Consider the following 115343-nt stretch of genomic DNA (forward strand, 5'->3'; position numbering starts at 1 on the left):
CATGTGCTGCAGTTCTGCCACGGCTATGACGGGCCGTTCCTGGACTGTGCGCGCCAGTACGCGAGCCTGTTTGCCGGTACCGGGTACAAGGTCACCACGGTCTTCCTGACCGGGGCAACCGACCCTGAAGTGGCAGCAGGCTGTGCGTCTGATGAAGTGATCTTTATGGAATTCAGCTCCAGGGCCATTCGTGGCCTGAAGCTGGGTGCCATCGCCAGGCTGCGCAAGATCGCAGCCTCGCGCAATTTCAGTTTTTGCATCGCCCACCGCTTCAAGCCGATTTATATCGCCTTGTTGGCCACCGGCTTGCCGGTGATCGGCGTGCATCATGCGTTTGGCGATTATCAGCGTCGCAGCCGCAAGCTGTTTGCCCACCTGTTTCGCAAGCGCCTGAGCCTGCTCGGTGTTTCCGACGCGGTGCGTGACGACATGCGCAAGTGCCTGCCCAAGTGGCCAGCCGGGCGTATCAACACGCTCTATAACCGTATCGATATCGATGCGGTCCAGGCCGGGCAATTGTCTGGCACCCCGGCGCGCGAAGCGTTGGGGCTGTCGGTCGATGGCTTTATTGTCGGCAACGTCGGTCGCCTGCATCCGGACAAGGACCAGGCCACGCTGATTCGCGGTTTTGCCCTGGCGTTGCCCAATCTGCCGACTGACAGCCAACTGGTCATTATGGGCAAGGGGCGTCTGGAGGAGGATCTCAAAGAGCTGAGCAATGAGCTGGGGATCGGCGATCAGGTGCTGTTTTTGGGCCAGGTGCCTGATGCACGCCGCTATTTCAGGGCCTTTGACGTGTTTGCGTTGAGCTCTGATCACGAACCGTTTGGCATGGTGCTGCTTGAGGCTATGGCTGCCGGTGTGCCGTTGCTGGCAACGGCCTGTGGCGGTGCCAAAGAAGTGGTCGAGGGCGTGGGGATTTTGTTCCCGCTGGGCGATGCCGAGCATCTGGCCCAGGGCCTGCAGCACCTGGCTCAACTCGATGATGAGCAGCGCATGGCCTGCGCCGAACTGATGCTTGAGCGTTTGCACGAACGTTTTAGTGATCGGGCGGTGCGCAATACCTTCTGGCACTTGGCGCAAGTCACCGACCTGATTGCGGAGTCCTGATGCTCAATCGATTTCAAGGCTGGCGTGAGCGCGGCTGGAGCGTTGTGGATTCCGGCACTTATGCCGATGCCTGGCAGCGTTTTGGCGGCAGCGTCGCTACCCACCCGATGGTCGTTGAACGTCTGGCGCAGTTGGCCGGTATTCCTGTGCGTTATCTTGCCTGGGAGCAGGACGGCAAGCTGAAGGCGGCGATCCCGACCTGGGGACGCGACCTGGCCTTGTCCAAGGATGTGCTCAAGCGTCATGGCAAAAAAGGCTTGTTCGATCTGGGCAATGCCGAGCTGATCCTGCCCGCAGCTGCGGATGCAGCGGCGCCTTTGCGTCATCGAGCACGCTACCTGTCGCAGCTCAATGAGGGCCGTTTCAGCAATCTGCTGCCGCAAGCCGAGCAGTTGGCGATGGCTCGCACGCCGGAAGAACTGTCGAAAAAATTCCGCTACAACCAGCGCCGCGAACTGCGCCTGCTGGAAGAGGCGGGCGGCGTAGTGCGCCCGGTATCGGAGTTTTCCAGTGCTGAATTGGCGAGCATATACTGCGATCTGTTTTTGCGCCGCTGGGGCTTTGTTGCCACAGGGGCCGAGCGGATGGCCGAGGTCATCGAGCTGTTGCGCGAGCTGTTGATCGGCTCGGTGATTTTCCTCAACGATGCGCCGATAGCGATTCAATTGGTGTACCGCGCTGAATCGCCCGAGTGGATCAGTGTCGAGTACGTCAATGGCGGTGTTGACCCTCAGACCCGTGAATTCAGCCCTGGCAGCGTGTTGAGTTTTCTCAATACCCAATCTGCCTGGGAACAGGCCCGCAATGTCAACAAGCCGTTGCGCTTCTCGTTCGGCCGCGCCGACCGTGAATACAAAGAGCGTTGGTGCAACCCGGTGCCCGTGTTCAAAGTCTGAAACACAAATCTTGTAGGTGCGGACTTGCTCGCGATGGTATCACTGCGTTTTTTAACATCCCGCAGTGCCTGCATCGCGAACAGGTTCGCTCCCACGGGAGATCAATCACAAGAGCCTAGCCATGAGCCAACCCGCCTCGCGCAAACAGCAACTTCTCAAGCGTCATCGGCGCAACAAGCGTATTGGCCTGCTGATCGGCCTGCTGGTGCTGATTGCCAGTGGCGTGTTGCTGGCCTGGTGGTTGCCACCGGTGTTGGCGGCGCTGGGCTGGGTGGCCCATGAAGCATGGTTTGCCGATCATCTGTTCTATTCGCCCAAGGACGATTACCAGTACAGCTTCCCGGCCGGCAGCGAGCAGCCGGCGGTGCGCCTTGAGGGCGACAAGCTGGTAGCGGAGCAGCCGCTGCAACTGGCGGGAGATGAAACCCTGATCCTGGAGGTCAAGGTTAAAAGTGGCTGGCTGGGACGCTTTGTTGACCCGTATGTGCAACTGTCGGGTGGCGAGTCGGCGGACCGGCAAACTTTCGAGCGTGGCGTGAATGGCCAGCGCTACCTGAACGTGAGTGGTTGTGCGCAGGCGCTGGTCGCGGGGCAGTTGCGTGTGCGCGGGCGCTACTGCCGCGTTTTGGGCCAACCTGAACTGCGGATTTTCCGTCAACCCGATTATCGCCAGCAGCGGATCATGGTTGTCGCACCCCACGCCGATGATGCTGAGCTGGCCGCGTTTGGCCTGTACAGCCAGGCCAAAGAAGCCTGGATCGTGACCCTGACCGCTGGCGAAATCGAAGCCGGGCATTATCAGCAAATGGGCCTGCCACGGGCAGAGGCCGCCCGCCTCAAGGGCCGTTTGCGCGCCTGGGACAGCATGGTCGTACCGCGCTGGGCCGGGGTGCCTGAAGCCCATTGCGCGCAATTGGGTTATTTTTGCCTGCAATTGCCCGCCATGCAGGGCGCTCCCGATCAGCCGATGGCCTCGCGCGAGGCCGATTTGAGCGACATTCGCGTATTCCGCCAATTCAACCCGTTCCCGTTGCCCGCCGATCAGGACGGCGCGCCGACCTGGCATAACCTGCTGGCCGACTTGCGTGCATTGATTCTGCGCGCGCGCCCTGAAGTGATCGTGCTTCCGCACCCGTCAATCGACCCGCACCCGGACCATATCTGTGCCCATGACGCTGTCATCGAGGCCCTTGAAGGCCTGGAGTGGCAGCCGACCACGGTGCTCGGCTACGCCAACCACCTGCATGACAACGATCGCTGGCCGATGGGTAACAGCGGTGACGGCATTGCCTTGCCGCCGGTGTTCGATGCCACGCTCAGCCTGCGCCCTTGCAGCCTGCCGTTGAGCCTTGCACAGCAACGCGACAAGGCCATGGCGCTGGGGATGATGCATGACCTGCAGCCACGGGCTGCGCTCAAGCGCAGGATTAGACGATCGATACAGCAACTCCTGGCAGGCAGAAAGCCATCGCCTTATGGCGAGAATGAGTTTTTCCGCAAGGCCGTCAGGCGTCATGAGCTGTTTTGGCAACTAAAATAATAAGCACATATAAAAAGCGGTCATAGCATTGACCCTAATCTCGACCTTTACATTGAGTTCCCTGTGATAAAACCATCACCGCGTATTTTATTTGTGATCCCGTACTTCGGCCGCTGGCCGTTCTGGATGCCGTTTTTCCTAGAAAGCTGTCGGCACAATCCCGATATTAACTGGCTATTTTTCAGCGACTGTGGGGTACCTGAAAATCTGCCGGCCAATGTGACCGTTGAATCGATCAGCTTTACCGACTATTGCCGTAAGGTTTCTGAGCGCCTGAAGATCAATTTCGCACCCAAAGAGGCTTATAAACTGTGCGATATCAAGCCGGCGTTGGGCTATATCCACGAAGATCGTCTGCAGGGCTATGATTTCTGGGCCTTCGGCGATATTGATCTGGTGTACGGAGACCTGCGCAGTTATTTCACCGCCGAGCGGCTGGCCCGCTATGACCTGTTTTCAACCCACGAACGCCGGGTCGCGGGGCATTTGTGCCTGATGCGCAATACGTCATGCAAGCGCGAGCTGTTCATGCGGATAAAGGACTGGCAGCAGCGCTTTACTGACAATCAGCATCATGCGCTGGATGAAGGTGCCTTCAGCCGGATCTTCCTGTGGCGCAAGAACCTGCCCAAACCGCTGTTCGAGCTGGTGGGCAAGTTCAACCCGCTGCGTCGCACCAGTGAGTTTACCGAGGCCTTCAGTACCCCCGGCGGCTGCATTAAGTGGCATGACGGCACGGAAAATTTCCCGGGCAAGTGGTTCTGGAAAAACGGCATATTGAAAAACGATCGTGACGGCGATCACACCTTTCCTTACTTTCACTTCGTGTGTTGGAAGCGTAACGAGTGGGCCAAGCTGCCTGCTCCCGATCCAGTTGCAATCCAGCGTCTGGCGGCAGAGCCTGCCTGGGTTATTGATGCCACCGGATTTCACCGGGGAGAGTTATGAAGCGTTCCAAGGTTTTGCAATTGCAGCCCGACTACAACGTCAAGTCCCATGACTTTGCCGACCTCGCCGAGCAGATCGTACGCGCATTGCCCCGTGAGCATTACGAGATCACGGCGGCCTTTTTGCGTGGGCGCCCGGGGCCGGGCGAGCCAGTGAGCAAGGCCGACCACTCGGTGTATTTCGAGTTCAGCGACAAGTCGCTCAAGGGCATGCGGTTGCGCGCCATGTGGGCGTTGTACAAGTTCTGCCGCAAAGAGCAGTTTGATGTGGTGATCTGCAACCGCTTCAAGCCGGTGAACATGATGCTGCAGCTCAACCGCTGGCTGAAAATCCCGCTGTGCGTGGGTATTTCCCACGGGTTTGGCGAGTACGACCGTTTTTACCGGCGCAGCCAGGCCAAGCGCCTGATCGACAAGCACTGGCGCTTTGTCGGCGTGTCGCCTGCGGTCAAACAGTACCTGCTGGACTGCCAGTGCGGTTTCACCGACGCCAATACTTACGCGATCACCAACGCCATCGATATCGAGCAGGCCGAAGCCCTGCAGCTGCCACGCCAGCAGGCGCGTGAAAAGCTCGGCCTCGATCAGGATGCGCGGATGATCGGCGCGCTGGGACGTCTGGTGCCTATCAAGGGCCACCGCTTTTTGCTGCAAGCCTTCGCGGCATTGAAAGACAAATACCCGAACGCGCAATTGGCCATTATTGGTGCCGGCCGCGAGGAGTCGCGTTTGCGCGAGCAGATCGGGCAACTGGGGCTCGATGGTCGTGCGCATTTGTTGGGCTTCCAGGAGAACGCCCTGCAGTACGTGCGTGCTTTTGATATCTGGACCATGCCTTCACTGGCCGAAGGCCTGGGGCTGGCGCTGCTCGAAGGCATGAGTGGGCACTTGCCGGTGATCGCCAGCAATGTGCCGGCCATGCTGCCGCTGATTGAAGGGGCGGGTGGCCTGGCGGTGAAGCCCAGCGACGTGGCAACGCTCACCGCAGCGCTGGACGAGTACCTGGCCCTGTCGGACGACGCTTTGCGAGCCAAGGGCGAGCAGGCGTTCCGCTACTTGCAGCAAAACCACGACATTGAGGTATTCCGCCAGGAGTATCTGGACCTGATCGACTCGGGCCTGCGCCAGGCCCGTAAGGAACACCCATGACTGACTTGCAACCCCTGGTGACGGTGATCATCGCCTCCTACAACCACGGGCCCTACATAGAACAAAGCATCCAGAGCGTTCTGGATCAGACTTATCCCAATATCGAATTGCTGGTGATCGATGACGGCTCGCCTGATGACAGCGTGGAGCGTATCCAGCGTTTGCAGGCGGTACATGGTTTCGACTTTCGAGTGCAACAGAACCAGGGCCTGACCAATACCCTCAATGGTGCGATTGCCCGGGCCAAGGGCAGCCTGATCGTGCCCTTCGGTTCCGATGACATCATGATGCCGGACCGTATCGCGGTGCAGGTTGCCTACATGGATGGCAAGCCGGAAGTAGGTATTTGCGCGGGCAATATCGAGTTGATCGATGCCAATGGCAACCTGTTCCCGGAAAAACGCCAGCGCCGTGATGTACCGTTCCGGCGCCTGGACTTCGATGACATGTTCCTGGAGCGCAAACCGTATCCGCCTGCGCCGACCCTGATGATCCGCCGTGAAGCACTGGACAAGGTAGGGGGGTTTGACCCGAGCATTCGCCTGGAAGACTTGTATATCGAGCTGAAGATTACCCATGCAGGGTACTTTATCGACGGCCTGAACGTGGTGATGGCGCGCTATCGCAAGCACGCGACCAACTCGTACAAGAACCACCGGTTCATGATCGACAGCATTCTGCGCATTTATGCCCAGTTCAGCGATCACCCGCTGTACGACGAGGTGCGCTACAAGTTCCTCAATTCCATGTTCCTGAAAACGGCCAACCGCAATCGTGCCCTGGCTCGCGAGCTGTTGGCGCAGATTCCGTTCAAGCGCTGGACGGGCAAAACCTGGCGTGGGCTGGGGCGGCTGTATTTCTCACCCCTGGAAAAAGACTGACGGCGTGCGAGGGGTTATTCCGGCTCGACCTGTGAGGTTGTCCGGGTACGCCGGCGCAGTCGGCGCACAACCCTTTTGCCTGCGGCCATGCCCGGCTTCTCGATGTAGAGGAAGCTCAGGCTGCTGAGCACAATCAGTAGGCAGCTGCTCAGGGCCGCCAGCAGCAGGAACACCAGCGGCTCTCTGGTATCCAGTGGCAGCCCCAGTGGCAGGCGTTGCAACATCAGCCAGATCAGGAAGCCGTGTAACAGGTAGGTGCTGTAGCTGATTTCACCCATCCAGCGAATGCTGCGCTTGGCCAATGCGCCAAACAGCGTATGCCCGGAGGCGATGATCGAGAACGCCAGGGTAAGCAACAGCAGCGGGAAGAACGCAAAGCTCTTGCGGAACAGGGTCAGCACGGCCATCAGCACAACCAATGCAATGACCCCTGCAACGGGCGTCCGGCTCCAGGCCAGCAGCCTGGGCGTGCGTACCCAGTACGCCGCGGCCACGCCACCGAGAAAGCTCATCAGAATGTGCTTTTTCAGCGAGTGCTCCCAACCTACCACCTGATACAGCGCATAGATGGCGATCAGGCACAGTGCAGTCTGTCGCCAGTCGCTGCGGTACAGAAACACCATCCCGAACAGCGGCAACGCCATATAGAAGAACACTTCGTAGCTCAGGGTCCAGGTGACGTTGGCAATCAGCCCGCCGGTTTGCGGGAATTGATTGATGTCCGGGCGATCAAAAAACAGCCAGGCCAGTATCTGGCCGGCAATCTCCAGCGGGGTGTCCTTGAGTGTCCAGTCCTGGATGTAGAACACGCTGACAATCACCAGCAGCATCAGCGGCAAATATAGCGGGTACAGGCGGAAAACCCGGGACACGGCGAAGGCCAGCCAGTCGTATTCACGGCCTTTCTCGAGCAAACGCCCCCAGAACAGAAAGGCCGTGATCATGAAAAACAAGGCCACGCTGGCCAGGCCGATCTGGGCGTAGAACCGGGTCGAGGGCATTTCAAATGCCCCGGTATGCAGGAACACCCAGGTAATGGCGGTGTGGTGAATGAACACACCAAAGGCCAAATAGCCGCGCAAGCCATCAACACTGCTATAGCGGCCTTGAGCTGAGTGCTCCAGATTGCGCTGGATGGTCGGCGACCACCGCAGCAGCAATGCTGACGTCATGATCGCCAGGCCATAGGCCAGCACCGCCCACAAGGGGTTACTGCTGTCCAGGCTCAAGGCGCGTTGGTTTGAGCAAGTGCCATAACCTGGTTGCGCAGGCTTGTAACGGCAGGGGCGGGAGCCAGGGTGGCATAACCTTGCAGCAGTTCGGGCAGTTGCTCTTCGAACAGCCAGCGACGGTCTTCGGGGTAGCGTTGCATATGCCGCAAGTTGCGCTGGCGCAGGGCTATGCGCAGTGCCGAAGGATAAAGATGCATGTCGGCGATATCGATCAGGGCGAACTCGCCATCGTCCATCAACAACACATTGCCCAAGTGCAGTGAGCGGAAGTAAACGCCCTTGTCATGCAGGATCGCCAGGAACTTGCCGAAGCGCTCGACCAGGGCCTGGCGCATGGCCGGCGAACCCATCGACTGCATGACCTGGCGCAGGGTCTGGCCGGGCAGTGGTTGGTACAGCACGGCAGTGCTGCCATTGCGCAACTGAAACAGGTCGAGGATTTTCGGCGCGGGAATGCCCATCGCCTGCAAGCGCTCACTGTTGACGGCAAAACGTTCCGAATAAGGGTTGAAGCTGCCCGAGGTATAGCAGCGGCGTGCGCGGAACAACTTGAGGAAGTTGCCGTTTTGCAGGCGCAGCACCTTGGGGCCCAAGCCATCTTCTTCAATCACCTGGGCATGGCTGGCAAGGGTATTGAAGGCGGCATCGGACAGGCGGTGAACCGGCCTGTCGCGCAGGGTCTTGAGGCGCAGGCCGATATTCAGTGCGGCGATCAGGGCCAGCGGGATCCACAGCAGATACCAGTGTTCCTTGGGGCGCGAGATGATCCCTCCACCCTCGGTCAGGCCGGCACCGATACCGTATACCAGCCAGGCGGAGGCCAGGATGAACAACGGCTGCACGCGGTGACGCCAGCTGCTGTACAGGCCCCAGGCCTGCATGAACAACCAGGGCAGCAGGCCGAGCAAACCGACGTAGAACAGTACCCCGAGGAAAAAATTATGGGGCTCGCTCAGGGGGTCGTCGGGATATTGTGGCAACGTCAGAGACAAGTGCGCGTCATAGCCATGACCGACCCACGGGCTTTGCGCGATCAGATCCAGCGCCATCTGCCACAGTTCAAAGCGGAACGAGCTGCCGCGGCTGACGAGCATGTCCCAGAACAGCGTGGCCACCACAATGCCCCCTGCAGCGAGCATGCTGATCAGGGCCAGTGAGCGACGGTTCCAGCAGATAAAGCTGAGCCAGACCATGGTCATGACGATGGCCAGCAGCGGGGTTCGGGAGCCGGTGGCGATCACCGCCGCAAACATGATGACAAAGGCGGGAATGGCCACAAACAGGGCTGGCGGGCGCTTGCAGGTCATGCCCAGGGTTAGCCAGTAGATGCAAAAGAACCCGAATGCGTGGGAGCTGAGCAGCGGATTGTCGAAAGCACCGGCTCCGATCATCCGCAGTTGCGGATCATGGTTGGGGTAGAACATGTACAGGTTGTACAGGGTCGCGACCAGGGCAATGACTGCGGCACCAAAAATGACCGGCTGCAGGCTGTCACTGCGGTATTTGACCAGCAATGTACCGCCCGCGAACAGCATGAACAGGTGCAGCGGGGGTTTGAACAGGCCGAGAATGCTCTCCTCGGTGTTGCTCCAGATCAGGCTGACCATGGCCCAAGCAGCAAACAGCAGGAAGCCTGCGATCAACGGTTCACGCAAGATGTCCCGGAGTTCTTTGGGCCGCAAGACAAGGGCAATCAGGGTCGGAATGCTGAACAGCCCGTAATACAGTTTGTGATGCAGGCTTCGTCCAGGTAGAAAATAAAGGTCGGATAAAAGTAATAAAAGGCCGACAGGCAGCAGCCATAGGCAAATGAAATCAAACACCCGTTGTTTTGAATAATTTAAGTAGCTCAATTGCATGCTGAAAGGTTCGTTCCAGATTTTGGACGGCCATACTAGCGCACTGGCCCTGTAGTGTCGTTTTTACTGCCCCACGAGGCCGGGCTACAAGCGGCAGTCAGTACACCAGAGAAGCTGTGATAAAGTCAGCTTCCTTTTTTACTAACCGCCGCGTGATATGACCGAATCCAGCCCCAGCACAAGCGAATCGAGCTTGAAGATATATCTGCGCCTGCTCAGCTATGTCCGGCCTTATGTCGGCCTGTTCCTGCTGAGTATCGTCGGGTTTCTTATTTTCGCTTCGACCCAGCCAATGCTTGGTTACATCCTCAAGTATTTCGTCGATGGCCTGTCCAATCCGGACGCAGTGCTGTTTCCTTCCGTTCCCTATTTGCGTGATCTGCGCCTGTTGCAGGTCGTGCCGATCCTGATTGTGTTGATCGCCGCATGGCAGGGCCTGGGATCCTTCCTGGGCAACTACTTCCTGGCCAAGGTCTCCCTGGGCCTGGTACACGACTTGCGGGTTCAGCTGTTCAACAACCTGCTGGTCTTGCCCAACCGCTATTTCGACAAGCACAACTCGGGCCATCTGATCTCCCGTATTACCTTCAACGTGACCATGGTCACCGGTGCTGCCACCGATGCGATCAAGGTGGTGATCCGTGAAGGTATGACAGTCGTGTTCCTGTTTGGCTCGTTGCTGTGGATGAACTGGCGCCTGACGCTGGTTATGGTCGCGATCTTGCCACTGATTGCGGTCATGGTGAGCACAGCCAGCAAAAAATTCCGCAAGCAAAGCAAGAAGATTCAGGTGGCGATGGGTGACGTAACCCACGTTGCCTCGGAAACCATCCAGGGCTACCGCGTTGTGCGCAGCTTTGGCGGTGAGGCGTATGAGCGCAAGCGCTTCCTGCAGGCGAGCCAGAGCAACACCGACAAGCAACTGCGCATGACCCGCACCGGGGCTATCTATACCCCGATGCTGCAACTGGTCATCTATGTAGCTATGGGCATCCTGATGTTCCTGGTGCTTTACCTTCGTGGTGACTCGTCGCCTGGCGACATGATCGCCTACATCACCCTGGCCGGCCTGTTACCCAAGCCGATTCGTCAGCTGTCTGAAGTCAGCTCGACGATCCAGAAGGGTGTAGCGGGTGCCGAAAGCATCTTTGAACAGCTGGATGAGAAACCGGAAGTCGATACCGGCACTGTTGAGCGCGACCACGTCACTGGCCGTCTGGAAGTGCGCAATCTGAGCTTCACCTACCCGGACACCGACCGTCAGGTGCTCAGGGACGTGAGCTTTTCGGCCGAACCGGGGCAAATGGTGGCATTGGTGGGGCGTTCCGGCAGTGGCAAGTCGACATTGGCGAACCTGATTCCGCGTTTCTATCACCACACAGCGGGCGAAATTCTGCTCGATGGTGTTGAAATCGAAGATTACCGTCTGCTCAACCTGCGCCGTCATATTGCCCAGGTAACCCAGCATGTGACCCTGTTCAGCGATACCGTGGCCAACAATATTGCCTACGGTGACCTGGCGGGTGCCCCGCGTGCCGACATCGAAAAAGCCGCGCGTGATGCTTACGCGATGGACTTTATCGAGCAATTGCCACAAGGCCTGGACACCCAGGTCGGTGAGAACGGCGTGCTGCTTTCCGGCGGTCAGCGTCAGCGTCTGGCAATTGCCCGGGCGTTACTCAAAAACGCACCGCTGCTGATCCTGGATGAGGCCACCTCGGCGCTGGATACCGAGTCCGAGCGCCATATCCAGGCGGCACTCGACCACGTCATGAAAGGTCGCACCACGCTGGTGATCGCTCACCGGCTGACCACCATCGAGAAAGCCGATCTGATTCTGGTGATGGATCAGGGCCAGATTGTCGAGCGCGGTACCCATGCCGAGCTGATGGCGCAAAACGGTTACTACGCACGCTTGCACTCGATGGGGCTTGATGCGCCTGAGGTCTCCGGCGATATCGCCTGAGGCCTATACTGATACCTGTGGAGGCAGGCCTGCCTCCACGGGGAATCTTCATCTTGAGTCTTGTAGCTCATGTCTGATTCTCATTCGCTGCGATTAATACCGTGAACTGACCTGCGTTCACCCTGTGTTAATATCGCGCCCCTGTTCATTTTGTATGTGGGTTGTCCATGAAGTTGTCCATGCCGCGATTCGATCAAGCCCCTGTCTTGGTGGTAGGCGATGTCATGCTCGACCGTTATTGGCATGGCGGGACCTCACGGATTTCCCCTGAGGCGCCGGTGCCGGTGGTCAAGGTCGAGCAAATCGAAGACCGCCCGGGCGGCGCTGCCAACGTTGCGCTCAACATCGCTGCACTGGGCGCGCCTGCCTCGCTGGTGGGGGTGACCGGCGACGACGAAGCCGCCGACAGCCTGGCCAACCGGCTCAAGGGTGCGGGTGTTCGTGCACTGTTCCAGCGTATTGCGCACCAGCCGACCATCGTCAAGCTGCGGGTCATGAGCCGTCACCAGCAATTGCTGCGTATCGATTTCGAAGAACCGTTTGCCACCGACGCCCTGGCGTTGGGCGCTGAAGTTGAAAACCTGCTTGAAGGCATCAAGGTGCTGGTGCTGTCCGACTACGGCAAGGGTGCCCTGAAAAACCATCAGGTGCTGATCCAGGCCGCACGTGCCAGGGGCATTCCGGTGCTGGCCGATCCCAAGGGCAAGGATTTCTCGATCTACCGTGGCGCCAGCCTGATTACGCCAAATCTCAGTGAGTTTGAAACCATCGTCGGTGGTTGCACCGACGAGGCCGACCTGGTGGCCAAGGGCGCCAAGCTGATGGCAGATCTGGACCTGGGTGCCTTGCTGGTGACCCGTGGCGAACATGGCATGACCCTGTTGCGTCCGGGCTTTGCCGCCATGCACCTGCCGGCCCGTGCCCGAGAAGTGTTTGACGTAACAGGGGCTGGCGATACCGTCATCTCAACCCTGGCCGCAGCCATTGCTGCCGGTGAGGAACTGCCCCACGCCGTGGCCCTGGCCAATCTGGCGGCGGGTATTGTGGTCGGCAAGCTGGGTACGGCAGCCATAAGTGCGCCGGAACTGCGTCGGGCGATCCAGCGCTCAGAAGGGTCGGAGCGTGGTGTGCTGAGCCTCGATCAGCTGTTGCTGGCCATCGAAGATGCGCGGGCGCACAACGAAAAAATCGTCTTCACCAATGGTTGTTTCGATATTTTGCATGCCGGGCATGTGACCTATCTGGAGCAAGCGCGGGCCCAGGGCGATCGTTTGATCGTTGCAGTCAACGATGATGCTTCGGTGAGTCGCCTCAAGGGTCCGGGTCGCCCGATCAATAGTGTGGACCGTCGCATGGCGGTACTGGCCGGTCTGGGCGCCGTGGACTGGGTGATCAGCTTTCCTGAAGCCACGCCGGAAAATCTGCTGGCTCAGGTCAAGCCTGACGTGCTGGTCAAAGGCGGTGATTACGGCATCGATCAGGTGGTTGGCGCCGATATCGTGGCCGCCTATGGCGGTACGGTTAAAGTGTTGGGGCTGGTTGAAAACAGCTCGACCACAGCCATTGTCGAGAAAATTCGCGGTCAGTGATCGACCGCACACCCCCTGTGGGAGCGGGCTTGCTCGCGATCGGGTCGACTCGGTGTAACTGAAAAACCGAGTTGTCTGAATCGCGAGCAAGCCCGCTCCCACATTTGAATCTAAGACTTTTTCACCACCTTCCTGAAAATCTGCCGCGCCTTGCCGGTCAGGCGCTTGAGCCGTGACTCGGGTTTGGGCGGGGTTAAACCCTGTTGCCGAACCCAATCCTTCCAGCGAATCCGCTCGTCATGGACCACCCAGCCGTCCTGCGGTGCAAAGCTCTCGGCCAGCCGCACGCCACGGGTACTGGCAGGTTGCAGGCGGTCTTTGCTCAGGGTGTATAACTCGGCGCAGGGCCGGCCTTCCGTGAGCGGGATCAGGTACAGATCCGGGCGCTTGCGGTCCAGCCGCGCTACCAATTGATCCCCTTCAAGCCGCTCTTCGACATGGAAAAGGCTCAGGGACTTGGCCTCTTTGGGCACTTCCAGACGCAGGTCGTAAATCAGTTGCAGCGATGCTGTCGGCAAGTGCACGTAGGTCCGTGGCCGCTCCAGCAAGGGCTGGCTGCCACAGCTTACAGGCCGTGTCGCACCGGACAGGGGGGTCAGGCGAAAGGGCATGGCCTCGCGGTAATGCAGCGCGGCGGCGTAGGGCGCAGGCAGCCATGTTTCATTGAACCGCCCGCTCAGCCAGCCTTCGGGGGTTTCCAGCAGGCACTCTTCGGCAATCTCCTGGATGGCTGTGTGCAGGGGCAGGCTTACCTCGTGGGCTGGCACGTAACCAGAGATCAGCTTGAGCACCACATCGCCCCGATCCTGACGACGCTGACGTACCAGCACCCAGTAGTCGCGACCTTGCCAACTCATGGTCAGTCGCACGGATACGCCAAGGTTGGCCAGCTCCAGCGAAAAACGCTCATTATCGGCAACCTTGACCGGGCGGCGCTTTAGCAGGGTCTGCGCGAAGTTCAACGGCATGCCGATGCTTTGATAGCTCAAGCCCTCTGGCGTGGCTTCGACAAATAACGGCAGGGTTTTGAAGTCGCTGGGGTTCTTGCGGATCAGCATGCGCGGCATGTCGGCTCCTCCTTGCGTCGGGGTCGGCCGCGTCGGCGGCTTCAGGTTTTACGCAGAACCTGCGCAACGGTCGCCACGTTATGGGCCAAGTGCAGCGGATTGATGGTGCCGACAATAGCACTGGCAACCCCGTGATGGCCAAACACCAGTTCGAAGCTGGCGCGCACCGGATCGACCCCAGGGCTCAAGCACACATGCCCGCTGGCCAGCGCCTTTTTAACCAGAATGGCCTTGCCGTGGGCCGCGGCGTAATCGATCACCGGCCGCTCGGCCTGTTCATTGAGGTTGTAGGTGACCATCGCGCAATCACCGGTTTCCAAGGCCTTGAGCCCTCCTTCAACGGTTTTGCCCGACAAGCCGAAACCGCGAATCTTGCCCTCGCGTTTGAGTTCGGCCAGGGTCTCGTAGACCTCGCACTCATTGAGAACCGCAAGGTCATTGCCGTCAGAGTGCACCAGCACCAGATCGATAAAGTCCGTTTCAAGACGTTGCAGGCTGCGTTCCACCGAGCGCCGGGTATGTGCGGCGCTGAAATCATGACTCGACTGGCCGTCGACAAACTCTTCGCCGACCTTGCTGACGATCACCCAGTCCTGGCGCTGACCACGCAATAGCGGGCCAAGGCGTTCTTCACTGCGGCCATAGGCGGGGGCGGTGTCGATCAGGTTGATGCCCAGATCGCGGCTGAGCTTGAGCAGCATCTGCGCTTCGTTATCATCCGGAATCTTGAAGCCGCTGGGGTACTTGACCCCCTGGTCGCGGCCCAGCTTGACGGTGCCCAGCCCCAGTGGCGAAACCAGCAGGCCGGTACTGCCCAGCGGGCGATGGAAGTCGTGCAGGGTTGGCTGGCTCATGGCAACAGTTGCTCCCACGCGGTTTTTCCCAGGGGTGGACGTGGCAGCGGAGGGAGGGCCGGTGCATTGCCCGGTTTGATTCCGTCGTGCTCCAGCGCTTGCAGCACCCGGTCAGAGAAGTCCGGTGCCAGTGCCAGCTTGGTCGGCCAGCCGACCAGCAGACGGCCCTGGTCCGAGAGAAAAGCGTTGTCCGGGCGTACCAGCCCCGACTGCGCAGGCTCGGCACGGTTGACCCGCAACGTGGCCCACTGCGCCTGGCTCAGGTCAACCCAGGGCAGCAGGTTGCCCAGCTCTTTTTTCGCCACGGCGATTTGCTCGGCAGGTTCGCGAGCCACGCCATCGGCTTCGGCGATATCACCGCCCAGATACCACACCCACTCGCCATTGGCCGCGGGGTGAGTGGTTACCGTAATGCGTGGCTTGGGCCCACCGCCCAGGCAGTGGGCGTACAGCGGCTTGAGGCTGGGCCCCTTGACCAGCACCATATGCAGCGGGCGCAGTTGTTGGGCCGGAACGCTGATGCCGACACTGGCCAGCAGCTCGGCATTGCCGCCACCTGCACTGAACACAATACGCTGGGCGTGAATCTCGAGACCGTCGACCCGCAGGCCAATCAGTTCGTCGTTGTCAAACAGCGGTTCAATCACCTGCCCGGCCAGCAGGCCATCCCCCGCCAACTCCGCCAGACGCTCGATCAGGCTCGGGACGTCGACTACCAGCTCCGCCAGGCGATACACCTTGCCTTTGAAACGTGGATCTTGCAGGGCCGGGGGCAACTGGTCGCCCTTGACCTGATCGACCCGGCCACGCACGGCCTTGCTGGCAAAAAAGCTGGTGAGGTTGCCCGCGAGGGTGCCCGGCGACCACAGGTAATGGGCTTCGGAAAGAAGGCGCACACCACTCAGGTCGAGTTCGCCGTCGCCGGCCAGGGCTTCGCGCCAGCGGCGCGGCATATCGGCGATGGCTTCGGACGCCCCGGTCAGGGCACCGTGCAGCGCATATTTGGCGCCGCCATGAATGATGCCTTGAGATTTCACACTCTGCCCGCCCCCCAGGCTTTCACGCTCGACCACAATCGTGGAGAAGCCCTGGCGACGCAGGCGGGCATTGAGCCAAAGGCCGGCAACCCCAGCGCCGACAATCAGCACGTCGGTGGAAATAACAGATGGCATGGGCGACCTCGGCGTTTAAAGACAAAGACCGCAAGTATACAGCCTGATCCACAACCTGGCCTGAGCCTGTAAACCTGCGTAGCAGCTGCCGAAGGAACGAGGTGTGGTGTTTTCGTTGCTGGATTCAATGCCCCGCTGTTTTCGAGAACAGTTGAATCACCACCACCCCCAGCACAATCAGGCCCATGCCGAGCATGGCCGGGATGTCGAGTTTTTGCCCGTAGATAAACAGCGCTGCGACACTCACCATCACAATGCCCATACCCGCCCACACCGCGTAAGCCACGCCCACGGGAATGGTTCGCACCACCAGGGTCAGCATCCAGAATGCCGTGGCGTAACCGGCAATCACCAGGATCAGCGGCAGCGGTGTACTGAAACCCTTGATCGCTTTCATGGAGACGGTGGCGATGACTTCGGCGCAAATGGCAATGGCCAGGTAATAGTAGGCGTTCATGGTGGAGTCCTGAGTGTGGAGCGGGGCAATTTAGCAGCAAGGCATTCTAGTAGTTGTGAAAGTGTGTAGTGCGTTCTGGTTGCGACAGGGTAGGGAGTATTCGGTGCCATCATCGTGAATACTTTTTCAAGTAAACTCCGCACCCATGAATAGAACTCTCTACACCTTGCTGTTTCATCTGGGGCTGCCACTGGTGGCGATTCGATTGTGGCTGCGGGCGCGCAAGGCGCCCGCTTATGCCCGGCGTATTGGTGAGCGTTTCGCCTTGAATCTGCCGACCCTGCAGCCGGGGGGGATCTGGGTGCATGCGGTCTCGGTGGGCGAGAGCATCGCTGCCGCGCCGATGATTCGTGAGCTGCTAAAACGTTACCCACAGCTGCCAATCACAGTGACGTGTATGACACCCACCGGGTCCGAGCGGATCCAGGCGCTGTTCGCGAATGAGCCGCGTATTCAGCATTGCTACCTGCCTTACGACTTGCCGTGGGCGGCCGCGCGCTTTTTGAATCGCGTGCAACCCAAACTCGCGGTCATCATGGAAACCGAGTTGTGGCCCAATCATATCCATCAGTGTGCCAAGCGCGGCATACCGGTGGCGCTCGCCAATGCCCGCTTGTCGGCACGCTCGGCCAAGGGCTATGGCCGCTTCGCCCGCCTGACCCGGCCCATGTTGGAAGAAATGAGCCTGATTGCCGTGCAGACCGAAACCGAAGCCGAGCGCTTTCGTCAATTGGGTGCACGACCTGAGTGCGTTGAGGTCACCGGCTCGATCAAGTTTGACCTGACCATCGACCCCCAGCTGCTGGTCGATGCCCGGGAGCTGCGTGAGCAGTGGCAGGCTCTGGCTCGCCCGGTATGGATTGCAGCCAGCACCCACGAGGGGGAGGACGAGATTGTGCTCGCGGCCCATCGGCAATTGCTTGGCCATTACCCCAATGCGTTGCTGATGCTGGTGCCTCGGCACCCGGAGCGCTTCAATCAGGTATTCGAGCTGTGCCAGCGCGAAGGGTTTGCCACGGTGCGCCGTTCCAGTGGCGAGCCGGTCACCGCAAGTACCCAGGTCATGCTGGGTGATACCATGGGTGAATTGCTGTTTTTGTACGCGCTGGCAGACACCGCTTTTGTGGGGGGCAGTCTGGTTCCCAATGGCGGGCACAACCTGCTGGAACCGGCGGCGCTGGCCAAACCGGTGTTGAGCGGGCCACATCTGTTCAACTTTCTGGAAATCAGCGCGATGCTGCGCGACGCCGGAGCACTGGAAGAAGTGGACGACGCCCAAGGGCTGGCGCTGGCGGTACAGCGCTTGTTCGAGTTGCCGCAAGACGCCCGGCGCATGGGCCAGGCGGGCCTTAAAGTCATGCAGCGCAATCAGGGCGCCTTGCAGCGGTTGCTCGATGGCCTGGGACGGTTGATGTCGCGCTAGTCGGCCAGTGGCAGAAACCAGCGTTCGGCCAGGTCTTTACCAATCTGGCCGCGATGCACGTTTACGATGGCAGGGGCAGTTTTAGCCTTGTCCAGCTGGACGATGTAGCTGAATTTTCGCTGCTCTTTTGTCTTCAAGTGAGCGGCCGTGTAGTTCGCTTTCGGGGTATGGGCCTCGTCATAGTGAAAATGGGCATACCACAGCGGGCTGCCCTGGCGGTCGTTGACGGCGTACTCCTGCATATAGTCCTGCCGCTCACCGGTTAACGGGATGCGCTTGCCTAGCCCCGCTATCTGGACCTGTTTCTCATCAATCAGGTACTGCAGGTTGCCATGGGTCGGCGGCAGTTCGAAGCTCAACTTGATGCGCATCTCCCTGCCTTCCCTGATCATTTTTTGGGCAGCACTGCGCATGCTGTCGATCAGGGTCTGATCGTCCTGGGACCTTGAATCCTCGGCTTGGGTCTGCAGGGCCAAGTGCAGTTCAGTGGCCAGCTTGTCGAGCTTATTGGCTTCGCGAATGAGTTCTTCCTCGACTTCCTGCGGGTAGCGGGTACTCATGCTGTGCACTGTGGCCTTGTGCAGATGCCATTCGGACAAGGCGTAAAGTTTGCGCGCATCACCCTTGATGATATTCAGTGCCCGTGTGCGCGGTGATTCAGTGCGCACGGTTTTAATCTCGATCCATTCGTCCTCGTGCTGCAAATAAGTCGACAGTAATTGCTCGTCATAGTCTGAGCGGATTTCAATGACATCACTCAGCCATTCGTTGTCTGCGGGCCTGAGTTCGCCGATCAATTTGCCTTTGCCACGGACATGAATCACTTTTTTGGAGCGACTACCAGCGGCAGGTGGTGTGCGCTTTCCAGGTCTTTGTGCGGGGGGCTGCGGGGGCGGCTTGATCTCGGCCGCCAGTTGGCGGGTGACATCCTGATAGAGCTCTGTCAGCAACAGACGAAGCTTTTTGAAGTACTCGGGATCCAGTTCATCGGCATACATCAAGCCAATGCCTTCCAGGGCATCCAGCGCCTGGCCGTAGTTCTCCGCGAGGCTGTCCAGTACCTCCAGGCGTTTGTCAGCGTCGATTTCCAGAGTATTGAGCTGGTTATGGGTGTGGGTGTGCTCATTGAGCGGGTCAATGGCGCTATCAAGGCTTTCTTCTGTGAGACTGCTTGCGGAGGGGGTGGAGCTGGCCTGTTTCAGGCAGTCGAGCTGAAAACCCTTGAGAGTCAGGCTGGTATGTCCGGCCGCAGGTATTGAGCGGGCCAGTTCGGTAGCGGCAGCGATGCCCGCTTCGCCGAAGTTGTACAACTGCTCCAGATAGCCGTCTCTTTGCTCGATACGTTCTATCGTGATCTCGTTGATTGCCACCTGCTCGCGGTTTGACTGGGCATACCCCTGGGGGTCTGCCTGTACCGCGGCCTCGATATCAGCGTCCTCTGCATTGAACTGCGGCCACTTGTTGATCAGGGCTCTTTGTTCGTTTGCCGAGACAACCAGGGAGATGATCCGGTTGTCGAAGGACTTCTCCAGCATGGAAATCACGATCGTTTCGTGAAAGGGGATATCAAGCTTGCTGCGTTCCTCGGCAGTGGCCAGCAATGCCTGGTAACCGCTCAACTCCGCGTGCAGTGCGGTTTTGAGCCTCTCGCGTAAAGCGGCGAGCTGCTCGGCAGTGAAGCGTGGGTCTGCCATTGCACTTCTCAGGGCGCTGTGGGTGATATCAACGGCCTTCTGCCGCGGAGCTTCAAGGGGGTAAAAGTCAGTCAGCTGTGTTTGCAGTTCACTTTTACGCCGGGCTTTTTGCGCTTGCAGGGACGCTATGCGTCTGGAGAGGCCCCCAGCCTGTAAACGCAGGCGGGTGTCTACAAACCAATTACCTTTACCATCCGTTCTCAGGTTCGGGCCAATGCGATTGATATCGGTGCTTGAAGAGATGGCGACATTATCTTCGCTGTCGATGTGCACGGGGTACAGCCCTTCACCGAGCAAGGCGTGCCACTTCTGATCAATTAAATAAAGCCCCTTGAACAGGCCGTCGGGTATCGGAGGCGGTAAAGTTTCGGGTCGCGCCACCTTGAAACTGGCCAACAGCTCGCGTCTGCTGGCAGTCAGGCGATCGCTGGCGCTGGCGATGCCCAAGTCCAGCTCGGTGCTGCGGGCACCAGGCAACTCGCCGGGCAGGGCCACGATGCCCGTGACAATTTTGGGCGGCTCCGGCTCCGGCCAGATTTCGGCGATACGGGCCGGCGCCTGCGCTCGCAAGGCCTTGCTCATTAACCCTTCTGGAAGTGGTGTGAGTTTCTGCAGAGCCGTCTGGGACTGGTGGAACAGCAACATGCCCAGGTTAAGCAATACATCGGCGGCTGCCAGCTCGCGAGTCGCGGCGTCACTGCTGGCAAGAGCGGGGATGTCCTGGCTGGCCAGTTTCGCGACACTCAGCAAACCGCCGGTCAGCATGATGGGGGGTGGCAAGCCCGGCAGCAGCAACAGGCTGTTGAAAATCAGGCTACCACCTTCCAGTAGCACCCCCCAGCGGCTTTCCGTATTGGACACCGAATCTGTGTTCGCCTGCTCCACCAGCGCCCTGGCATTACAGCCAAAGAGGTACTGCATCAACTGGCCGTTCTGTAGAAATTGCAGTAACTCGTCGCTGCCGTTGGTGGCCAGCCTGGCAGGACCCGGCCGTTCAATCGGAGCGAACTCACTGCCAAAACCGAAGCGCAGGTAATGTGGCTCCTTGAAGCCGCCGTTGTCGTAGATCGGACGGGCAATGTCACTCAACCAGGTCAGTACGCTGGTTTGCAGAGGCGAGGGCTCGACAATGGCGTCCAGCAGTGCGTCGCGGGTGCTGAACTCCAGCAGTGATGGCGAGTAAAAAGGCCGGTACAGCACATGTGGCCCATACTCGACGTTGGCCGGCTCGATGATAAACATGTTGCCCACAATGTCGGGCAGGGCTTCGGGGTGGCGTAGCAGGGCCAAATGACGAATGACCACTGCCAGTCCTTCGACCTGTTGCTCAGCGGCGCAGGTGTGTACCACTGCGGCCACATGGCGGGCGCCCAGCGGGGTCAGGCCATTTTGTTTTTTCAGGCTCAGTTCCAGCGCTTCCATCGGCAGTTGCACGCTGGTTTGAGTGGCGAAAAACCTTTCGCGCACCAGGGCGTCGGGTGTGTTGCTCAACAGTGCGTTTTCAAGATACTTGGGGTACACCCTGCCGATATCGACCTTTTCGATCAGCCCGCCGCGTCGGGTGATGTAGTCGGGCGTCAACCATCCTGGCAGTGGCTCCCCCAGGCGATGGCGCAGGCTGAGTGCACCTTCGGGCCGACCGATCAGATTTTTCAGGGACAGCTCGGTCAGGCTCATGGTGGTGCTCTCCACGATGCCGATGGTCCCGGGCAGGCCGGTGGCGGACAGAAAAGTCAGCTCGATATCATTGGGTGCAAACTGATCCATGCGCTCTTGCATGGGGATATCTTGCTCGAATTGTCGCTGGTCGGCGCGCATTTGCCAGTGCAACGCGTCGGCGGCATAGGTGTGGATGTCGCTGATGCCATACAGGTAGGTCTTGCCTTCGCTGGCCTGTTTGGCGGCATACAGGGCAAGGCTGTAATGGCGATAGCGTGCGATGCTGGCCGCTGACGCGTTATTCAGCCATTCGGGCAAGTGGTTTTTGACCGTTGTAAGGCTCTGCAAGGTGGCTTTGGGCGCGTCGGCAAAGTATGCCGAGGTATCCGTGATGGACCTGTAAACCCTTTGCAGTGCCTGCCAGCCTATACTGGACGGCACTTTTAGCGTGGCTGTGCGTTCAAGTTGCCGGTTCAGAATGGCGGCGGCGCTGGCATCGAAAAAATTGCCCTCCAGCTCAAATTGCTTCATGCGAATTTCTTTTACGGTGTACGAGCTGATGATTTTCCTGGCCCAGGCCTGACCCAGTGTGTCCATGCTTTTAAAGGTGAGGGTGTCGCCGTCAGCTTTGCACATCAGCACCTGGTTTCGGGTGATCAGAGCAATCCTTGTATTGAGCCCGGAGTAAACCACCTCAGGATTCAGCAGGGTGGCTTCGAGCCAATAGGCGCGCACAGCGTTCTCGCCATACAGGCGGATACGCTCTTCGAGGTCGGGCGTGGTGATGACCTGGTTGATGGCAGCAAGGGCGGCCGGGTTCAGACCGGTTTGCCGAATTGCACCAATTGTCAGGGTGTCCCGCATCACATCGCTGAGCCACCGCCAGCGGCTGGTGCCGGTATCGGTTTTTTTTGTCCACCACTGGTGCAGTGCATTCTGCAGGCCGACGGGCAGGCGCCAGGGGAGTTCCTTGACCAGGCTTTCGATAACCTGCATATCCAACTCACCGTCATCGGGCTTGAGCCAGTCGGGGGCGTTATCGGTCAGGTAGTAGGGTTGTGTGTTGACGGGGCTTAAATCCAGCGTGACACCGCTACCCAGGTAATCCAGCACCCGGGGCATGAACGGCTCCAGCGACCAGCCTCCACCGGGCCTGGGCACGGCCAGGCGGGTGCGTTCGAGGCTGATTCGCAGTGAGGGATAGCGCTGTGCAATGGCCGCTGCGAGCATTTGCCGGGCGACCGTTGTGAGTGGGGGCGGGTTGGCGAACTGTGCCCGTACGGCATTTTCGGGCAGGGCGAGGGAGGGCGAGGGGACTGTAGGCATGAGCGTTCCTGTGTTGCGTTCCAGAAGGTCATACGACCGATGCCGTATTAACTTCTGGAGCGTTCAAGGAACGGTGTTAGCTGGATATGTCAGCCAATCAAATTGCGCGAAAGTCAGTTGCCCGGCGAGCGCAGATTGGCTTCGGCGGCCTTGGCCAGGTCCGGTGGCAGAAAGTCCTTGTCCGGGTTGTAGTCGGCTTTCAAATAATGTGACAGCGCTTCCAGATCCCCCGGGTTCAACGTTCCTGCAGCCTGCTTGAGGCGCAGGTTGTCGAGGATGTAGTCGTAGCGGCTGTTGTTGTAATCACGTACCGAGTTGTACAGCTGGCGCTGGGCGTCGAGCACGTCGACGATATTGCGTGTACCCACCTGGTAGCCGATTTCCGTGGCTTCCAGTGCGCTCTGGTTGGAGATGATCGACTGTTTGCGTGCCTGCACCTGTTCAACGTCGGTGTTGACCGCGCGGTGCAGGTTGCGTGTGTTTTCCACCACCTGACGGCGCAAGGCTTCACGCTGTTGTTCGGTCTGGTCCAGGCGAGAGTACGACTCGCGCACCTGGGAGCTGGTCAGCCCGCCGCTATAGATCGGGATATTCAACTGCACGCCGATGCTGCGCTGGGACACGTCGCCGCCGTAACGCTGGTTCAGGGCGTTGGGGTTGCTCAAACCGAAAGCGTCGTTGTCGCCGGTTTTGTACTGTGCCACGGCATCGAGGGTTGGCGCATGGCCAGCCTTGCGCTGCTTGAGAGTTTCTTCGGCGGCGTTTACTGCGTAATTGCTGGCCAGCAGGTTGAGGTTCTGCTGCGCGGCGGTGTCTACCCATGACTTGGCGTCATTGGGCATCGGCGGCAGGATCGGCAAGGTGTGACGCATGCCTTCAATCGCATTGTACTGGCGGTTGGTCAGGGTGATCAGCGATTCAAAAGCGTCTTCGACCTGACGCTGGGCCAGCATCCGGTTGGCCCGCGCCGTATCGTAGCTGGCCTGGGATTGCAGCACGTCAGTCTTGTCCGACAGACCCACGTCAAAGCGCTCGCGGGACTGGTCCAGCTGGCGCTTGAACGCGGCCTCTTCGGCCTTGGTCGCCGCCAGTGTGTCCTGGGCGCGCAGTACCGAGAAGTAGGCATTGGCGCTTTGCAGAATCAGGTTTTGCTCGGTGGCCGAGAGTTGCAGTGCAGCCTGTTCGTTGATCGATTCGGCGGCTTTCAACTGGAACCAGCGGTCAATCCGGAAAATCGGCTGTGCCAGCGTGGCCTGGTAGACCATCGCGCTGCGGGTGGTGGTCAACGATGGCTGGTCGATGGCCGTGCGCACGTTGCTCGACTCGGCCCCCCCTGACAGGTTGGGCAGCAAGCCGGCACGGGCCTGGGGCACCACTTCCTTTTGCGCCTCGTAACCGGCGCGGGCCGCCGCCAGGTCGGCGTTGTTGTCGACCGCTTCGTGGTAAACGCTGACCAGGCCGTTTTGGCTGGACAATGGGGCGGTGGTTTCCAGCGCCATTGCGCTGGACGCCCAAGACACGGCGATAGCCAGTGATAGTTTGCGCAGCATGAGCGATCCCTAGTTCAAGAATGCGAAAAATGAAAGCCCGAGTCCGACTCGCGGTTTCAAGAAGTAGCGAGTGTAGTAGTGGTGGCACCTTGCAACAATGCCGTTCTTGCGCCTTTTATCACGCCATTGATTGAGGGGTTGGCGTTCTGCCTCACTCTTCTCTAGACTGGGCGCGTTCTTGTCGGGGTGCCTTGCTATGAGGCTGAGATCGAATAATTTCGGATCCCGTTGAACCTGATCAGGTTAACGCCTGCGTAGGGAACAAGATTTCTCGTCTCCCGGCGAGTCCTCTTGAGTGCTGTCCGGGATTGATTGGTCAAAAAATGATCAATCATTCGAGGCCGTCACTCAGCACCCAGTCCTTGGGTGCATCCGTACATTTTTCAGGTTCTCCCTCCGACAATCCGCCTGGATGCAGTCTGGAGAGCCGTGATGAGTACAAAACCAAAAAACGCGATCAATCTCAGTGATTCGGCCAAGGTCGATGAGCAGTCGGTCAAGCCGTTTACCCGCTCGCAAAAAGTCTACGTACAGGGTTCGCGCCCGGACATTCTGGTGCCGATGCGTGAAGTCAGCCTGGATGTCACACCTACCGATTTTGGCGGTGAAGTGAACGCCCCGGTATTGATCTACGACACTTCGGGCCCGTATACCGACCCGTCGGTGCAAATTGATGTGCGCAAAGGTCTGGACGATGTGCGCTCGGCGTGGATTGACGACCGTGACGACACCGAGCGCCTGCCGGGCCTGAGCTCCAACTTTGGGCAGATGCGCCTTGAAGATGCAGAGTTGACCAAACTGCGCTTCGCCCACGTGAAGAACCCGCGTCGGGCCAAGGCCGGTGCCAACGTCAGCCAGATGCACTATGCGCGTCAGGGCATCATCACCGCCGAGATGGAATACGTCGCCATCCGCGAAAACATGAAGCTGCAGGAAGCCCGCGCCGCCGGTTTGCTTGACCAGCAGCATCCGGGCCACAGCTTTGGCGCGAGCATCCCGAAAGAAATCACCGCCGAATTCGTGCGTGATGAAATCGCCCGCGGCCGCGCCATCATCCCGGCCAACATCAACCACGTTGAGCTGGAACCGATGATCATCGGTCGCAACTTCCTGGTGAAGATCAACGGCAATATCGGCAACAGTGCGCTGGGCTCTTCTATTGAAGAAGAAGTGGCCAAGCTGACCTGGGGCATTCGCTGGGGATCGGACACGGTCATGGACCTGTCCACCGGCAAGCACATTCACGAAACCCGCGAGTGGATCATCCGCAACTCGCCGGTGCCGATTGGTACGGTGCCGATTTACCAGGCGCTGGAAAAGGTCAACGGCGTGGCCGAAGACCTGACCTGGGAGCTGTTCCGCGACACCCTGATCGAGCAGGCCGAGCAGGGCGTGGACTACTTCACCATCCACGCAGGTGTGCTGCTGCGTTATGTGCCGCTGACCGCCAAGCGCGTGACCGGGATTGTGTCCCGTGGTGGTTCGATCATGGCCAAGTGGTGCCTGGCGCACCACAAAGAAAACTTCCTTTACACCCACTTCGACGAAATCTGCGAAATCATGAAAGCCTACGACGTCAGCTTCTCGCTGGGCGATGGCTTGCGTCCGGGATCGATTGCCGACGCCAATGACGCGGCGCAGTTCGGCGAGCTGGAAACCCTTGGCGAGCTGACCAAGATCGCCTGGAAGCACGACGTGCAGTGCATGATCGAAGGCCCTGGCCACGTGCCGATGCAGTTGATCAAGGAGAACATGGACAAGCAGCTGGAGTGCTGTGACGAGGCGCCGTTCTACACCCTCGGCCCGCTGACCACCGACATTGCGCCGGGTTACGACCACATCACCTCGGGCATTGGTGCGGCGATGATCGGCTGGTTCGGTTGCGCCATGCTTTGCTACGTGACGCCCAAGGAACACTTGGGCCTGCCGAACAAGGATGACGTGAAGACCGGGATCATCACCTACAAGATCGCGGCCCATGCTGCCGACCTTGCCAAGGGTCATCCAGGCGCTCAGATCCGCGACAACGCCCTGAGCAAGGCGCGTTTTGAGTTCCGTTGGGAAGATCAGTTCAACCTGGGCCTGGATCCGGACACGGCGCGCTCCTATCACGACGAAACGCTGCCCAAGGATTCGGCCAAGGTCGCGCATTTCTGCTCCATGTGCGGGCCGAAGTTCTGCTCGATGAAAATCACCCAGGAAGTTCGTATCTACGCCGCCAACCAGCGCATAGATGCCATCGACGTGGATGTGGCCAAAGGCCTGGCCGAACAGGCCGAGCGCTTCAAGCAGGAAGGCAGTCAGCTGTACAAAAAAGTGTGATGTAAGCAGTCCCCTTGTGGGTGCGGGCTTGCTCGCGATTGCAGCACCTCGGTGATTCAGCTGCACCGAGTTGATTGCATCGCGAGCAAGCTCGCTCCCACAGGTTTTTTAGGCGGTTTTCTCTTTGTGGGATTCATTCCTTGAACACACCCGGTACTTACTCTCCCGACCTTGCTGTCCCTCTGGATCGGCGTGCATTCGGCGGTCGCGATTTGTTCTCCCTGTGGTTCTCCCTCGGCATTGGCCTGATGGTGTTGCAGACCGGCGCGTTGCTTGCGCCGGGGCTGGGACTGTCGGGTTCATTGCTGGCGATTTTTCTCGGCACGCTGGTAGGCGTGTCGCTATTGGCTTCGGTCGGTGTGATTGGCAGCGATACCGGCCTGTCGTCGATGGCTGCGCTCAAGCTCAGCCTGGGCAGCCGCGGTGCCATGCTCCCGGCCATGCTCAACGTGCTGCAACTGATCGGCTGGGGCTCGTTTGAAATCATCGTGATGCGCGACGCAGCCAGCCTGCTTGGCGCCCGGGCTTTTGGCGAAGGCAGCCTGTTGAGCAACCCCCTGTTGCTGACGCTGTTGTTCGGCGCCTTGGCCACCTTGCTTGCGGTGAGCGGGCCATTGACCTTTGTGCGCAAGATTCTGCGCAAATGGGGTATCTGGTTACTGCTGGCGGCCTGTCTATGGCTGACCTGGAACCTGTTTGCCAAAGCCGATCTGCCAGCGCTGTGGGCGCAAAAAGGCGATGGTTCGCTGCCGTTCGCAGTGGGTTTTGACATTGCCATTGCCATGCCGCTGTCGTGGTTGCCGCTGATTGCGGATTACTCACGCTTCGGCAAGCGTGCACAAAACGTGTTCGGCGGCACGGCCTTGGGCTTCTTTATCGGTAACTTCTGGCTGATGAGCCTGGGCGTGGCTTACACCCTGGCATTCGCCCCGAGTGGTGAAGTGAATGCGCTGCTGTTGGCGCTGGCAGGGGCCGGGCTGGGGATTCCGCTGCTGCTGATTTTGCTCGATGAGTCGGAAAACGCATTTGCCGATATTCACTCGGCGGCGGTGTCAGGCGGGATTCTGTTGCGTTTGAAAGTCGAACATCTGGCCCTGGCCATCGGCGTGGTCTGCACCTTGATCGCCTGCTTTGCGCCGCTGGCGCAGTACCAGAACTTTCTGTTGCTGATTGGTTCGGTGTTCGCGCCATTGTTCGGCGTGGTGCTGGTGGATCACTTTATCCTGCGCCAGCGCAGTGCCCGGGTTGCGCCTGAGTTGTGGCGCTGGCCGACGCTGCTGGCCTGGCTGGGCGGGGTGCTGACTTATCACCTGCTGGCGAACGTGCTGCCGGATGTAGGCGCAACATTGCCCGCGTTGTTGCTGGCCGGCGGGTTGCAGTGGCTGTTGGGGCGCGGGTCAAAAACGGCCTAGCACACTGTGGGAGCGGGCTAGCTCGCGATGCTGGCGACGCGGTTTTCCAGTGAAACCGTATCGATCCCATCGCGAGCTAGCCCGCTGCCACAGGGGCGGTTGGCGTTACCCGCGACCCGGAAACCACTCTGGCTTTAAGATCCCGTTCAAACGCGAGTACGGAATCTTCAACTCAACATGGCCCTCAGAATACGGCGCAATGCTGTACACGTCGTACTTGAGCACTACGTTGTCTTTGAGCAGCGCTACATGCGGAGTTTTCTCGAACGGCCAGTTTTTCACGAACTCCGGGTCGCTGCCGTAATGGCTGCTGATCAGCCAGTTGTTGTGAGCCACTTTGGCTGCACCCCAGAAAGCCTGTTCCTGACCCGGCAGCAGCATGTCCTGCAGGGTCACGTCCTTTTGCTGTGAGCGCGAGTAGTTGATAAAGCCGCGGCCCGGCATGCCATGGGCGCCCCCGGTATCCAGGTAGCTGGAAAGCTCGACAATCACCAGACCGTCATGCTGCTCGCGTACCTTGGCCTGCAAATAAGTGCTGTTACGGCTGTCGGCCGTACGCAGGAAGTGTTCGCGATAGGCGTTGAGCGAGGGCGCCAGTTTGTCCTCAGGCGAATTGACGGTCATTCGCAACAGGCGATTTTCGATCAGCGCATCGAGCTTGGGGGCGTCGGGAAAATGCAGTGTATCGATGTTCACCAGCGGGCAATCCTGGCCGGTGCAGCCTGCCTTGACTTGCTCGGAAGCGTCATTGGCAAACGCCAACGGCTTTTGCACCGCAGGCTGGAACACGCTTTGGCAAGCGCCCAGGGTCAGGGCGATGCAAGTCATGGAAGCAAACTTTAAAAGCGACATGGTCGTCCTTCATCGTCGGAAGAGTGGGGGAGTGATGGTGGTTCGACTGCCAGCATGGGCATCGGTTCGCCACTAAGCTTATGTAGAGCCAATTAGAGTTGTTTTGCAGGCGATCCGTCTATCCCCGTGTTAGAAAAGAGGCTGCATCCGCAGTCTCTGGCGCGTTAGGATGCGCGATGCCGAGGGTCCGCCCACGGTGAAATTCGCCAGCAAGGGGTTTGTAATGACTGACATCACCAAGGCCAGGCCAAGCACCGTCGAGATCGTAAAGCGCGAGAACGGTTATCAGGGTTTTTACAAGCTTGATCGGGTGCATCTGCGACACGAACTCTTTGCCGGAGGCATGAGTCGCGAGATCAGTCGTGAGGTGTTTGTACGACATGATGCAGTCTGTGTGCTGCCCTACGACCCGCAGCGTGATGAAGTGGTACTGATCGAGCAGTTCCGCGTCGGCGCCCTGGGCAAGACTGACACGCCCTGGCTGATCGAGCTGGTTGCCGGGCTGATCGACAAGGCTGAAGTGCCCGAGGAAGTGGCTCACCGTGAAGGTGAGGAAGAGGCCGGGCTGACGTTCTCGTCGTTGTGGCCGATCACTCGCTACTTCCCGTCGCCGGGGGGCAGCACCGAGTTTGTTCATCTCTATCTCGGGCGTTGCAGCACTGAGGGCGTCGGGGGCTTGCATGGTCTGGAGGAAGAGGCAGAAGATATTCGTGTAACGGTATGGGCGTACGAAGATGCGCTGCAAGCAGTACGTGATGGGCGTATTTCCAATGCAGCGAGCATTATTGCCCTGCAATGGCTGGCGCTTAATCGCGCTGAAGTGAGGGGGTTATGGTCGTAAATGGGGTTCGCGATCGTTATCGGGTCGATCTGATCGGGCTGCAGGCCGCTTGCGAGGCCAACTATGCGCGCCTGATGCGTTTGTTGCCCGAAATGCGCGAGCAACCCGGCCCGCGCCAGATTGCCGTGACCCAGGGCGATCAGATGCTGGGCGTGCTGACGCTGGAGGTGATCCTCGATTGCCCGTACACCAGCACCCTGCGTGTCAGCCAGGAGCACAGCTTGCCGTGGTTGCCGGTGCCTCAATTGCAGGTGCAGGTGTATCACGATGCGCGCATGGCCGAAGTGGTCGCGGCCGAGCATGCGCGGCGTTTTCGCAGCATTTATCCCTACCCCAATATCGCCATGCACCAGCCCGACGAAAAGGCCCAGCTCAATGTGTTTTTGGGTGAGTGGCTAAGTCATTGCCTGGCCTGTGGCCATGAGTACGCAGAAGTGCGCTGAAATCCTGGCAAGCGCACCAAAAAACTGGCCTCTGGATCAAGGCGCTTACTCCCATAATGGCCATACTCAATGGCATAATCGCGCCATTCACTGACCCTCCCCGGGAGAGCCACCTTGCCGAATGTATCCACGCTGACCACCGAAGACCCGGTGCTGCTGGTGCAGCTCTCTGACAGCCACCTGTTTGCAGAAGCGGATGGCTCGCTGCTGGGGCTCAAGACCGCGCAAAGCCTGCAACAAGTGATTGATCTGGTGCAGGCCGAGCAGCCGCATATTGACGGCCTGCTGGCCACTGGTGATCTGACCCAGGACGGCAGTGTCGAGGCTTATCAACGCTTTCGCACACTGACCGCGCCGTTGGCACCCTTTGGCCGCTGGATCCCCGGCAACCACGATCAAGTTGCGCAGATGCGTGAAGCGGCCGTGCAAAGCCGTCTTCTGGAGCCGGTGGTCGATATTGGCAATTGGCGCATTACGCTGCTCAACTCGGCAGTTCCCCACTCCACCCCCGGTTACCTGGAGGACGATCAGTTGCAATTGCTGGCCCAATCCTTGAGCGAAGCCCCCGATCGCCATCACCTGGTGTGCCTGCATCACCACCCGGTGTCGGTGGGCTGCCCGTGGCTGGAGCCGATCGGTCTGCGCAATGCCAAAGAATTCTGGTCGGTCATGGACCGTTATCCCCAGGCCCGGGCGGTACTGTGGGGGCATGTTCATCAGGCGTTCGACCAGCAGCGCAACGACGTTCGATTGCTGGCCACGCCCTCTACCTGCATCCAGTTCGCGGTGGGCAGCCCAGACTTCAAGGTCAGCGGCGAGGCACCGGGCTATCGCTGGCTGCGCTTGCAACCGGACGGCACTCTGCAAACCGGCGTGTCGCGCCTGGCAGATTTCACCTTTGAGCCGGATTACAGCGCCAACAATTACTGAATTATCTTGAAGCGAGTCATTGCCCCTGAGTCAGGCTAAACTGCGCGCCTTTATTGTTGCTGTGTTCAGCTTAACGGGTCTTCGGGGGTCATCGCATGTCAGGTTCCATCTTGTATATCCACGGGTTCAACAGTGCCCCCGAGTCCAAGAAAGCCATGCAGTTGACGTCGGCTATGCACAGCATGGGCCTTGGCGGGCAGCTGCGGGTGCCTGCCCTGCACCATCATCCGCGCCAGGCCATTGCCCAATTGCAGGGCGTAATCAGTGAGCTTGGCAGCCCATTGCTGGTCGGCAGCTCGCTCGGCGGCTACTATGCGACATGGCTGGCCCGCCAATACGGCCTCAAGGCCTTGCTGATCAATCCGGCCGTCAGCCCGCACCGGATGTTCGACGGCTATCTGGGCACGCAAACCAATCACTACAGCGGCGAAACCTGGGAACTGACCCTCGATCACGTGCAGGCGCTGGCAGAACTTGAAGTGCCAGCCCCTCAGGACGCGCAGCGTTGTCAGGTGTGGTTGCAGACAGGCGATGAAACCCTGGACTACCGCTACGCTGAACAGTACTACGCGGCATGTACGTTGCGTATTGAGGCGGGCGGTGATCACAGTTATCAGGGCTTTGCCCAGCAGCTGCCCGACTTGCTGAACTTTGCAGGGATCGGCGCCGAACAGTTTGAAACCATCGACTTCGCGGCCCTTTAAGGCGCCCGTCGAATGGCCCTTTTTTTCACTTACGACTAACGACGAGACCCTATGGCCACTCCCAGCGCTAGCTCTTATAACGCCGACGCCATCGAAGTCCTCTCGGGCCTCGACCCGGTGCGCAAACGCCCCGGCATGTATACCGACACCAGCCGGCCCAACCACCTGGCCCAGGAAGTCATCGACAACAGCGTCGACGAGGCCCTGGCCGGTCACGCCAAGTCGGTCAACGTCATCCTGCACGCCGATCATTCGCTGGAAGTTAGCGATGACGGGCGCGGCATGCCGGTGGACATCCACCCTGAAGAGGGTGTGCCGGGCGTCGAGCTGATCCTCACCAAGCTCCACGCGGGCGGCAAGTTCTCCAACAAGAACTACCAGTTCTCCGGTGGCCTGCACGGTGTGGGCATCTCGGTGGTCAACGCGCTGTCGACGCTGGTGCGGGTCAAGGTCAAGCGTGACGGCAACGAGTACCAGATGACCTTTGCCGATGGCTATAAAGCCACCGATCTGGAAATTATCGGCACCGTGGGCAAACGCAACACCGGCACCAGCGTGTACTTCGCGCCGGACCCGAAATACTTCGATTCACCCAAGTTTTCCGTCAGCCGCCTCAAGCACGTGCTCAAGGCCAAGGCCGTGCTGTGCCCGGGGCTGCTGGTTACGTTCGAAGACAAAAACACCAACGAAAAGGTCGAGTGGCATTACGAAGACGGCCTGCGCTCGTATCTGGTCGATGCAGTCAGCGAATTTGAACGCCTGCCCGACGAGCCGTTCTGCGGCAGCCTGGCCGGTAACAAGGAAGCCATCGACTGGGCCTTGCTGTGGCTGCCCGAGGGCGGCGACAGCGTGCAGGAAAGCTACGTCAACCTGATCCCTACGGCCCAGGGCGGTACCCACGTCAACGGCCTGCGCCAGGGCTTGCTCGATGCCATGCGCGAGTTCTGCGAGTTCCGCAGCCTGCTGCCGCGGGGTGTCAAGCTGGCGCCTGAAGATGTGTGGGAGCGCATTGCGTTCGTGCTGTCGATGAAAATGCAGGAACCCCAGTTCTCGGGTCAGACCAAAGAGCGTCTGTCATCCCGTGAGGCGGCGGCATTTGTCTCGGGCGTGATCAAGGACTCCTTCAGCCTGTGGCTCAACGCCAACCCCGAGTTGGGCATGCAACTGGCCGAACTGGCGATCAACAACGCCGGGCGCAGGCTCAAGGCCAGTAAAAAGGTCGAACGCAAGCGCATTACCCAGGGGCCGGCCTTGCCGGGCAAGCTGGCGGACTGCGCCGGGCAAGACCCGATGCGCTCCGAGCTGTTCCTGGTGGAAGGTGATTCTGCAGGCGGCTCGGCCAAGCAGGCGCGGGACAAGGAGTTCCAGGCGATCCTGCCGTTGCGCGGCAAGATCCTCAACACCTGGGAAGTCGACGGCAGCGAAGTGCTGGCGAGCCAGGAAGTGCACAATATCGCTGTGGCCATCGGTGTCGATCCGGGCGCGGCCGATATGAGCCAGTTGCGTTACGGCAAGATCTGCATCCTTGCCGACGCCGACTCCGACGGCCTGCACATTGCTACCTTGCTCTGTGCATTGTTTGTGCAGCACTTCCGCCCGCTGGTGGATGCCGGTCACGTCTATGTGGCGATGCCGCCGCTGTACCGCATCGACCTGGGCAAGGAGATCTTCTACGCCCTGGACGAAGCCGAGCGCGACGGCATTCTTGACCGTCTTGTCGCCGAGAAAAAACGCGGCAAGCCGCAAGTCACACGATTCAAGGGGCTGGGTGAGATGAACCCGCCACAGCTGCGCGAAACCACGATGGATCCGAACACCCGTCGCCTGGTGCAACTCACTCTTGAAGACTTCGCCGCCACGTCAGAAATGATGGACATGCTGCTGGCCAAGAAACGCGCCGGTGACCGCAAGTCCTGGCTCGAATCCAAAGGCAACCTGGCGCAGGTGCTGGCCTGATGCGCAGTGCCTTGCTGGGCTTGTTCTGTTTGGGTGCTGCGCCGGTCATGGCCGATACCTGGCCAGAACTGGCGTTGCAGTCAGAGCATCCGGTTGAAGGCATGCGCGGTGGCAATCTGTCCGGGCTGGCATTATGTTCGGGTGAGCTGTGGGCGGTGTCTGATCGTGATGATGATCAGATTTATCGCCTCGATACCCGCGAGTCTCTGTGGCAGGCCGAAGCCATGCCTGTCGATGTGCCGCCAGCGCCGGAAAGCGGCTTGCCGTGGGGCGTGCGCATGATGGGCAAGGCCATCAGCCCGTTGCGCGGCGGCGAGCTGGACTTTGAAGGGATCAGTTGCGATGAGGCGGGCAACCGGTTCGTGGTCAGTGAGTCCCATGCAGCGGTACTGCAAATCCCTCAGGCCGGGGCGCCTTCATGGCTTAAAATCGACCCGGCGCTGGTGCGTCAGGCCCGTGCCAGCGGCATGTTGCTGCATTTCAATGCGCTGTTTGAGGGGATTGCCGTCAACCCGCAGGGTAATCAGATATGGCTGGCGGCCGAGCGTGAGCGCCGTGGCTTGCTGACGATTCGCAAAAAACAGAGTGTATGGGACTGCGAAAACGGCTGCGTGCTGATGAGCGAAGGCGGTCTTGAACAGCCGCCGACGCAACTCAACGCCAAGGCCCAGGCAAAGGACTTTGCCGACCTGGCGCTGTTCGAGGACAAGCTGTTTACCCTTGAGCGCATGGCCTATCGCATTTGCCGGCGTACCCTGGATACGGGCGAGATCGAACGCTGTTGGTCGTTTGCCAATGATGCCCTGACCGATGCCCGGCGTTACAACACCGGCTATGGCAACACCGAGGCCCTGAGCCTGGATGCCAAGGGTGCCTGGGTCGGGGTCGACAACGGCAGCCATAGACGCGCCGATAGCGAAAAACGTCCCATCGTCTGGCGCTTTGCTGCACCGCAAGGTGGCTGGAGTGCCAAGCAATGAGCCAGCAAGCACCGGGCAAAGGCGTGGGGCGTATCTTCATGATCGTGGCCTGGTGCGCGGGCCTGTACCTGGCCACGCAGTTTTTCGGGCGCTGGGAACAGCGTCAGCAAAACCCCAATACCGAAGTGACCTCGCAACAAGGCGAGGGTTATATCGAAGTCAAACTGCTCGGCAACGTGCAGGGCCATTTCGTCGCCAGTGGCCGGATCAACAACGTGCCGGTGGAATTTTTACTCGATACCGGTGCCACCGATGTGGCAGTACCGCTGGATCTGGCCAGGCAACTGGCACTGCCCAAGGGCCTCCCGGTGACCCTGAGCACCGCCAATGGCCGCACCCAGGGCTACCAGACCCGCATCGATCGCCTGCAGCTGGGCGCCATTGTGCTGCGCGATGTGCGAGCTGTAGCGGCCCCCGGGCTGGACGGCGAGCAGGTGCTGCTGGGCATGAGTGCGCTGAACAAACTTGAATTTACCCAGCGCGGCGGCACCATGCTGCTGCGCCAGACAACGAACTGAATGAGGTCCGCATGAGCGACTCCCTTGATCTCAGCCTGGACGGCGTAGAACGCCGGTCACTGGCCGACTTCACCGAACAGGCCTACCTCAACTACTCCATGTACGTCATCATGGATCGGGCCTTGCCGCATATCGGCGACGGCCTCAAGCCCGTACAGCGGCGTATTGTTTACGCCATGAGCGAGTTGGGCCTGGACGCTGACTCCAAGCACAAAAAATCGGCGCGTACCGTCGGTGACGTGCTCGGTAAATTCCACCCTCACGGCGACTCGGCCTGCTACGAAGCGATGGTGCTGATGGCACAGCCGTTCAGCTATCGCTACACCTTGGTCGACGGCCAGGGCAACTGGGGTGCGCCGGACGATCCCAAGTCGTTCGCCGCCATGCGTTACACCGAAGCTCGCCTGTCGCGTTACTCCGAGGTCCTGCTCAGCGAATTGGGCCAGGGCACGGCGGACTGGGTACCGAACTTTGACGGTACCCTCGACGAACCTGCGGTTTTACCGGCACGTTTGCCCAATATCCTGCTCAATGGCACCACCGGCATCGCCGTCGGCATGGCCACCGATGTGCCGCCGCACAACCTGCGTGAAGTGGCGGCGGCGTGCGTGCGTTTGCTCGACGAGCCGAAAGCCACGGTTGAGCAATTGTGCGAACACATTCAAGGCCCGGACTACCCGACCGAAGCTGAAATCATCACCCCGCGCGCCGACCTGCTGAAGATCTATCAGACCGGCCGTGGTTCGGTGCGCATGCGTGCGGTGTATCACATCGAAGACGGCGACATCGTGGTCACTGCACTGCCGCATCAGGTGTCGGGTGCCAAGGTGTTGGAGCAGATCGCCGCGCTGATGCAGGCCAAGCCGACCAAGCTGGCGATGGTAACCGACCTGCGCGATGAGTCCGACCATGAAAACCCGTGCCGTATCGTCATCATTCCGCGCAACAACAAGGTCGATCTCGACGAGCTGATGCAGCACTTGTTCGCTGTCACCGAGCTTGAGTCCACGTTCCGGGTCAACATCAATATCATCGGCCTGGACGGCAAGCCGCAGCTGAAAAACCTGCGTGCCCTGCTGGTGGAATGGCTGGAATTCCGCGTCAACACCGTGCGCCGTCGCTTGCAGTTCCGCCTCGATAAAGTCGAGCGCCGCCTGCACCTGTTGGACGGTTTGCTCACCGCTTACCTGAACCTCGATGAAGTGATCCATATCATTCGCACCGAGGAACACCCCAAGGCCGAGCTGATTGCACGCTTTGCCCTGAGTGAAACCCAGGCTGATTACATCCTTGATACGCGCCTGCGCCAACTGGCCCGTCTGGAAGAGATGAAGCTGCGCGACGAGCAGGATGCGCTGCGTAAAGAGCAAGCCAAGCTGCAAACCTTGCTGGGCAGCGAAGCCAAGCTGAAAAAGCTGGTGCGCACTGAACTGCTGGAAGACGCCAAAACCTACGGCGATGATCGTCGTTCGCCAATCGTGGCCCGCGCAGAAGCCAAAGCCCTATCGGAAAACGAGCTGGTGCCGACTGAAGCGGTCACGGTGGTGCTCTCGGAGAAAGGCTGGGTACGTTGCGGTAAAGGCCACGACCTGGACGCTACCGGCCTGTCCTATAAAGCGGGGGATGGTTACAAAACCGCCGCTGCAGGGCGTTCCAACCAGTTTGCGGTGTTTATCGACTCCACGGGGCGCAGCTACTCAGTGGCTGCGCACACCTTGCCGTCGGCCCGTGGTCAGGGCGAACCGCTGACCGGTCGTCTGACCCCGCCTCCGGGCGCCACATTCGAGTGTGTGTTGTTACCGGAAGACGATGCGCTGTATGTGATTGCTTCCGACGCCGGTTACGGGTTTGTGGTCAAGGGAGAAGACCTGCAGGCCAAGAACAAGGCAGGTAAGGCATTGCTCAGTCTGCCCAAAGGCGCGCAGGTGATGCAGCCGCGGCCGGTGTCCGATCGCGAGCACAACTGGCTGGCGGCGGTAACCACTGAAGGGCGCCTGTTGATCTTCAAAGTCAGCGATCTGCCGCAGCTGGGCAAGGGCAAGGGCAACAAGATCATCGGCATCCCCGGCGATCGCGTGGCCAGCCGCGAAGAGTACGTGACTGACATCGCGGTACTTCCAGACAATGCCGCATTGGTATTGCAGGCGGGCAAGCGTACCTTGACGCTCAAGGCGGATGACCTGGAACACTACAAAGGTGAGCGTGGCCGTCGTGGCAACAAACTGCCTCGTGGGTTCCAGCGTGTGGATGCCTTGTTGGTAGAAACCCCCAATTAAGCCTGTTTAGTGCGCCCGGCCTGCGTTTTTAAGCGCAGATCGGCGCGACAGCGCTGGAGTCATGCCCAATATTCGCGGATGATATGCCGCGTTAGCGGCACGGCTTATGGCAATGTGCTTTGCGAGCCTTTCGAGAATTACACTGCGGCTCGCCCTGAGGCGGCCACCTGGATGGAATGATGAACGTTCTACGCCTTCCTTTAATTGCGTTGCTGACCGGTGTGTTGGGTCTGGCGGGGTGCAGCACGCACCAGCCAGCGGCCTTGTACCAACTGGACAGCGGCACCCCCGGCCAGCCCGCGCAAAGCGCCGGCATGGCTGTGGTACTTGGCCCGATCAGCGTGGCCGACTACCTGCAACGCGAAACCTTGCTGCAACGCCAGCCTGATGGCAGTTTGAGCGCTGCGACTGACGGACGATGGGCGGGTAGCCTGTCGGCAGATATCGACCAGCTGCTGGTGCGCCAACTGGCATGGCGCCTGGACAGCCAGCGTGTGGTCCAGGCCCCTGCACCTGCGGGCTTCAGCCCGGATGTGCAAGTGTTGTTGTCGATCACTCGGCTGGACTCGGGCAAGGATCTGCCTGCAGTGCTGGACGCACAATGGCGCTTGATTGACCGTCGCGGGCAAGTGCGTGACAACCGCATCGTGCACCTGGAGCAGCCGCACGGGGGCAGTACGGCGGACCAGGTCAAGGCTCAGGGCAAGTTGTTGCAACAGTTGAGCGAGCAATTGGCGGTGGCACTCAAGCCTCTGGCCAACCAGCCGCCTCTGGTGGAAGCGCCCAAGGCGCCGTCCAAGGCAGCCCCCAAGCAGGGTGCGGATAAACCTCGTATCCCGATGGCCTCACCGATACGCACGGATATGGAAATCTTCCGCTTCTGAGGCTGTGGCCAGAAACAAAAAAATCCCGCACATGTGCGGGATTTTTTATGGCAGGTCAAAAGCCCCTCACCACGCCTCTCCCGGAGGGAGAGGGCCAGGGTGATGGTGCTCTTGGCTTTGGCTACCCGCGACTCTCGTGCATCCGCGCCAGCTGGCGCTCCAGCATCGAAGGGTAAGGCTCCATCAGGCGCTCTACGCAGCAGGCGCCTTCCGGGCTGGCAATCGGGCGGATTCGGGCACGCTGGCGGATCAGCGGGTCATCGCTGATCTTGCGCTCTACCAGCAACAGGTTGCGGCTGTGTTGCGACAAGGCCAGTGCATCCTGCGCCGTTTCGGTCAGCAGCAGGTCAATCTGACTCATGCCGCTCAGGCCTTCACCCAGCACCAGGCCCAACTGCAATTGCAGGGTAATGCCGCTGTCTGCCACTTCGATCTGCAGGGCGTGACCCAATGCACGCAGCAGCTCGCCGCAGCAAATGGCGTTGGTCAGGTAGTCGTCGCCGCTGTCTTCACTGTGGAACAGCATCAGTGTGCTGCCATCGTTCAGCGTATGCAGTTCGCTTTGGTACAGCGAGGCTGCCTGGTTCAGACAATCACGATAGCGTTCCAGCAGTTCCATCAATCGGGCGCGGGGCAGGCGGCGCAATTGCTCTTGTGCCCCCAGTTGCACCGCGAGTACGGCACTCGGTTGCGGCGCCGCAGATGCGACCGGTTTTGGTTTGGCCAGGGCAACCGGCGCGGCACTCGCCGTGCTGGTGTCGCGCAGGTCGGCAAACGGGTCTTCGTCGTCGTTCTCGTCTTCTTCGGTGCTCACCAACTGTCGAGGTGCAGCCTTGGGCGCAGGTGCCGCTGCAGTCTCATCGAACGTCGGGTCACTCAGGTTGCGCACTTCAAAGCTCGGCTCGTTGTCTTCGGCCTCTTCGTAGTCGCTGTCGTCGTAGTCGTCTTCTTCTGGTTCCGGCTCAGGCTCTGGTGCCGGAGGGGCCAGGCGGGTGTGGAGCTGACGAGCCAGGTCGCCGATCTCATCCTGGCGCTGGATGGCCGGGGTGTAAGGGTCGGGTTCGCGCAGCCATACCCGCAGTTGCAGCAGGGGCGTGGTGATATGACGGCCCAGACGCAAGCTTAAGGCCAGGGCAAGGGCCAGCAGGATGGCACTCAAAATGCCCATGCTTTGCAGGCTGATGGTCATCGGCTGCTCGAACTGGTGCATGTCCAGGCTGATGCGCAGATGCCCAGCGGTCACATCCTGAAAGGTGATCTTGGTTTGATACACACCCTCGGTTTCGCCCAGCAGGCCATTTTTGGGACGTTGCCCGGCTTCGGCGAGGATACGGTTATCCACGCTATAAATGGCCGCGTGGGCCACCAGCGGGTTTTTGGTCAGGTTGTTGAGCAGCACGTTGAGGCTGAGGATGTCGTTTGACACCAGCAGCTCGGTCGCCGAGGTGGCGGTTTGCGTGGTCAGGCTCTGCCCCAGGGCGTCGGCCTGTTCGTGCATGGCCTGCTTGAATTGCAGGCCCATGACCACGGCATAGATGACCAGTGCCAGGGCGACCAGGATCACGTTATGGCTGGCGATACGCAGAGCAAGCGGAACGCGGCGATCGCGCAGGGCCCGGAAGATCAGCAGGAAGAAGTTATCGGTTTTGACAGGCGATGGCCGGTTCACTGAGCGCGGCTCTTAGTCCGTTAAGTTGGTGCGCAGTATAGCGAGCGGCCTGAGGGCGGCAAAGCCTTGGCGGTGCCCGATGGTCACTGAAAGTGGGTAGAATGCGTTTTTTTTAGCGAATGGGGGTGTGCCTTGCGCGAAATCGTCCTGATAAACATCACAGGTGAGGACCGTCCGGGTCTCACTGCGGCCATTACCGGTGTACTGGCCAGCAATGGTGTGAATATTCTCGACATCGGTCAGGCCGCCATCCATGGCGTTTTGTCATTGGGTTTTCTGGTCGAAATTCCACAAGCCGAGCTGGTTTCGGCAGTGCTCAAGGACCTGCAGCCCTTAATCGCGAAGGAAGGTTTGCAGCTGCGTTTCGACCCGATCAGCGAAGAGCATTACCAGCGCTGGGTCCACGAACAAAGCCAGACCCGGCATGTGGTCACGCTGATGAGCCGCCAGGTGACCGCCCATGAGCTGCAGCGCGTGACATCGGTGATCAGCCAGCACGGTTTGAACATTGAGCAGACGGATCGCCTGTCCGGTCGCGTGCCGCTGGATGCGTCGACCGAGTCGAGCAAAAGCTGCATCGAGCTGCGTGTGTGTGGCGAGCCTGTGGATGTTGACGCGCTGCGTGCCGATTTCTTCAACCTGGCCCAGGAGCTGGGCGTGGATATCGCCCTGCAGGAAGACACCCTGTTCCGTCGCAATCGCCGCCTGGCGGTGTTCGACATGGACTCGACGCTGATCGAAGCTGAAGTGATCGACGAGCTGGCCAAGGCGGCAGGCGTGGGGGATCAAGTGGCGGCCATCACCGAGCGCGCGATGGCTGGCGAACTGGATTTCAAGGCCAGTTTCAAGGAGCGCATGGCGCTGCTCAAGGGCCTGGACGTGGGCGTGCTGGATGCCATCGGTGCTTCGTTGCGCCTGACCGAGGGCGCTGAAGTGCTGTTCGCCGAGCTCAAGCGTCTGGGTTACAAAACTGCGATTCTGTCAGGCGGTTTCACCTACTTTGCCAAACAAGTGCAGGCCAGGCTGGGCATCGACTATGTCTTTGCCAACGAACTGGAAGTGGTGGACGGCAAGGTGACCGGTGTTGCGGTCGAACCGATTGTTGATGCCCAGCGCAAGGCAGATTTGCTGCGCGAACTGGCACAAAAGGAAGGCTTGAGCCTGGAGCAGACCATTGCGGTCGGTGATGGCGCCAATGATTTGCCGATGCTGGCGATTGCCGGGCTGGGTGTGGCATTCCGTGCCAAGCCGCTGGTCAAGAAATCGGCCAAGCACGCAATTTCGACTTTGGGCCTGGATGGCGTGCTGTACCTGCTCGGTCAGCGTGACCGTAACAGCCAGGGCTGAGCCCCCCTGTAAATGACCTGTGGGAGCGAGCTTGCCCGCGATTGCATCACCTCGGTGAATCAGATGCACCGAGTTGCCAGCATCGCGAGCAAGCCCGCTCCCACAGGGTTATGGGTTATTCGGCGTGCGCCGGTGCACCCATTTTCTGACCCATCATCACCGGCGTTCCTGCCGTCAGGCCTTCGGCCCATTTCACCTGATCCGCGCCAAACAGCACGATCGCCGTCGAACCCAGTTTGAAACGACCCAGCTCGGCACCTTTTTCCAGGTGGATCGGCGCACGGGCAGCTTCGTCGTAACGGAAGGTTTTCAGCTCGCGTTTCGGCGGGGTAACCAGACCGGCAAACACGGTTTCAATGGATGCCACGATCATGGCACCGACCAATACCACGGCCATCGGGCCGCGCTCGGTGTCAAAAATGCACACCGCACGCTCGTTGCGGGCAAAAAGCTCCGGCACGTTTTCGGCGGTGGTCTGGTTGACCGAGAACAGGCGCCCCGGCACGTAGATCATTTCACGCAGGGTGCCCGCCAGTGGCATGTGCACGCGGTGGTAGTCCTTGGGCGACAGGTAGATGGTGGCAAATTCGCCGCCCATAAACTGGGCTGCTACTGCAGCATCGCCACCCACCAGCTCCAGCACGCTGTAGCTGTGGCCCTTGGCCTGGAACACGCGGCCGTGTTCGATCGGGCCCAGCTGGCTGACCGCGCCATCGGCAGGGCTTAGCACCGCACCCGGAGTTTGATCCAGCGGGCGGGCGCCGTCTTTCAGGGCGCGGGTAAAGAAGGCGTTGAAGTGCTCGTAGGCGGTCACGTCTTCAACCAGGGCCTGGGACATGTCTACCTGATAACGCTTGGCGAACCAGCTGGTGAACGCATTCTTGAACCAGCGTACGCGGCATTCGGCAATACAGCCGGCCAGGCGTGACAGCAGGTGATGCGGCAACAGGTACTGACTGAGGAGGAACAAACGCTTTTTCATTCAAGGTCCTTAATTTTTTACAGGTAGCTCGACGGGGGTGTCGGGGTGGTTGCCCCATTCGCCCCAGGAGCCGGCGTAGCCTTTGACGCGCGGGTAACCGAGCGCCTTGGCGACGAGATAGGTAAAGCCGGAACGGTGGTGGGTCTGGCAGTGGGTAATCACTTCTTTGTCTGGCGTGATGCCCAGATCCTTGAGGATCTGCGCCATGTCCGGGCGGATACGCAGGTTACGGGTTTTATCCATGCCGGTGGTCCACTCAAGATGCTTGGCCCCGGGGATATGCCCGCCCTTGGCCGCCAGCACTTTTTCGCCGCTGTATTCGGCGGCACTGCGTGCATCCCAGATCGCCAGGTCGGCGGCGCCCAGGCGGCTTTGCAGGTACTCGCGGGTGGCAGTAGGTTCATCGTGCAAGGTCAGCGCCACCGGGCCATTGACGGCGGCAGGCACGTCCTGACTGAGGGCATAGCCTTCGCCAATCCAGGCGTGAATGCCCCCGTCCAGATAGTGGTATGCCTTGTGCCCGATTACATCAAGCAGCCAGATAAACCGCCCGGCCCAGCCGCCGCCTTCGTCGTCATAGACCACATAGACCGCGTCGGGATTGTGCCCCAGCTCGCCGAACAGGGTTTCGAGTGACGCTTGCGACGGCAGCAGGCCGGGTGCCGGTGGCAAGCCCAGTTGCGTGCGTTTCGGGTCGACAAAACGGGCGCCCGGAATATGCCCGGCCTCGTAGCGTGCAACACTGGTCAGGTCAACCAGGATCAGTTCGGGTGCGTCGAGCCGGGCGAGCAGGTCGCCGGGCTCGATCACTAATGGCAAGCCAGAGAAGCCAGGCATAGGAAGCCTCCAGAGCAAAAAGGGGGGATTGTAGCGCTAGCGCCCGCGACTACTAAAGGTATTCAAGGCTTTCTCGATGCATTGGGCCGTTTTGCCAAAGGCTTGCACGCTGGTTTCGGAAAATGGCCCGCCGCCCTGGTCTGCCAGTATGAGCATGACCACGCGACCGTTATTGCTCAGCGAGCGTAGCAGCAGATGCTCGCCGGGGAACAGGCTGCGCAGGCTGTAGGGCAAGACTGCGGAAATCACCGCGTTGTTTTCGGGCGTCAGGCGCACTTGTGCAGGTTGCATCATCAGGCGTTGCAGCGCGGTGCTGTCACTGATGTTGACGGTCAGGTCGAAGGCGGTTCTGCCCAGGCCGGCAATCTGGTTGACGCTCAGGCTGGTCGAGGTCTTGTCGGGGGTGAGTATCATCACCCGGCGCATGCCGCACGCCTGCAAGGCTTCGCGGGCACAGGTGCTCAGATGCATCGGGTTGCTGAATGCGCTGGGTTGCTCCAGCAGCTGCCCGCAATGTTTGCGCCAGGCGACGAGTGCCTCGGCCGAGGGAGGCGGGGCTGCCTGCGAGTTGTCCCCGCTGCGGCGTGAGTCCCACGGCCAGAGCAATGCCTGGGCCGGATGCCAAAGGTCGGGGCTGGAGTGATAGCGCGCGCTGCTCGCGGCCTGCTGGTGTGCCTGCTGCTGAACTTCGTCCAGGGGCATTTGCAGGTAAAGGCTGGTGACGTACTGCCAGCGCAGGTTGTGCGGTGTGTCCCAGCCCTGCTGGGCTGACAGCGCCAGGCAGTTGGCCAGCAATACACTGTTGGCAGGCTGGTTGAGCCAGCGCCGCAGGGCCGGGTCGGCGTCCAGCAGTTGTTGCTGACGCAGGGGGTGATGGGTGTCGCGGGCGATATGCAGCACCCTGACCAGGGTGCGGCGCTCTTCGGTGATCACCGTATAACCTTGCATCACCCACCCCGGCAGACGCCACAGCTCGGCCAGGCTGCGGCAGATATCAAACAGTGGCACACCAAAAAGCTGGCGTTCGACTTTATTGGCGCACTCATTGTGCCCGATCACCCGCCGTTCCCAGGTTTCGAGCAGCAGTGGGTGGGTCAGTGCCAGGGCCCATAGCGGTGACAGAAACAGCAGGCTGCTCCAGTAGATTTCCTGCCAGAGCCGCGCCAGGCGATTGCCGAACAGGCCAATGGCCTGTTGTGCGGCGTGCTGGCTGATCAGCTGGATTTGTCGGTAGGCCAGCGGGATATCCTCGATCGCCAGCGCCGGCACATGTTCAAGCAGCATCTGGGTGCGTTTGAGGCCCAGGCGGTTGATCGCCACTTCAAGGCTCTCGGCCGGCTCGCTCAGGCTGCTTTGGGCTTGCTGGTTGGCCTCGCGGATCAGTCTGAGGGCCAGCGCCGGGCTGTCCTGCATAACCTCGGCAATTTCGCGTAACGAGCGGCGACTGTCGTTGAGGGTCTTGAAGACCCGCGCATGGCTGGTTTGCGGGATCGGCAGATCGACGGCGTCCAGGTGTGCAACCCAGGCATCCAGGGTGGTGGGTGTTGATATCGGTGCGCGGGTTTCGTTGGCCATAATGAGGACGCGATGATCATCCAATCTGGGGGTCGAATGGCTTTTCGGCTCTACCGGCTATAGTCTGGCGCAGATTCGCCGATAAGGAGAAGAAGAGTTTTAGCTACGCTGGAATATGACCTTGAACCGACCCAAGAAGTACTTTTATATCTATGGCTAAAATTATCGGCATCATCGTCGTGTTCGCGAGCGTGCTCGGCGGATACGTACTTTCCCACGGCAAAATCGGGGCGCTGATCCAGCCGTTCGAGGTTTTGATCATCGGCGGTGCGGCCTTCGGTGCGTTCCTGCAAGCCAACCCCGGTTACATGACCATGCATGTGATCAAAAAATCACTGGGCATGTTTGGTTCGCGTTTCTCCCACGCTTTTTATCTCGAAGTGTTGGGCCTGGTTTACGAGATTCTCAACAAAAGTCGTCGCGAAGGCATGATGGCCATCGAGAGCGACATTGAAGACGCGGCCGCCAGCCCTATCTTCGCCAAATACCCCACTGTCCTTAAAGATGAGCGCATGACCGCGTTTATCTGCGATTACCTGCGCATCATGTCCTCGGGCAACATGGCCCCCCACGAGCTTGAGGGGTTGTTTGACATGGAGCTGTATAACCTCAAGGAAGAGCTGGAGCATCCTTCCCACGCCGTTACCGGTATCGCCGACGGCATGCCGGGTTTCGGTATCGTCGCCGCGGTACTGGGTATTGTGGTGACCATGGCCTCGCTGGGCGAAGGTGATCAGGCGGCCATCGGCATGCACGTTGGCGCCGCGCTGGTAGGTACCTTCTTCGGTATTTTGGCGGCCTATGGTTTCTTCGGTCCGTTGGCGACGTCTTTGGCTCACGATGCCAAGGAAGAACTCAACGTGTATGAATCGATCAAGGCCTCGCTGGTGGCTTCGGCCTCAGGCATGCCGCCGTCGCTGGCGGTCGAGTTTGGTCGCAAGGTCCTGTACCCCAAGCACCGGCCCAGTTTTTCCGAGCTGGAACAAGTGGTTCGTGGTCGCTGATTTATGGAAAACAACCAGCCCATAATCATCAAGCGCGTCAAGCGCTACGCCGCAGGCCATCACGGTGGCGCCTGGAAAATCGCCTTTGCCGACTTCGCCACGGCGATGATGGCGTTCTTTCTGGTGATGTGGCTGATGACGGCGGCCACGCCCGAGCAAAAGATCGCCATTGGTGGTTATTTCAAAGATCCGATCGGATTCAGCGAAAGCGGCACGCCCTACGTCATCGACCTGGGCGGCACTCCGGCCTTGGCGCCGGACAACACCCTCAACCCTGAAGAAAAACTGCAGCCCCAGCCCGACAAGATCAAGGTAGATGCCGAGCAGGTTGAAAGCATGGCCGAGCAGGTCGAGAAAGAGCGCCTCGAACTGCTGTTGCAGGAGTTGCAGAACAAGGTCGAAGAAAACCCGCAGCTGCGCAAGTTCAAGGATCAGTTGCTGTTTGAAATCACCCCGGACGGCCTGCGTATCCAGATCATGGATGCCGCAAACCGGCCGATGTTTGATGTGGGCAGTGCACGGCTCAAACCGTACTTCGAAGATATTTTGCTGGCCATGGCCGACACCATCAAGGCAGTACCCAACAAGGTCAGTATCAGCGGCCACACCGATGCCATGCCTTATGCGGGGGGCGGTGATTACGGCAATTGGGAGTTGTCGGCCAACCGTGCCAATGCAGCGCGGCGTGCGCTGGTGGCGGGCAGCTACCCGGAAGGGCAGATTGCGCGGGTGGTGGGTTATGCCTCGTCAGTGCTGTTCGACACGGCTAACCCCAATAATCCGGTCAACCGTCGTATCGACATTGTGGTGCTGAACAAAAAGGCCCAGCAGGCGATTGAAGGCGAGCAGGGTGCGGAGTCAGTCAAGCCCCAGGAACTGCCCAAGGCGCCAGTTGACCCGATCAAGCTGCCCGCCGACAAACAGCCACTGCCGATGCATGAAGAACGGCAGAAGCTGAATCTGTTTGACGACCCGCCGCCCTCACCCTAACCCTCTCCCAGAGGGAGAGGGGACTGAGCGCACGCGGCTTCAAGAACACTGATAATTTGCCCCCTCTCCCTCCGGGAGAGGGCTGGGGTGAGGGGGCTTCTGGCCTGAATCAGTAACTCGACTCAGGCAAGCTGGCAATGATCGAGCGATAGCTGTTCATGCGCTGTTGCTGCACGCGGCCATCTTCCAGGGCCATCAGCAATGCACAGCCCGGCTCGCGGTCATGCTTGCAGTCGCGGAAGCGGCAACGGCCGATCAGGTCGTTGAACTCGATGAACCCCGCCTCGACATCGGCACGGCTGACGTGGCCCAGGCCGAACTCACGAATACCCGGGGAGTCGATCAGATCGCCGCCGCCCGGGAAGTGGAACAAGCGTGCCGTGGTCGTGGTGTGCGTACCCTGGCCGGAAATCTCCGAGAGCGGCCCGACCCGAAGGTTGACCTCAGGCAGCAGGCTGTTGACCAGGGACGACTTGCCAACGCCCGACTGACCCACAAACACACTGATATGGCCGTCCAGTTGCGCTTGCAACTGCTGCATGCCATCGCCGTGATGGGCCGACACTTCCAGCACCGGATAACCCAGTTGACGATAAACCCCCAGCAACGCATTCAGCGCCGGTGCGTTCTGCTCGTCGATCAGGTCAGCCTTGTTGAGCAGCAACAGCGGGCGAATCCCGGCGTGCTCGGCGGCGACGAGATAGCGGTCGATCAGGTTGGCGTGCGGCTCGGGCATGGGCGCGAACACAATCACGATCATGTCGACGTTGGCAGCAACCGGCTTGAGCTGGCCACGGCTGTCAGGGCGGCACAGCTCGGTCTTGCGCGGCAACTGGGCGACGATAACGCCGATGCCCTGATTGCCGGCGCGCCACACAACCGTGTCACCGGTTACCAGAGCGGGCAGGTTGGCGCGCAGGTGGCAACGGAACATCTGGCCTTTGAGCTCACCTTCCTGGGCTTCGACTTCGACCTGCACACCAAAGTGCGCGATCACCAGGCCAAGTTGCTCGGGGCCTAAATCGCCGCCTTCAAGCGCTTCGACGGCACTGGATTCGCGTTTGGCGGCGCGGGCAGCGCGCTCGCCCTGGATCTTTTCGATGCGCCAATTCTGACGACGGTTGAGCTGGCGTTTGGCCATGGGTGTTCCGTGTTGATAAAACGATAAGAAGGGTAAAACGCCGGGGAGTTTAGCACGAGGGCCGCGTGCCTAAGCTAAACTGCGCACCTAAGCACTGGAGGCCATTATGCAAAACGCGCAGAACCTGATCTGGATCGACCTGGAAATGACCGGTCTGGACCCTGACAACGACGTCATTATTGAAATGGCCACCATCGTTACCGACAGCAACCTCAATACCCTGGCTGAAGGCCCGGTCATCGCCATCCACCATAGTGATGCCGTGCTGGCGCGCATGGACGAGTGGAATACCCGTACTCATGGCGGCAGCGGCCTGACCCAGCGGGTCAAGGACAGCACCACCACTATGGCCGAAGCCGAAGCGCAGACCATCGCGTTCCTTGAACAGTGGGTACCCAAAGGCAAATCGCCGATCTGCGGCAACAGCATCTGCCAGGACCGCCGCTTCCTGTACACCCACATGAAAGCCCTGGAGAGCTACTTTCACTACCGCAACCTGGACGTTTCGACGCTCAAGGAACTGGTTGCACGCTGGGCGCCGGAAGTACGCGACAGCCTGGTGAAAAAGGGTACGCATCTGGCGCTGGACGACATTCGCGAGTCGATTGCCGAGCTGCAACACTACCGCAAGCATTTCATCAAATTCTAAGCTGCCGTTGATCCCCCTGTGGCAGCGGGCTTGCTCGCGATGCAAGCGACTCGGTACATCTACCGAACCGCAGCGAAGCCGTCGCGAGCAAGCCCGCTCCCACAAAGAACAGTATTTGTTGCCCGCTTTTGGTGCCAATGCCAACTGAGAGTAGACTGCGCGCCTTCTTGCAAGGATCGCTGCCATGTTGCTGATGCTTTATTTAGTTGCCATTACTGCCGAAGCCATGACCGGCGCGCTGTCTGCCGGGCGTCGAGGCATGGACTGGTTCGGCGTGGTGCTGATTGCCTGCGTCACCGCGCTAGGCGGCGGTTCGGTGCGTGACGTCCTGTTGGGGCACTACCCGCTGACCTGGGTCAAACACCCGGAATACCTGGTACTGACCACGTTCGCTGCATTGGTGACGATCTTTATCGCGCCCTTGATGCGTCATCTGCGCTCGCTGTTTCTGGTGCTTGATGCCCTGGGGCTGGTAGCGTTTACCCTGATCGGCTGCATGACCGCGCTGGAGATGGGTCAGGGCATGCTGGTGGCTTCGGTGAGCGGAGTGATTACCGGGGTCTTTGGCGGCATCCTTCGTGACATCTTCTGCAATGACATCCCGCTGATCTTCCGTCGTGAGCTGTATGCCAGCGTTTCGTTTGCTGCGGCGTGGTGTTTCTTGTTGTGTACTTATCTGGAAATGCCCAACGAACAGGCGATTTTCGTCACCTTGTTCGGCGGGCTGCTGCTGCGTTTGCTGGCGATCCGCTTTAACTGGGAAATGCCCAAGTTCGTTTATAACGACGAGCATTAAGCAACTGTGGCAGCGGGCTTGGCTCAGGCCCGCTTGGCGTGTTGTGTCAGCGCCCACTCCACATGCTCGCGCACCAGCTCCGACGGGTAGTCACGCCGCGCATTCAGGGCTTCCAGCACCGGGATCGTCGACGGCGCATTACCCAGGCCCACAGCCAGGTTGCGCAGCCAGCGCTCGTACCCGGCCCGGCGTAGCGGCGAACCTTCGGTGCTGCTCAGGAATGTGTCTTCATCCCACATAAACAGCTCGGCCAAGCCGGCATTGTCCAGGTTATGCCGTGGCTTGAAGTCCCCTTCTGCGGTGGTGCGGGCAAAACGGTTCCAGGGGCAGACGATCTGGCAGTCATCGCAGCCGAATACCCGGTTGCCGATCATCGAGCGCAATTCTTCAGGGATCGCGGTTTTCAGCTCGATGGTCAGGTACGAAATGCATTTGCGCGCATCCAGCACATAAGGCCCGACAAAGGCATTGGTGGGGCAGATGTCCAGGCAGGCGGTGCAGCGCCCGCAGTGTTCGGTTTCGTGGGGGGCGTCGACCGGTAGCGGCAAATCGACAAACAGCTCGCTCAGGAAAAAGTAGCTGCCCGCCTTGCGATTGAGCACCAGGGTGTTCTTGCCGATCCAGCCCAGACCCGCCTGTTGGGCGATGGCCTTTTCCAGTACCGGGGCGCTGTCGACAAAGGCGCGGAAGCCAAACGGGCCAATGTCCTTCTGGATGCGGTCGGCCAGTTGTTGCACGCGCTTGCGGATCAGCTTGTGATAGTCGCGGCCCAGGGCATAACGTGAAACGTAGGCTTTTTCCGGTTGGGCCAGCAGTTGCGCCATATGGGTGTCACCGGGCAGGTAGTCCATGCGCAGGGAAATCACGCGCACTGTGCCGGGCACCAGCTCTTGCGGGTGTGAACGCTTGCTGCCGTGGGCGGCCATGTAGTCCATGTCGCCGTGGTAGCCGGCTTCCAGCCAGCGTTGCAGATGGTGTTCGTGTTCTCCCAGGTCGAGGCCGGCAATGGCGACTTGTTGAAAGCCCAACTCGCGGCCCCATTCCTTGATGGACCGGGCGAGAGCGGGGAGGTCGGCAGTAATAGCAGGCATGGGACAAGAGAAACCGGAGCTGAGATGCGTATAATTCTGCCAGACATCGGAGCCAAACACGCATGCCGCAGACCAAACACCTGTTAGCCGACCCCCAAGCCCTTAGCGCAGATAATCTGGCGCCACTACCTCGACGAGCCCTGAGCGCCCATAAAGGCCAGTTCGGGCATGTGCTGCTGGTGGGTGGCGATCGTGGATTTGGCGGCTCGATTACCCTCAGCGCCCAGGCTGCACTACGCTGTGGCGCTGGCCTGGTATCCCTGGCCACGCGCCCCGAGCACGTGCCTGCTGCGCTGGTGCGGGTGCCCGAGGTGATGGTGCTCGGCGTATCGTCGGCCAACCAGTTGATGGGCGTACTGGCGCAGGCTTCGGTGGTCGTGGTGGGACCGGGTTTGGGGCAGGCGCCCTGGGGGCGCAGTCTGTTGTCGGCCGCGGCACAGGCAAAAATGCCGCAGGTGTGGGATGCCGATGCGCTTAATTTGTTGTCCAACGCAGTCATCACGCTGGCACCAGGGTCGGTGATGACCCCGCACCCGGGTGAAGCCGCACGCTTGCTGGGTATCAGCACCGGGCAGGTACAGGCCGATCGACCGGCTGCGGCCAGGGCGTTGGTTAAAAAATACTCAGCAGTGTGCGTCCTTAAAGGTGCAGGCAGTCTGATTGCAGGGCTCAATGGCGAGTTGGCCATTTGCAGTCACGGCCATCCGGCAATGGCTACGGCCGGTCTTGGGGATGTGCTGGCAGGCGTGATCGGCGCGCTGCTGGCTCAGGGGTTGGGCGCTTATGACGCCGCATGCCTGGCGGTGTGGCTGCATGCCCGCGCCGGTGAGCAACAAGGACAATTGGGCCGTGGGCTGGCGGCCAGTGATTTGATTCCAGCCATTCGTCAGTTGTTGGAGGAACACGCACCGTGCACGAAATAACACTGCAACTGGCCGACGAAGAGGCCATGACCGCATTTGGCGCGCGCCTGGCCACTGTCACTCAAGGTCACGGCCTGATTTTTCTCGACGGCGACCTGGGTATGGGTAAAACCACCCTGTCACGTGGCCTGATTCGCGGCCTTGGTCACACGGGTTCGGTCAAAAGCCCGACCTTCACATTGGTCGAGCCCTACGAGATTGGCGATATTCGGGCCTTCCACTTTGACCTGTATCGGCTGGTCGATCCGGAAGAGCTGGAATATATGGGGATTCGCGATTATTTCGACGAAGACGCCCTATGCTTGATCGAGTGGCCCGATAAAGGTGCAGGCTTTTTGCCAAAGCCTGACCTGACCATTACCATTAGGCCGCATAACACCGGGCGTTTGCTGACGCTGACGCCCCAAGGTTCTCGTGGCGAGTCTTGGTGTGCCGCATTGGCGCCGGAATACAAATAATGATGGGGTTTGGTATGCGCTTTCGCGCGTTAGCAAGTGTGGTGGGTGTGTTGCTCAGTGTCATGGCATTCAATGCTGTGGCCGCAACCCAGGTCAAGAGCGTGCGTCTATGGCGGGCGCCGGACAACACTCGACTGGTTTTTGATCTTACCGGGCCGGTGCAGCACAGTGTGTTTACGCTGACCGCACCTGATCGTCTGGTCATCGACATCAATGGCGCGACCCTGGGCGGGCCGCTGAATGTGCAAACAGCCAATACGCCAATCACCAGCATGCGCTCGGCGCAGCGTACCCCCACCGATCTGCGCGTGGTTATCGACCTGAAAAAGGCCGTGACCCCGAAAAGTTTCGTTCTGGCGCCCAATGCCCAGTACGGCAACCGCCTGGTGGTCGACCTGTATGACCAGGGCGCCGATCTGGCGCCAAGCCTGCCGGCCACCAACGTGGCAACGGTGCCGGTGGTGCCGGTGACGCCCGCGCAACCCGACGTTAAATTGCCGCCGATCCCGAGCGGTAAACGCAGCGTGGTGGTGGTGATCGATGCCGGCCACGGCGGTGAAGACCCGGGGGCCTCGGGCTCGGCTGGCCAGCGTGAAAAAGACGTGGTGTTGGCGATTGCCAAAGAACTGCAGCGCCAGATCAACGGCATGAAAGGCTTCAGGGCCGAGCTGACGCGTACCGGCGACTACTTTATCCCGCTGCGTGGCCGCACCGAAATCGCCCGCAAGAAGGGCGCCGACCTGTTTGTATCGATCCACGCCGATGCTGCACCGTCCAAGGCTGCCTTTGGTGCTTCGGTGTTTGCCCTGTCTGAACGCGGCGCGACTTCCGAGACGGCGCGCTGGCTGGCCGACAGCGAAAACCGCTCCGACCTGATCGGTGGCGCAGGCAACGTCAGCCTCGATGACAAGGACCGCATGCTGGCGGGTGTGTTGCTTGACCTGTCGATGACCGCGTCGCTGACCTCCAGCCTCAACGTCGGGCAAAAAGTGCTGAGCAACATAGGTCGGGTCACCCCGCTGCACAAGCAGCGCGTGGAGCAGGCCGGGTTTATGGTGCTGAAGTCGCCGGACATTCCGTCGATTCTCGTCGAGACCGGGTTTATCTCGAACTCCAACGAAGCGTCCAAGCTGGCTTCGAGCAGTCACCAGCAAGCGCTGGCCCGTTCGATCAGCAGCGGCGTACGCCAGTTCTTCCAGCAAAATCCGCCGCCGGGCACTTATATCGCCTGGCTGCGTGACACCGGCAAAATCGCCCAGGGTGCCCGCGAACACACGGTTCGCCCCGGCGAAACCCTGGCGATGATCGCTGTACGCTATCAAGTGGGCGTGGCGACATTGCGCTCGAGCAACAGCCTGAAAACCGATGAGCTGAAGGTTGGCCAGAACCTGAATATTCCGGCAACTGCCCTGGCGGCACAGTAATGAGTGATGAAGCATTGAGCAGCAGCGCGCGGATTGAATTGCTCAGCCCGCGCCTGGCCAACCAGATCGCTGCGGGCGAAGTAGTTGAACGCCCGGCTTCGGTGATCAAGGAGCTGCTGGAAAACAGCCTCGATTCGGGTGCCAAGCGCATTGATGTGGACGTGGAGCAGGCCGGGATCAAGCTGCTGCGGGTACGTGACGATGGCAGCGGAATTTCCAGCGACGACTTGCCGTTGGCGCTGGCCCGTCACGCCACCAGCAAGATTCGTGATCTGGAAGACCTTGAGCGGGTGATGAGCCTGGGCTTTCGCGGTGAGGCGCTGGCTTCCATCAGTTCCGTGGCGCGCCTGACCCTGACCTCGCGCACCCGTGGTGCCGATCAGGCCTGGCAGGTCGAGACCGAAGGCCGCGACATGGCGCCCCGGGTTCAGCCGGCTGCACATCCGGTGGGCACCTCGGTTGAAGTGCGCGACCTGTTTTTCAACACCCCGGCACGGCGCAAATTTCTCAAAACCGAAAAGACCGAATTCGATCACCTGCAGGAAGTGATCAAGCGCCTGGCGCTGGCACGTTTTGATGTGGCGTTCAATTTGCGCCACAACGGCAAGTCCATCCTCAACCTGCACGAAGCCCGCGACGATACTGCCCGCGCCCGGCGTGTGGCGGCCGTGTGCGGCTCCGCGTTCCTGGAACAGGCAATGCCCATCGAGGTTGAACGCAATGGTTTGCACCTGTGGGGCTGGGTCGGTTTGCCGACTTTTTCCCGCAGTCAGGCGGACTTGCAGTACTTCTATGTCAATGGCCGCGCGGTACGCGACAAACTGGTGGCCCATGCGGTGCGCCAGGCGTATCGCGATGTGCTGTTCAATGGTCGCCACCCGACCTTTGTGCTGTTCTTTGAGGTCGACCCCTCGGTGGTCGACGTCAACGTACACCCGACCAAGCACGAAGTACGCTTCCGTGACGGGCGCATGGTGCATGATTTCCTCTATGGCACTTTGCACCGTGCTCTGGGTGACGTTCGCCCCGAAGACCAACTGGCCGCACCAGCGCCGGTGCCCGGGGCCGAGCGCCCGACGGGGCTGGATGCTGGCGAATTCGGCCCGCAGGGTGAAATGCGTCTGGCGGCCAATGTGCTGGAGCAGCCGCAGTCGGCCCCGTCACCGCATGTGGCAGGTTCGGGCGCTGGTGCGGGCTATCAGTACCAATACCGTCCGCAGTCCTCCGCGCCCCCGGTGCCCGTCGAAGAAGCGCGCAATGCCTATCGCGAGTTTTTCGCACCATTGCCTGAGGCCAATGCCGCGCCTCTGCCGGACGGGCAAGGTGATATTCCGCCGCTCGGCTTTGCTCTGGCCCAGCTCAAGGGCATTTATATTCTCGCGGAAAACGCCCAGGGGTTGGTGCTGGTGGATATGCACGCGGCCCATGAGCGGATCATGTATGAGCGTCTGAAAATCGCCATGGCCAGTGAAGGCCTGAGTGGTCAGCCGCTGCTGGTGCCGGAATCGATTGCGGTCAGCCAGCGGGAAGCCGATTGCGCCGAAGAACACGCCGAGTGGTTCCAGCGCCTGGGCTTCGAGTTGCAGCGCCTTGGCCCGGAAACCCTGGCCATCCGCCAGATTCCGGCCCTGCTCAAGCAGGCCGAGGCCCAGCGACTGGTTCACGACGTACTGGCCGACCTGATGGAATACGGCACCAGTGACCGGATCCAGGCGCACCTCAACGAGCTGCTCGGCACCATGGCCTGCCACGGTGCGATCCGCGCCAATCGCCGTTTGGCGATCCCGGAAATGAACGGTCTGTTGCGTGACATGGAAAACACCGAGCGCAGCGGTCAGTGCAATCATGGTCGTCCCACCTGGACCCAAATGGGCCTGGACGACTTGGACAAACTCTTTTTGCGCGGTCGCTGATGACAGGTTCCAACGCTTTACCCCCGGCTATTTTCCTGATGGGGCCGACGGCCGCCGGCAAGACCGACCTGGCCATCGAGCTGAGCAAGGTGCTGCCGTGCGAGCTGATCAGTGTTGACTCGGCGCTGGTCTATCGCGGCATGGACATCGGCACTGCCAAGCCGTCGAAAGAAATTCTGGCGGCTCACCCGCATCAGTTGATCGACATTCTCGACCCGGCCGAGAGCTATTCGGCGGCCGATTTTCGTCGCGATGCGCTCAAGGCCATGGCCGAGATCACGGCGCGAGGCAATATCCCGCTGCTGGTGGGCGGCACCATGCTCTATTACAAGGCACTGATTGACGGCCTGGCCGACATGCCTCCGGCGGACCCCAAGGTGCGCGCGCAGCTTGAAGAAGAGGCGCAGCGCCTTGGCTGGCAGGCCCTGCACGACCAGTTGGCAGCCATAGATCCGGAGTCTGCCGCGCGAATTCACCCCAATGATCCGCAGCGTCTGACCCGGGCGCTTGAGGTTTATCGGGTCAGCGGCATGAGCGTGACGGCCCATCGGCAAAAACAATCTGAACAAACGACTAAAGCAGCGGCTTCTGGGCACAGCCAATTGCCCTATACTGTCGCGAATCTGGCCATCGCTCCGGCGAACCGTCAGGTGCTGCATGAGCGAATTGCACTAAGATTCGGGCAGATGCTGGAACAGGGGTTCATTGACGAGGTCATAAACCTGCGCAACAGAAGTGACCTGCATGCCGGGTTGCCGTCTATACGTGCAGTGGGTTACCGCCAAGTCTGGGACTACCTCGACGGCAAGCTGACAGCGGCCGAGATGCAGGAGCGCGGCATCATAGCCACGCGCCAGTTGGCCAAGCGCCAGTTCACCTGGTTGCGCAGCTGGAATGATTTGCATTGGCTTGACAGTCTGGACTGCGACAATCTGCCACGAGCCTTGAAATACCTGGAATCGGTCTCCATATTGAGCTGAGTCTTGGCAAATGCCGTCTATCCTATGGATGTGGCGACAGCGGTCATCTAATTTTTGTTTCTATTTTTTATCCTTACAGGAGTGCGGCATATGTCAAAAGGGCATTCGCTACAAGACCCTTACTTGAATACTTTGCGTAAAGAGAAGGTTGGCGTTTCCATCTATCTGGTCAACGGGATCAAGCTGCAGGGGACCATCGAGTCTTTCGACCAGTTCGTGATCCTGCTGAAAAACACCGTCAGCCAAATGGTTTACAAGCACGCAATTTCGACAGTCGTACCAGTACGTCCAATTCGTCTGCCTAGCGCAACCGAATCGGATCTGGCAGACGCTGAACCAGGTAATGCCTAAATAGGAGCATCCTTTGTTCTTTGAGCGCCACGGTGGTGGTGAGCGAGCGATCCTCGTTCACTTGGAAGGACAGGACCCTGAGGCGCGCGAAGATCCGCAGGAGTTCCAGGAGTTAGCTGTGTCGGCTGGCGCCGATACCGTCGCGTTTTTTAACGTGCCGCGTCATCGGCCATCGGCCAAATACCTGATTGGCAGTGGCAAGGTCGAGGAGTTGCGCGATCTGGTCAAGGCCGAGAAGGTCGACATCGTGATTTTCAATCACGTACTCACGCCCAGTCAGGAACGTAACCTCGAACGTGTTTTCGAGTGTCGCGTGCTTGACCGTACCGGGCTGATTCTCGATATCTTCGCTCAACGCGCCCGTACCCATGAGGGTAAGCTGCAAGTCGAACTGGCTCAGCTTGACCACATGAGCACGCGTCTTGTACGCGGCTGGACTCACCTTGAGCGTCAAGGTGGCGGCATTGGCATGCGCGGGCCGGGTGAAACCCAGCTCGAAACCGACCGCCGACTGTTGCGTGTGCGCATCAGCCAGATCAAAGCCCGTCTGAAAAAAGTCCGCAGTCAACGCGAGCAGTCCCGTAGAGGGCGTCAACGCGCCGATATTCCTACAGTGTCGCTGGTGGGCTATACCAACGCCGGTAAATCCACGCTGTTCAACAAGGTCACCGGCTCTGACGTCTTTGCCGCCGACCAGTTGTTCGCCACGCTAGACCCGACCCTGCGCCGCCTTGATCTGGGCGACCTGGGGCCGATCGTGCTGGCCGACACCGTGGGCTTTATTCGTCATCTTCCGCACAAGCTAGTTGAAGCATTCCGGTCTACGCTCGAAGAGTCGAGCAATTCCGATCTGCTGCTGCATGTGATCGATGCGCACGAGCCTGAGCGCATGGCGCAGATCGAGCAGGTGATGGTGGTACTGGGCGAAATCGGTGCGCAGGACTTGCCGATTCTCGAGGTCTACAACAAAATCGATTTGCTTGAAGGTGTCGAGCCGCAGATCCAGCGTGATGCCGATGGCAAGCCGCAGCGGGTCTGGTTGTCGGCCCGTGATGGTCAAGGGCTGGAGTTGCTTGAGCAGGCCATCGCCGAGTTGCTGGGCAATGATTTGTTCGTGGGCACCTTGCGCTTGCCGCAACGTTTTGCTCGACTGCGTGCACAGTTCTTCGAACTGGGGGTTGTGCAAAAAGAACAGCATGACGATGAGGGCTCCAGTCTGTTGGACGTACGCCTGCCGCGATCCGAGCTCAATCGCTTGGTCAGCCGCGAAGGGATGCAGCCGCTGGAATTCATCGAAGAACACACTTTGCAATAAAAGCCTCGCAAAGCGGTCGTGCCGCTGTGATAGGCATTCTGTAGCATTGGTCGGCGCGCCGTGGGCGCGTCTTTGCTTTATCAGATGGAGAGCGCTATGGCTTGGAATGAGCCGGGTGGCAACTCGAACAATCAAGATCCTTGGGGTGGCAAACGCCCTAAAAATGGCGACCGCAAGGGGCCACCAGATCTCGACGAGGCCTTCCGAAAGCTGCAGGAAAGCCTGAATGGGTTGTTCGGTGGTGGGAAAAAACGTACTGGCGGCAGCGGCAGTGAGGGTGGTTCGAATGGCAAGGGCGCCGGCTACGGTCTGCTCGGCATCGGCCTCGTCGTGCTGGCGGCTGCCTGGCTTTACAGCGCCGTGTATGTAGTCGATGAGCAGGAGCAAGCCGTGGTGCTGCGCCTGGGCAAGTACTACGACACCGTTGGGCCGGGCCTGAATATCTACTTCCCGCCGTTCGACAAAAAGTACATGGAGAACGTGACGCGTGAGCGTGCGTACACCAAGCAGGGTCAAATGCTGACTGAAGACGAAAACATCGTCGAAGTGCCGCTGACCGTGCAGTACAAGATCAGCAACCTGCGCGACTTCGTGCTGAATGTTGATCAACCGGAAGTCAGCTTGCAGCAGGCTACCGACAGCGCCTTGCGTCACGTCGTGGGTTCCACGTCGATGGATCAGGTGCTGACCGAAGGCCGTGAGCAAATGGCCGTGGAAATCAAGGAACGCCTGCAGCGTTTCCTCGATACCTACAAGACCGGTATCACCGTGACCCAGGTCAACGTACAGAACGCAGCCGCACCGCGTGAAGTACAGGAAGCCTTCGATGACGTGATCCGTGCCCGAGAAGACGAGCAGCGTGCCCGCAACCAGGCCGAAAGCTATGCCAACGGCGTTGTACCGGAAGCACGTGGTCAGGCCCAGCGCATCATCGAAGATGCCAACGGCTACCGTGATGAAGTGGTTTCCCGCGCCAAGGGTGAGGCTGACCGCTTTACCAAACTGGTTGCCGAGTACCGCAAAAATCCTGAAGTGACCCGCGACCGTCTGTATCTGGACACCATGCAGGAAGTCTTCAGCAACACCAGCAAGGTACTCGTGACCGGTAACAAGAACGGCCAGAGCAACCTGCTTTACTTGCCGTTGGACAAAATGATCGAAGGCCGTAATGGCAGCACCCCGGCAACGGGTTCGGCAGCCGCAGCGAGCAATACTGATTCCGGCTCGCACGTCAGCACGGATCTGCCGCCACAACCGCGCACCAGGGAGAGCCGCTGATGAGCAATAAATCGCTGGTTGCCCTTATTGTTGCTGTTGTCGTGGGGATCGTTGCCTGGAACAGCTTCTACATCGTCTCGCAAACCGAGCGTGCTGTACTGCTGCGCTTTGGCCGTGTGGTCCAGGCTGACGTTCAGCCGGGCCTGCATGTGAAGATTCCTTACGTCAACCAGGTGCGCAAGTTCGACGCCCGCCTGATGACGCTGGACGCGCCGACTCAGCGTTTCCTGACGCTGGAAAAGAAAGCGGTCATGGTTGATGCCTTCGCCAAGTGGCGTGTGAAAGATGCCGAGCGCTTCTACACCGCAACTTCGGGCATGAAACAGATTGCTGACGAACGACTGTCGCGTCGTCTGGAATCCGGTCTGCGTGACCAGTTCGGCAAGCGCACCCTGCACGAAGTAGTGTCGGGTGAGCGTGATGCGTTGATGGCTGACATCACTGCATCGTTGAACAAAATGGCTGAAAAAGAGCTGGGCATTGAAGTGGTCGACGTTCGCGTCAAGGCCATCGACCTGCCAAAAGAAGTAAACCGCAGCGTTTTCGAACGTATGAGCACCGAACGTGAGCGTGAAGCACGCGAGCATCGGGCCAAGGGTAACGAACTGGCAGAAGGCATTCGTGCTGACGCCGACCGTCAACGTCGTGTTCTGCTGGCTGAAGCTTATCGTCAGTCCGAAGAAGCACGCGGTGATGGCGATGCCCAGGCAGCTTCGATCTACTCCAAGGCTTATGGCCAGGATCAGGAGTTCTACAAGTTCTATCGCAGCCTGCGCGCTTACCGCGAAAGCTTCGCGAGCAAGAACGATGTGCTGGTTCTGGACCCAAGCAGCGATTTCTTCCGCTACCTGGAAAAATCCAAGCCTTCACAGCAGTAAAAGCGCTTCAAGCCTGTGGGAGCAGGCTTGCTCGCGATGCAAGCAACTCGGTCTGTCTGCTAAATCGAGTTGATGCCATCGCGAGCAAGCCCGCTCCCACACTGTTTTCAGAAGGGTTGGCATGTTCATCACAGGCCCTGATTCACTCCGCTTGGCGGTCAAATGGCCTCGCAGGGTGATCCTTTTAGAAAACGGGTGTATGATGCGGCAGCCGGGAAATTCCCGGCTTTTTTGCGTCTGCATGTTTGATTGTCCGAATGGCTGTTACAGCATCGGCAGAATTTTCGAGGAATGTGCGAGCCTGTCGTTCAGGCTTTTTTGCTGTGCGCGTTCAAGACGCAGCCACGTTCTGCTTTACTCAAGGCTCGCCTGCTGGCTGGCCGCCCGGATCACAGGGGAATGGCGTAATGGCAACGGTAGACCGCTGGCTTTTGCCAGATGGCATCGAAGAAGTACTTCCACCTGAAGCTGCCCGCATTGAAGTGGCGCGCCGTCAGGTGTTGGATCTGTTCCAGAGCTGGGGCTATGAGTTCGTCGTGACCCCGCATATCGAATACCTGGAGTCCCTGCTGACAGGGGCTGGCCAGGACCTCGACTTGCGTACCTTCAAGGTGATTGACCCGCAAACGGGTCGCCAGATGGGTTTTCGTGCCGACATCACGCCGCAAGTGGCGCGTATCGATGCGCATACCCTGCGTCGTGAAGGCCCGAGCCGTCTGTGCTACGCCGGCAGCGTGCTGCATGCTCAACCGCGTGCACTGTCATCCTCGCGCAGCCCGATCCAGCTGGGCGCCGAGTTGTATGGCGATGCAAGCCCGAGCAGCGATGTTGAAGTGATCAGCCTGATGCTGGCCATGCTGCAACTGGCCGATGTGCCGGATGTGCACATGGACCTGGGGCATGTTGGTATTTACCGTGGTCTGGCCCGTGCGGCCAACCTGTCGGTTGAAGTGGAACAACAATTGTTCGACGCCCTGCAACGCAAGGCGATCGACGAAGTAACGGCCTTGACCCAAGGCTTGCCGGCCGATTTGGCGGGCATGCTGCAGGCCTTGGTTGGTTTGTGTGGCGGTCACGAAGTTCTGGCTGCTGCGCGCGAGCGTCTGGCCAAGGCTCCGGCTCAAGTGCTGGCAGCTCTGGACGACCTGGTGGCGATTGCCGAAGGGTTGTCTGTGCGTTTCCCGCAGTTGCCGTTGTACTTTGACCTGGGCGAGTTGCGTGGGTATCACTACCACACAGGTGTAGTGTTTGCGGTATTTGTACCGGGCGTTGGGGACTCCATCGCCCAAGGCGGTCGTTATGACGACATTGGTGCTGTTTTCGGGCGTGCCCGGCCGGCAACCGGCTTTTCGACCGATTTGAAAACCCTGGTGACCCTGGGGCGTGCGGAAGTCAAGTTGCCGTCTGGTGGTATCTGGATGCCAGACAGCACCGATGCGGCACTCTGGCAGCAGGTTTGCCAGCTTCGCAGTGAAGGCCAGCGTGTGGTTCAGGCGTTGCCTGGGCAACAGCAGGCTGGTGCCCTGGAGGCAGACTGCGACCGCCAATTGATTCAGCAGAATGGCCTGTGGCAAGTAGTGCCGCTGGTTTCTTGAGTTTTCCTGCCGGCGGCTGCCGGCACCAAGTTTGCGCGAATGAGGACAAGTGTTATGGGTAAGAATGTCGTAGTCCTGGGCACCCAATGGGGTGATGAGGGCAAAGGCAAGATCGTTGATCTGCTGACCGAACATGCTGCCGCTGTAGTGCGTTACCAAGGTGGCCACAACGCTGGCCACACGCTGGTAATCGACGGCGAAAAAACCGTATTGCACCTGATTCCGTCGGGCGTGTTGCGCGAAGGCGTGCAATGCCTGATCGGCAACGGTGTCGTGGTTGCTCCCGACGCCCTGCTGCGTGAAATCATCAAGCTGGAAGAGAAAGGCGTACCGGTGCGCGAGCGCCTGCGTATCAGCCCGTCCTGCCCGCTGATCCTGTCGTTCCACGTGGCGCTGGACCAGGCCCGTGAAAAAGCCCGTGGCGAGCTGAAGATCGGTACGACCGGTCGCGGTATCGGCCCGGCTTACGAAGACAAAGTTGCCCGTCGTGGCCTGCGTGTTGGCGACCTGCTGAACATGCCGCGCTTTGAAGCCAAACTGCGTGAACTGGTGGATTACCACAACTTCATGCTGGTTGGTTACTACAAAGAGCCGGCTATCGACTTCGACAAGACCCTGGCCGAGTGCAAGGAATACGCCGAGCTGCTCAAGCCGTTGATGCTGGACGTGACAGCCGAGCTGCACGACCTGCGTCGCGCTGGCAAGGACATCATGTTCGAAGGCGCCCAAGGTTCGTTGCTGGACATCGACCACGGTACCTACCCGTACGTGACCAGCTCCAACACCACCGCTGGCGGCGTTGCGACCGGTTCGGGCGTTGGCCCGATGTTCCTGGACTACATCCTGGGCATCACCAAGGCTTACACCACTCGCGTAGGTTCGGGCCCGTTCCCGACTGAGCTGTTCGACGACGTTGGCGCTCACCTGGCCAAGCAAGGTCACGAGTTCGGTGCTACCACCGGCCGTGCCCGTCGTTGCGGCTGGTTCGACGCCGTTATCCTGCGTCGCGCTATCGATGTGAACAGCATCTCGGGCATCTGCCTGACCAAGCTGGACGTACTCGACGGTCTGGAAACCATCAACATTTGCGTTGGCTACAAAGACGCAAACGGTGTTGATGTTGCACCGACCGACGCTGACAGCTACGTAGGCCTGCAGCCTGTGTACGAAGAAGTGCCGGGCTGGACTGAATCGACCGTGGGTGCCAAAACCCTGGAAGAGCTGCCAGCCAACGCTCGCGCTTACATCACGCGCGTAGAAGAGCTGATCGGCGCTCCGATCGACATCATTTCGACTGGCCCGGACCGCAACGAGACCATCGTTCTGCGTCACCCGTTCGCTTAAGTCGCTGTTGATGTAAAACAAAAGGCCCTTCGGGGCCTTTTGTCGTTTCTGCCTGTTGTGCGGCACGACCCTTGCTGTGAAAACCGTCAATAAGCGTGCTATCAAAATAATGGCACCTAAGTGGAGGGTTTTCCGTGTCTGCCGTTCTCTCACTGTTACAAAGCCGTCTGCTGCGGCCTGTATTCGTTACCCTAGGTATCGCTCTTTTGGTGCAGGTTTTGGTGGCTGTTGCACTGACACGGAGCACGGTGACGGCGTTGGAGTCTGATCTGGATGCGCGTCTGGGGGCAGACAGCCTAAAGCTCACCGCGGAACTGGAGCAGGCCGGGCGTGAAGTTAAAAGCAGCCTTGACGCGTTGTCTGCCAGCACCCGGCAGCGTTTGACCGCGGGCCTGGAGCCACGCTTGAAAGACGAGCAAATGCAGCTCAGGCAATCGCTGGAGAAGAACCTGCAGGACTCGGCAAACGACATGGCGCAACTGCTGGCAGCTGTAGCGCCGCGTGCCATATGGGATAGCGACGTGCCCACGCTGTCCGATTTCGCCCGACGCGCTCAACGTAATCCTAATGTGTTATTCGTGGTGTACGACGATGCCACGGGGCAGCATCTGACCCGCTATCTCAATCGTGATAACCCGATCAACCAGGCGCTTTTGGCCAAGGGCAATGGCGAGCGGGCGCTGGATAAAGTGCTCGATGCGGCCCGCCATGATCCGTCGGTGTACTACCTCGAAGCCTCTATCAACCCCAATGGGGTCGAGATCGGCAAAGTGCTGATGGGGGTTTCCACCGCCTCGGTTGAGCAGGACCTGGCGGCCCTCGACCAGCGCTTTTCGACGTTGATAGCCAATAGCGGGCAACTGGTCGGCGAAAGCTTGCAAGGTGCTGCCAGCGACAGTTCGGCAGCACTGGGCGCGCGTCTGGAGTCGGCGCAGGCAGCGGCGGCGCAGATGCAGGCCAATACCGCGCAGACCGTGCGCGAGGCGGCGGACACCTTGCGCTGGCGTATTGGCATGGGGTTGGCGATTGTCGGATTTGGTGTGTTGCTGTTACTGGCGGTGGTGCTGGGGCGGCGGGTGGTCAACAAGTTGCTGCTGCTGATTGCCGCGCTGGATGACCTGGCCGCAGGCGAAGGTGATTTGACCAAGCGTGTAGGCCTGAACAGCAAGGATGAAATCGGCGATATGGCGGCGGCGGTTAACCGCTTTGTCGACAAGCTGCAGCCCATCGTGCGTGAGGCGGGTGATGTGGCGCAACGCACCGGGGTGGAGATCGGTGTGATGACCTTGCGCAATGCCGGGGCCGATGCTGCCGCGCAGTTACAGCGCGATGAAGTAGCTCAGAGCCTGCATGCACTGTCGACCATGGCAGATGCAGCCCAGTCGGAAAGCCAGGCGATGCAGGCGGCGCTCCGGCAGGTGGTCGATATTCGTCAGGCTACTGATGAAAACACTCGCACCTCGGCCAAGGTCGGGGGGCTGATCGAGGCGCTGGCCGGACAGGTGGGCGAGGGAGCCAAGGTGATCGAGCGTCTGGCGCAGCAAAGTGAGCAGATCGAAGTAGTGCTGACGGTGATTCACGGCATCGCCGAGCAAACCAATCTGCTGGCTCTGAACGCGGCCATTGAAGCCGCGAGGGCGGGGGAGACTGGGCGTGGTTTTGCTGTGGTAGCCGATGAAGTGCGGGCTCTGGCCAGCAAAACCCAAAGCTCTACCGGTGATATTCAGGCGCATATCGTGGCCTTGCAGCAGGGAGCCAGGGAAGCCGTGGCGGCCATTGGCCTGGCGGGGCGTCAGGCCGATGAGGGCCTGGCGGTGCTGCGCGGCAGCGTGCAGTTGCAAAAGACCATGCAGGTATCGGTCGAGCAGGTGCATAGCGCGATTGGTGATGCGACCAAAGCTGCCGAGCATCAGGCGCAAGGAGCGTATGCGGTGCGTGGGCGGGTGGAAGTGATCCATGCCCAGGCCGAGCGTGCGGCCGAGGCGGTGACCCAGACCACGGCCAGCGGCAAGGTGCTGGACGGGTTGGCGGCGCAGCTCAAGGCGAGTCTTGGGCAGTTCCGGGCGTAGAGAAGCGGGGCTGCCCCTGTGGGAGCGGGCTTGCTCGCGATGCGGGCAGCGCGGTGTATCTGCATGCCCCCGTCGATGCCATCGCGGGCAAGCCCGCTCCCACACGGGGTATGCTGGATCCGCTGTCAGCGGCTCAAATACATCCTGGTGGTGAGCAAGTACACCGGCAGCCCCGACACCAGAATCAACAACGCCGCATAAGGCGCCGCTGCCGCAAACTCGATATTCGAGGTATGTGACCACACTTGTGTTGCCAGGGTGTTCAGCCCGGTCGGACTCAGTAGCAAGGTGGCGGTCAATTCCTTCATCGCATCCAGAAACACCAGGGCAAAGGCCGCCCCCAGCGCGGGGAAGATAATCGGCAGGGTCACCCGGCAAAATGCCGTAAACGAAGTGGCGCCCAGGGTCCGCGCTGCTTCTTCCAGTTGCGGAGCCGCCTTGTTCAGCGCCGTGCGGATGGGTGCCTGTGCCAGTGGCAAAAACAGCAGCGCATAGGCAATCAGCAGCAATGCCGAAGTCTGGTACAGCGCCGGCACATAATGCAGGGCGAAGTAGACCAGCGCCAAGGCAATCACCAGCCCGGGCAGTGCATGTAACAGATATGGCAAACGCTCCGCCCAGATGGCCAGCGGGCCTTTGTAGCGCACCACCAGCAATCCGACCGGCACAGCCAGCACCAGGCACAGCGCCGCACCGCCCAGGGCCAGTGACAGCGACGAGAACAGAGCCTCGCCAATCTCGGCCAGCGGGAATGCTGCCGAGCTGCCCTTGATCAGCCAGTACGCCAGCATGCCCAGCGGGATGCCGCTGCCAATCACCGCCAGCGCCAGGCAATACAGTTGCCCCGGTAGCGACCACTTGCCCAGGTTCACTTGTTCCGCATGCCGTGCAGCGCCCTGGCCGATACGAATATGCCGGCCTTTGCCACGAACCTTAAGTTCCAGCCATAACAGGCTCAGGCACATCACCAGCAGCACCGCAGACAGCATCGCCGCATTGGCATTGCTGAACTCCAGCTCGAACTGCTGATAAATGGCTGTGGTAAAGGTCTGCAGGCCGATGATCGACAGCGCGCCGAATTCCACCAGCATATGCAGGGCAATCAGCAACGAGCCGGCCAGCAGCGAAGGCCAGAGCAGTGGCAGGGTGATCTTGAAAAACACCCCCCAGCGGTTCTGCCCCAGGGTTCGAGCCGACTCTTCAAGGGCTGGGTCGAGGTTGCGCAGGGTCGCCGCCACCGGCAGAAAGATCAGCGGGTACTTGGACAGGCTCATCACCAGAATGGCACCGCCCAGGCCCTCGAAACTGGCGCTGAGCGATACCCAGGTAAAGCTGCTGACAAACGCCGGCACGGCAAATGGCAGGCACAGGATCACGCCCCACAGGCGCCGCCCCGCCAGGTTGCTGCGCTCCAGCAGCCAGGCCAGGCTCAGGCCGACCAGCGCGCAGGTCAGTGTGACGCCGATCATCAGCAGCAAGGTGTTGCGCATCAGGCCAAAGACATAAGGCCGCCACAACAGGTGCAGGGCTTCAGACCACCCGGCTTGCCAGGCCTTTGTGCCGACATACAACAGCGGCAACAGGCTCAGGCCCACCAGTAGCAGTACGGGCAACAACAGCCAGATCGAAGGCTTTTTGCGAGTGGGCGTAAAGCGTGCAGGTTGAGCGGCTGACAACATCAGAGCAGGCCTACATCACGTTCAAGGTCCAGTGCTTCTTCAGCGTTACCCAGGTCGGCAGGCGTCACTTTCGGCGGTTGCAGCTCTTCAAACGGTTTGAGGCCGCGTTCCGAGACCATGCCTTTGCGCATCGGGTATTCAGCGGTGGTGTTGGTGATAACGCGCTGACCTTCTTCACTGGCCATGTAAGCCAGCAGTTGCTGGGCTTCCTTGGGGTGTTTGCTGGCCTTGATCACGCCGGCGCTGGACACGGTGATCAAACCGCCCGCATCACCATCGGTGAAGTAGTGCAGTTTGGAATCCAGCTGGCCTTTTTCGCGTTGCAGGGCAAACCAGTAGTAGTTGTTGACCAGTACTGCGGCGACTTCACCGTTTTCTACGGCTTTGAGTGCCACCATGTTGTTGGTGTAGGTCTTGCCGAACGCACGCAGTCCGGTCAGCCATTCTTCGGCGGCATCGCGCCCGTGCAGCTTGATGATTGCTACGGCCTGTTCCTGGAAGGCACCGCTGGTGGGTACAAAGCCGATCTTGCCTTGCCATTGCGGGTCAGCGAAATCCAGAACCGACTTGGGCAACTGGTCTTCGCTGATCTTTTTCGGGTTGAAGGCGACAACGCGGGTACGCGCAGTCACGCCGATCCAGGTGCCATTGGCGGCCACGTACTCTTTGGGCAGCGCTTGCAGGGTGCTGTCATCGGCCTTGGCCAGAAAGCCCTGTTCGCCCAGGCTGTTCAGAGGCGGCGACTCTTCGGCGTAGAACACGTCCGCAGGCGAGCGATCGCCTTCTTCCATGATCTGGCTGGCCAGCTGGTTGCTGCTGCCTTTGCGCACATTGACGTGAATGCCGGTCTTGGCTTCAAAGGCGGCAGCGAGGTTGTCGCCGACCTCTTTGTGCTGGCCGTTGTACAGGGTCAGCGTCACAGGATCGGCAGCGTAGGCGGCGGGAGCAAGCAGGGTCAGGCCAAGTGTTGCGATGGACAAACTGCGCAGTAGAAATGTCGCAAGCTGGGTATTTCGGAGCATCATTCGCTGGTTTCCTCGCTTGGGTACTACAAAACTTGTAACAATAATAAACGATATCGTTTCTCAAGTGCGCTTGACCCAGCGTCCAATTGCACCAGTGCGACGAAATGTGATGCTGCCGGCCTGTTCTGCTTTTGTGGGAGCGGGCTTACCCGCGATGGGTATGCTGCCGTTTTACCGGTACACCGTGTCGCCTGCATCGCGAGCAAGCCCGCTCCCACAAAGTCAGGCGCTGCCTACAGTGTGTCGAGAAAGCTGCGCAAGGCCCGCAGTTCGTCCTTGTCCATGTTCAGCGCCTTGAGCCGGTCGCTGGTGCGTGGGAACAACGGGTCGTTGACCTGTTGCGCGTTGGGGCGCGGGCGGGGCATGCCCATGTTGTAGAACGCCAGCGTGCCTTCCATGTTCACAAACAGGCCGTTGTGCATCCACGGTGCGGTTTTCATCACCAGGCGCAATGACGGCGTACGAAATGCCCCCACGTCTTCTGGTTTGCGCGTTACTTCGTAGCGCCCGAGGTCTTCGTATTTACGCCCGTAGTAACTCAGGCCGACGTTATGAAACTGCTCGTCGCTCAGCGCCGGGCCGAAGTGGCAGTTCATGCAGCGTGCCTTGGTGCGAAACAGATGCAGGCCATAGAGCTGCTCATCGCTCATGCGTTGCGGGCGCCCGCGCAGCAGTTGCTCGAAGGCGGTGTTGCGCGTGGCGCTGACCAGCGTGCGCTGAAAGGTGGCCAGGGCCTGGGCGGTTTGCTGTGGGGTGATCGGGCCTGGCCCGAAAACTTGTGCAAACTCCTCCCGGTAAGCGCTATCGGTATTGAGCCGTTGCAGCAGTTGCGGGATATCAAAGGCCATTTCCACCGGGTCGACGATGGGGTGCATGGCTTGCTGTTCCAGAGTGCCACCGCGCCCGTCCCAGAACAGCGCCGGGCTGTAGCCGCTCATTACCAGGCTGGGGGCATTGCGTCGGCCGCTCTGGCGGTCATGCCCGAACGAGACGCGGCGGCCATCGGCAAAGGCCATATCGGCTTCATGGCACGAAGCGCAGGCGATTTGCCCGGAGCGCGAGAGCTTGGGGTCGTTGAACAGTTTTTTGCCCAACTCGGCCTTGGCTTCGCTGAACGGGTTATCCGGCGGTGCGGGGGCGTGGGCGGGCAGGGCGGCCATTTCCTGCCATTGCACTTCGGCATCTACCTGGGGTGAAGGCCATTGGGCGACGGGCTGGCGGTATTGTTGGGCGATGCAGGTTTTGTAGTCGGCGGCCTGTTCGTCGCAGGCGACTGCGTTCAGGGTCAGGGTGCCGAGGGTCAGGCCGAGGAATAGGGTCTTCAAAATTTATACCCCACTTCCAGCATGAACTGGCGGCCGACTTCATAGTTGAGTACGCCGTTGGTGTCGGTGGAGCTGACGATGGTCTTGTCCAGCAGGTTGCTGACGTCGAGATTGACGAAAACGGCCTGATCCTTGGCGGTGGGCATCTCCCAGGCAACACGGGTGTCCCAGGTCAGTGCCCCGGAGAACGGGGTTTCTTCCCAGACATAGACACTGCTGCCTTCGTGCTCGACCTTTTTGTTGGTGGAGGCAATGCGCCGGTAGCCGTCGCGGTAACGCAGGAAGTTGGTCCAGGTCAGGTGCAGGGGCTCGACTTCGGTCACGGTGGTCAGGCGCGCGGTCCAGGGGCGGTTGTAGTTGCTGGCGGGCATGTCGGAATACTTCATGAACTTGCCGTCGTACTGGATCGTCGGGTCTTCTACGTAGATAGCGCCGATGCTGGCGCTGTAGCTGGACAGCCCGGTGTTGTTGATCTTGCTCCAGTCCATCGCAAACTGCGCAGTGGTGCGGGTGCTGCCCAGATTGAAGGGTTGCAGGGGGGTGATGCTCAGGGTGTAGATGTCGGCGTCGCTTTTGCCGCCGTTGTAGTAGGTGTAGTAGTTGGCAGCCAGGGTCGAGGTGTCTTCGGACGGTTCGCCGATTTGCGCGCCCCAGGCGCGGCTGATCTGGTCGCGCCCCTTACGGTTGACGTACTTGACGGCGAACTCGGTGTTCCATTGCACGTGGCTCAGGCCCAGGGTCAGTTCGTCGTCGTAAGGCACTTTGAGCTGGTTGAATTTGCTGTCATTGGCGATGTGCTTGCTCAGCTCCCAGTCAGACGTCTGCGTCTTGCGGGTGTATTCGGTGCTCATCGAGGCAATACCGTCGCGCAGGCGATAGGCGTAAAGGTTGCGTCCGTAGTAACGGTTGGCGCCGGCAGTGAGGCGGGTCTTGCCATCGCCAAACACGTCCAGCTCGGTGGCCAGGCGCGGGGCGAAGGTGATCTGATTCATATAGTTGTCGCCGTCCACCCGGATGCCGGGCCTGACGGTGAGGCGCTTGTAGTGCATTTCGTCTTGCAGATACAGCGCCCATGAACGCGTGTCGAAGGCAATTTTGCCCTGGGTAACGGTCATCTTGTTCGCATACTGGCCAGGCCAGCCATTGATCGTGGGCGCCATTGAGCACAGCGGGTCATTGCCGGTGCATGACGTGGCCTTGTCCACCGCATAGCTGCTGTAGGGTGTGCCGCGCTCATAGCTGGCCGAGTTCTGCGACAGCTCCAGGCCAGTTTGCAGCGAATGATCCACACCCAGCCATTTGAAGCTGTTCCAGTCGGCCTTGAGTTTGTAGGCCAGGGTTTTTTGGGTTTCTTCGATATCGCCAAAACCGCCTTCGGTGGCGAATGCCGAGGTGCTCCAGTCACGGCTGGCCGAAGTTCGCCAGAGGATCATGTAGTCGCGGTCGGAATAGCGTGAGGTATTCAGCTCGCTCCAGCTCAGGTTCTGCTCAACCCGGGCCAGGGGCGCGTTCCACACCAGGCGCGTACTGATACTGTCGCCACCGGCATCCATATCGCGGCCGGACACCAGCGAGTTGGGGCCGTAGGTGCGGGCGGTTTCCGGCGCGTGGGTCAGGGTGGTATCGAGCTTCCAGTCTTCGTTGATCTGCCAGGTGGCCTTGAGGAAGTAGTTGTCGATGCGCCGCGATTGTTCTTCGGTCTCCATTGCCGTTTCGGTCTGGTTGGCCACGGAAAACAGGCGGGTCGGCATGGTGGATTCTTTACGCGAGAAGGTGCCCAGCAAGCCGAAGTTGTCGGTCAGGTGGCCTTCGAGGGTGGCGCGGGTGATGACTTTTTCGAAGTCGGGCTGGTAGTTGTTGCCAAAGCCGGCCTTGAAGTTCTCCAGGTCCGGGTCGTCTTTGTTCAGGTGATAGCGGGTCCACTCGGAGCGGGTCATTTGTACCGACACCTTGCCGTGCAGTTCCTTGCGGGGGTCGCGGGTATTGGCTTCGACTACACCGCCATTGAAGCCGCCAAATTCTACCGGCACGTTACTGTCGTAGACCTTGATGTTTTCCAGCAGGTCGGTGTCCAGCGCCAGGCCCTGGCTGCGCCCCGGTATCTCATCGAAGTCGTCGTTGCTGTTGCCCGGGTCCAGGTCGTTGTTCATGCTCATGCCGTCAACGATAAACAGGTTCTGCCAGGGCCGTGCGCCGTTGATGCTGATATCGGCGGGGGCGATTTCCCCCGGGTTTTTGCTGCTCAACTGGCTGTTGTCGAACTGCACGTTGGGGTTGGTGCGCAGCAGGCTGGTGATATCACCGTTGCCCGAGGGCAGGTCCTCGATCATCTGCCGGTCGATCACCTGTTCGCCCTGGAACACCGGCTCCATCGCCGTGATGGGGGTACTTTTGATTTGCAGTACATCGCTTTGGGCGGGCGGCAGGATTGAGGCGCTGTCAGACGAGGTCACTTCCCATTGCATGCCCGTGCCGCGCAACAGGTGGGCCAGGGCTTTTTCGGGGCTGGTGCTGGCATCGACTGGCGAGCTGGTCAGGCCGTTGAGCACGGTGCTTTCCGCGCTGACCTGCCAGCCTGACTGCTGGGAAAACGCAATCAGGGCGCTGGCCAAAGGCTGGGCCGGGATCTGGAAGTGCAGTTGTTGACGGCTGATTGGCGTGTCGGCTGCCGGGCTGGCAGCGATGGCCAGTGCGGGCAGGCCGAGCAACAGGGCCAGGGACAACGATCGATAGCGAGCAACACTGACACAACGCAAACGCGAAGAAGGCATGAGGTGACCTACGAAATGAAACGCCATAGTCACTAATGCGAATCTTTATCAGTGACGTTCGTAGGTAAAGACTCCCGGGCCTTCAGGATTTCCAGAAATAAGTGAAAATAGTTTCGTTAGCGCAAGCCCGCGCCCGCAGGGAGGCTCAGGGCTTGGTCGAGACGATCAGGGTGTAGGGCACGCTGTCCTGCAGGCGTCCGCCCAATGGGGCAATGGCGGTTTGCAGTGCGCGTTTGGGGTCGCGCAGGTTCAGGGCTGCGGTGATGCGTCGTTGCCCCAGCGCCTTGTCCGTCAGCAGAATCAGGCCCGGCTGATAGCGGCGCAACTGTGTGATCACGTCATCGATCGATTGATCGACCGCCACCAGCTGCCAGCGACGCCAGGGCGCGATTTGCTCCTGGGGCAATTGCACGATGCGCGTGCGCTGGCCGTTTGCAGTGAAGTGCAGTTGGTCGCCATGGCCCAGCAGGTGCGTGGCCGAAACCGATGCTTGCGGCGTTTGTACCGCAACCGTGCCGCTCTCGACGCTGACGTCGACACCGTTGTCGTCCAGGTTGACCGCAAACGCGGTGCCGGTCACCCGAACCCGCACGTCACCGGCGTTGACGTAGAAGGCGCGGTTGGCATCGTGGGTCACCGAGAAAAAGGCCTGGCCACGCAATAGCGTGACTTCTCGCTGATCGGGGTTGAACTGCACATCGGCAAGCGTATTGCTGTCGAGAAGCATCTGGCTGCCATCGCTGAGCGCCACTGTGCGGTGTTCGCCGGTGGGGCTGCGGTGGTCGGCTTGCATCGCCTGCCAGTCGGGGCCCCACATCAGCAGGGCGCTGGCGGCCACGGCGGCGCCGACCAGTGCGCGTTTGCGCCGGCTCAGGCGCTGGGGTGGGCGTGCCATCGGCGGGGCCGGTGCTGTTGTCGCCGGCAGGGTGAGCGCCTCGCCGCTCAGGCTCCAGACCTTGAGCGCCTTGCGATAAGCCGCGTCGTGCTCAGGGGCGCTGGCGCGCCAGTGGTTCAGGCGTTCGGTCAGTTCGGAGTCTTGAGGGTTCTCCTGGATCAGCAGCAGCCAGTCCAGTGCGGTTTCCCAGATCGGGTTCGGGGGCGGTTTTTCAGTCATCACTCAGTTGTTCCGCGCAGTAGGTCAGGGCGTCGCGGACCAATTGGTGGGCCAGGCTCACGGATATGCCAAGTTGCGTGCCGATTTGCTGAAACGTCAGGCCTTGCAGGCGATGCAATACGAATGCCTGGCGCGTGCGCTCCGGCAGGCGGGACAAAGCATGTTGCAATTTGCGCAATTCGTCCACATGCAAGGCTTGCTGCTCGGGCGAAGGCGCGTTGGAAATGTGTTCGTCCAATGATTCGCTATGGGTGGTGTGGCGGTTTTCCAGGGTTGCCCGGCGATTGAGGTCAAAGGCCAGGTTGCGCACGATACGGTAAAGATAGCCCACCGGTTGTGTCAGCGGGGCGAGGTTGTCCGCGCCCTGGCTGAAGCGCAGCCAGGCGTCTTGAACCACATCTTCTGCCTTGGCCCGGCAGCCCACGATGGGGGCGGCATAGTCGACCAGGGCGATACGATGCGTCAGGTAAAGCTGGAGCCTGTCATTGGTGTCGGGCACGGGTATCCAGGAGGATGAGCCAGGGATCTGAAGTTGGCCGGATATTAATGCGGATGAGATAGATTATCAAATACGACCTTTAGGCCGCAGATAAAAGGTATCGAAGAGGGCAGGAAGGAATCCCGGAAACTAAAAAGCCCGCTTTCGCGGGCTTTTTGAGTGGTTACACAGGGTGAACCTGTAAACCTGAATTGGTGCCCAGAAGAAGACTCGAACTTCCACGACCTTGCGGTCACCAGCACCTGAAGCTGGCGTGTCTACCAATTTCACCATCTGGGCAGTATCAGCAACGTTGCCGCTGTTGATGTGGCGCATAATACGTAGAGCTTTTCGATCTGTAAACCCCTGTTTTAATTTTATTAAATCAGGGGCTTAGCTGACCCGGAATGCAAAAACCCGCTTTCGCGGGTTTTTGTGTGAGGCTGAAGAGTGTACTACTCTGCAATCTCGAATTGGTGCCCAGAAGAAGACTCGAACTTCCACGACCTTGCGATCACCAGCACCTGAAGCTGGCGTGTCTACCAATTTCACCATCTGGGCAGTATCTTCAACGCTGTTGCCGTTGTTGATGGCGCGCATCTTACGGACGAACCTTTGACCTGTAAAGCGTTGTGTTTAAAAATAGTGAAAATATTTCGCGAACGGTTGGTCGACAGCAGCAAAGCGCGTCAGAAAGGACTAATAAGGCCCAGTGTGTGCCTGAAATTTCCCGTTTCAATACGCGTATGCCAAACTAACCCGCATATAGACAAGGTGAAAACTATCTAATGGCCGATTGGCAGACCCTCGATCCCGAGGCCGCACGTGAAGCGGAAAAATACGAAAACCCTATCCCTAGCCGCGAACTGATCCTTCAGCACCTGGCCGAGCGTGGCTCGCCTGCTGCTCGTGAACAGTTGGTGGAAGAGTTCGGTCTGACCACAGAAGACCAAATCGAGGCCTTGCGCCGTCGCCTGCGTGCGATGGAGCGCGATGCCCAACTGATTTACACCCGCCGTGGCACTTACGCGCCGGTGGACAAGCTCGACCTGATTCTCGGTCGTATCAGTGGCCACCGCGATGGCTTCGGCTTCCTGGTTCCGGACGACGGCAGCGACGACCTGTTCATGAGCCCTGCGCAAATGCGCCTGGTGTTCGATGGCGACCGTGCGCTGGCCCGTGTTTCGGGGCTGGACCGTCGTGGTCGTCGTGAAGGCGTGATCGTCGAAGTGGTTTCCCGTGCTCACGAAACCATCGTGGGTCGCTACTTTGAAGAAGGTGGTATTGGCTTCGTAGTGGCCGACAACCCGAAGATCCAGCAAGAAGTGCTGGTAACCCCGGGTCGCAACGCTGGCGCAAAAATCGGTCAGTTCGTCGAAGTGAAGATTACTCACTGGCCTACGCCGCGTTTCCAGCCGCAAGGCGATGTACTGGAGGTCGTAGGCAACTACATGGCTCCGGGCATGGAAATCGATATTGCCCTGCGTACTTACGACATTCCTCACGTATGGCCGGAAGCTGTGCTTAAGGAAGCAAGCCGTCTGAAGCCGGAAGTCGAAGAGAAAGACAAAGAGAAGCGCATCGACCTGCGTCATCTGCCGTTCGTCACCATTGACGGCGAAGATGCTCGCGACTTCGATGACGCCGTATTCTGCGAAGCCAAGCCTGGCAAGCTGCGCCTGTTCTCCGGCGGCTGGAAGTTGTACGTGGCAATTGCCGACGTCTCCAGCTACGTGAAAATCGGTTCGGCCCTGGATGCCGAAGCCCAGGTTCGCGGCAACTCGGTGTACTTCCCTGAGCGCGTGATCCCGATGCTGCCTGAGCAGCTGTCCAACGGCCTGTGCTCGCTGAACCCGAAAGTCGACCGTTTGGCCATGGTTTGCGAGATGACCATCTCCAAAACCGGCGAAATGACCGACTATCAGTTCTACGAAGCGGTGATCCATTCCCAGGCACGTCTGACCTACAACAAGGTCAGCACTATTCTGGAGCAGCCGAAAACCAGCGAAGCCAAGCAACTGCGCAGCGAATACGCTGATGTGGTGCCGCACCTCAAGCAGTTGTACTCGTTGTACAAGGTGTTGCTGGCAGCTCGTCATACCCGTGGCGCGATTGATTTTGAAACCCAGGAAACCCGGATCATCTTCGGTTCCGATCGCAAAATTGCCGATATTCGCCCGACCACCCGTAACGATGCGCACAAGCTGATTGAAGAGTGCATGCTGGCGGCCAACGTGGCCACCGCCGAGTTCCTCAAGAAGCACGAGATTCCTGCGCTGTATCGTGTCCACGATGGTCCGCCGCCGGAGCGTCTGGAAAAACTGCGTGCGTTCCTCGGTGAGCTGGGCCTGAGCCTGCACAAAGGTAAAGATGGTCCGTCGCCAAAGGATTACCAGGCATTGCTGGCCAGCATCAAGGACCGTCCGGATTTCCACCTGATCCAGACCGTAATGCTGCGTTCGTTGAGCCAGGCGGTATACAGCTCCGATAACCAGGGCCACTTCGGCCTGAATTATGAAGCCTATACCCACTTCACCTCGCCGATTCGTCGCTACCCTGACCTGTTGACCCACCGTGCGATCCGCAGCGTGATCCATTCCAAGATGGATACCCCGCACGTTCGCCGTGCTGGTGCGATGACCATTCCGAAAGCGCGCATCTATCCGTACGACGAAGCGATCCTGGAGCAGCTCGGCGAGCAGTGCTCCATGAGCGAGCGCCGTGCCGACGAAGCCACCCGCGATGTGACCAACTGGCTCAAGTGCGAGTTCATGAAGGATCGCGTAGGCGAGTCGTTCCCTGGCGTGGTAACGGCAGTGACCGGTTTTGGCCTGTTCGTGGAACTGACCGATATCTATGTTGAAGGTCTGGTTCACGTAACTGCCTTGCCGGGCGACTACTACCACTTCGACCCTGTGCATCACCGCCTGGCGGGCGAGCGCACCGGTCGCAGCTTCCGCTTGGGTGATACCGTTGAAGTGCGGGTCATGCGCGTCGATCTCGACGAGCGCAAGATCGACTTCGAAATGGCGGAAAAAACCCTCAGTGCGCCGATTGGTCGTAAAAATCGTACTGCTGATGCGCCTAAAACCAGGAATGCAGGCAAGGCCGGTACCAAGCCGACTGAAAAGCCGGTTGAGCCAGCCCCGGCTGCACGTCGCAGTGCGCCGGCCAAGCCCGCTAAAAAATCCTCGGATGATGCTTATCGCCCAAGCGATGCTGCGGCAAAAAACGCCGAGCTGCGCAAAAGCCGTGAACTGAAACAGGCGCTGCTGGCCGAATCGAAAAGCGGCGGTCGGACATCGGAGCCGGGAAAGTCGGGTAGGGGGGCGCCTGCAAAAGATGCGGGCAAGCCTTCCAAGCCGAGCAAACATCGTAAAGGCCCGCCAAAATCGGGCACCGCTCCAGCCGCCAAAAGCGGCGGGGCGCGCAAACCTAAGGCCAAGTCATGAGTCTGGAAAAAATCTATGGCGTGCATGCCGTAGAAGCATTGCTGCGTCACCATCCCAAGCGCGTCAAGCAGGTATGGCTGGCAGAAGGTCGCAGTGATCCGCGTGTACAAACGCTGATCGAGCTGGCCAACGAAAACCGTGTGGCTGTCGGCCAGGCCGAGCGTCGTGAAATGGACGTCTGGGTCGAAGGCGTGCACCAGGGTGTGGTGGCGGACGTGAGTCCGAGCCAGGTCTGGGGCGAAGCCATGCTCGACGAGCTGCTCGATCGCACTGAAGGTGCCCCGTTGTTGCTGGTACTGGACGGCGTGACCGATCCCCACAACCTGGGTGCTTGCCTGCGCTCGGCGGATGCTGCCGGTGCGCTGGCTGTTATCGTGCCCAAGGACAAATCTGCAACGCTGACGCCGACGGTACGAAAAGTAGCCTGCGGTGCAGCGGAAGTTATTCCGTTGGTTGCCGTGACCAACCTGGCGCGTACCCTGGAGAAGCTCCAGCAGCGCGGCTTGTGGGTTGTCGGTACGGCCGGTGAGGCTGAAGTCAGTATCTATGACCAGGACCTGACCGGCCCGACCATCCTGATCATGGGGGCAGAAGGCAAGGGCATGCGTCGCCTGACCCGTGAGCACTGTGATTACCTGGTCAAGCTGCCGATGGCCGGCAGCGTCAGCAGCCTGAACGTTTCGGTGGCGACAGGTGTTTGCCTGTTCGAAGCCCAGCGTCAGCGCGGCGCCAAGGCCAAGACTTCTTCGAAGAAGAAGTAAGCTGGCTGGCTGTTAAATGTGGGAGCGGGCTTGCTCGCGATGCGTATCACGCGGTGTCTCTGGATGACCGCAGCGATGCCATCGCGAGCCAGCCCGCTCCCACATTGGTTTGTGGCGTATACAAGTAAAGATTGTTCAAATAATCACCAATTGCCTTGCGCCTCTGTTGTCCCTTCTCTACAATTGCGCCCCTTGCCGTCATGGCGGGCGCATATGTGCCTCTCTAGGCAAGACACACAAGTGTCATTCACTCCTTGTCTGACCGCTTTTAGTTAGCGGCAGGCTACAACCCGTAAGGAGCATTCATGCGTCATTACGAAATCATCTTTTTGGTCCACCCGGATCAAAGCGAACAAGTCGGCGGCATGGTAGAGCGTTACACCAAGCTGATCGAAGAAGACGGCGGCAAAATCCACCGTCTGGAAGATTGGGGCCGTCGTCAACTGGCCTACGCAATCAACAATGTTCACAAGGCTCACTACGTGATGCTGAACGTTGAGTGCACTGGCAAAGCCCTGGCTGAGCTGGAAGACAACTTCCGTTACAACGATGCTGTGATCCGTAACCTGGTCATCCGTCGCGACGAAGCCGTAACTGGCCAGTCCGAGATGCTCAAGGCTGAAGAGAACCGCAGTGAGCGCCGTGAGCGTCGTGACCGTCCTGAGCATTCTGACAGCGCCGATGGCGATGACAGCGATAACAGCGACGCCAGCGATAACGCTGACGAGTAATCCACGGACCTTTTGAGGAGCCAATTACATGGCACGTTTCTTCCGTCGTCGTAAATTCTGCCGCTTCACCGCAGAAGAAGTGAAAGAGATCGATTACAAGGATCTCAACACTCTGAAAGCTTACGTATCCGAGACCGGCAAAATTGTTCCAAGCCGTATCACCGGTACTAAAGCTCGTTATCAGCGTCAGCTGGCCACCGCTATCAAGCGCGCCCGCTTCCTGGCCCTGCTGGCCTACACCGACAGCCACGGCCGCTGAGACCGGGCAGTCGACAAGTAGTAAAGGATTGAAAGCATGCGCGCCTTAGCTGAGTTCATCATGCGAGGCCGTGTGCAGGCCACGTTAATCGTGGCCGGATGTGCGGCATTGCCGTTCTTGTTCTGGTTGAGTGCTGCTGCAGGTAGCCTGGTGCTTCTGCGGCGCGGTCCGAGAGATGCCTTGAGCATTCTCTCATGGGCGTTACTGCCGGCCTTGGTCTGGTGGTTTATCGGAGAGCCCCGCACCCTTATGGTGCTGCTGGGAACTCTGGGGCTGGCGTTGATGTTACGCGCCGGTCAGTCCTGGAATCGCGTGCTGCTGGTCAGCGTAGCGTTGGGTGTGGTGTATGGCGTGGTCCTGGGTACGGTTTTCCGCGAACCCATTGGTGCGATGGCGCAGGAGTTGGAAAAACTTCTGCCGCAGGTCCTCAATGGTCTCTACGACAAGTTATCTGACGTAGAGCGAGCGCGCCTTGGAGCACTGATTGCACCCGTCCTCACCGGTTTGATTGCAGCTTTGATGCAGGTCGTCAGCGTGCTGAGCCTGATACTTGGGCGTTATTGGCAGGCGTTGTTGTATAACCCGGGTGGTTTTGCCAGCGAATTTCGCAGCATCCGCCTACCGCTGGGACCAGCGCTCGTATTGCTGGCGTGCATGCTTGTAGGGCCGAACTTCGGTCCCGAAATGGCCATGCTTACGCCGTTGTGCAGCGTAGCGTTGTTCTTCGCCGGGCTGGCCCTGATTCATGGGCTGGTGGCGCAAAAGCGACTGGCCAAGTTCTGGCTGGTGGGGTTGTACGTCACGCTGTTGCTGTTTATGCAGCTGATCTATCCGTTGCTCGTGGTCTTGGCCATTGTCGACAGCCTGATTGATTTTCGCGGACGTCTGGCGCCGAAAGGCACCGATAAAGACTCTGCGGACGGTGAAGGTTAAAAGTTAAGAGGATTTTCACATGCAACTGATCCTTCTGGAAAAAGTCGCGAACCTGGGCAACCTGGGCGACAAAGTAAATGTTAAGGCCGGTTACGGTCGTAACTACCTGCTGCCGTACGGCAAAGCTACCGCTGCAACCGCTGCCAACCTGGCTGCGTTTGAAGAGCGTCGTGCTGAGCTGGAACAAGCTGCTGCAGACAAAAAAGCTTCGGCTGAAACACGCGCTGCCCAACTGGCTGAGCTGGAAGTGACTATCACTGCCACCGCTGGCGACGAAGGCAAGCTGTTCGGCTCGATCGGCACTCACGACATCGCTGATGCACTGACCGCCTCCGGCGTTGAAGTTGCAAAAAGCGAAGTTCGTCTGCCGAACGGCACTATCCGCAACGTTGGCGAATTCGACGTGGCTGTGCACCTGCACGCCGAAGTTGAAGCAACCGTACGCGTTGTTGTGGTAGCTGCTTAAGCAGTCTTAACTGACTGGCACCTTGTGTGCCGGACGGTTAACATCGGGCACGATCCTGTTTACAGGTCGTGCCCTTTGTCTTTCTGCAGATCCTGATTTTCAAACTAATTCCAAGTGGCCATGAACGATATCTCCGCTCCTGAGCAATACGATCTACAAACCGCAGCCCTGAAGGTGCCTCCGCATTCCATCGAGGCCGAACAGGCTGTGCTCGGTGGTTTGATGCTGGACAACAACGCCTGGGAACGCGTGCTGGATCAGGTTTCGGACGGTGATTTTTATCGACATGACCACCGCCTGATCTTCCGCGCCATAGCCAAGCTGGCAGACCAGAACTCCCCGATTGACGTCGTGACCCTTGCCGAGCAACTGGACAAGGAAGGTCAGACTTCGCAGGTGGGCGGCCTGGGCTACCTCGGTGAACTGGCAAAAAATACGCCGTCGGTCGCCAACATCAAGGCCTACGCCCAGATCGTGCGTCAGCGTGCGACGTTGCGTCAGCTTATCGGTATCAGCACCGAAATCGCCGACAGTGCATTCAACCCGGAAGGGCGCAGCGCCGAAGAAATCCTCGATGAGGCCGAGCGCCAGATCTTTGCCATTGCCGAGGCCCGGCCAAAAACCGGTGGCCCGGTGAGCGTCAATGATCTGTTGACCAAAGCCATCGACCGTATCGACACGCTGTTCAACACCGACAACGCCATCACCGGCCTGTCCACCGGTTACACCGACCTCGATGGCATGACCAGCGGCTTGCAGCCTGCGGACTTGATTATCGTCGCCGGTCGTCCATCGATGGGTAAAACCACCTTTGCGATGAACCTGGTTGAAAACGCCGTATTGCGCAGCGAGAAAGCGGTACTGGTTTACTCTCTCGAGATGCCAGGTGAATCGCTGATCATGCGTATGCTGTCATCGCTGGGTCGCATCGACCAGACCAAGGTCCGGGCCGGTCGCCTCGAAGACGACGATTGGCCGCGCCTGACTTCGGCGGTCAACCTGCTCAATGACCGTAAACTGTTTATCGACGATACCGCGGGCATCAGCCCCTCGGAAATGCGCGCCCGTACCCGGCGACTGGTGCGTGAGCACGGCGATATCGGCTTGATCATGATCGACTACCTGCAATTGATGCAGATCCCGGGTTCCGGCGGTGACAACCGTACCAACGAAATCTCCGAGATTTCCCGCTCCCTCAAGGCGCTGGCCAAGGAATTCAACTGCCCGGTAGTCGCGCTGTCACAGCTCAACCGTTCCCTGGAGCAGCGGCCCAACAAGCGCCCGATCAACTCCGACTTGCGTGAATCCGGAGCCATCGAGCAGGACGCCGACGTCATCATGTTCGTGTACCGGGACGAGGTGTACCACCCCGAGACCGAGCACAAGGGCATTGCCGAGATCATCATCGGCAAGCAGCGTAACGGCCCGATCGGCACCACGCGCCTGGCGTTTATCGGCAAATACACGCGCTTCGAAAACCTGGCGCCAGGCAGTTACAACTTCGACGACGATTAACCTGTCCGGCTTCTGTGGGAGCTGGCCTGCCAGCGATAGCATCGACGCGGTCAATCAGATAGATCGCGCCGCCTGAATCGCGAGCAAGCTCGCTCCCACAGACAATATGCCTGCGCCAATCAATTCCGACCATTGCCGTCGGAATTGGTCATTTTTTGTGCTATATTCCGCGCCCGCGAATTTCTTAGTAAATGCCGCGCCCCCTTTTTTGCACTCAACACCGGTCATCGACATGCAATCAGCCAAGCCTCTATTTGACTATCCGAAGTACTGGGCCGAATGTTTCGGCCCAGCACCATTCCTGCCCATGAGCAGGGAGGAGATGGATCAGCTTGGCTGGGATTCATGCGACATCATCATCGTGACGGGTGATGCCTATGTCGATCACCCGTCATTTGGTATGGCCATCATTGGTCGCTTGTTGGAGTCCCAGGGTTTCCGTGTGGGCATCATTGCCCAGCCGAACTGGCAGTCCAAAGACGACTTTATGAAGCTGGGCGAGCCGAACCTGTTCTTCGGCGTTGCCGCCGGCAACATGGACTCGATGATCAACCGCTACACCGCTGACAAAAAGATCCGTTCCGATGACGCCTACACCCCCGGTGGCATGGCAGGCAAACGTCCGGATCGCGCCAGTCTGGTGTACAGCCAGCGCTGCAAGGAAGCCTACAAAAACGTACCGATCGTACTCGGCGGTATCGAAGCTTCGTTGCGCCGTATCGCGCATTACGACTACTGGCAGGACCGCGTACGCAATTCGATCCTGATCGACGCCTGTGCCGATATCCTGTTGTACGGCAACGCCGAGCGCGCCATCGTCGAAGTAGCCCAGCGTCTGTCCTACGGCCACAAAGTCGAAGACATCACCGATGTGCGCGGCACCGCGTTCATTCGTCGCGATACGCCAAAAGACTGGTATGAAGTCGACTCCACGCGTATTGACCGTCCGGGCAAGATCGACAAGATCATCAACCCGTACGTCAACACCCAGGACACCCAGGCCTGCGCCATCGAGCAGGAAAAGGGCCCGGTTGAAGACCCGAACGAAGCCAAGGTCGTGCAGATCCTGGCCAGCCCGCGCATGACCCGTGACAAGACGGTCATCCGTCTGCCATCGGTCGAGAAAGTACGTGCTGATGCGGTGCTGTATGCCCACGCCAACCGCGTGCTGCACCTTGAAACCAACCCGGGCAACGCCCGTGCGCTGGTGCAAAAGCACGGCGAAGTGGATGTATGGTTCAACCCGCCACCGATCCCGATGACCACTGAAGAAATGGACTACGTGTTTGGCATGCCTTACGCACGTATTCCCCATCCTGCGTACGGCAAGGAAAAAATCCCGGCCTACGACATGATCCGTTTCTCGGTGAACATCATGCGTGGCTGCTTTGGTGGTTGCACCTTCTGCTCGATTACCGAGCACGAAGGCCGCATCATCCAGAACCGCTCCGAAGAGTCGATCATTCGCGAAATCGAAGAGATCCGCGACAAGGTGCCAGGCTTTACCGGGGTTATTTCCGACCTTGGCGGCCCGACCGCGAACATGTACCGCATCGCCTGCAAAACGCCAGAAATCGAATCCGCGTGCCGCAAGCCGTCCTGCGTTTTCCCGGGCATCTGCCCGAACCTGAACACCGACCACTCGTCGCTGATTCAGCTTTACCGCAGCGCCCGTGCCTTGCCGGGCGTGAAGAAAATCCTGATCGCTTCCGGTCTGCGTTACGACCTTGCCGTCGAGTCGCCGGAATACGTGAAGGAACTGGTCACCCACCACGTCGGTGGTTACCTGAAGATCGCCCCGGAACACACCGAGGAAGGTCCGCTCAACCAGATGATGAAGCCGGGCATTGGCAGCTATGACAAGTTCAAGCGCATGTTCGAGAAGTACACCAAGGAAGCAGGCAAAGAGCAGTACCTGATCCCGTACTTCATTGCCGCTCACCCCGGCACTAAAGACGAAGACATGATGAACCTGGCCATCTGGCTCAAGACCAACGGTTTCCGTGCCGACCAGGTGCAGGCGTTCTACCCGTCGCCGATGGCTACCGCCACCGCGATGTACCACTCGGGCAAGAACCCGCTGCGCAAGGTCACGTACAAGAGCGACTCGGTGACCATCGTCAAGAGCGAGGAGCAGCGCCGCCTGCACAAGGCGTTCCTGCGCTATCACGACCCGAAAGGCTGGCCGATGCTGCGTGAGGCGCTGACCCGCATGGGCCGTGCCGACCTGATCGGTTCGGGCAAGGACCAGTTGATCCCGTTGCATCAGCCGGCGACCGACAGTTACCAGAGTGCCCGTCGCAAAAACTCGACGCCTGCCGGTAGCCACAAGGTCGCGGGTGAGAAGACCACCAAGATCCTGACCCAGCACACTGGCCTGCCGCCGCGTGCCAGTGATGGTGGCAACCCGTGGGACAAGCGTGAACAGGCCAAGGCTGCTGCGTTTGCCCGCAACAAGCAGGCCGCCAAGGAGCGCCAGGAAGCAGCCAAGGGCGGCAAGAGCCAGCGCCCGGCCCGCAAGCCGGTAGTGCCGCGCTAAGCCTGCCCTTGTAGATACTCTGTTGCAGGTCAAGCCCTATTGTGGGAGCGAGCCTGCTCGCGAACGACCTTCGCGAGCAGGCTCGCTCCCACAGTTGCAGTGTTCCTTCGGCAGCTGCTACGGTTTTGCGTAAATTGCAGTACTTCAACGCCAGCCTTAGGGCTGGCGTTGTGCTTTCTGCGCGCTGAGAGGCCTGCCACGGGTTTGTAGGCTGTTTGCTGTCGCGGAGTAAGGGAATGAGGTTTGAAGCGTCTGAGGGCGTTCAGGCTAACTGCGAGGATCAGCAGGCGGGCTGCTGATCCTGATCACAGATCCTGTGGGCCGGGTTGTGGATAACCGGGCCGAGGGGGTCAAGCAGTTGGAGCTTTGTCTTCTGGTGCGCCGGTATCTTCTGCGGCGTCTTCACTTTCGCTGTCGACTTCGTGGTCCAGCTCGGTATCAACAGTACCGCCTTCAGCAGCCGCTTTCTTGCGGGCAGCCTTTTCCTCTTTCTTCTGCTCTTTAGCCAAGTCTCTTTGACGCTTAGCGAAGTTATAGTTTGGTTTGGCCATGGGCGATCCTCTTGGGGTCGAAGGTGAGGTTGAGCGGCGCGTATTCTGCCCTGTATTAGTGCTTAGCCGTTAGCTGGGTTTTTGCAAGGTTGCACATTGCGCTAAAAATACGACTCTACACCCACGCAAAAGCCGGTTGTGGATTAAATCTAGTTACTTATTCCCCCAAAATTCAAAATGATGGCCTAAGGTTATAAGCCTGAAGTCCATTCTGGGATGGATTGTGTCGATTGTGGCGATAGACCATGACGCAGATCATATGAATCGATACAATTTTCAGGCAATCTGTATACAGATTTTTGCTTCCCCATACCCTGCCTTGGAGATACACCATGTTTGCCAAAGTTGTTGCGGTATCCCTTTTGACTCTGGCCAGCGGCCATTTGCTGGCGGCTGAGTGCGCTGTAACTGTCGATTCGACTGACCAAATGTCTTACAACACCAAAGAGATCGTCATCGACAAATCCTGCAAGACCTTCACCGTTAACCTGACGCACTCCGGCAATCTGCCGAAAAACGTCATGGGTCATAACTGGGTCTTGAGCAAAAAGGCAGACATGCAGGCAGTTTCTACCGACGGCATTGCCGCTGGCCTGGACAAAAACTATCTCAAGGACGGTGATGAGCGCATCATCGCCCACACCAAAGTGATTGGCGCCGGTGAGAAAGATTCCGTGACCTTCGATGTGGCCAAGCTGAAAGCGGGCGAAGAATATGAATTCTTCTGCACCTTCCCGGGCCACAACTCGATGATGAAAGGCGCTGTGGTTCTTAAATAACACCACCCAAGCCCTTAACAGCCCTGACGTGCCCTGCGCCGTCAGGGCTGTTTGCGTTCAGGCCCTGGAGTCGGTCATCTTGAAAATGCCCTGGGCGTTGCTGCTGTCGAAGTTCAGATCGATGCGGCCGGTATCAGGGTCGATCTTGCGTTGGATGAACTCCACAAATGACCCCGGCACTGCGTGCTCGCGGTACACCCCGGCAGCATCGACCAGGCCGCGGCTGACCGTGCTGGCGCGATAGGCGGTTTGCATCACCCGCCCCGAGGCGGACACTTCGATGCTGTCTTTCATGGGCCGTTGCAAGTCACGTTGTTGCGCCACACAGGCTTCTAGGTCCGGCACGCGATCGGTCAGATGGTTGAAGCTGTTGCCCTCGGTTGCGATCCAGGCCATCTCGGCGCTTTCAGCGAGGAGGCAGTTGTAGTCCGTTTCCTGTACCACGCCATGCTGCCGGCCGAATGCTTGATACAGCCCTGGCAACAGGGCCTGCGCCTGGCTCAGGCTGCAGTGGCGGGTGAGGCTCAGGGTCTTGAGGATGCTGTGGTGTTGGGCCTGCAGCGGGTCAAGGCTGGAACCGACCACGCGGCTGACGGCCTGTTGAAAAGCCTCGCTGAAGCGGCCGGGGTGCAGTTCCGAGACAAAGAACTGGGCGATGTCTTCGGGCAGATCCATTTGTCGGTATCCCCAGCCGGTCATGTTCAGCTTGGTCAGCGGGTAGGTTCGCACATCGGTAAAGCCCAGTGGCTCCAGCAAACGGGCAAATGCCTGGCGGCCGCGGGGCAGTTCGCCGTTGGCAGGCCAGTCCACCGTACGGAGGGCGCCATGGTCGAACACTACCTTGCGGCCATGCTGTGCCTGTTCCTGTACATAGCGTCGGCCTTCAGGCACGGCTTCCACCAGTTTGTGCAGCAGGCACAGGTTCAGTGCTTCGGCGAGCCACACCCGGTGCAGTGCCTGTTCATGCCAGTTGAAGCGCAGCAGCCCTTCAGGCACTTCGACATGCTCACGCAACCAGGCGGTGGCCGGTTGGCCGAGCACGGAATCGACAAGGGAGAACAAAGCATCGAAAGCAGGCATGGGGCAGGGCTCTGGCGACGAAATAGACGTCTATCAAAGCCTTTGGCCGTTGCGGCCACAAGCGAAAAAAATTGCGGGGTTCATTCCGTTTTTTCCGGGAAGGAAAAAGCCCCTCACCCTAGCCCTCTCCCGGAGGGAGAGGGGACGGATTGATGGTGTTCTTGAAACCGCGTGCGGTCTGCTCCCTCTCCCTCCGGGAGAGGTACGCACGGGCTCAAGGCGCGAACGGCATCTCACGCTTGTGGTGGGTCTTTTCGTACGTCTTGCAGATGATATTGAACGCTTCTTCGCTCACCGGCTCGCCATGCAAGAAGGCATCGATCTCGGCATAGGTCACGCCGTGGGACGCTTCGTCCGGTTTGCCGGGCTCCAGGTCTTCGAGGTCGGCAGTCGGGACTTTCTCCACCAGCGATTCCGGCGCACCAAAATGCCGAGCAATGGCCCGCACCTGATTTTTCACCAGCCCGCTGAGCGGTGCCAGGTCGCAGGAACCATCACCGAACTTGGTGAAGAAGCCCATCACCGCTTCCGCCGCATGGTCGGTGCCGATCACCAGCCCGCCAGTCGCCCCGGCAATAGTGTATTGCGCCACCATGCGCATACGCGCCTTGGTGTTACCCAGTACAAAGTCCACGGTGGCGGCAGGCTTGCCTTCAAACGCGGTCACTTCAGCCGCCAGGGCCTTGACCGCAGGGCCGATGTTCACGGTCTGGCGCTCGTCCGGGTTGATAAAGTCGACCGCAGCCGTGGCGTCTGCTTCGTCATGCTGCACACCGTAAGGCAGGCGCACGGCAATAAAGCGATAGGCCTGGTCACCGGTCTGTTCGCGCAATTGCTGCACCGCACGTTGGGCCATCAGGCCTGCGGTCAGGGAGTCGACCCCGCCGCTGATGCCCAGTACCAGGGTCTTGAGCCTGGCGTTGTGCAGGCAGCACTGAATGAAAGTGATACGCCGGGCAATCTCGGCCTCAAGGGCTGCGGTGTCTTTGAACGGCGGCTGGACCTTGAGGTCTGCAGCAATCTGACGCTGTACGGCCTGCATGATTCACTCCTTGGGAGAATGTTCAGGAACTTGGAAAACGTGGCGTAAATAGGCGGCGAAATTGGGGTCGGAGCAATGGGTTTTGCCCGGTTCATCGGAAATCTTGGCCACCGGCGAGCCATTGCAGGCGTTCATTTTAAGCACGATGCTCATTGGCTCAACCCCCGGAATGTCGCAGGTCAGGTTAGTCCCGATACCGAAGCTGACGTTGATCCGGCCGCGCAGTGACCGGAAAATCTCCAGCGCCCGGGGCAGGGTCAGGCTGTCGGAGAACACCAGAGTCTTGCTCATGGGGTCGATGCCCAGCTTGTGGTAATGAGCTATGCATTTTTCGGCCCACACCACAGGGTCGCCGGAGTCGTGGCGCAGGCCGTCGAACAGCTTGGCAAAGTACAGATCGAAATCTTTCAGGAAGGCATCGGTAGTAATGCAGTCCGTCAGCGCGATGCCCAACAAGCCGCGGTACTCGCGCACCCAGCAGTCGAGCGCGGCACTCTGGCTGTCGATCAGCCGTGGGCCCAGTTGCTGGTGCGCCATGATCCATTCGTGGGCCATGGTCCCCAGCGGCTTCATGTCCAGCTCGCGGGACAGGTTGACGTTGCTGGTGCCGACAAAGCGCCCGGGGAAGTCGTGCTTGAGCACACTGACGACTTCTTCTTGCACGCGGTACGAAAACCGTCGACGAGTGCCGAAATCGGCGACTTGCAGTTCAGACAACTCTTCTGCGCTGGCATTGGCCTGCAGCCAGTCAAACTTGCGATACAGCTGCTCCAGGGCCTGTGACAGCACGGTATCGGCATAGCGCGAACGGTTGCGTACTTCGCTGACAATCGCCAGTAACGGCACTTCAAACAGGATCACATGCAGCCACGGCCCGCGCAGGCGGATAACCAGTTCGCCGTTTTCGATGCCGGTGTGTACATAGCGCATATTGAAGCGAAACAGCCCCAAAAAGCGGATGAAGTCGGGCTTCATAAAGGTGATGCGTTCCAGAAACCCCAACTGGTCCTGAGTCATGCTCAGTTCGCACAGGCGTTCGATCTGGTGACGAATTTCGTTGAGGTATGGGCGCAGATCCTCACTGTTGCGGCAGCGGAATTCCCATTCGACTTCGACGTTGGGGTAGTTGTGCAGCACCGCCTGCATCATGGTCAATTTGTAGAAGTCGGTGTCGAGCAGGTTCTGCACGATGCGATCGGCAAATACACTCTCGCTCATAGCGGCAATCTCCATGCTGCCCGTGCCTGATAGCCACGGCGTTCAGCTTTTTCAATGAATGGCGCTAGTGGCGCATATCTGCAGGCGGTTTTGCCAGCGGTTTTTGTGGTCGTAGCCTGTTTCTGCCCGCTCCTACAGGTGTTATCGCGCATCCAGCTGCTCCATGAACCAGCTCACGAATGCCTTTACCTTGGGTACGCCTGCCGTATGTTCAGGATAGGCCAGGTAGTAGGCATCGCGGCTCGGCATCAAGTGCTGCCAGGCGATGACCAGTTTGCCGTCGGCCAATTCCTCTTCCACCAGGAACCTCGGCAGCAGTGCCACGCCACAGCCAACCTGGGCTGCGCGGATGCACATGTAGAAGGTGTCGAAGCGCGGCCCATGGTAGCTGTGATCGGTATGAAACCCCTGATGCTCAAACCACTCGTGCCAGGCCTGTGGCCGCGAAGCGTTCTGCAGCAACACCAGACCTGTGAGTTGGGTCGGGTCGGTCAGTGCCGTGCCCGGCAAGCTTGCTGGCGAACATACGGCGACCAGTTCTTCACTGAACAGCTTCAGGCTCTCGGTGCCGGGCCGTGAGCCCTGGCCGAAGTAAAACGCCAGATCGCTGCGCCCTTGCAGCAAATCGTCGCCTTGCTGCTCATTGCACAGATCCAGATGAATATGCGGATGGCGTATGCCCCAACCTTTGAGGCGCGGCACCAGCCAGCGGGCGCCAAAAGTGGAAGGGGTGGAGACCCGTAGCACTTCTGTTTCGCCGCCATAGGAACGCAGGGTATGGGTCGACATCTCGACCTGGGTCAGGATTTTTCGGACTTCTACCAGATACAAATCCCCTGCTGGAGTCAGCTGCAAGCGGCGGCGCACCCGGCGAAACAGCAAGTGCTGCAACAGCTCTTCGAGCTGCGCGACCTGTTTGCTGACTGCGCTCTGGGTCAGATTCAGCTCTTCGGCCGCACGGGTGAAACTCAGATGACGAGTCACCGCTTCAAAACACTGCAACGCCGTGATCGAAGGTAGATGGCGCTTGTTGAGCATAGAAGGCCTCTGATTGTTGTTGTCAGGCAACGTTACCAGTGCAGCATGAATTTTCGGAATGATATCTCGCTTAAAGGTCGTTTGTTGCCGCCATGCCAGCCAGCTACAACTAAAGGCCTGTGAATCATTTTTTAAAGCTCAAGGAGTGCCTTCAATGGTTGCTGCATTACTGGATCGTCTTGGTGTGAACCCCGCGCTGTACCAGCAGGGCAATCAGCCGGTGTATACGCCGATTGACGGTAGCCAGATCGGTGCGGTGCACTGGGAAGGGGCTGCCGAGGCCGAGCAGCACGTGACCCGCGCCGAACACGCCTTCGAGGCATGGCGCAAGGTGCCTGCCCCGCGTCGTGGGGAACTGGTGCGCCAGTTCGGCGATTTGCTGCGTGAGTACAAGGCCGATCTGGGCGAGCTGGTGTCATGGGAAGCGGGCAAGATCACCCAGGAAGGGTTGGGCGAAGTGCAGGAAATGATCGACATCTGCGACTTTGCAGTTGGCCTGTCGCGTCAGCTCTACGGCTTGACCATCGCCTCGGAGCGACCAGGCCACCATATGCGTGAAACCTGGCACCCGCTGGGTGTGGTGGGTGTGATCAGCGCATTCAACTTTCCGGTGGCCGTGTGGGCGTGGAATACCGCGTTGGCGCTGGTATGCGGCAACGCGGTGATCTGGAAACCATCGGAAAAAACCCCGCTGACGGCGCTGGCCTGTCAGGCCTTGTTTGATCGTGTGTTGAGCTCGTTTGAGGGCGCGCCCAAGTACCTGGCCCAGGTGGTGATTGGTGGTCGTGAAGCGGGCGAAGCCCTGGTTGACGATCCGCGAGTCGCGCTGATCAGTGCCACCGGCAGCACGCGCATGGGCCGCGAAGTGGCACCTAAAATCGCCGCACGCTTTGCCCGCAGTATTCTGGAGCTGGGCGGCAACAATGCGATGATTTTGGCGCCGAGTGCCGACCTGGACATGGCCGTGCGTGCCATCCTGTTCAGTGCTGTCGGTACTGCCGGGCAACGCTGCACCAGCCTGCGCCGGCTGATTGCCCATGACTCGGTCAAGGAAGAAATTGTCACCCGGCTCAAGGCGGCCTATTCAAAAGTGCGTATCGGTCATCCGCTGGAAGGCAATCTGGTGGGGCCGCTGATCGACAAAAGCAGCTTTGAAAACATGCGTGATGCGCTGGAGCAGGCCCTTAGCGAAGGCGGGCGGGTATTTGGTGGCGAGCGGCAATTGGCAGGCCAGTACCCTGGCGCTTACTACGTGGCCCCGGCGATTGTGGAAATGCCCGAGCAAAGCGACGTGGTGTGCAGCGAGACCTTCGCGCCGATTTTGTATGTGGTCGGTTACAGCGACTTTGCCGAGGCCTTGCGCCTGAACAACGCGGTGCCGCAGGGGCTGTCGTCGTGCATCTTCACCACCGATGTGCGCGAGGCCGAGCAATTCATGTCGGCCACTGGCAGTGATTGCGGGATTGCCAACGTCAATATCGGGCCCAGCGGTGCGGAAATCGGGGGTGCCTTTGGTGGTGAGAAAGAAACCGGGGGCGGTCGCGAGTCGGGCTCGGATGCGTGGCGTGGATATATGCGCCGGCAGACCAATACCGTCAACTACTCACTGGAATTGCCGTTGGCGCAAGGGATTACGTTCGATTGAGGTGATGCAAGCCCTCACCCCCAACCCTCTGCCGGAGGGAGAGGGAGCTGATCTGCTTTTGCCTTTAGTCCCCTCTCCCTCCGGCAGAGGGCCAGGGTGAGGGGCTTTGATTTTGGTTGGGTTTCATTTCTGGAGCTTGGCAATGCCTTTACAAGAACAATGTCTGTGGGAAACCCTTACCCCCCAACGCCCCCAAGCGCCAACCTTCAAGGGCGAGTTGAGCGTTGATGTGTGTGTGATCGGTGCCGGCATCACCGGTTTGTCCGCCGCCATCCATTTGCTCGAGCAGGGCAAAAGTGTCTGTGTGCTCGAAGCCTATCGCACCGGTCATGGCGGCTCAGGCCGCAACGTAGGATTGGTTAATGCCGGGATGTGGATACCGCCCGACGATATCGAAGCCGGTTTCGGCGAGGCTGTCGGCAGCCAGCTCAACCGCATGCTCGGTGCCGCCCCGGGACTGGTGTTCAGCCTGATCGACAAATACCGCATCGACTGCCAGTTGCGCCGTGAAGGCACCCTGCACATGGCCCATAATGCCCGTGGCGAAGCCGATTTGCGCAGCCGTGAAGAACAATGGAAGCGCCGTGGCGCCCCGGTTGAACTGCTCACCGGCGCCGCCTGCGAAGCCGCTACCGGCACCACAAAAATCGCCGCCGCCTTGCTCGACCGTCGCGCCGGCACCCTCAACCCTATGGCCTACACCTCGGGCCTGGCCAAGGCAGCCTGTGATCTGGGCGGGCAGCTGTTCGATCATTCCCCGGTCACCGGACTTGAACGCCAAGGCCCACGCTGGTCAGTGCAAACGGCCCACGGTGCGGTAAGTGCAGAGCAGGTGGTGCTGGCGTCCAATGCCTACACTGAAGGCGAATGGACTGATTTACGACGTAACTTTTTCCCTGGTTATTACTACCAGATCGCCTCCAAACCTCTGACCGACGCCAGCGCAGCGCGAATCTTGCCAGGCGGCCAAGGGTCGTGGGACACCCGCCAGGTATTGAGCAGTATCCGTCGCGATGCCGACGGCCGTTTACTGCTCGGCAGCCTGGGCAACGGCAATCAGAAGCCTGCGTGGTTTCTCAAGGCCTGGGCCGACCGCGTGCAGCAGCATTATTTCCCGTACCTCAAGGGCGTGGAATGGGAATGCACCTGGACGGGCTGCATCGCATTTACGCCCGATCATCTGATGCGCTTATTTGAACCGGCGCCCGGTTTGGTGGCAGTCACCGGCTATAACGGTCGCGGTGTAACCACAGGCAGCGTGGTCGGCAAGGCCTTTGCCGACTATTTGTGCAGTGGCGATGCCAAGGCCTTGCCAATCCCCTTTGCACCGATGCGGCCGCTGTCTGGCACGGGGTTGCGCAGTTGTTTATACGAAGCCGGTTTTTCGCTGTATCACGCCGGCCAATGTTTAAGAATTGTGATCTGACGCGGTTTTTTCCTGGGCGCCCCGACGTTTTGCCTGGCAGCGGCTAGCCTTAAGTGGTGCGGCCTGTAGCAGTCCTGCACCGAGAGTGTGCAGTTCGGTGACGCAAGTGGTTACAGGACGTTTGCGCAACCTGGGGCAACCTGGTTGCAATACCGGCTGCGGCAGGTGGCGCCTGTAGAAACATAGCGGTTTTACCTTCCTCGGTTTAGACGGTTGCACGCCCAATGAAAATGGGCTCGAAACAGTCGATATAACAACAATAGAACGACTTTTTTAAGAATAAAAAGCCAATGGCACGCGGCTTGCTCAGCGCTTTAGGTGAAGTCGAAGTGCCATCTAATAAAACCTCAGGAGCACCACCTCATGTCGCAGACGTTCTACAAGAAAGGTTTTCTGGCCCTCGCCGTAGCAGCTGCATTGGGCGTTTCTTCGTTTGTTCAGGCTGATCTGAAAATTGGTGTTGCCGGCCCGATGACTGGCGCCAACGCAGCTTTTGGCGAGCAGTACATGAAGGGTGCCAAGGCAGCGGCAGACAAGATCAACGCCGCCGGTGGGGTCAACGGCGAGAAGATCGTTCTGGTGGCCGGGGACGATGCCTGCGAGCCGAAACAGGCCGTAGCCGTCGCCAACCGTTTGGTCGACCAGGACAAAGTGGCCGGTGTAGTAGGGCACTTCTGTTCTTCATCGACCATTCCGGCGTCTGAGGTGTACGCCGATGCCGGTGTGATTGCGATCACTCCTGGCTCCACCAACCCGGCGGTGACCGAGCGTGGCCTGAGCGCGATGTTCCGCATGTGTGGTCGTGATGACCAGCAGGGCATTGTGGCGGCGGATTACATTGTTGATGTGCTCAAAGGCAAGAAAGTGGCCGTTTTGCACGACAAGGACACCTATGGCCAGGGCCTGGCGGACGCCACCAAGGCGCAACTGATCAAGCGCGGCGTGACCCCTGTGTTGTACGAAGGCCTGACCCGAGGCGAAAAAGACTTCAGTGCCGTGGTGACCAAAATCCGCTCCAACGGGGCCGACGTGGTGTATTTCGGTGGCCTGCACCCGGAAGCCGGCCCGCTGGTACGCCAACTGCGTGAGCAAGGCCTCAAGGATGTGAAGTTCATGTCCGATGATGGTGTGGTCACCGACGAACTGGTTACCACCGCAGGCGGCCCGCAGTACGTTGACGGCGTTTATATGACCTTCGGTGCCGACCCGCGCCTGTTGCCAGACAGCAAGGTGGTGGTTGAAGAGTTCCGTAAGGCTGGCACCGAACCAGAGGGCTACACCCTGTACGCCTATGCTTCGGTCCAGGCCCTGGCTGACGCCTTTGCCGGCGCCAAATCCAACAAGGGTGAAGATGCTGCCAAGTGGCTCAAGGCCAACCCGGTTAAAACCGTGATGGGTGAGAAAGCCTGGGACAGCAAAGGTGACCTTAAAGTCTCCGACTACGTTATGTACCAGTGGGACAAAGACGGTAAATATCACCAACTGGAAAAACAGAAGTGAGATGAGTCACCTACCTGATGCCAGCTTCGGCGGGCATCAGGTAGGGATGGATCTGCACCACCTGTCTTCTTTTCCAGGAGTCGCGCACACCCTGCCAGCCAAGCTGTCCTGTGACGGCGTGGATGGCTTGCGTCTGCGCAAAGGCTCCAGTGCGTGAGATTGCGTTATGGATGGTATTTTCCTACAGCAACTGCTGAACGGCCTGACCCTCGGGTCTGTCTACGGCCTGATCGCCATCGGCTACACAATGGTCTACGGCATCATCGGCATGATCAACTTCGCCCACGGCGAGGTGTACATGATCTCTGCTTACCTCGCGGCGATCAGTCTGGCTCTGTTGGCATACTTCGGTATCGAATCCTTCCCGTTGTTGATGTTGGGCACCCTTATTTTTACGGTGGTGGTCACGGGCGTGTATGGCTGGGTGATCGAGCGCGTGGCCTACAAGCCGCTGCGCAATTCCACACGGTTGGCGCCGCTGATTAGCGCCATTGGTATCTCCCTTATCCTGCAGAACTATGTGCAAATCGCCCAAGGCTCACGTCAGCAGGGCGTGCCGACGTTACTTAGCGGGGCGTGGCGGGTCGATATCGGCTCAGGCTTCGTACAGCTGACCTACACCAAAGTCTTTATTCTGCTCGCCGCCTTTGTGGGCATGGGCCTGCTTACTTACATCATCAAGTACACCAAGCTGGGCCGCATGTGCCGCGCCACCCAGCAGGATCGCAAGATGGCGTCGATCCTGGGGATCAATACCGACCGGGTGATTTCCTACGTGTTCGTGATCGGTGCCGCCATGGCCGCGCTGGCTGGTGTGCTGATTACCATGAACTACGGCACGTTCGACTTCTATGCCGGTTTCATCATCGGGATCAAGGCCTTCACCGCAGCGGTGCTCGGCGGCATCGGTTCACTGCCGGGGGCCATGCTCGGCGGGATCATCCTGGGTATTTCCGAGTCGCTTTTTGCCGGGTTGATTAACTCGGATTACAAGGATGTATTCAGTTTCTCACTGCTGGTGCTGATTCTGATTTTCCGTCCTCAAGGCCTGCTGGGTCGTCCTCTCGTGGCGAAGGTGTAAGTATGTCTGTAGCCATTAATAAACCGATTGATATCAAAAAAAGCGTAGTCGACTCGATCCTGGCCGGGTTGATTTCATTGATTGTGTTCGGGCCCATCGTAGGGGTGGTGCTCGACGGTTACAGCTTCAACCTGCAACCGGCCCGGGTAGGCTGGCTGGTGGCTATCGTTATGGTCGGGCGCTTTGCCCTGAGCCTGTTTTTACAGACTGCCAAAGGGCTGAAAATCCTGCAGGGCTTTGAGTCCACAGGCTCGGGCGTGCATGTGCTGGCACCGGACTACAAGTCGCGGCTGCGCTGGATCGTGCCGTTGCTGATCGTGATTGCCATCGTGTTTCCGTTTTTCGCCAATAAATACATTCTGACCGTGGTCATCCTTGGGCTGATTTACGTGCTGCTGGGCCTGGGGCTGAATATCGTGGTTGGCCTGGCGGGGTTGCTCGACCTGGGGTATGTGGCGTTCTATGCCATCGGCGCTTATGGTCTGGCGCTGGGCTATCAATACCTGGGGCTGGGTTTCTGGACGGTGCTGCCGCTGGCGGCCATTGCGGCGGCGATGGCGGGATGCATTCTGGGGTTTCCGGTGTTGCGCATGCACGGTGACTACCTGGCCATCGTGACCCTGGGCTTTGGTGAAATCATCCGTCTGATCCTCAACAACTGGCTGTCGTTTACCGGCGGGCCAAATGGCATGCCGGTGCCATCGCCGACCTTTTTCGGTCTGGAGTTCGGCCGTCGCGCGAAGGATGGCGGGGTGCCATTTCATGAGTTCTTCGGCCTGGAATACAACCCCAATATCAAGTTCCTGTTTATCTATATCGTGTTGTTTCTGGTGGTGCTGCTGGTGTTGTACATCAAGCACCGCCTGACCCGCATGCCGATCGGCCGCGCCTGGGAAGCGCTGCGCGAAGACGAAATTGCCTGCCGTTCCATGGGCCTCAACCATGTGCTGGTCAAGCTGTCGGCGTTCACCATTGGTGCCTCCACGGCTGGCCTGGCCGGGGTGTTCTTTGCCAGCTACCAGGGTTTTGTTAACCCTTCCTCGTTCACCTTCTTCGAGTCGGCGCTGATCCTCGCCATTGTGGTGCTCGGCGGCATGGGCTCGACAGTGGGCGTGGTGATCGCCGCATTCGTGCTGACGGTGGCTCCTGAACTGTTGCGCAGCTTTGCCGAGTACCGGGTGCTGCTGTTTGGTGTGTTGATGGTGTTGATGATGATCTGGCGACCGCGAGGCCTGATCCGTATCAGCCGTGTCGGAGTTGCGCCACGCAAGGGGGTTGCGCCATGAGCGAATTGTCAAAAGACGATGTTGTGCTCTCGGTCGACAAACTGATGATGCACTTTGGCGGGATCAAGGCCCTGAGCGATGTCAGCCTCAAGGTCAAACGCAACTCGATCTTTGCCCTGATCGGCCCCAACGGTGCCGGTAAAACCACAGTGTTCAACTGCTTGACCGGCTTTTACAAAGCCAGCGGCGGCAGGATCGAACTCAATGCCCGCGGTACTCGTACCAACGTGATCAAGCTACTGGGGGAGCCGTTCAGGCTGAGCGACTTTGTATCGCCCAAGGCGTTTGCCAGCCGGCTGTATTACAAAATGTTCGGCGGAACACATCTGGTCAACCGCTCGGGGCTGGCGCGCACGTTCCAGAATATCCGCCTGTTCAAGGAAATGTCGGTATTGGAAAACCTGCTGGTGGCCCAGCATATGTGGGTCAACCGCAACATGCTCGCCGGCATCCTCAATACCAAGGGCTATCGCAAGGCTGAAAGCGATGCGCTGGATCATGCCTTCTACTGGCTGGAGGTGGTTGACCTGGTGGACTGTGCCAATCGCCTGGCCGGTGAGTTGTCCTATGGCCAGCAGCGACGCCTGGAGATTGCCCGGGCCATGTGTACGCGGCCGCAAATCATCTGCCTGGACGAACCGGCGGCAGGCCTCAACCCGCAGGAAACCGAAGCGTTGAGCGGGATGATCCGCCTGCTGCGCGACGAACACGACCTGACGGTGGTGTTGATCGAGCACGACATGGGCATGGTCATGAGCATTTCCGATCACATCGTGGTGCTCGACCACGGCAACGTGATTGCCGAAGGCGGGCCTGAGGCCATCCGCAACGACCCCAAAGTGATTGCGGCCTACCTTGGCGCAGACGAAGAGGAGCTGATATGACGGGCACGATCCTCGAGCTCAAGGAACTGGACGTTCACTACGGGCCGATCCAGGCCCTGAAAAAAGTCTCGATGCATATTGAGGAGGGCGAAACGGTAAGCCTGATCGGCTCCAACGGCGCGGGTAAATCCACGTTGCTGATGTCGATTTTTGGCCAGCCCCGGGCCAGCGGCGGGCAAATTATCTACCAGGGGGTGGACATTACCCACAAGTCCTCGCACTACATCGCCTCCAACGGTATAGCCCAGTCGCCGGAAGGCCGTCGCGTGTTTCCGGACATGTCGGTGGAAGAAAACCTGCTGATGGGCACCATCCCCATTGGCGACAAATATGCCGACGAAGACATGCAGCGCATGTTCGAGTTGTTCCCCCGGCTCCTGGAGCGGCGCAATCAGCGGGCCATGACCATGTCGGGTGGCGAACAGCAAATGCTCGCCATTGCCCGAGCGCTGATGAGCCGGCCCAAGCTGCTGTTGCTGGATGAGCCCAGCCTGGGGTTGGCACCGATTGTGGTGAAGCAGATTTTTGCCACGCTGCGGGAGCTGGCAGGCACTGGCATGACCATCTTTCTGGTGGAGCAGAACGCCAACCATGCCCTGCGGTTGTCGGACCGGGCCTATGTAATGGTCAACGGTGAAATCCGTCTGACCGGCACCGGCAAGGAACTGCTGAGTAACGAGGAGGTGCGTAACGCTTATTTGGGCGGGCATTAACAGGCATTTCACATCTCTCTGTGTGGGAGCGAGCCTGCTCGCGATGGCATCACTGCGGTTTGTTTGAATCACCGCGTCGATCCCATCGCGAGCAGGCTCGCTCCCACATGTCTTTTTGTCAGACAATTCCACCCCGCCCGCCCTCGCCGCAAATTGTGGAAAACAATATTACAACGCTGTGAAAGCGCGACATAAAGCCGCTGCAATTACCTGTTTTGTCATCATTTTGACTTGTCCCCGTTTGCTGTGGAGGTGGCTGTGGGTAACGTGGGAGTAGTTGGCTGTAGCCCTTTATTTACAAGGTGTCCAGCTGGGTGGTTATTTTTCGACCAGCGGCTTTTGCGCAGCCGTTGCGCCGATTTGTCAACAGGTTTGTACGGGTGTAAAGAGCGTCTGGAAATAATGACTAACCTGTGGATAAGTCTGTGGTTAAACTCTGGAAAGAATGCTCCAGGCAGCGTAATTACTGGCCTCTGGCTATCTGGCGGATTTTCCACGGTTGCACCTTTTTGGGGCGTCTGCATGCGGGGTGTGCCCGGGTCAAGTAAAAAAGTCTTACCGATGCTCTCTATCCCTTGTGGATCGGGGCTTTGCGCTTTTTGGAGTTGCCCCCAAAGACTGTGGACGGGCCTGTGGATAAGGTGAGCGCATCTGGCTCCAGCCCTTGTTCGTCGTGGCTTGTCGCGTGCTGGTTGTTTTTTGTACAGACTTGTTGCGAAAACACCGCAGGTTGCCGCTGAACGCTAGCCGGGGCATTCTGCTCAACGTCCAATTCAACGGCGGCCGATGCCCGCCAGCCAAGGAGAACATGATGACTTCCACCCTGTTTATTACGGGCGCGACTTCCGGATTTGGTGAAGCATGTGCACGCAAGTTTGCACAGGCAGGCTGGAAACTGGTGTTGACGGGGCGACGCGAAGACCGTTTGAAAGCATTGTGCGAAGAGTTATCCAAGCAAACCGAAGTACACGGCCTGGTGGTGGATGTGCGCGACCGTGCCGCGATGGAAGCGGCGATTGCCGGTTTGCCACCTTCGTTCAGCAGATTGCGTGGGCTTATCAACAACGCGGGCCTGGCCCTGGGTACCGACCCTGCGCCCAAATGCGACCTCGACGATTGGGAGACCATGGTCGACACCAATATCAAGGGCCTGCTCTACACCACCCGCCTGCTGTTGCCACGACTGATTGCCTACGGCCGTGGTGCCGGGATCGTTAACCTGGGTTCCATCGCGGGTAGTTATCCTTACCCCGGCAGCCATGTGTATGGCGGTACCAAGGCGTTTGTAAAACAGTTCTCCCTGAACCTGCGCTGCGATTTGCAGGGCACGGGCGTGCGGGTCAGCAACGTTGAGCCGGGCCTGTGCGAGAGCGAGTTCTCGATGGTGCGCTTTGGCGGCGACAAGGCTCGCTACGACGCGACCTATCAGGGCGCCGAACCGATTCAGCCAGAAGACATCGCCGAGACCATTTTCTGGGTGCTCAATACTCCGGCCCACGTCAACATCAACCGCCTTGAGCTGATGCCCGTCACGCAGTCCTGGAGCGGTTTTGCCATCGAGCGCCACGCCAAGGAGTAAACTCACCCCTGGCAGCCCACCTGCGACCTCCTGAGGGGGTCGCATTCAATCGGGCTGAAAAGGAGTTTGTGTGAGTAACCGTGGTGAGCAGAAACTGCTCAAGCAATCGACCGTTCTAATGTTCGCGGTGGCCATTGCCGGCATCGTGACGGGTTTTATTTCGGGTTCCGAATCCATCATGTTCGATGGGTTTTTCTCTCTGATCGCGACTTTTATCAAAGTGCTGATGCTGATTACGGCGCAACTGATCGCCAAGGAAAGCAACCAGCGTTTCCAGTTCGGTTTTTGGCACCTTGAGCCCATGGTGCTGCTGATTGAAGGCAGCTTCCTGTTGTTGATTGCGATCTACGCCTTTCTCAATGGCGTGTTCGGCATTATCAATGGCGGGCGTGATATCGAACTGGGGCTGGTGATCGTCTATGCGGCGGTGTTCACCGTTGTTGAATTTGCCTACTACTTCTGGGTAAAGCGCAAAAATCGCAAGCTCAAGTCAACCCTTATCCAGTTCGATAATGTCAGCTGGCTGGTGGATGCCATGTTGTCGGTGGGGCTGTTGATAAGTTTTGTCACGGCGTTGCTGTTGAAGCAGCAGGGTTATGCACAGTGGGCTGCTTATGTTGACCCGGCGATCCTGATTTTGCTGGCGCTGAGCATGCTTGCGCCGGCGTTCAAGATCCTCAAGCCGGCCTTGCGTGATGTGCTCGGGATTGTCCCGGATGCGCTGGATGACAAGGTGCGGGATGTGCTCGAGGAAATGTCGGCGCGGCATGGTTTTGAAGGCTACAAAACCTATGTGCAGAAGCACGGGCGTGCACGGTTTATAGAGATTCATATCGTGTTGCCGGCAGGTTATCCACTGACCAGCGTGAAGACCCTTGATGCACTGCGCGAAGAGATCTCCGGGCTGCTGGGTGCCGCGGACAGTGCGCGCTGGCTGACCATCAGCTTTACCGGTGATCGTAAGTGGATTGCCTGAGCCAGCCTTGAGTGGTGGGAGCGGGCTTGCTCGCGATTCAGGCGGCGCGGTTTGTCAGGACTTTTTCGGTGATGCCATCGCGAGCAAGCCCGCTCCCACAGCTGTTGGTGTTAGCCGAGGTATTGCGCCAAACCGCTGTAACAGGTGGCCAGATGATAAGGCGTGGTCGACGGCATATCCTCGCGGCTGACCTTGCCCGCGCCATCGCGGCATTCGTACCAGCCACCGGCATGTAGAAACTTCTGCTGCAGCGCCAGCAATTGACGCTGCACCTGTGCCTGGCTGTTCGGGCGCAAGGTCAGGGCGCGCAGGTACTCGGCCTGTGCCCAGATACGCTGGGTACCATCGCGCAGGCTGCCATCAGGGGCCAGCATGCCGCACACCGCGCCGCTCTGCGGGTCGACCCCCACCTGCTCGGCAAACCCGAACGCCCGCTCCAGCGAACCGTGCAACGGCGTCTGGCGCAGCAGTGGCGAAGACTCCAGCAAAAAGAACCACTCGAATTGATGCCCCGGTTCAAACCAGTTATCCACAGCTCCGAGCGGTTTTTCCAGCATGACGTTATGCACAGGCTCGATAAAGCGCTGTTGCATACCCTCGGCCAGGGCCAGCAAGGCCGTCTGCACTGGCTTATCGTCACGTACCGACAAAGTGGCCAGGAACGCTTCGGCCAGGTGCATCAACGGGTTTTGCAGCGGGCCGCTGCCCAGTGGCGACCAATCCCGCTCCAGGCTGGCTTCATACAGGCCGTTGCCGTCATTGAAACGTTCAGCCACCACTGCCAGTGCGCCATTGAGCGCCGACGCCACTTGTGGTTCGCGCACTTTCGCCCAGTAATGGGCACAGGCAAAGATGATAAAGGCGTGGGTGTAGAGGTCTTTGCGTTGATCCAGCGGCGCGCCATCGGGGCCGATGCTGTAGAACCAGCCACCGTGCTCGGCGTCATGAAAATGCAGGTGCAGCGAGCGGAACAGTTCAGCAGCGCGTTCGGCGGCACCGGGGAACGCCGGGTCGTCGATCAGGCTGGCGAACAGGTACAGCTGCCGTGCGCAAGCCATGGCGCGATAGCGCTGGGGTGGCAGCGGCTGGTGCGTGGGGCTCAAGGCTTCGAAGGGCAGTGCGAGTTCGGCATTCCAGCCGGGGCCTTGCCAGAGCGGCACGATGACCTGGCGAAAATGCTGCTGTACTGCCGCAAATTGGGCGGTCAGTTCAAGCGGGAAGTCGGAGCTGGCTACATCAGGCATCGGTGGGTGTCGTCACGGCTGGGGCGATTGCGCGACATGATACACCGTGATTCCCCGGATGATCTCAACTCTGTGGGAGCGAGCCTGCTCGCGATGGCATCGCTGCGTTTTTCTGATGTACCCCGTCGCGGCCATCGCGAGCAGGCTCGCTCCCACAGATGATTTCACCGCTATTGGATCAACAATCCCTGACGCTCAATAAACGCCACGATGGTGTCCAGGCCATGTCCGGTCTTCTGGTTGCTGAACACAAAGGGTTTTGCACCGCGCATGCGCTTGGTGTCGCTGTCCATCAGTTCCAGCGATGCGCCCACCAGCGGCGCAAGATCGATTTTGTTGATCACCAGCAGGTCCGATTTGCAGATCCCCGGCCCGCCCTTGCGCGGTAACTTGTCCCCGGCGGACACGTCGATCACGTAAATGGTCAGGTCGGACAGCTCCGGGCTGAAGGTGGCCGACAAGTTATCCCCACCCGATTCCACCAGAATCAGGTCAAGGCCGGGAAAGCGTCGGTTCAACTGATCCACAGCCTCCAGGTTGATCGAAGCATCTTCACGAATCGCTGTGTGCGGGCAGCCGCCGGTTTCTACACCGATGATCCGCTCTGGCGCCAGCGCCTCATTGCGCACCAGAAAGTCAGCATCTTCACGGGTGTAGATATCGTTGGTGACGACGGCCAGGTTGTACTTTTCCCGCAGGGCCAGGCACAGGGCCAGGGTGAGCGCAGTTTTGCCGGAGCCTACCGGGCCACCGATGCCAACACGCAAAGGCTGTGTGTTCATTGCTTTCTCCTAGGAACGAAACAGGCGGCTGTACTGGCGCTCGTGGGCCATGCTCGCCAAAGACAGGCCGAAAGCGGCACTGCCAATGTGGGATAAGTGGAGGCTACTGGCGTGTTGCTGGGCCTGCTGCAACGCAGCCGACAGTTCGCTGGTCATGCGCTGGGCCGCTTGCTGGCCCAGGGGCAGGGTTTTCATCAGCACGGCCAACTGGTTTTCCAGCCAGCTCCAAAGCCAGGCGGCCAATGCGTCCTGTGGGTCGATGCCCCAGGCACGGGCGGCCAATGCCCAGCCCAGCGCCAGATGGGGCTCGGCCTGTTGTGCGAGAAACTCGCGTGCGGGCTCGTCCAGCTCCGGTAAGCCGGTGAGTAACTGTTGCAGGGAATACCCCATTTGCCGGCTTTCCTGATGCAGTTCGCGGGTTTCACGGCTGGCGCGATGCTCGTCACACAAACGCTGCAAAGCGTTCCAGTCTTGATCCGCTGCGGCCTGACAGTGGGCGAGCAACAAGGGCGCCTCGAAGCGGGCGAGGTTGAGCAGCAATTGATCGCGGATCCAGCGCGCTGCTGTGGCCGGGTCAGCCACGCGGCCGTTTTCAACGGCCATTTCCAGCCCCTGGGAATAGCTGTAGCCGCCAATGGGCAGCTGCGGGCTGGCCAGGCGCAAGAGCGCCCAGGCCGGGTTCACAAGCGCACACCAAACTGATGCAACCGCGGGGCGTAGTTGAAGTCCTCTTCGCCCGCACGGGAGTGGTGATGGCCACCGCCATAGGCGCCGTATTCGGGCTGAAACGGAGCTTCGATGGCCTCGATATGGGCACCCAGTTGCTCCAGCATGGCCTTGAGCACGTAGTCGTCAAGCAGGCGTAACCAGCCATCACCCACTTGCAGGGCGACGTGGCGGTTGCCCAGGTGATAAGCGGCGCGGGTCAGTTCAAAAGCATTGCAGCAGGTGACATGCAGGAGCTTTTCGGGGCTGGCACAGACGCGCACGATGCGTCCGTCCTGAGCCTGCAGAAATTCGCCATCAACCAGCGGTGACTGGCCACGGTCAAGGAACAGGCCGACATCTTCGCCGCTGCTGCTGAAACAACGCAGGCGACTTTTGCTGCGGGCTTCGAAGTTCAGGTGTAACTCGGCGCTCCACACGGGGTGGGACTGGACTCTGCGATGAATCACCAGCATCGGAAGGCTTCCTGCAATGGACATTACTCCAACCACAGCAAGGGGCTTGCCAACCCGGTCGGAGGCTGCAAATGCAGGCCCAAAAAGGGTGCAGAAAGATGAAGATGTTCTATATAAGTGCGCAATCTGCGCATCGGCGCACCAATGGGGTGCGCTTGCGATTACTCGGTACTGCCCAGGCCTTTCCAGTGCTTGAGCCCGATAAAAATAAAGCGCAGTTGCTGACTGATCTTGGCCTGGGGCTGCAGGTGATCGGGCAGTGAATCTGCAGGCGGGTCGATCACGTCGGGCAAGGCGGCAAATACGCTTTTGACCACCAGATCGGCGATCACGGTAAGGCCGGCATGATTCAGGTGCGCTAACTTGGGCTTGGAGCCAAGGTCGGCCGCCAGATCCGAAGTGATGTCTTCGCGCAGGGCGCCAATGGCCTGGCGAACCGGTTGCGAACCGCCGTATTGCTCGCGGGCCAGAAACAGAAACTGCGAGCGGTTGGCTTCTACCACGTCGAGAAAAATTCGTACCGAGGCGTTGATCACACCGCCCATAAACAGTTCGTTGTGACGCACCAGGCGAATGGTTTCACGAAAGGTCTGGCCGACTTCACTGACCAGGGCCAGGCCCAGTTGGTCCATGTCGCTGAAGTGGCGATAAAAACCGGTCGGCACGATGCCAGCGGTCTTTGCGACTTCGCGCAGGCTCAGGCTGCCAAAGCCGCGACCCGACTCCATCAAGTGGCGGGCAGCATCCATCAGCGCAAGGCGGGTTTGTTGCTTCTGTTCGGCACGAGGCAGCATCGGGGCTGGTATTCCAGACAAGTACAGCGGCGCACTCTAGCAAATCGGCTTTGATGACGTCGAACGGTGTACTGCACAAAGTGTGGGGGCGGGCTTGCTCGCGATGCAGGTTACGCGGTCTAGCGGATCAGCGGCAGGGATGCATTGGCGAGCAAGCCCGCTCCCACACCTGCGAAAGGCTTAGCTCGCATGCTTGTTGCGTTCTGCCAGACGATCAGCGCCACCTTCGGCGACAAACTGGCTGCCCGGAGTGCGATCGTAGCCATCTTCGGCATAGCTGTTTTGTTGGTCCAGGGTACGTTGTGCGCCGTCTTCGGCAACCGGGTTGAGCGGCTGGCTCAAGGAGCTCGATGCTGGTTGGGCCATTGGGGTCGGCTCTTCATCGGCAGGCATGGCGAAGGCGTTGAAGGCCATCAGTGAAAGGGAAAGACCAAACAGGACTGGGCGTTTCATGGTGTGTGCTCCGTAGCAATGCAACTAAGTAGGTGTGATGGCAATGCTACGCTTGGCTGCCGGATATCAAAGTTCATACGGCCAATGGTGATAATCGACAAAATTGATTGTTCAGGCTGGGAGGCTCTAGCCCGGGGCTTTTGAAATTTTTTATACGAAAGCCGTACCGGGGTTAAACCTTCCGGCGTCTTTGCCAGTCGTACATTTATGGCGTCGTAACTGGGACGTTCTGTGGAATTCAAGGAGCCGTGACATGACGCGCACCCGTAAGACCCTTGCCTGGGCAGGCGGTATTTTCGTTCTGCTGGTGGCCGTGCTGGTGGTGATCCTCGCTACCTTCGACTGGAACCGCATCAAGCCGACCATCAACAGCAAAGTGTCTGAAATCCTCCACCGCCCGTTTGCTATTAACGGTGACCTGGCTGTGCGCTGGCAGCGCGAAGAGGATCAGGGCGGCTGGCGGGCCTGGGTGCCGTGGCCCCATGTGATTGCTCAGGACCTGACCCTGGGCAACCCCGAGTGGGCGAAAACTGCGCAAATGGCCAGCCTGAAAAAAGTCGAGCTGCGCCTGTCGCCGCTGGCGCTGTTGACCCAAACCGTGGATATCCCGCGCATCAATCTGACAGAGCCCAGCGCCAGTCTTGAGCGCCTGGCTGATGGCCGGGCGAACTGGACCTTTACCTTCGACCCCAAGGACCCGGATGCCGAGCCTTCAGCCTGGACGTTGGACATCGGTGCTATCGGCTTCGACAAGGGGCATGTGACCCTCAATGACCAGACCCTGAAAACCCGACTGGACGTGCTGATCGACTCGCTGGGCAAACCCATCCCGTTTAGCGAGATCGTCGGCGAAAAAGACGCGAAAAAGGCCCTGGAGAAGGGCGGCAAACCGCAGGACTATGCGTTCGCCCTCAAGGTCAAAGGCCAATACCACGGTCAGCAGCTCAACGGCAGCGGTAAAATTGGCGGTCTGCTGGCATTGCAGGACGCGACTCAGCCTTTCCCGTTGCAAGCCCGGGTCAGCATTGCCGACAGCCATGTCGAGCTGGCCGGGACCTTGACCGACCCGCTCAATCTGGGTGCCCTGGACCTGCGCCTGAAATTGGCCGGTACCAGCCTGAGTAACCTCTATCCGTTGACCGGCGTGACCTTGCCGGATTCGCCGCCGTACTCCACCGACGGCCATTTGACCGCCAAACTGCGTGAAGCCAGTGGCGCGACCTTCAGCTATGAAAATTTCAACGGCAAAATCGGCAGCAGTGATATCCATGGCGATCTGAAATACGTGGCCAGCCAGCCGCGGCCCAAACTGTCCGGCAAGCTGGTGTCCAACCAGTTGCTGATGGCTGACCTGGGGCCGTTGATCGGTGCCGACTCCAACACCCAGCAAAAAGCCCGGGGCAGCGAGAGCAAGCAGCCTGCGGGCAAGGTGCTGCCGGTGGAAGAGTTTCGCACCGAGCGCTGGCGCGATATGGACGCAGACGTAGAACTCACCGGCAAACGTATCGTGCAAAGCGCCGAGCTGCCGTTTACCGACCTCTACACCCATGTGGTGCTCAATGATGGCGAACTGAGTCTTGAACCGCTGCGTTTTGGCGTGGCAGGTGGCAAGCTGGATGCGCAGATTCGTCTCAACGGCCGTGCTGCGCCCCTGAAAGGCAGCGCCAGGCTGACCGCGCGCAACTTTAAACTCAAGCAACTGTTTCCCACCTTTGAACCGATGAAAACCAGCTTCGGCGAACTCAATGGTGATGCCACGATTACCGGTACCGGCAATTCGGTGGCCAAGTTGTTGGGCACCGCCAACGGTGATCTGAAGATGATCATCAATGACGGCGCTATCAGTCGCAGTCTTATGGAAATTGCCGGCCTGAACGTAGGCAACTATGTAGTGGGCAAGATTTTTGGCGACGAGGACGTGAAGATCAACTGCGCGGCAGCGGACCTGGGGATCAAGAACGGGCTGGCCAGTACCCGGTTGTTTGTGTTCGATACCGAGAACGCGATTATCTATATCGATGGCACGATCAACCTTGCCACCGAGCAGCTGGACTTGAAGATCACTCCAGAGTCCAAGGGTTTGCGTCTGTTTTCGTTGCGTTCACCGCTGTATGTACGCGGTACCTTTGCCAACCCGTCAGCGGGTGTGCAAGCCGTGCCGCTGCTGTTGCGTGGTGCGGGCATGGTGGCATTGGGTGTGATTGCAGGGCCGGCGGCGGGATTACTGGCGTTGGTCGCCCCAAGCGGTGGCGAACCCAACCAGTGCGCGCCGCTGCTGCAACAAATGCAGCAGGGCAAGGTGCCGAAGACGGTGAAGTAGATCAAAAGTCCCTCACCCTCTCCCGGAGGGAGAGGGTGAGGGGACTAAAGGCAAAAGTGGATCCGGGCAACGCCACCAGTTGACTCCCTCTCTCTGCGAAGGCTTGAGCTGGACATCGAAAGCGGGCAGGGAGAGGGCTGGGGTGAGGGCTAAATCACGCCGCCCGCAACGGCGTAGTCCAGCGCTCCGACAGAATCACTCCGCCCAAGGTCAGCGCCCCGCCAATCAGGTGATAGGCATGTAGTTGCTCTTTGAGCACCACCGCTGCGATCAGCGCGGTAATCAACGGCAGCAGGTTGAAGAACAGCGTAGTACGGCTTGGGCCAAGGCTGGCCACGGCTTTCATCCAGGCCAGCGGTGCGATCATCGACGCCAGCACGCAGGCGTAAAGCACCAGCCCCATGTTATGCACCGTTGGCCCGACCTTAGGTAAGGCCAGATACAGCGGAAACAACACCACAATCGCCACCAGCACCTGCATATACAGCATCTGCAGCGGCGGCAGGCGCAGTTGCCATTTTTTCAGCAGGGTGCTGTAAACCGCATAGGCCAGGGTGGCGACCAGCATCATCGCGTCACCCAGGTTGAGGCCATGATCAAGCAAGGCCGCCAGGCTGCCGCTCGACACCACCACCAGTACCCCGACAAACGATACGACCGCGCCCACCAAGGCCCCGGCAGTCAGGCGCTGCCCCAGGCTGATAATCGACATGCTCAGAACCATCAGCGGCATCAATGACAGGATAATGCCCATATTGGTCGCCGACGTACGGGCCGCCGCGTAGTAGGCCAGGCTCTGGTACACCGCCATGCCGAGCACGCCGAGGATGAAAATCTTGCCCAGGTTGGGGCGGATGATCGGCCAGTTGCTCATCACCGGCTTGAGCATAAAGGGGGTAAACAGCAGGCCAGCCAGCAGCCAGCGATAAAAGCCGATCTCGGACGGGAAGATCGCTCCCACCGCAAGCTTGTTGATAACGGTATTGCCGGCCCAGATCAAAATGGCCAGTAGCGGGTAAGCGTATTGCATCGGTGACAACCACAGGGTTAATGAGCGGTGATTATCCGCTTGTCTGTCTGCGAGCCTATACTGCGATCCAGCCAACCTCACCCCGTATCCAGACAGCATGCACAAGAATCTGATCAACGTCCCCGAGTTCGACGGTCTGCCAGCGCCGGTTTACTTTCGCTATGCCGAGATTGAGGCCCACAGCCATGCCGTGCCCCATACCCATGCCTGGGGCTCACTGGATTATGTGGCCCACGGTGTGATGCGCTTTGAAGTCGATGGCCGGCGCTTTATGTCGCCGCCGCAATACGCGGTCTGGGTGCCACCTAACACCGAGCACAGTGCCTACAACGCCCAGGCTATTGTTTACCGTTCGGTGTATCTGGATGCCGTGCATTGCCAGCACTTGCCGACCACCCCGGTCACCCTGGCTATCAGCGATATTCTCAAGGCCATCCTCAGCGACTTTGCCCGCCGCGATATCAATATCCCGCAAAGCGAAGCCGATGTAAGACTGGCCCGGGTGCTGGTCGATCAATTGCGCCAGGCACCGGTGCATCAGTGCTTCTTGCCTTATGCCAGCCATCCGGGCCTGTTGCTGGTGTTGGAAGCGCTGCAACAGAGCCCAGGCGACAACCGCCCGTTGGGCCAGTGGGCGCAGCAGGTGCATGTCAGCGAACGTACATTGGCGCGGGTGTTTGTGCGGGAACTGGGCATGAGCTTTGGCGAGTGGCGTCAGCGTCTGCGGTTTCTGGCCGCGATTGAGGCGCTGGAGTCTGCGCGCAGCGTGCAGGACGTGGGCTTCGACCTGGGTTACAGCACCTCGTCGGCGTTTATCGCAATGTTCCAGCGCCAGGCCGGATGTACCCCGGAGCAGTATCGACGTCAGGCACGAGTGCTGTAACAGAGTTTGTCTACACTTCAGGAATCGCGCTGCCCGTTGGCGCGCCAACAAGGAGAAAACTCCATGAAGATGCTGCGTGTTCCTTTGCTGATGATAGGTCTGCTCCTGTGTTCCCAGGGCTTTGCGGCCACGGCCCAACAAAACAAAATGACCACCTGTAACGCTGACGCCAGTGCCAAGGCCCTCAAGGGCGATGAGCGCAAAGCCTTTATGAGTACCTGCCTCAAAGCCAAGCCGGCGACGCAGCAGGACAAGATGAAAACCTGCAATGCCACCGCCGGCACCCAGGCCCTCAAGGGCGATGCGCGCAAAGCCTTTATGAGTGATTGCCTGAAGAAAAAATGATCGGCACTGTGGGAGCGGGCTTGCTCGCGATGGCCTCACTGCGGTTTAACTGACATACCGCAGCGCCTGATTCGCGAGCAAGCCCGCTCCCACAGGGTGTATGCCCTCCCGCCAGTCACAAATTCTAGTGCTCGCAGCTGAAGGCTGGCAGACTGCTTGTCCTTTCACGCTGTCAGTTTTGAGGCTGTATGCCATCGTTTTCTCAGCGTCACATCGTCTTGGCCAGCTACATCATTATTGCTGGCGGCCTGCTATTGGTTTTCCCGTTGCGTTTGTTGCCCAGCCTGCTGGCGGGCTTGTTGGTGTTCGAACTGGTCAATATGCTCACCCCGCAATTGCAGCGTCTGATTGCCGGGCGCCGTGCGCGCTGGCTGGCGGTGGCTTTGCTAGGTACGGTGATTGTCAGCGTACTGGCGCTGATCTTTGCCGGTGCCATCAGTTTTCTGTTGCATGAGGCGGAAAACCCCGGCGCTTCACTGAATAAATTCATGGCCGTAGTCGATCGGGCCCGCGGCCAGTTGCCGCCGTTCCTGGACAGCTACCTGCCAGCCAGTGCTGCCGAGTTCCGGATTGCCATCGGGCAATGGATGAACAAGCACCTCAGCGATCTGCAACTGGTGGGCAAAGACGCCGCGCATATGTTCGTGACCCTGCTGATCGGCATGGTGCTGGGGGCCATCATGGCCTTGCAGACCATTCCTGATATCAGCCGCCGCAAGCCGCTGTCGGCTGCGCTGTTCGAGCGTCTGCACCTGCTGGTACAAGCCTTTCGCAATATCGTTTTTGCGCAAATCAAGATCGCGCTGCTCAACACGGTATTTACCGGGATCTTTCTGGCTGTAGTCCTGCCGCTGCTGGGCGTGCATCTGCCGCTGACCAAAACCCTGATCGTGCTGACCTTCCTGCTGGGTTTGCTGCCGGTGATTGGCAACCTGATTTCCAACACCCTGATCACTATCGTCGGTTTGTCGCTATCGATCTGGGTGGCGATCGGGGCGCTGGGTTATCTGATTGTTATCCACAAGCTGGAATACTTCCTCAACGCCAAGATCGTCGGCGGGCAAATCAGTGCCAAGTCGTGGGAATTGCTGCTGGCGATGCTGGTCTTTGAAGCAGCCTTCGGCCTGCCGGGCGTGGTGGCGGGGCCGATCTACTATGCATATTTGAAGAGTGAGCTGAAGCAGGTGGGGTTGGTGTAACGGCTTGCCCCAACCCTCTCCCGGACGGAGAGGGTTGGGGCGAGGGTTTTAGCCGTAACGCTTTTTGGCCTCAATCGCCAGACCGCTGCCGATGCTGCCGAAGATGTTGCCTTCAACATGCTGCGCATTCGGCAACATGGCCGCGACGCTCTGGCGCAAGGCCGGAATCCCGCTCGAACCACCGGTGAAGAACACCGTATCCACCTGCTCGACACCCACGCCGGCATTGCCCAGCAATTGCGTCACGCTGTTGCGGATGCGTTCCAGCTGGTTGTCGATGGACTCTTCAAACATCGCCCGGCTCAGGTTTACGCTCAACCCCGCTTCAACCCGGTCCAGCGGCACATGGCGGCTGTCGTTGTGGGTCAGTTCGATCTTGGTCTGCTCGATTTCCATCGCCAGCCAGTGTCCGGCACGCTGCTCGATCAGTTTGAACAGACGGTCGATACCGCCGGTATCCTCAATGTCGTAACGCATGCTGCCCAGCGACAGCTGGGATTTTTGCGAGTACACGGAGTTGATGGTGTGCCAGGTGGCCAGGTTCATATGATGGCTGGTAGGCATGTAGGCACCGCTTTTCATGCGGCTGCCGTAGCCGAACAATGGCATCACGCCTTGCAGGCTCAGCTGTTTGTCGAAATCGGTACCGCCCACGTGTACGCCGCCGGTGGCCAGAATATCGTCCTGGCGGTTGTCCAGGCCACGGCGCTCGGGCGACAGGCGCACCAGGGAGAAGTCGGACGTACCACCGCCGATATCGACAATCAGCACCAGCTCTTCGCGCTCGATGGTGGACTCATAGTCAAATGCCGCGGCGATCGGTTCGTACTGGAAGGACACTTCCTTGAAACCGATGGCGCGTGCTACGTCGGTCAGGGTGTTTTCGGCTTCCTGGTCGGCCAGGGGGTCGTCGTCGACGAAAAATACCGGGCGACCGAGTACCACTTCTTCGAATTCACGACCGGCGGTCGCTTCGGCGCGCTTTTTCAGCTGGGCGATAAACAGCCCCAGCAAGTCCTTGAACGGCATCGCCGTGCCCAGAACGCTGGTGTCGTGCTTGATCAGCTTGGAACCCAGCAGGCTTTTGAGCGAGCGCATCAGGCGGCCTTCGTAGCCTTCCAGGTACTCATGCAGCGCCAGACGACCATACACCGGGCGGCGTTCTTCCATATTGAAGAACACCACCGAGGGCAGGGTGATCTTGTCGTCCTCCAGCGCAATGAGGGTTTCCACGCCTGGACGCAGCCAGCCGACGGTGGAGTTTGACGTGCCGAAGTCGATACCGCAGGCACGTGCTGGAGAGGCGCTTTTCATGTCTTTCGTGTTCCGGTCAAAAAACGGCCGCGCAGTGTATGTCAGACCGCCGCAGAATCGAAGCACGACTAATCGTTAAATCGCAGGTTTTAATCCACTTGAAAGACTATCCTTGATCCCCAAACTTCCAGTCATTGGCGTGGCAGTCTTTAGGCTGCCGATAAACATTGGCAGCGCTGTTCTTGAGGCCGGTCAAATGACAGGCCGGGCAACCGGAGCATTCTGGTGACCTGAGCTGCGCGATATTGATAACGGATGGTGATCCTTACATGGACTTCAAAGACTATTACAAGATCCTGGGTGTCGAGCCCACGGCGGACGATAAGGCGATCAAGACCGCCTATCGCAAGCTGGCGCGCAAGTATCACCCGGATGTGAGCAAGGAAAAGGACGCCGAGAGCAAGTTCAAGGATGTCAACGAGGCGTATGAAGCGCTTAAAAGCGCCGAAAAACGCGCTGAATACGACGAAATTCGCAAATACGGCCAGCATGGCCAGCCGTTCCAGGGGCCGCCGGGCTGGCAAGGCCGTTCCAGCGGCGGTTTCGAAGACAATGGCGATTTTTCGGACTTCTTCAGCTCGATCTTCGGTTCGCGTGGTGGCGGTTTTGGTGGGCAATCAGGCCGCAGTGCGGGCCGTCGCGGGCAGGATGTTGAAATGGAATTGCCGATTTTCCTTGAAGAAACCCTGTCGGGTGAGTCCAAGCCCATCAGCTTTCAGATAGGCGGGGTCAGCAAGACCCTCAACGTGAAGATCCCGGCCGGTGTGACCGACGGTGAGCGCATCCGCCTTAAAGGCCAGGGTGGCCCGGGCGTGGGTGGCGGGGCCAACGGTGATCTGTACCTGATCATCCGTTTTGCACCGCATCCGAAGTTCGATGTTGAAGGCCATGACCTGGTTATCACGGTTCCTCTGGCGCCGTGGGAAGCTGCGCTGGGCACCAAGGTGGCGATACCGACCCTGACCAGCAAGGTGATGATGACCATTCGCCCTGACAGCCAGAGCGGTCAGCGCATGCGCATCAAGGGGCACGGCCTGGTGGACAAGCAAGGCCAGCGCGGTGATTTGTATGCGCAACTGAAAGTGGTCATGCCGACCCATGGCGACGAGGCCACCAAGGCCCTGTGGCAAGAACTTGCCGACAAAGCAGCATTTGATCCGAGAGCCCAATGGAGTAACTGATCATGAGCAGCACCCTGATCGTTCAGCTGGACATGGAAAGGTTCTGCGAAGAGGCCAATATCCCGGCCACTTACGTGATAGAGATTGTCGAACACGGAATTATCGAACCTCAGGGCCGCACGCCTGACGTGTGGCGTTTTGAAGACTACGAACTGGTCATCGCCAGACGCGCGGCCAAGCTGCGTGATGATCTGCAGATGGAATGGGAGGGTGTGGCGCTGGCGCTGGACCTGCTCGAGGAAGTGCAGCAGTTGCGTGCTGAAAATCAGCGATTGAAGCAGCAGTTGGGGCGGTTTGTGACGCAATAGATGAAGCCTGCCTAAAGGCTCTGTGGGAGCTGGCTTGCCTGCGATGGCCTCGGCGCGGTGTTCCTGGTAGACCGCGGCGGCTGCATCGCGAGCAAGCCCGCTCCCACAGATTGTGTTTGCCCAGGGCTCAGGCGTTTTTGGGCAACACCACCGTAAACGTCGTGCCCTCGGCTTCGGTCGAGGTCACGTCGATGCTGCCCTGGTGGGCGTCCACCACTTCCTTGATGATAAACAACCCCAGGCCCAGGCTGGTGGATGTACCCGGCTGGGTCAGGTCTTCGCTCGGGCTGCGCACCAGCGGGTCGAACAGGGTGCCCAGGGCGTCTTCGGCGATGGGCATGCCCAGGTTGTGCACGCGCAAGGTCACCGCTTCGCTGTCCCCGCTCAGGTGCAATGTCACCTTGCCCCGGCGCGCACCGTGCTGCAGGGCATTGCCGATCAGGTTTTGCAGCAGTTGCCCCAACCGGCGCGGATCCCAGTGCCCTTGCACATCACCTTCGACCTGCAGTGCCGGCGCGCAATCCGGTTGCCCGGCGCAGGCTTCATCCAGCGCCGCCTGGCAGGCCTGGGCAAGGTCCATCGGCTCGGGCTCGATCGGCAGGCTGGTGCCCAGACGGCTGCGCACAAACTCCAGCAGGTCATTGACCATCGCGCCCATATGCCGCGTGCCGTTTCTGATGGCTAGCAGATAAGGCTGCGCCGCAGGGTCAAGCCTGGTTTTGCGTTCCAGCATTTCACTGGACATGCTCACTGCCTGCAACGGTGCGCGCAGGTCATGACCCAGGATGGCAAGGAAGATGTCGCGTGAGCGATTGACCTGTTCGGCATAGGCCGCGGTGGACTCGGCCAGGGCCTGGTCAATGGCTTCGTTGAAGCGGATCATGTCGAGCAGGTGCTCGTGGGCCGGGGCCTGGATGCTGGCGACCCACAGGCGGATGACGCAGGCGCGCAGGTGGCGGAACTCCGAAGTCATCTGCACCAGATCAAAACCCACGGTATGGCGCAGTTCGCCGTGGCTGGCAGCTGCTTCATCCAGCGCAGGGCTCGTTTCGGGGCCTTCACCCTCGGCCTTGGCCTGCTGCTCGCTGGCCGTTTGCGCGGTGTTCATGTCCCGCGAGGCAGCCAGCAGGATTTCCCTGGCATGGTCGCGCAGCGCGACGCTGTTCATGGATTCGGCTGCCGGGGTGATGGTTTCGGCAAACTGCTCCCATTCATCGACGATGCGATCTACATTGAGCACGATGAATTCAGATAGGCCCATGGCCACACGCCTTGCTGCAAGAGCGGTTGTAAAAAATGGAGCCGCATCTTAACGCCAAATGCAGCGTTCCAGTACAACCGCCAATCCCCCTGCAAATACGGGGT

At 59.5% G+C, this 115343-nt stretch carries 97 protein-coding genes, 2 tRNA genes and 1 riboswitch (1 of these 100 running past the window's edge); of the genes, 62 read left to right on the forward strand and 37 right to left on the reverse strand.

The annotated features are described in order from the left end of the window. The 6 genes from EQV96_RS18560 to EQV96_RS18585 all read left to right on the forward strand — a co-directional run. Positions 1-1110: the 3' portion of a glycosyltransferase gene (locus tag EQV96_RS18560; protein ID WP_095000916.1), read on the forward strand. It extends 21 nt beyond the left edge of the window; only the last 1110 of its 1131 coding nucleotides appear in the window; its start codon lies beyond the left edge, outside the window; the stop codon is at positions 1108-1110. Continuing rightward, positions 1110-2006 carry an antimicrobial resistance protein Mig-14 gene (locus tag EQV96_RS18565; RefSeq protein WP_095017697.1) on the forward strand — a complete coding sequence of 299 codons (897 nt, stop codon included), beginning with the start codon at positions 1110-1112 and terminating at the stop codon, positions 2004-2006. The genes EQV96_RS18560 and EQV96_RS18565 overlap by 1 nt, the downstream gene beginning before the upstream one ends. Before the next feature lie 121 nt (positions 2007-2127). Further along, positions 2128-3546, forward strand: coding sequence for a PIG-L family deacetylase (locus tag EQV96_RS18570; protein ID WP_240882240.1), 1419 nt, complete (start codon positions 2128-2130; stop codon positions 3544-3546). Between the two features lie 63 nt (positions 3547-3609). Then, complete coding sequence (locus EQV96_RS18575; RefSeq protein ID WP_170943714.1) at positions 3610-4494, forward strand: DUF6625 family protein; 885 nt, start codon at positions 3610-3612, stop codon at positions 4492-4494. Further along, positions 4491-5642: a glycosyltransferase family 4 protein gene (locus EQV96_RS18580; protein WP_095020184.1), complete on the forward strand. Its 1152-nt coding sequence runs from the start codon at positions 4491-4493 to the stop codon at positions 5640-5642. The genes EQV96_RS18575 and EQV96_RS18580 overlap by 4 nt, the downstream gene beginning before the upstream one ends. Continuing rightward, entirely contained in the window at positions 5639-6523 is an 885-nt protein-coding gene (locus EQV96_RS18585) for a glycosyltransferase (protein WP_095000921.1), read from the forward strand. Before EQV96_RS18580 ends, EQV96_RS18585 begins: the two co-directional genes overlap by 4 nt. 14 nt (positions 6524-6537) lie before the next feature. On the opposite strand, the gene EQV96_RS18590 is transcribed toward EQV96_RS18585, so the two are convergent. Both EQV96_RS18590 and EQV96_RS18595 read right to left on the reverse strand, forming a co-directional pair. Next, positions 6538-7746, reverse strand: a complete 1209-nt coding sequence (locus EQV96_RS18590) for an acyltransferase (protein WP_232527670.1) — start codon at positions 7744-7746, stop codon at positions 6538-6540. 2 nt (positions 7747-7748) lie between these two features. Beyond that, the gene (locus tag EQV96_RS18595) at positions 7749-9614 is read right to left on the reverse strand and encodes a bifunctional O-antigen ligase/aminoglycoside phosphotransferase family protein (RefSeq protein WP_133144745.1); all 1866 of its coding nucleotides are present in this window, start codon (positions 9612-9614) and stop codon (positions 7749-7751) included. 157 nt (positions 9615-9771) lie between these two features. Here EQV96_RS18595 and msbA point away from each other — a divergent pair, with 157 nt between their 5' ends. Both msbA and hldE read left to right on the forward strand, forming a co-directional pair. Continuing rightward, the gene (gene msbA, locus EQV96_RS18600; RefSeq protein WP_095000924.1) at positions 9772-11580 is read left to right on the forward strand and encodes a lipid A export permease/ATP-binding protein MsbA; all 1809 of its coding nucleotides are present in this window, start codon (positions 9772-9774) and stop codon (positions 11578-11580) included. A 167-nt stretch (positions 11581-11747) separates the two neighbouring features. Beyond that, the gene (hldE, locus tag EQV96_RS18605; protein ID WP_095000925.1) at positions 11748-13169 is read left to right on the forward strand and encodes a bifunctional D-glycero-beta-D-manno-heptose-7-phosphate kinase/D-glycero-beta-D-manno-heptose 1-phosphate adenylyltransferase HldE; all 1422 of its coding nucleotides are present in this window, start codon (positions 11748-11750) and stop codon (positions 13167-13169) included. Between the two features lie 110 nt (positions 13170-13279). Here hldE and EQV96_RS18610 read toward each other — a convergent pair whose 3' ends face one another. The 4 genes from EQV96_RS18610 to EQV96_RS18625 form a co-directional block, all read right to left on the reverse strand. Next, positions 13280-14236, reverse strand: a complete 957-nt coding sequence (locus EQV96_RS18610; protein WP_095000926.1) for a metal ABC transporter ATPase — start codon at positions 14234-14236, stop codon at positions 13280-13282. 41 nt (positions 14237-14277) lie between these two features. Further along, entirely contained in the window at positions 14278-15090 is an 813-nt protein-coding gene (locus EQV96_RS18615; RefSeq protein ID WP_095017692.1) for an aldo/keto reductase, read from the reverse strand. Continuing rightward, positions 15087-16262 (reverse strand): FAD-dependent oxidoreductase, encoded by a 1176-nt coding sequence (locus EQV96_RS18620; protein WP_095017691.1) that lies wholly within the window; start codon positions 16260-16262, stop codon positions 15087-15089. Before EQV96_RS18620 ends, EQV96_RS18615 begins: the two co-directional genes overlap by 4 nt. Before the next feature lie 124 nt (positions 16263-16386). Beyond that, positions 16387-16719: an SMR family transporter gene (locus EQV96_RS18625; protein WP_095000929.1), complete on the reverse strand. Its 333-nt coding sequence runs from the start codon at positions 16717-16719 to the stop codon at positions 16387-16389. A gap of 145 nt (positions 16720-16864) precedes the next feature. Here EQV96_RS18625 and waaA point away from each other — a divergent pair, with 145 nt between their 5' ends. Further along, entirely contained in the window at positions 16865-18142 is a 1278-nt protein-coding gene (gene waaA, locus EQV96_RS18630; protein ID WP_095017690.1) for a lipid IV(A) 3-deoxy-D-manno-octulosonic acid transferase, read from the forward strand. Here the strand turns inward: waaA and EQV96_RS18635 are convergent. Then, positions 18139-22821 carry a DUF6543 domain-containing protein gene (locus EQV96_RS18635; RefSeq protein ID WP_240882241.1) on the reverse strand — a complete coding sequence of 1561 codons (4683 nt, stop codon included), beginning with the start codon at positions 22819-22821 and terminating at the stop codon, positions 18139-18141. The two genes, waaA and EQV96_RS18635, sit on opposite strands and share 4 nt — an antisense overlap. A gap of 113 nt (positions 22822-22934) precedes the next feature. Beyond that, positions 22935-24371: a TolC family outer membrane protein gene (locus tag EQV96_RS18640; protein WP_095000932.1), complete on the reverse strand. Its 1437-nt coding sequence runs from the start codon at positions 24369-24371 to the stop codon at positions 22935-22937. A gap of 172 nt (positions 24372-24543) precedes the next feature. Next, a riboswitch (TPP riboswitch) is annotated at positions 24544-24649 on the forward strand. 154 nt (positions 24650-24803) lie between these two features. Between EQV96_RS18640 and thiC the strand changes: the two genes are divergently transcribed. Then, positions 24804-26693, forward strand: coding sequence for a phosphomethylpyrimidine synthase ThiC (thiC, locus tag EQV96_RS18645; RefSeq protein ID WP_133144743.1), 1890 nt, complete (start codon positions 24804-24806; stop codon positions 26691-26693). Between the two features lie 140 nt (positions 26694-26833). Next, positions 26834-28105 carry a putative hydroxymethylpyrimidine transporter CytX gene (gene cytX / locus EQV96_RS18650; protein WP_169916129.1) on the forward strand — a complete coding sequence of 424 codons (1272 nt, stop codon included), beginning with the start codon at positions 26834-26836 and terminating at the stop codon, positions 28103-28105. Positions 28106-28210: 105 nt separating this feature from the next. Here the strand turns inward: cytX and EQV96_RS18655 are convergent, their stop codons facing one another. Further along, the gene (locus tag EQV96_RS18655; RefSeq protein WP_095000934.1) at positions 28211-28957 is read right to left on the reverse strand and encodes an RsiV family protein; all 747 of its coding nucleotides are present in this window, start codon (positions 28955-28957) and stop codon (positions 28211-28213) included. A 223-nt stretch (positions 28958-29180) separates the two neighbouring features. On the opposite strand from EQV96_RS18655, the gene EQV96_RS18660 reads away from it, so the two are divergent. The 9 genes from EQV96_RS18660 to EQV96_RS18700 all read left to right on the forward strand — a co-directional run bounded on the left by EQV96_RS18660 (position 29181) and on the right by EQV96_RS18700 (position 38489). After that, positions 29181-29798, forward strand: coding sequence for an NUDIX domain-containing protein (locus tag EQV96_RS18660; protein ID WP_095001096.1), 618 nt, complete (start codon positions 29181-29183; stop codon positions 29796-29798). Next, on the forward strand, positions 29789-30241 hold the full coding sequence (locus tag EQV96_RS18665) for a DUF1249 domain-containing protein (RefSeq protein ID WP_095000935.1): 453 nt from the start codon (positions 29789-29791) through the stop codon (positions 30239-30241). Before EQV96_RS18660 ends, EQV96_RS18665 begins: the two co-directional genes overlap by 10 nt. A 114-nt stretch (positions 30242-30355) precedes the next feature. Further along, on the forward strand, positions 30356-31171 hold the full coding sequence (gene cpdA, locus EQV96_RS18670; RefSeq protein WP_095000936.1) for a 3',5'-cyclic-AMP phosphodiesterase: 816 nt from the start codon (positions 30356-30358) through the stop codon (positions 31169-31171). 95 nt (positions 31172-31266) lie between these two features. Continuing rightward, the gene (locus EQV96_RS18675) at positions 31267-31875 is read left to right on the forward strand and encodes a YqiA/YcfP family alpha/beta fold hydrolase (RefSeq protein ID WP_138738630.1); all 609 of its coding nucleotides are present in this window, start codon (positions 31267-31269) and stop codon (positions 31873-31875) included. Between the two features lie 51 nt (positions 31876-31926). Further along, the gene (parE, locus tag EQV96_RS18680; protein ID WP_095000938.1) at positions 31927-33831 is read left to right on the forward strand and encodes a DNA topoisomerase IV subunit B; all 1905 of its coding nucleotides are present in this window, start codon (positions 31927-31929) and stop codon (positions 33829-33831) included. 47 nt (positions 33832-33878) lie between these two features. Then, a complete protein-coding gene (locus EQV96_RS18685) occupies positions 33879-34811 on the forward strand; it encodes an esterase-like activity of phytase family protein (protein WP_240882273.1) in 933 nt (310 codons plus the stop codon). Then, complete coding sequence (locus EQV96_RS18690; RefSeq protein WP_095000940.1) at positions 34808-35329, forward strand: TIGR02281 family clan AA aspartic protease; 522 nt, start codon at positions 34808-34810, stop codon at positions 35327-35329. The genes EQV96_RS18685 and EQV96_RS18690 overlap by 4 nt, the downstream gene beginning before the upstream one ends. 11 nt (positions 35330-35340) lie before the next feature. Further along, positions 35341-37605 (forward strand): DNA topoisomerase IV subunit A, encoded by a 2265-nt coding sequence (gene parC / locus EQV96_RS18695; RefSeq protein WP_095023823.1) that lies wholly within the window; start codon positions 35341-35343, stop codon positions 37603-37605. 179 nt (positions 37606-37784) lie between these two features. Further along, positions 37785-38489 (forward strand): ABC-type transport auxiliary lipoprotein family protein, encoded by a 705-nt coding sequence (locus EQV96_RS18700; protein ID WP_169916127.1) that lies wholly within the window; start codon positions 37785-37787, stop codon positions 38487-38489. A gap of 121 nt (positions 38490-38610) precedes the next feature. Here the strand turns inward: EQV96_RS18700 and EQV96_RS18705 are convergent, their stop codons facing one another. Then, the gene (locus EQV96_RS18705; protein WP_095000943.1) at positions 38611-40158 is read right to left on the reverse strand and encodes an AhpA/YtjB family protein; all 1548 of its coding nucleotides are present in this window, start codon (positions 40156-40158) and stop codon (positions 38611-38613) included. Between the two features lie 132 nt (positions 40159-40290). On the opposite strand from EQV96_RS18705, the gene serB reads away from it, so the two are divergent. Then, entirely contained in the window at positions 40291-41505 is a 1215-nt protein-coding gene (gene serB, locus EQV96_RS18710) for a phosphoserine phosphatase SerB (protein ID WP_095000944.1), read from the forward strand. Between the two features lie 115 nt (positions 41506-41620). On the opposite strand, the gene asd is transcribed toward serB, so the two are convergent. Genes asd through EQV96_RS18725 form a run of 3 tightly spaced genes read right to left on the reverse strand, consistent with a single transcriptional unit; the run spans position 41621 to position 44899 of the window. Further along, on the reverse strand, positions 41621-42487 hold the full coding sequence (asd, locus tag EQV96_RS18715; RefSeq protein ID WP_095017685.1) for an archaetidylserine decarboxylase: 867 nt from the start codon (positions 42485-42487) through the stop codon (positions 41621-41623). Between the two features lie 9 nt (positions 42488-42496). Beyond that, complete coding sequence (locus EQV96_RS18720; protein ID WP_095017684.1) at positions 42497-43324, reverse strand: rhodanese-like domain-containing protein; 828 nt, start codon at positions 43322-43324, stop codon at positions 42497-42499. 36 nt (positions 43325-43360) lie between these two features. Next, the gene (locus EQV96_RS18725; RefSeq protein WP_240882242.1) at positions 43361-44899 is read right to left on the reverse strand and encodes an HDOD domain-containing protein; all 1539 of its coding nucleotides are present in this window, start codon (positions 44897-44899) and stop codon (positions 43361-43363) included. A gap of 152 nt (positions 44900-45051) precedes the next feature. Between EQV96_RS18725 and motA the strand changes: the two genes are divergently transcribed. Next, positions 45052-45903 (forward strand): flagellar motor stator protein MotA, encoded by an 852-nt coding sequence (motA, locus tag EQV96_RS18730; RefSeq protein WP_095000946.1) that lies wholly within the window; start codon positions 45052-45054, stop codon positions 45901-45903. 3 nt (positions 45904-45906) lie between these two features. After that, entirely contained in the window at positions 45907-46893 is a 987-nt protein-coding gene (gene motB / locus EQV96_RS18735) for a flagellar motor protein MotB (RefSeq protein ID WP_095000947.1), read from the forward strand. A 109-nt stretch (positions 46894-47002) separates the two neighbouring features. Here the strand turns inward: motB and rsgA are convergent, their stop codons facing one another. Beyond that, entirely contained in the window at positions 47003-48034 is a 1032-nt protein-coding gene (rsgA, locus tag EQV96_RS18740) for a small ribosomal subunit biogenesis GTPase RsgA (RefSeq protein ID WP_095000948.1), read from the reverse strand. Between the two features lie 106 nt (positions 48035-48140). Here rsgA and orn point away from each other — a divergent pair, with 106 nt between their 5' ends. Beyond that, complete coding sequence (gene orn / locus EQV96_RS18745; RefSeq protein WP_086799078.1) at positions 48141-48683, forward strand: oligoribonuclease; 543 nt, start codon at positions 48141-48143, stop codon at positions 48681-48683. 184 nt (positions 48684-48867) lie between these two features. Further along, entirely contained in the window at positions 48868-49479 is a 612-nt protein-coding gene (locus EQV96_RS18750) for a trimeric intracellular cation channel family protein (protein WP_019826256.1), read from the forward strand. Positions 49480-49502: 23 nt separating this feature from the next. Here the strand turns inward: EQV96_RS18750 and queG are convergent, their stop codons facing one another. After that, a complete protein-coding gene (gene queG, locus EQV96_RS18755) occupies positions 49503-50570 on the reverse strand; it encodes a tRNA epoxyqueuosine(34) reductase QueG (protein ID WP_095020195.1) in 1068 nt (355 codons plus the stop codon). Between the two features lie 62 nt (positions 50571-50632). Here queG and EQV96_RS18760 point away from each other — a divergent pair, with 62 nt between their 5' ends. The 12 genes from EQV96_RS18760 to EQV96_RS18815 all read left to right on the forward strand — a co-directional run bounded on the left by EQV96_RS18760 (position 50633) and on the right by EQV96_RS18815 (position 65098). After that, positions 50633-51493: an NAD(P)H-hydrate dehydratase gene (locus EQV96_RS18760; RefSeq protein ID WP_095038939.1), complete on the forward strand. Its 861-nt coding sequence runs from the start codon at positions 50633-50635 to the stop codon at positions 51491-51493. Further along, positions 51481-51951: a tRNA (adenosine(37)-N6)-threonylcarbamoyltransferase complex ATPase subunit type 1 TsaE gene (tsaE, locus tag EQV96_RS18765; RefSeq protein ID WP_016783300.1), complete on the forward strand. Its 471-nt coding sequence runs from the start codon at positions 51481-51483 to the stop codon at positions 51949-51951. The genes EQV96_RS18760 and tsaE overlap by 13 nt, the downstream gene beginning before the upstream one ends. Before the next feature lie 2 nt (positions 51952-51953). Then, positions 51954-53375, forward strand: a complete 1422-nt coding sequence (locus tag EQV96_RS18770; protein WP_198417412.1) for an N-acetylmuramoyl-L-alanine amidase — start codon at positions 51954-51956, stop codon at positions 53373-53375. A 14-nt stretch (positions 53376-53389) separates the two neighbouring features. Beyond that, complete coding sequence (mutL, locus tag EQV96_RS18775) at positions 53390-55288, forward strand: DNA mismatch repair endonuclease MutL (protein ID WP_165446536.1); 1899 nt, start codon at positions 53390-53392, stop codon at positions 55286-55288. Continuing rightward, a complete protein-coding gene (gene miaA / locus EQV96_RS18780) occupies positions 55288-56268 on the forward strand; it encodes a tRNA (adenosine(37)-N6)-dimethylallyltransferase MiaA (RefSeq protein ID WP_240882243.1) in 981 nt (326 codons plus the stop codon). The genes mutL and miaA overlap by 1 nt, the downstream gene beginning before the upstream one ends. A gap of 90 nt (positions 56269-56358) precedes the next feature. Beyond that, on the forward strand, positions 56359-56619 hold the full coding sequence (hfq, locus tag EQV96_RS18785) for an RNA chaperone Hfq (protein ID WP_016783304.1): 261 nt from the start codon (positions 56359-56361) through the stop codon (positions 56617-56619). 13 nt (positions 56620-56632) lie between these two features. Continuing rightward, complete coding sequence (gene hflX / locus EQV96_RS18790) at positions 56633-57934, forward strand: ribosome rescue GTPase HflX (RefSeq protein ID WP_095000953.1); 1302 nt, start codon at positions 56633-56635, stop codon at positions 57932-57934. A gap of 96 nt (positions 57935-58030) precedes the next feature. Next, positions 58031-59212, forward strand: a complete 1182-nt coding sequence (gene hflK / locus EQV96_RS18795; protein WP_095000954.1) for an FtsH protease activity modulator HflK — start codon at positions 58031-58033, stop codon at positions 59210-59212. Then, a complete protein-coding gene (gene hflC, locus EQV96_RS18800; RefSeq protein ID WP_095000955.1) occupies positions 59212-60090 on the forward strand; it encodes a protease modulator HflC in 879 nt (292 codons plus the stop codon). The genes hflK and hflC overlap by 1 nt, the downstream gene beginning before the upstream one ends. 407 nt (positions 60091-60497) lie before the next feature. After that, positions 60498-61685, forward strand: coding sequence for an ATP phosphoribosyltransferase regulatory subunit (locus EQV96_RS18805; protein ID WP_095000956.1), 1188 nt, complete (start codon positions 60498-60500; stop codon positions 61683-61685). A 54-nt stretch (positions 61686-61739) separates the two neighbouring features. Further along, positions 61740-63029 (forward strand): adenylosuccinate synthase, encoded by a 1290-nt coding sequence (locus tag EQV96_RS18810; protein WP_016783309.1) that lies wholly within the window; start codon positions 61740-61742, stop codon positions 63027-63029. 134 nt (positions 63030-63163) lie between these two features. Next, a complete protein-coding gene (locus tag EQV96_RS18815; protein ID WP_133144739.1) occupies positions 63164-65098 on the forward strand; it encodes a methyl-accepting chemotaxis protein in 1935 nt (644 codons plus the stop codon). 125 nt (positions 65099-65223) lie between these two features. Here EQV96_RS18815 and EQV96_RS18820 read toward each other — a convergent pair whose 3' ends face one another. The 8 genes from EQV96_RS18820 to EQV96_RS18855 all read right to left on the reverse strand — a co-directional run bounded on the left by EQV96_RS18820 (position 65224) and on the right by EQV96_RS18855 (position 74051). Beyond that, on the reverse strand, positions 65224-66777 hold the full coding sequence (locus EQV96_RS18820) for an iron ABC transporter permease (RefSeq protein ID WP_095017680.1): 1554 nt from the start codon (positions 66775-66777) through the stop codon (positions 65224-65226). Further along, the gene (locus EQV96_RS18825) at positions 66777-67802 is read right to left on the reverse strand and encodes an iron ABC transporter substrate-binding protein (protein WP_095000959.1); all 1026 of its coding nucleotides are present in this window, start codon (positions 67800-67802) and stop codon (positions 66777-66779) included. The genes EQV96_RS18820 and EQV96_RS18825 overlap by 1 nt, the downstream gene beginning before the upstream one ends. 233 nt (positions 67803-68035) lie before the next feature. Further along, positions 68036-69127: a cytochrome c peroxidase gene (locus EQV96_RS18830; RefSeq protein WP_153327244.1), complete on the reverse strand. Its 1092-nt coding sequence runs from the start codon at positions 69125-69127 to the stop codon at positions 68036-68038. Beyond that, the gene (locus tag EQV96_RS18835; protein ID WP_240882244.1) at positions 69124-71898 is read right to left on the reverse strand and encodes a TonB-dependent receptor; all 2775 of its coding nucleotides are present in this window, start codon (positions 71896-71898) and stop codon (positions 69124-69126) included. Before EQV96_RS18835 ends, EQV96_RS18830 begins: the two co-directional genes overlap by 4 nt. A 145-nt stretch (positions 71899-72043) precedes the next feature. Next, entirely contained in the window at positions 72044-73012 is a 969-nt protein-coding gene (locus EQV96_RS18840; RefSeq protein WP_095017677.1) for a FecR domain-containing protein, read from the reverse strand. Further along, positions 73005-73511 (reverse strand): sigma-70 family RNA polymerase sigma factor, encoded by a 507-nt coding sequence (locus EQV96_RS18845; RefSeq protein ID WP_095017676.1) that lies wholly within the window; start codon positions 73509-73511, stop codon positions 73005-73007. The genes EQV96_RS18840 and EQV96_RS18845 overlap by 8 nt, the downstream gene beginning before the upstream one ends. A 192-nt stretch (positions 73512-73703) precedes the next feature. Further along, a tRNA-Leu gene (locus tag EQV96_RS18850) sits at positions 73704-73790 on the reverse strand. A gap of 174 nt (positions 73791-73964) precedes the next feature. Next, positions 73965-74051 (reverse strand) — tRNA-Leu (locus tag EQV96_RS18855). Between the two features lie 227 nt (positions 74052-74278). Between EQV96_RS18855 and rnr the strand changes: the two genes are divergently transcribed. The 8 genes from rnr (at position 74279) to EQV96_RS18895 (ending at position 84146) form a co-directional block, all read left to right on the forward strand. Continuing rightward, positions 74279-76942 carry a ribonuclease R gene (rnr, locus tag EQV96_RS18860; protein ID WP_095000963.1) on the forward strand — a complete coding sequence of 888 codons (2664 nt, stop codon included), beginning with the start codon at positions 74279-74281 and terminating at the stop codon, positions 76940-76942. Next, positions 76939-77703 carry a 23S rRNA (guanosine(2251)-2'-O)-methyltransferase RlmB gene (gene rlmB, locus EQV96_RS18865; RefSeq protein WP_095000964.1) on the forward strand — a complete coding sequence of 255 codons (765 nt, stop codon included), beginning with the start codon at positions 76939-76941 and terminating at the stop codon, positions 77701-77703. The genes rnr and rlmB overlap by 4 nt, the downstream gene beginning before the upstream one ends. A gap of 305 nt (positions 77704-78008) precedes the next feature. Next, on the forward strand, positions 78009-78434 hold the full coding sequence (gene rpsF / locus EQV96_RS18870) for a 30S ribosomal protein S6 (protein ID WP_003439045.1): 426 nt from the start codon (positions 78009-78011) through the stop codon (positions 78432-78434). A 28-nt stretch (positions 78435-78462) separates the two neighbouring features. After that, positions 78463-78693 (forward strand): 30S ribosomal protein S18, encoded by a 231-nt coding sequence (rpsR, locus tag EQV96_RS18875; protein WP_003171373.1) that lies wholly within the window; start codon positions 78463-78465, stop codon positions 78691-78693. Positions 78694-78729: 36 nt separating this feature from the next. Beyond that, positions 78730-79626: a hypothetical protein gene (locus tag EQV96_RS18880; protein WP_095000965.1), complete on the forward strand. Its 897-nt coding sequence runs from the start codon at positions 78730-78732 to the stop codon at positions 79624-79626. 19 nt (positions 79627-79645) lie between these two features. Further along, a complete protein-coding gene (rplI, locus tag EQV96_RS18885) occupies positions 79646-80092 on the forward strand; it encodes a 50S ribosomal protein L9 (protein ID WP_003439047.1) in 447 nt (148 codons plus the stop codon). 120 nt (positions 80093-80212) lie between these two features. Continuing rightward, a complete protein-coding gene (gene dnaB, locus EQV96_RS18890; protein WP_016783319.1) occupies positions 80213-81607 on the forward strand; it encodes a replicative DNA helicase in 1395 nt (464 codons plus the stop codon). A gap of 232 nt (positions 81608-81839) precedes the next feature. Then, positions 81840-84146 carry a YgiQ family radical SAM protein gene (locus tag EQV96_RS18895; protein ID WP_095000967.1) on the forward strand — a complete coding sequence of 769 codons (2307 nt, stop codon included), beginning with the start codon at positions 81840-81842 and terminating at the stop codon, positions 84144-84146. 350 nt (positions 84147-84496) lie between these two features. Here EQV96_RS18895 and EQV96_RS18900 read toward each other — a convergent pair whose 3' ends face one another. Next, positions 84497-84697, reverse strand: a complete 201-nt coding sequence (locus EQV96_RS18900) for a hypothetical protein (protein ID WP_095000968.1) — start codon at positions 84695-84697, stop codon at positions 84497-84499. 332 nt (positions 84698-85029) lie between these two features. On the opposite strand from EQV96_RS18900, the gene azu reads away from it, so the two are divergent. Beyond that, a complete protein-coding gene (gene azu / locus EQV96_RS18905) occupies positions 85030-85476 on the forward strand; it encodes an azurin (protein ID WP_095000969.1) in 447 nt (148 codons plus the stop codon). A 57-nt stretch (positions 85477-85533) separates the two neighbouring features. Here the strand turns inward: azu and EQV96_RS18910 are convergent, their stop codons facing one another. The 4 genes from EQV96_RS18910 to EQV96_RS18925 form a co-directional block, all read right to left on the reverse strand. Beyond that, entirely contained in the window at positions 85534-86556 is a 1023-nt protein-coding gene (locus EQV96_RS18910) for a DUF1338 domain-containing protein (protein ID WP_240882245.1), read from the reverse strand. Positions 86557-86770: 214 nt separating this feature from the next. Next, entirely contained in the window at positions 86771-87598 is an 828-nt protein-coding gene (gene nadE, locus EQV96_RS18915; protein ID WP_095000971.1) for an ammonia-dependent NAD(+) synthetase, read from the reverse strand. Between the two features lie 3 nt (positions 87599-87601). Then, on the reverse strand, positions 87602-88816 hold the full coding sequence (gene pncB, locus EQV96_RS18920) for a nicotinate phosphoribosyltransferase (RefSeq protein ID WP_240882246.1): 1215 nt from the start codon (positions 88814-88816) through the stop codon (positions 87602-87604). Positions 88817-88957: 141 nt separating this feature from the next. Continuing rightward, a complete protein-coding gene (locus EQV96_RS18925) occupies positions 88958-89854 on the reverse strand; it encodes a LysR family transcriptional regulator (RefSeq protein ID WP_095017674.1) in 897 nt (298 codons plus the stop codon). 154 nt (positions 89855-90008) lie between these two features. Between EQV96_RS18925 and EQV96_RS18930 the strand changes: the two genes are divergently transcribed. The 10 genes from EQV96_RS18930 to EQV96_RS18975 all read left to right on the forward strand — a co-directional run bounded on the left by EQV96_RS18930 (position 90009) and on the right by EQV96_RS18975 (position 100944). Next, a complete protein-coding gene (locus EQV96_RS18930; RefSeq protein ID WP_095000974.1) occupies positions 90009-91499 on the forward strand; it encodes an aldehyde dehydrogenase family protein in 1491 nt (496 codons plus the stop codon). 142 nt (positions 91500-91641) lie between these two features. Then, positions 91642-92925, forward strand: a complete 1284-nt coding sequence (locus EQV96_RS18935) for an FAD-binding oxidoreductase (RefSeq protein WP_240882247.1) — start codon at positions 91642-91644, stop codon at positions 92923-92925. Positions 92926-93288: 363 nt separating this feature from the next. Beyond that, positions 93289-94425, forward strand: a complete 1137-nt coding sequence (locus EQV96_RS18940) for a branched-chain amino acid ABC transporter substrate-binding protein (protein WP_095000976.1) — start codon at positions 93289-93291, stop codon at positions 94423-94425. Between the two features lies 1 nt (position 94426). Further along, positions 94427-94582 (forward strand): hypothetical protein, encoded by a 156-nt coding sequence (locus tag EQV96_RS18945; RefSeq protein WP_153327708.1) that lies wholly within the window; start codon positions 94427-94429, stop codon positions 94580-94582. Positions 94583-94591: 9 nt separating this feature from the next. Continuing rightward, positions 94592-95506, forward strand: a complete 915-nt coding sequence (locus tag EQV96_RS18950; protein WP_095000977.1) for a branched-chain amino acid ABC transporter permease LivH — start codon at positions 94592-94594, stop codon at positions 95504-95506. A gap of 2 nt (positions 95507-95508) precedes the next feature. After that, positions 95509-96792: a high-affinity branched-chain amino acid ABC transporter permease LivM gene (gene livM / locus EQV96_RS18955; RefSeq protein ID WP_095000978.1), complete on the forward strand. Its 1284-nt coding sequence runs from the start codon at positions 95509-95511 to the stop codon at positions 96790-96792. Continuing rightward, on the forward strand, positions 96789-97676 hold the full coding sequence (locus EQV96_RS18960; protein WP_095017673.1) for an ATP-binding cassette domain-containing protein: 888 nt from the start codon (positions 96789-96791) through the stop codon (positions 97674-97676). The genes livM and EQV96_RS18960 overlap by 4 nt, the downstream gene beginning before the upstream one ends. Beyond that, the gene (locus EQV96_RS18965) at positions 97673-98389 is read left to right on the forward strand and encodes an ABC transporter ATP-binding protein (protein ID WP_095000980.1); all 717 of its coding nucleotides are present in this window, start codon (positions 97673-97675) and stop codon (positions 98387-98389) included. The genes EQV96_RS18960 and EQV96_RS18965 overlap by 4 nt, the downstream gene beginning before the upstream one ends. Positions 98390-99200: 811 nt before the next feature. Further along, positions 99201-99968, forward strand: a complete 768-nt coding sequence (locus EQV96_RS18970) for an SDR family oxidoreductase (RefSeq protein WP_130872345.1) — start codon at positions 99201-99203, stop codon at positions 99966-99968. A gap of 70 nt (positions 99969-100038) precedes the next feature. Beyond that, positions 100039-100944: a cation diffusion facilitator family transporter gene (locus EQV96_RS18975; protein WP_095000982.1), complete on the forward strand. Its 906-nt coding sequence runs from the start codon at positions 100039-100041 to the stop codon at positions 100942-100944. Between the two features lie 110 nt (positions 100945-101054). Here EQV96_RS18975 and EQV96_RS18980 read toward each other — a convergent pair whose 3' ends face one another. The 6 genes from EQV96_RS18980 to EQV96_RS19005 all read right to left on the reverse strand — a co-directional run bounded on the left by EQV96_RS18980 (position 101055) and on the right by EQV96_RS19005 (position 105398). After that, positions 101055-102188 carry an AGE family epimerase/isomerase gene (locus EQV96_RS18980; RefSeq protein ID WP_095025260.1) on the reverse strand — a complete coding sequence of 378 codons (1134 nt, stop codon included), beginning with the start codon at positions 102186-102188 and terminating at the stop codon, positions 101055-101057. 170 nt (positions 102189-102358) lie between these two features. Continuing rightward, positions 102359-102970: an urease accessory protein UreG gene (ureG, locus tag EQV96_RS18985; protein WP_095000984.1), complete on the reverse strand. Its 612-nt coding sequence runs from the start codon at positions 102968-102970 to the stop codon at positions 102359-102361. A 9-nt stretch (positions 102971-102979) separates the two neighbouring features. Continuing rightward, the gene (locus tag EQV96_RS18990; protein ID WP_095017670.1) at positions 102980-103654 is read right to left on the reverse strand and encodes an urease accessory protein UreF; all 675 of its coding nucleotides are present in this window, start codon (positions 103652-103654) and stop codon (positions 102980-102982) included. Further along, positions 103651-104151, reverse strand: coding sequence for an urease accessory protein UreE (ureE, locus tag EQV96_RS18995; RefSeq protein WP_095000986.1), 501 nt, complete (start codon positions 104149-104151; stop codon positions 103651-103653). Before ureE ends, EQV96_RS18990 begins: the two co-directional genes overlap by 4 nt. A 161-nt stretch (positions 104152-104312) precedes the next feature. Continuing rightward, on the reverse strand, positions 104313-104945 hold the full coding sequence (locus EQV96_RS19000) for a TetR family transcriptional regulator (protein WP_095000987.1): 633 nt from the start codon (positions 104943-104945) through the stop codon (positions 104313-104315). Between the two features lie 180 nt (positions 104946-105125). Further along, entirely contained in the window at positions 105126-105398 is a 273-nt protein-coding gene (locus EQV96_RS19005; RefSeq protein WP_095000988.1) for a hypothetical protein, read from the reverse strand. 253 nt (positions 105399-105651) lie between these two features. Between EQV96_RS19005 and EQV96_RS19010 the strand changes: the two genes are divergently transcribed. Further along, on the forward strand, positions 105652-107718 hold the full coding sequence (locus EQV96_RS19010; RefSeq protein WP_240882248.1) for an AsmA family protein: 2067 nt from the start codon (positions 105652-105654) through the stop codon (positions 107716-107718). Between the two features lie 154 nt (positions 107719-107872). On the opposite strand, the gene EQV96_RS19015 is transcribed toward EQV96_RS19010, so the two are convergent. After that, positions 107873-108748: a DMT family transporter gene (locus EQV96_RS19015; RefSeq protein WP_240882249.1), complete on the reverse strand. Its 876-nt coding sequence runs from the start codon at positions 108746-108748 to the stop codon at positions 107873-107875. Between the two features lie 97 nt (positions 108749-108845). Between EQV96_RS19015 and EQV96_RS19020 the strand changes: the two genes are divergently transcribed. The 3 genes from EQV96_RS19020 (at position 108846) to EQV96_RS19030 (ending at position 111175) form a co-directional block, all read left to right on the forward strand. After that, positions 108846-109631 (forward strand): helix-turn-helix transcriptional regulator, encoded by a 786-nt coding sequence (locus tag EQV96_RS19020; protein WP_095000991.1) that lies wholly within the window; start codon positions 108846-108848, stop codon positions 109629-109631. 63 nt (positions 109632-109694) lie between these two features. Further along, complete coding sequence (locus EQV96_RS19025; protein WP_095000992.1) at positions 109695-109976, forward strand: PsiF family protein; 282 nt, start codon at positions 109695-109697, stop codon at positions 109974-109976. Positions 109977-110164: 188 nt separating this feature from the next. Next, positions 110165-111175: an AI-2E family transporter gene (locus EQV96_RS19030; RefSeq protein WP_095000993.1), complete on the forward strand. Its 1011-nt coding sequence runs from the start codon at positions 110165-110167 to the stop codon at positions 111173-111175. 48 nt (positions 111176-111223) lie between these two features. On the opposite strand, the gene EQV96_RS19035 is transcribed toward EQV96_RS19030, so the two are convergent. Beyond that, a complete protein-coding gene (locus tag EQV96_RS19035; RefSeq protein ID WP_095000994.1) occupies positions 111224-112489 on the reverse strand; it encodes an Hsp70 family protein in 1266 nt (421 codons plus the stop codon). Positions 112490-112758: 269 nt separating this feature from the next. Between EQV96_RS19035 and cbpA the strand changes: the two genes are divergently transcribed. Both cbpA and EQV96_RS19045 read left to right on the forward strand, forming a co-directional pair. Beyond that, positions 112759-113670 carry a curved DNA-binding protein gene (cbpA, locus tag EQV96_RS19040; RefSeq protein ID WP_095000995.1) on the forward strand — a complete coding sequence of 304 codons (912 nt, stop codon included), beginning with the start codon at positions 112759-112761 and terminating at the stop codon, positions 113668-113670. A gap of 2 nt (positions 113671-113672) precedes the next feature. Then, the gene (locus tag EQV96_RS19045) at positions 113673-113978 is read left to right on the forward strand and encodes a chaperone modulator CbpM (RefSeq protein ID WP_095000996.1); all 306 of its coding nucleotides are present in this window, start codon (positions 113673-113675) and stop codon (positions 113976-113978) included. 127 nt (positions 113979-114105) lie between these two features. Here EQV96_RS19045 and EQV96_RS19050 read toward each other — a convergent pair whose 3' ends face one another. Beyond that, on the reverse strand, positions 114106-115239 hold the full coding sequence (locus EQV96_RS19050; protein ID WP_095000997.1) for a HAMP domain-containing sensor histidine kinase: 1134 nt from the start codon (positions 115237-115239) through the stop codon (positions 114106-114108). Positions 115240-115343: the final 104 nt, after the last annotated feature.

This window comes from Pseudomonas sp. TMW22080, from assembly GCF_022496745.1.
Lineage (GTDB): Bacteria > Pseudomonadota > Gammaproteobacteria > Pseudomonadales > Pseudomonadaceae > Aquipseudomonas > Aquipseudomonas bubulae.

Excerpts from the sequence above, each read along its gene's own strand:
- EQV96_RS18565 (WP_095017697.1), top strand. The coding sequence starts at position 1,110 with ATGCTCAATCGATTTCAAGGCTGGCGTGAGCGCGGCTGGAGCGTTGTG.
- EQV96_RS18570 (WP_240882240.1), top strand. The coding sequence starts at position 2,128 with ATGAGCCAACCCGCCTCGCGCAAACAGCAACTTCTCAAGCGTCATCGG.
- EQV96_RS18580 (WP_095020184.1), top strand. The coding sequence starts at position 4,491 with ATGAAGCGTTCCAAGGTTTTGCAATTGCAGCCCGACTACAACGTCAAG.
- EQV96_RS18585 (WP_095000921.1), top strand. The coding sequence starts at position 5,639 with ATGACTGACTTGCAACCCCTGGTGACGGTGATCATCGCCTCCTACAAC.
- EQV96_RS18595 (WP_133144745.1), bottom strand. The coding sequence starts at position 9,614 with ATGCAATTGAGCTACTTAAATTATTCAAAACAACGGGTGTTTGATTTC.
- msbA (WP_095000924.1), top strand. The coding sequence starts at position 9,772 with ATGACCGAATCCAGCCCCAGCACAAGCGAATCGAGCTTGAAGATATAT.
- hldE (WP_095000925.1), top strand. The coding sequence starts at position 11,748 with ATGAAGTTGTCCATGCCGCGATTCGATCAAGCCCCTGTCTTGGTGGTA.
- EQV96_RS18610 (WP_095000926.1), bottom strand. The coding sequence starts at position 14,236 with ATGCCGCGCATGCTGATCCGCAAGAACCCCAGCGACTTCAAAACCCTG.
- EQV96_RS18615 (WP_095017692.1), bottom strand. The coding sequence starts at position 15,090 with ATGAGCCAGCCAACCCTGCACGACTTCCATCGCCCGCTGGGCAGTACC.
- EQV96_RS18620 (WP_095017691.1), bottom strand. The coding sequence starts at position 16,262 with ATGCCATCTGTTATTTCCACCGACGTGCTGATTGTCGGCGCTGGGGTT.
- EQV96_RS18625 (WP_095000929.1), bottom strand. The coding sequence starts at position 16,719 with ATGAACGCCTACTATTACCTGGCCATTGCCATTTGCGCCGAAGTCATC.
- waaA (WP_095017690.1), top strand. The coding sequence starts at position 16,865 with ATGAATAGAACTCTCTACACCTTGCTGTTTCATCTGGGGCTGCCACTG.
- EQV96_RS18635 (WP_240882241.1), bottom strand. The coding sequence starts at position 22,821 with ATGCCTACAGTCCCCTCGCCCTCCCTCGCCCTGCCCGAAAATGCCGTA.
- EQV96_RS18640 (WP_095000932.1), bottom strand. The coding sequence starts at position 24,371 with ATGCTGCGCAAACTATCACTGGCTATCGCCGTGTCTTGGGCGTCCAGC.
- thiC (WP_133144743.1), top strand. The coding sequence starts at position 24,804 with ATGAGTACAAAACCAAAAAACGCGATCAATCTCAGTGATTCGGCCAAG.
- EQV96_RS18655 (WP_095000934.1), bottom strand. The coding sequence starts at position 28,957 with ATGTCGCTTTTAAAGTTTGCTTCCATGACTTGCATCGCCCTGACCCTG.
- EQV96_RS18660 (WP_095001096.1), top strand. The coding sequence starts at position 29,181 with ATGACTGACATCACCAAGGCCAGGCCAAGCACCGTCGAGATCGTAAAG.
- EQV96_RS18665 (WP_095000935.1), top strand. The coding sequence starts at position 29,789 with ATGGTCGTAAATGGGGTTCGCGATCGTTATCGGGTCGATCTGATCGGG.
- EQV96_RS18675 (WP_138738630.1), top strand. The coding sequence starts at position 31,267 with ATGTCAGGTTCCATCTTGTATATCCACGGGTTCAACAGTGCCCCCGAG.
- parE (WP_095000938.1), top strand. The coding sequence starts at position 31,927 with ATGGCCACTCCCAGCGCTAGCTCTTATAACGCCGACGCCATCGAAGTC.
- EQV96_RS18685 (WP_240882273.1), top strand. The coding sequence starts at position 33,879 with ATGGCCGATACCTGGCCAGAACTGGCGTTGCAGTCAGAGCATCCGGTT.
- EQV96_RS18690 (WP_095000940.1), top strand. The coding sequence starts at position 34,808 with ATGAGCCAGCAAGCACCGGGCAAAGGCGTGGGGCGTATCTTCATGATC.
- parC (WP_095023823.1), top strand. The coding sequence starts at position 35,341 with ATGAGCGACTCCCTTGATCTCAGCCTGGACGGCGTAGAACGCCGGTCA.
- EQV96_RS18700 (WP_169916127.1), top strand. The coding sequence starts at position 37,785 with ATGAACGTTCTACGCCTTCCTTTAATTGCGTTGCTGACCGGTGTGTTG.
- asd (WP_095017685.1), bottom strand. The coding sequence starts at position 42,487 with ATGAAAAAGCGTTTGTTCCTCCTCAGTCAGTACCTGTTGCCGCATCAC.
- EQV96_RS18720 (WP_095017684.1), bottom strand. The coding sequence starts at position 43,324 with ATGCCTGGCTTCTCTGGCTTGCCATTAGTGATCGAGCCCGGCGACCTG.
- EQV96_RS18725 (WP_240882242.1), bottom strand. The coding sequence starts at position 44,899 with ATGGCCAACGAAACCCGCGCACCGATATCAACACCCACCACCCTGGAT.
- motA (WP_095000946.1), top strand. The coding sequence starts at position 45,052 with ATGGCTAAAATTATCGGCATCATCGTCGTGTTCGCGAGCGTGCTCGGC.
- motB (WP_095000947.1), top strand. The coding sequence starts at position 45,907 with ATGGAAAACAACCAGCCCATAATCATCAAGCGCGTCAAGCGCTACGCC.
- rsgA (WP_095000948.1), bottom strand. The coding sequence starts at position 48,034 with ATGGCCAAACGCCAGCTCAACCGTCGTCAGAATTGGCGCATCGAAAAG.
- orn (WP_086799078.1), top strand. The coding sequence starts at position 48,141 with ATGCAAAACGCGCAGAACCTGATCTGGATCGACCTGGAAATGACCGGT.
- EQV96_RS18750 (WP_019826256.1), top strand. The coding sequence starts at position 48,868 with ATGTTGCTGATGCTTTATTTAGTTGCCATTACTGCCGAAGCCATGACC.
- queG (WP_095020195.1), bottom strand. The coding sequence starts at position 50,570 with ATGCCTGCTATTACTGCCGACCTCCCCGCTCTCGCCCGGTCCATCAAG.
- EQV96_RS18760 (WP_095038939.1), top strand. The coding sequence starts at position 50,633 with ATGCCGCAGACCAAACACCTGTTAGCCGACCCCCAAGCCCTTAGCGCA.
- EQV96_RS18770 (WP_198417412.1), top strand. The coding sequence starts at position 51,954 with ATGGGGTTTGGTATGCGCTTTCGCGCGTTAGCAAGTGTGGTGGGTGTG.
- miaA (WP_240882243.1), top strand. The coding sequence starts at position 55,288 with ATGACAGGTTCCAACGCTTTACCCCCGGCTATTTTCCTGATGGGGCCG.
- hfq (WP_016783304.1), top strand. The coding sequence starts at position 56,359 with ATGTCAAAAGGGCATTCGCTACAAGACCCTTACTTGAATACTTTGCGT.
- hflK (WP_095000954.1), top strand. The coding sequence starts at position 58,031 with ATGGCTTGGAATGAGCCGGGTGGCAACTCGAACAATCAAGATCCTTGG.
- hflC (WP_095000955.1), top strand. The coding sequence starts at position 59,212 with ATGAGCAATAAATCGCTGGTTGCCCTTATTGTTGCTGTTGTCGTGGGG.
- EQV96_RS18805 (WP_095000956.1), top strand. The coding sequence starts at position 60,498 with ATGGCAACGGTAGACCGCTGGCTTTTGCCAGATGGCATCGAAGAAGTA.
- EQV96_RS18810 (WP_016783309.1), top strand. The coding sequence starts at position 61,740 with ATGGGTAAGAATGTCGTAGTCCTGGGCACCCAATGGGGTGATGAGGGC.
- EQV96_RS18820 (WP_095017680.1), bottom strand. The coding sequence starts at position 66,777 with ATGTTGTCAGCCGCTCAACCTGCACGCTTTACGCCCACTCGCAAAAAG.
- EQV96_RS18825 (WP_095000959.1), bottom strand. The coding sequence starts at position 67,802 with ATGATGCTCCGAAATACCCAGCTTGCGACATTTCTACTGCGCAGTTTG.
- EQV96_RS18835 (WP_240882244.1), bottom strand. The coding sequence starts at position 71,898 with ATGCCTTCTTCGCGTTTGCGTTGTGTCAGTGTTGCTCGCTATCGATCG.
- EQV96_RS18840 (WP_095017677.1), bottom strand. The coding sequence starts at position 73,012 with ATGACTGAAAAACCGCCCCCGAACCCGATCTGGGAAACCGCACTGGAC.
- rnr (WP_095000963.1), top strand. The coding sequence starts at position 74,279 with ATGGCCGATTGGCAGACCCTCGATCCCGAGGCCGCACGTGAAGCGGAA.
- rlmB (WP_095000964.1), top strand. The coding sequence starts at position 76,939 with ATGAGTCTGGAAAAAATCTATGGCGTGCATGCCGTAGAAGCATTGCTG.
- rpsF (WP_003439045.1), top strand. The coding sequence starts at position 78,009 with ATGCGTCATTACGAAATCATCTTTTTGGTCCACCCGGATCAAAGCGAA.
- rpsR (WP_003171373.1), top strand. The coding sequence starts at position 78,463 with ATGGCACGTTTCTTCCGTCGTCGTAAATTCTGCCGCTTCACCGCAGAA.
- EQV96_RS18880 (WP_095000965.1), top strand. The coding sequence starts at position 78,730 with ATGCGCGCCTTAGCTGAGTTCATCATGCGAGGCCGTGTGCAGGCCACG.
- rplI (WP_003439047.1), top strand. The coding sequence starts at position 79,646 with ATGCAACTGATCCTTCTGGAAAAAGTCGCGAACCTGGGCAACCTGGGC.
- dnaB (WP_016783319.1), top strand. The coding sequence starts at position 80,213 with ATGAACGATATCTCCGCTCCTGAGCAATACGATCTACAAACCGCAGCC.
- EQV96_RS18895 (WP_095000967.1), top strand. The coding sequence starts at position 81,840 with ATGCAATCAGCCAAGCCTCTATTTGACTATCCGAAGTACTGGGCCGAA.
- EQV96_RS18900 (WP_095000968.1), bottom strand. The coding sequence starts at position 84,697 with ATGGCCAAACCAAACTATAACTTCGCTAAGCGTCAAAGAGACTTGGCT.
- azu (WP_095000969.1), top strand. The coding sequence starts at position 85,030 with ATGTTTGCCAAAGTTGTTGCGGTATCCCTTTTGACTCTGGCCAGCGGC.
- EQV96_RS18910 (WP_240882245.1), bottom strand. The coding sequence starts at position 86,556 with ATGCCTGCTTTCGATGCTTTGTTCTCCCTTGTCGATTCCGTGCTCGGC.
- nadE (WP_095000971.1), bottom strand. The coding sequence starts at position 87,598 with ATGCAGGCCGTACAGCGTCAGATTGCTGCAGACCTCAAGGTCCAGCCG.
- pncB (WP_240882246.1), bottom strand. The coding sequence starts at position 88,816 with ATGAGCGAGAGTGTATTTGCCGATCGCATCGTGCAGAACCTGCTCGAC.
- EQV96_RS18925 (WP_095017674.1), bottom strand. The coding sequence starts at position 89,854 with ATGCTCAACAAGCGCCATCTACCTTCGATCACGGCGTTGCAGTGTTTT.
- EQV96_RS18930 (WP_095000974.1), top strand. The coding sequence starts at position 90,009 with ATGGTTGCTGCATTACTGGATCGTCTTGGTGTGAACCCCGCGCTGTAC.
- EQV96_RS18935 (WP_240882247.1), top strand. The coding sequence starts at position 91,642 with ATGCCTTTACAAGAACAATGTCTGTGGGAAACCCTTACCCCCCAACGC.
- EQV96_RS18940 (WP_095000976.1), top strand. The coding sequence starts at position 93,289 with ATGTCGCAGACGTTCTACAAGAAAGGTTTTCTGGCCCTCGCCGTAGCA.
- EQV96_RS18945 (WP_153327708.1), top strand. The coding sequence starts at position 94,427 with ATGAGTCACCTACCTGATGCCAGCTTCGGCGGGCATCAGGTAGGGATG.
- EQV96_RS18950 (WP_095000977.1), top strand. The coding sequence starts at position 94,592 with ATGGATGGTATTTTCCTACAGCAACTGCTGAACGGCCTGACCCTCGGG.
- livM (WP_095000978.1), top strand. The coding sequence starts at position 95,509 with ATGTCTGTAGCCATTAATAAACCGATTGATATCAAAAAAAGCGTAGTC.
- EQV96_RS18960 (WP_095017673.1), top strand. The coding sequence starts at position 96,789 with ATGAGCGAATTGTCAAAAGACGATGTTGTGCTCTCGGTCGACAAACTG.
- EQV96_RS18965 (WP_095000980.1), top strand. The coding sequence starts at position 97,673 with ATGACGGGCACGATCCTCGAGCTCAAGGAACTGGACGTTCACTACGGG.
- EQV96_RS18970 (WP_130872345.1), top strand. The coding sequence starts at position 99,201 with ATGACTTCCACCCTGTTTATTACGGGCGCGACTTCCGGATTTGGTGAA.
- EQV96_RS18980 (WP_095025260.1), bottom strand. The coding sequence starts at position 102,188 with ATGCCTGATGTAGCCAGCTCCGACTTCCCGCTTGAACTGACCGCCCAA.
- ureG (WP_095000984.1), bottom strand. The coding sequence starts at position 102,970 with ATGAACACACAGCCTTTGCGTGTTGGCATCGGTGGCCCGGTAGGCTCC.
- ureE (WP_095000986.1), bottom strand. The coding sequence starts at position 104,151 with ATGCTGGTGATTCATCGCAGAGTCCAGTCCCACCCCGTGTGGAGCGCC.
- EQV96_RS19000 (WP_095000987.1), bottom strand. The coding sequence starts at position 104,945 with ATGCTGCCTCGTGCCGAACAGAAGCAACAAACCCGCCTTGCGCTGATG.
- EQV96_RS19005 (WP_095000988.1), bottom strand. The coding sequence starts at position 105,398 with ATGAAACGCCCAGTCCTGTTTGGTCTTTCCCTTTCACTGATGGCCTTC.
- EQV96_RS19010 (WP_240882248.1), top strand. The coding sequence starts at position 105,652 with ATGACGCGCACCCGTAAGACCCTTGCCTGGGCAGGCGGTATTTTCGTT.
- EQV96_RS19015 (WP_240882249.1), bottom strand. The coding sequence starts at position 108,748 with ATGCAATACGCTTACCCGCTACTGGCCATTTTGATCTGGGCCGGCAAT.
- EQV96_RS19020 (WP_095000991.1), top strand. The coding sequence starts at position 108,846 with ATGCACAAGAATCTGATCAACGTCCCCGAGTTCGACGGTCTGCCAGCG.
- EQV96_RS19025 (WP_095000992.1), top strand. The coding sequence starts at position 109,695 with ATGAAGATGCTGCGTGTTCCTTTGCTGATGATAGGTCTGCTCCTGTGT.
- EQV96_RS19030 (WP_095000993.1), top strand. The coding sequence starts at position 110,165 with ATGCCATCGTTTTCTCAGCGTCACATCGTCTTGGCCAGCTACATCATT.
- EQV96_RS19035 (WP_095000994.1), bottom strand. The coding sequence starts at position 112,489 with ATGAAAAGCGCCTCTCCAGCACGTGCCTGCGGTATCGACTTCGGCACG.
- cbpA (WP_095000995.1), top strand. The coding sequence starts at position 112,759 with ATGGACTTCAAAGACTATTACAAGATCCTGGGTGTCGAGCCCACGGCG.
- EQV96_RS19045 (WP_095000996.1), top strand. The coding sequence starts at position 113,673 with ATGAGCAGCACCCTGATCGTTCAGCTGGACATGGAAAGGTTCTGCGAA.
- EQV96_RS19050 (WP_095000997.1), bottom strand. The coding sequence starts at position 115,239 with ATGGGCCTATCTGAATTCATCGTGCTCAATGTAGATCGCATCGTCGAT.